At 70.9% G+C, this 110,277-nt stretch carries 116 protein-coding genes and 1 pseudogene (2 of these 117 running past the window's edge); 57 read left to right on the forward strand and 60 right to left on the reverse strand.

What is annotated here, in order from left to right:
• Both AB0M83_RS05965 and AB0M83_RS05970 read right to left on the reverse strand, forming a co-directional pair.
• Positions 1-656, reverse strand: partial view of an electron transfer flavoprotein subunit alpha/FixB family protein gene (locus AB0M83_RS05965; RefSeq protein ID WP_364513109.1) — the 5' portion only. The gene continues 304 nt to the left of window position 1, outside the view; only the first 656 of its 960 coding nucleotides appear in the window; it begins with the start codon at positions 654-656; its stop codon lies beyond the left edge, outside the window.
• A 29-nt stretch (positions 657-685) separates the two neighbouring features.
• Positions 686-1,471 carry an electron transfer flavoprotein subunit beta/FixA family protein gene (locus AB0M83_RS05970; RefSeq protein ID WP_364513112.1) on the reverse strand — a complete coding sequence of 262 codons (786 nt, stop codon included), beginning with the start codon at positions 1,469-1,471 and terminating at the stop codon, positions 686-688.
• 242 nt (positions 1,472-1,713) lie between these two features.
• On the opposite strand from AB0M83_RS05970, the gene AB0M83_RS05975 reads away from it, so the two are divergent.
• Positions 1,714-2,559, forward strand: a complete 846-nt coding sequence (locus AB0M83_RS05975; RefSeq protein ID WP_364513115.1) for a DegV family protein — start codon at positions 1,714-1,716, stop codon at positions 2,557-2,559.
• Here AB0M83_RS05975 and AB0M83_RS05980 read toward each other — a convergent pair.
• Positions 2,537-2,962, reverse strand: coding sequence for a hypothetical protein (locus AB0M83_RS05980; protein WP_364513117.1), 426 nt, complete (start codon positions 2,960-2,962; stop codon positions 2,537-2,539). The two genes, AB0M83_RS05975 and AB0M83_RS05980, sit on opposite strands and share 23 nt — an antisense overlap.
• Before the next feature lie 53 nt (positions 2,963-3,015).
• Here AB0M83_RS05980 and AB0M83_RS05985 point away from each other — a divergent pair, with 53 nt between their 5' ends.
• The 3 genes from AB0M83_RS05985 to AB0M83_RS05995 are packed head-to-tail and all read left to right on the forward strand — an operon-like array spanning position 3,016 to position 5,789.
• Positions 3,016-3,789, forward strand: a complete 774-nt coding sequence (locus AB0M83_RS05985) for a class I SAM-dependent methyltransferase (protein ID WP_364513120.1) — start codon at positions 3,016-3,018, stop codon at positions 3,787-3,789.
• Entirely contained in the window at positions 3,786-5,291 is a 1,506-nt protein-coding gene (locus AB0M83_RS05990) for a glycoside hydrolase family 57 protein (protein ID WP_364513122.1), read from the forward strand. Before AB0M83_RS05985 ends, AB0M83_RS05990 begins: the two co-directional genes overlap by 4 nt.
• 9 nt (positions 5,292-5,300) lie before the next feature.
• A complete protein-coding gene (locus tag AB0M83_RS05995) occupies positions 5,301-5,789 on the forward strand; it encodes a glutathione peroxidase (protein ID WP_364513124.1) in 489 nt (162 codons plus the stop codon).
• Positions 5,790-5,831: 42 nt separating this feature from the next.
• Here AB0M83_RS05995 and AB0M83_RS06000 read toward each other — a convergent pair whose 3' ends face one another.
• Complete coding sequence (locus tag AB0M83_RS06000; RefSeq protein WP_364513127.1) at positions 5,832-7,061, reverse strand: YbiU family protein; 1,230 nt, start codon at positions 7,059-7,061, stop codon at positions 5,832-5,834.
• A gap of 88 nt (positions 7,062-7,149) precedes the next feature.
• Here AB0M83_RS06000 and AB0M83_RS06005 point away from each other — a divergent pair, with 88 nt between their 5' ends.
• Positions 7,150-8,265 (forward strand): ROK family transcriptional regulator, encoded by a 1,116-nt coding sequence (locus AB0M83_RS06005; RefSeq protein ID WP_364513130.1) that lies wholly within the window; start codon positions 7,150-7,152, stop codon positions 8,263-8,265.
• Positions 8,266-8,328: 63 nt separating this feature from the next.
• Here AB0M83_RS06005 and AB0M83_RS06010 read toward each other — a convergent pair whose 3' ends face one another.
• A complete protein-coding gene (locus tag AB0M83_RS06010; RefSeq protein WP_364513133.1) occupies positions 8,329-10,092 on the reverse strand; it encodes a sugar-binding domain-containing protein in 1,764 nt (587 codons plus the stop codon).
• Positions 10,093-10,217: 125 nt separating this feature from the next.
• Here AB0M83_RS06010 and AB0M83_RS06015 point away from each other — a divergent pair, with 125 nt between their 5' ends.
• Positions 10,218-11,495: a glycosyltransferase family 4 protein gene (locus AB0M83_RS06015; RefSeq protein WP_364513135.1), complete on the forward strand. Its 1,278-nt coding sequence runs from the start codon at positions 10,218-10,220 to the stop codon at positions 11,493-11,495.
• Between the two features lie 117 nt (positions 11,496-11,612).
• Here AB0M83_RS06015 and AB0M83_RS06020 read toward each other — a convergent pair whose 3' ends face one another.
• From AB0M83_RS06020 to AB0M83_RS06030, 3 genes are all read right to left on the reverse strand, one after another.
• Positions 11,613-11,741 carry a hypothetical protein gene (locus tag AB0M83_RS06020; protein ID WP_364513138.1) on the reverse strand — a complete coding sequence of 43 codons (129 nt, stop codon included), beginning with the start codon at positions 11,739-11,741 and terminating at the stop codon, positions 11,613-11,615.
• Positions 11,742-11,858: 117 nt separating this feature from the next.
• Positions 11,859-12,638, reverse strand: a complete 780-nt coding sequence (locus tag AB0M83_RS06025; RefSeq protein ID WP_364513140.1) for a methyltransferase domain-containing protein — start codon at positions 12,636-12,638, stop codon at positions 11,859-11,861.
• 57 nt (positions 12,639-12,695) lie between these two features.
• Positions 12,696-13,154 (reverse strand): nuclear transport factor 2 family protein, encoded by a 459-nt coding sequence (locus AB0M83_RS06030; RefSeq protein WP_364513143.1) that lies wholly within the window; start codon positions 13,152-13,154, stop codon positions 12,696-12,698.
• A 90-nt stretch (positions 13,155-13,244) separates the two neighbouring features.
• Between AB0M83_RS06030 and AB0M83_RS06035 the strand changes: the two genes are divergently transcribed.
• Positions 13,245-13,772, forward strand: a complete 528-nt coding sequence (locus AB0M83_RS06035) for a TetR/AcrR family transcriptional regulator (RefSeq protein WP_364513146.1) — start codon at positions 13,245-13,247, stop codon at positions 13,770-13,772.
• Here the strand turns inward: AB0M83_RS06035 and AB0M83_RS06040 are convergent.
• The 4 genes from AB0M83_RS06040 to aceA all read right to left on the reverse strand — a co-directional run bounded on the left by AB0M83_RS06040 (position 13,769) and on the right by aceA (position 18,392).
• Positions 13,769-14,629, reverse strand: a complete 861-nt coding sequence (locus AB0M83_RS06040) for a hypothetical protein (protein ID WP_364513149.1) — start codon at positions 14,627-14,629, stop codon at positions 13,769-13,771. The genes AB0M83_RS06035 and AB0M83_RS06040 overlap by 4 nt on opposite strands.
• 10 nt (positions 14,630-14,639) lie before the next feature.
• Positions 14,640-15,131, reverse strand: a complete 492-nt coding sequence (locus AB0M83_RS06045) for a SigE family RNA polymerase sigma factor (RefSeq protein ID WP_364513152.1) — start codon at positions 15,129-15,131, stop codon at positions 14,640-14,642.
• 242 nt (positions 15,132-15,373) lie between these two features.
• On the reverse strand, positions 15,374-17,020 hold the full coding sequence (gene aceB, locus AB0M83_RS06050) for a malate synthase A (RefSeq protein ID WP_364513154.1): 1,647 nt from the start codon (positions 17,018-17,020) through the stop codon (positions 15,374-15,376).
• Positions 17,021-17,111: 91 nt separating this feature from the next.
• On the reverse strand, positions 17,112-18,392 hold the full coding sequence (gene aceA / locus AB0M83_RS06055; protein WP_364513156.1) for an isocitrate lyase: 1,281 nt from the start codon (positions 18,390-18,392) through the stop codon (positions 17,112-17,114).
• 228 nt (positions 18,393-18,620) lie between these two features.
• Between aceA and AB0M83_RS06060 the strand changes: the two genes are divergently transcribed.
• The gene (locus tag AB0M83_RS06060; RefSeq protein WP_364513158.1) at positions 18,621-20,045 is read left to right on the forward strand and encodes a short-chain fatty acyl-CoA regulator family protein; all 1,425 of its coding nucleotides are present in this window, start codon (positions 18,621-18,623) and stop codon (positions 20,043-20,045) included.
• On the opposite strand, the gene AB0M83_RS06065 is transcribed toward AB0M83_RS06060, so the two are convergent.
• Together AB0M83_RS06065 and AB0M83_RS06070 are read right to left on the reverse strand one after the other, a co-directional pair.
• Entirely contained in the window at positions 20,046-21,014 is a 969-nt protein-coding gene (locus AB0M83_RS06065) for a hypothetical protein (protein WP_364513160.1), read from the reverse strand.
• The gene (locus AB0M83_RS06070) at positions 21,011-21,505 is read right to left on the reverse strand and encodes a SigE family RNA polymerase sigma factor (protein WP_364513162.1); all 495 of its coding nucleotides are present in this window, start codon (positions 21,503-21,505) and stop codon (positions 21,011-21,013) included. The genes AB0M83_RS06065 and AB0M83_RS06070 overlap by 4 nt, the downstream gene beginning before the upstream one ends.
• 86 nt (positions 21,506-21,591) lie before the next feature.
• Here AB0M83_RS06070 and ilvA point away from each other — a divergent pair, with 86 nt between their 5' ends.
• Together ilvA and AB0M83_RS06080 are read left to right on the forward strand one after the other, a co-directional pair.
• The gene (gene ilvA, locus AB0M83_RS06075) at positions 21,592-22,848 is read left to right on the forward strand and encodes a threonine ammonia-lyase IlvA (protein WP_364513163.1); all 1,257 of its coding nucleotides are present in this window, start codon (positions 21,592-21,594) and stop codon (positions 22,846-22,848) included.
• Positions 22,849-22,868: 20 nt separating this feature from the next.
• On the forward strand, positions 22,869-23,435 hold the full coding sequence (locus tag AB0M83_RS06080) for an NADAR family protein (protein ID WP_364513165.1): 567 nt from the start codon (positions 22,869-22,871) through the stop codon (positions 23,433-23,435).
• A 1-nt stretch (position 23,436) separates the two neighbouring features.
• Here the strand turns inward: AB0M83_RS06080 and AB0M83_RS06085 are convergent, their stop codons facing one another.
• Both AB0M83_RS06085 and AB0M83_RS06090 read right to left on the reverse strand, forming a co-directional pair.
• Positions 23,437-24,837: an alpha/beta fold hydrolase gene (locus tag AB0M83_RS06085; protein ID WP_364513167.1), complete on the reverse strand. Its 1,401-nt coding sequence runs from the start codon at positions 24,835-24,837 to the stop codon at positions 23,437-23,439.
• 835 nt (positions 24,838-25,672) lie between these two features.
• Entirely contained in the window at positions 25,673-26,404 is a 732-nt protein-coding gene (locus AB0M83_RS06090; protein WP_364513169.1) for an FCD domain-containing protein, read from the reverse strand.
• Positions 26,405-26,461: 57 nt separating this feature from the next.
• On the opposite strand from AB0M83_RS06090, the gene AB0M83_RS06095 reads away from it, so the two are divergent.
• A complete protein-coding gene (locus AB0M83_RS06095; protein WP_364513476.1) occupies positions 26,462-27,355 on the forward strand; it encodes a carbon-nitrogen hydrolase family protein in 894 nt (297 codons plus the stop codon).
• The gene (locus AB0M83_RS06100; RefSeq protein ID WP_364513171.1) at positions 27,352-28,677 is read left to right on the forward strand and encodes an APC family permease; all 1,326 of its coding nucleotides are present in this window, start codon (positions 27,352-27,354) and stop codon (positions 28,675-28,677) included. The genes AB0M83_RS06095 and AB0M83_RS06100 overlap by 4 nt, the downstream gene beginning before the upstream one ends.
• A 1-nt stretch (position 28,678) precedes the next feature.
• On the opposite strand, the gene AB0M83_RS06105 is transcribed toward AB0M83_RS06100, so the two are convergent.
• Together AB0M83_RS06105 and AB0M83_RS06110 are read right to left on the reverse strand one after the other, a co-directional pair.
• Positions 28,679-29,056 carry a hypothetical protein gene (locus AB0M83_RS06105; RefSeq protein ID WP_364513173.1) on the reverse strand — a complete coding sequence of 126 codons (378 nt, stop codon included), beginning with the start codon at positions 29,054-29,056 and terminating at the stop codon, positions 28,679-28,681.
• Between the two features lie 44 nt (positions 29,057-29,100).
• Entirely contained in the window at positions 29,101-29,856 is a 756-nt protein-coding gene (locus AB0M83_RS06110) for an acyltransferase (protein WP_364513174.1), read from the reverse strand.
• A gap of 52 nt (positions 29,857-29,908) precedes the next feature.
• Between AB0M83_RS06110 and AB0M83_RS06115 the strand changes: the two genes are divergently transcribed.
• The 6 genes from AB0M83_RS06115 (at position 29,909) to AB0M83_RS06140 (ending at position 34,734) form a co-directional block, all read left to right on the forward strand.
• Positions 29,909-30,871, forward strand: coding sequence for a nucleoside hydrolase (locus tag AB0M83_RS06115; protein WP_364513176.1), 963 nt, complete (start codon positions 29,909-29,911; stop codon positions 30,869-30,871).
• Positions 30,872-30,894: 23 nt separating this feature from the next.
• Positions 30,895-32,031 carry a C40 family peptidase gene (locus tag AB0M83_RS06120; RefSeq protein ID WP_364513479.1) on the forward strand — a complete coding sequence of 379 codons (1,137 nt, stop codon included), beginning with the start codon at positions 30,895-30,897 and terminating at the stop codon, positions 32,029-32,031.
• Between the two features lie 98 nt (positions 32,032-32,129).
• Positions 32,130-32,537, forward strand: coding sequence for a YciI family protein (locus AB0M83_RS06125; RefSeq protein WP_364513177.1), 408 nt, complete (start codon positions 32,130-32,132; stop codon positions 32,535-32,537).
• Between the two features lie 86 nt (positions 32,538-32,623).
• A complete protein-coding gene (locus AB0M83_RS06130; protein ID WP_364513179.1) occupies positions 32,624-33,121 on the forward strand; it encodes a pyridoxamine 5'-phosphate oxidase family protein in 498 nt (165 codons plus the stop codon).
• A gap of 14 nt (positions 33,122-33,135) precedes the next feature.
• On the forward strand, positions 33,136-33,585 hold the full coding sequence (locus AB0M83_RS06135; protein WP_364513181.1) for a VOC family protein: 450 nt from the start codon (positions 33,136-33,138) through the stop codon (positions 33,583-33,585).
• Positions 33,586-33,588: 3 nt separating this feature from the next.
• Complete coding sequence (locus AB0M83_RS06140) at positions 33,589-34,734, forward strand: DUF6596 domain-containing protein (protein ID WP_364513183.1); 1,146 nt, start codon at positions 33,589-33,591, stop codon at positions 34,732-34,734.
• A 21-nt stretch (positions 34,735-34,755) separates the two neighbouring features.
• Here the strand turns inward: AB0M83_RS06140 and AB0M83_RS06145 are convergent, their stop codons facing one another.
• The gene (locus tag AB0M83_RS06145) at positions 34,756-35,577 is read right to left on the reverse strand and encodes a hydrolase (protein ID WP_364513185.1); all 822 of its coding nucleotides are present in this window, start codon (positions 35,575-35,577) and stop codon (positions 34,756-34,758) included.
• Positions 35,578-35,646: 69 nt separating this feature from the next.
• Here AB0M83_RS06145 and AB0M83_RS06150 point away from each other — a divergent pair, with 69 nt between their 5' ends.
• Positions 35,647-36,180, forward strand: a complete 534-nt coding sequence (locus tag AB0M83_RS06150) for a hypothetical protein (protein ID WP_364513187.1) — start codon at positions 35,647-35,649, stop codon at positions 36,178-36,180.
• Here the strand turns inward: AB0M83_RS06150 and AB0M83_RS06155 are convergent, their stop codons facing one another.
• Positions 36,181-36,549 carry a VOC family protein gene (locus tag AB0M83_RS06155; RefSeq protein WP_364513188.1) on the reverse strand — a complete coding sequence of 123 codons (369 nt, stop codon included), beginning with the start codon at positions 36,547-36,549 and terminating at the stop codon, positions 36,181-36,183. It abuts the gene before it with no gap.
• A 60-nt stretch (positions 36,550-36,609) separates the two neighbouring features.
• Here AB0M83_RS06155 and AB0M83_RS06160 point away from each other — a divergent pair, with 60 nt between their 5' ends.
• The gene (locus tag AB0M83_RS06160; RefSeq protein ID WP_364513190.1) at positions 36,610-37,242 is read left to right on the forward strand and encodes a winged helix-turn-helix transcriptional regulator; all 633 of its coding nucleotides are present in this window, start codon (positions 36,610-36,612) and stop codon (positions 37,240-37,242) included.
• Here the strand turns inward: AB0M83_RS06160 and AB0M83_RS06165 are convergent.
• Positions 37,232-38,383 carry an MFS transporter gene (locus tag AB0M83_RS06165; protein WP_364513192.1) on the reverse strand — a complete coding sequence of 384 codons (1,152 nt, stop codon included), beginning with the start codon at positions 38,381-38,383 and terminating at the stop codon, positions 37,232-37,234. The two genes, AB0M83_RS06160 and AB0M83_RS06165, sit on opposite strands and share 11 nt — an antisense overlap.
• 10 nt (positions 38,384-38,393) lie before the next feature.
• Between AB0M83_RS06165 and AB0M83_RS06170 the strand changes: the two genes are divergently transcribed.
• The 7 genes from AB0M83_RS06170 to AB0M83_RS06200 all read left to right on the forward strand — a co-directional run bounded on the left by AB0M83_RS06170 (position 38,394) and on the right by AB0M83_RS06200 (position 43,883).
• Positions 38,394-38,801 (forward strand): MmcQ/YjbR family DNA-binding protein, encoded by a 408-nt coding sequence (locus AB0M83_RS06170; protein WP_364513194.1) that lies wholly within the window; start codon positions 38,394-38,396, stop codon positions 38,799-38,801.
• A gap of 65 nt (positions 38,802-38,866) precedes the next feature.
• Positions 38,867-39,262 (forward strand): YciI family protein, encoded by a 396-nt coding sequence (locus AB0M83_RS06175; protein WP_364513196.1) that lies wholly within the window; start codon positions 38,867-38,869, stop codon positions 39,260-39,262.
• Entirely contained in the window at positions 39,262-40,479 is a 1,218-nt protein-coding gene (locus tag AB0M83_RS06180) for a sigma-70 family RNA polymerase sigma factor (RefSeq protein ID WP_364513197.1), read from the forward strand. The genes AB0M83_RS06175 and AB0M83_RS06180 overlap by 1 nt, the downstream gene beginning before the upstream one ends.
• A gap of 42 nt (positions 40,480-40,521) precedes the next feature.
• Positions 40,522-41,292, forward strand: coding sequence for a maleylpyruvate isomerase family mycothiol-dependent enzyme (locus AB0M83_RS06185; RefSeq protein WP_364513198.1), 771 nt, complete (start codon positions 40,522-40,524; stop codon positions 41,290-41,292).
• Positions 41,293-41,348: 56 nt separating this feature from the next.
• Positions 41,349-41,777 carry a MarR family transcriptional regulator gene (locus tag AB0M83_RS06190; RefSeq protein ID WP_364513200.1) on the forward strand — a complete coding sequence of 143 codons (429 nt, stop codon included), beginning with the start codon at positions 41,349-41,351 and terminating at the stop codon, positions 41,775-41,777.
• 41 nt (positions 41,778-41,818) lie between these two features.
• Positions 41,819-42,394 (forward strand): PadR family transcriptional regulator, encoded by a 576-nt coding sequence (locus AB0M83_RS06195; protein WP_364513201.1) that lies wholly within the window; start codon positions 41,819-41,821, stop codon positions 42,392-42,394.
• A 10-nt stretch (positions 42,395-42,404) separates the two neighbouring features.
• Positions 42,405-43,883 (forward strand): FAD-dependent monooxygenase, encoded by a 1,479-nt coding sequence (locus tag AB0M83_RS06200; protein ID WP_364513202.1) that lies wholly within the window; start codon positions 42,405-42,407, stop codon positions 43,881-43,883.
• Positions 43,884-43,949: 66 nt separating this feature from the next.
• On the opposite strand, the gene AB0M83_RS06205 is transcribed toward AB0M83_RS06200, so the two are convergent.
• A complete protein-coding gene (locus tag AB0M83_RS06205) occupies positions 43,950-44,468 on the reverse strand; it encodes a GNAT family N-acetyltransferase (protein WP_364513204.1) in 519 nt (172 codons plus the stop codon).
• Positions 44,469-44,616: 148 nt separating this feature from the next.
• Here AB0M83_RS06205 and AB0M83_RS06210 point away from each other — a divergent pair, with 148 nt between their 5' ends.
• Positions 44,617-45,576, forward strand: coding sequence for a chitinase (locus AB0M83_RS06210; RefSeq protein WP_364513205.1), 960 nt, complete (start codon positions 44,617-44,619; stop codon positions 45,574-45,576).
• Position 45,577: 1 nt separating this feature from the next.
• Here the strand turns inward: AB0M83_RS06210 and AB0M83_RS06215 are convergent, their stop codons facing one another.
• The 7 genes from AB0M83_RS06215 to AB0M83_RS06245 all read right to left on the reverse strand — a co-directional run bounded on the left by AB0M83_RS06215 (position 45,578) and on the right by AB0M83_RS06245 (position 51,535).
• On the reverse strand, positions 45,578-46,423 hold the full coding sequence (locus AB0M83_RS06215; protein WP_364513482.1) for a LysR family transcriptional regulator: 846 nt from the start codon (positions 46,421-46,423) through the stop codon (positions 45,578-45,580).
• A 1-nt stretch (position 46,424) separates the two neighbouring features.
• Positions 46,425-46,805, reverse strand: a complete 381-nt coding sequence (locus AB0M83_RS06220; RefSeq protein WP_364513207.1) for a DUF427 domain-containing protein — start codon at positions 46,803-46,805, stop codon at positions 46,425-46,427.
• A gap of 63 nt (positions 46,806-46,868) precedes the next feature.
• Entirely contained in the window at positions 46,869-47,633 is a 765-nt protein-coding gene (locus AB0M83_RS06225; protein WP_364513209.1) for an HAD family acid phosphatase, read from the reverse strand.
• A gap of 81 nt (positions 47,634-47,714) precedes the next feature.
• Positions 47,715-48,875 carry a class I SAM-dependent methyltransferase gene (locus tag AB0M83_RS06230; protein WP_364513212.1) on the reverse strand — a complete coding sequence of 387 codons (1,161 nt, stop codon included), beginning with the start codon at positions 48,873-48,875 and terminating at the stop codon, positions 47,715-47,717.
• Position 48,876: 1 nt separating this feature from the next.
• Positions 48,877-49,842 (reverse strand): class I SAM-dependent methyltransferase, encoded by a 966-nt coding sequence (locus AB0M83_RS06235; RefSeq protein WP_364513215.1) that lies wholly within the window; start codon positions 49,840-49,842, stop codon positions 48,877-48,879.
• 4 nt (positions 49,843-49,846) lie between these two features.
• Positions 49,847-50,626, reverse strand: coding sequence for an enoyl-CoA hydratase-related protein (locus AB0M83_RS06240; RefSeq protein WP_364513218.1), 780 nt, complete (start codon positions 50,624-50,626; stop codon positions 49,847-49,849).
• 96 nt (positions 50,627-50,722) lie between these two features.
• Complete coding sequence (locus AB0M83_RS06245; RefSeq protein ID WP_364513220.1) at positions 50,723-51,535, reverse strand: ABC transporter ATP-binding protein; 813 nt, start codon at positions 51,533-51,535, stop codon at positions 50,723-50,725.
• Between the two features lie 338 nt (positions 51,536-51,873).
• Between AB0M83_RS06245 and AB0M83_RS06250 the strand changes: the two genes are divergently transcribed.
• Together AB0M83_RS06250 and AB0M83_RS06255 are read left to right on the forward strand one after the other, a co-directional pair.
• Positions 51,874-52,419 carry a cysteine dioxygenase family protein gene (locus tag AB0M83_RS06250; RefSeq protein WP_364513223.1) on the forward strand — a complete coding sequence of 182 codons (546 nt, stop codon included), beginning with the start codon at positions 51,874-51,876 and terminating at the stop codon, positions 52,417-52,419.
• Positions 52,416-52,811 (forward strand): rhodanese-like domain-containing protein, encoded by a 396-nt coding sequence (locus AB0M83_RS06255; protein WP_364513224.1) that lies wholly within the window; start codon positions 52,416-52,418, stop codon positions 52,809-52,811. The genes AB0M83_RS06250 and AB0M83_RS06255 overlap by 4 nt, the downstream gene beginning before the upstream one ends.
• A gap of 255 nt (positions 52,812-53,066) precedes the next feature.
• Here the strand turns inward: AB0M83_RS06255 and AB0M83_RS06260 are convergent, their stop codons facing one another.
• Together AB0M83_RS06260 and glgP are read right to left on the reverse strand one after the other, a co-directional pair.
• Entirely contained in the window at positions 53,067-54,053 is a 987-nt protein-coding gene (locus AB0M83_RS06260) for an LLM class F420-dependent oxidoreductase (RefSeq protein ID WP_364513226.1), read from the reverse strand.
• Between the two features lie 102 nt (positions 54,054-54,155).
• On the reverse strand, positions 54,156-56,684 hold the full coding sequence (gene glgP, locus AB0M83_RS06265; RefSeq protein ID WP_364513229.1) for an alpha-glucan family phosphorylase: 2,529 nt from the start codon (positions 56,682-56,684) through the stop codon (positions 54,156-54,158).
• A gap of 133 nt (positions 56,685-56,817) precedes the next feature.
• Here glgP and AB0M83_RS06270 point away from each other — a divergent pair, with 133 nt between their 5' ends.
• A complete protein-coding gene (locus AB0M83_RS06270; RefSeq protein ID WP_364513231.1) occupies positions 56,818-58,251 on the forward strand; it encodes a neutral zinc metallopeptidase in 1,434 nt (477 codons plus the stop codon).
• A gap of 46 nt (positions 58,252-58,297) precedes the next feature.
• Here the strand turns inward: AB0M83_RS06270 and AB0M83_RS06275 are convergent, their stop codons facing one another.
• A complete protein-coding gene (locus AB0M83_RS06275) occupies positions 58,298-59,275 on the reverse strand; it encodes a tetratricopeptide repeat protein (protein WP_364513233.1) in 978 nt (325 codons plus the stop codon).
• A 92-nt stretch (positions 59,276-59,367) separates the two neighbouring features.
• Here AB0M83_RS06275 and AB0M83_RS06280 point away from each other — a divergent pair, with 92 nt between their 5' ends.
• The gene (locus AB0M83_RS06280) at positions 59,368-59,775 is read left to right on the forward strand and encodes a hypothetical protein (RefSeq protein ID WP_364513236.1); all 408 of its coding nucleotides are present in this window, start codon (positions 59,368-59,370) and stop codon (positions 59,773-59,775) included.
• Between the two features lie 97 nt (positions 59,776-59,872).
• Here the strand turns inward: AB0M83_RS06280 and AB0M83_RS06285 are convergent, their stop codons facing one another.
• Positions 59,873-60,175 (reverse strand): thiamine-binding protein, encoded by a 303-nt coding sequence (locus AB0M83_RS06285; RefSeq protein WP_364513239.1) that lies wholly within the window; start codon positions 60,173-60,175, stop codon positions 59,873-59,875.
• 77 nt (positions 60,176-60,252) lie between these two features.
• On the opposite strand from AB0M83_RS06285, the gene AB0M83_RS06290 reads away from it, so the two are divergent.
• Complete coding sequence (locus AB0M83_RS06290; RefSeq protein WP_364513242.1) at positions 60,253-60,753, forward strand: MarR family transcriptional regulator; 501 nt, start codon at positions 60,253-60,255, stop codon at positions 60,751-60,753.
• Positions 60,754-60,810: 57 nt separating this feature from the next.
• Here the strand turns inward: AB0M83_RS06290 and AB0M83_RS06295 are convergent, their stop codons facing one another.
• The 12 genes from AB0M83_RS06295 to AB0M83_RS06350 all read right to left on the reverse strand — a co-directional run bounded on the left by AB0M83_RS06295 (position 60,811) and on the right by AB0M83_RS06350 (position 74,006).
• Complete coding sequence (locus AB0M83_RS06295) at positions 60,811-61,176, reverse strand: DUF3817 domain-containing protein (RefSeq protein ID WP_364513245.1); 366 nt, start codon at positions 61,174-61,176, stop codon at positions 60,811-60,813.
• Positions 61,177-61,393: 217 nt separating this feature from the next.
• Positions 61,394-63,781, reverse strand: coding sequence for a GH92 family glycosyl hydrolase (locus tag AB0M83_RS06300; RefSeq protein WP_364513247.1), 2,388 nt, complete (start codon positions 63,779-63,781; stop codon positions 61,394-61,396).
• Between the two features lie 102 nt (positions 63,782-63,883).
• Positions 63,884-64,312, reverse strand: coding sequence for a hypothetical protein (locus tag AB0M83_RS06305; protein ID WP_364513249.1), 429 nt, complete (start codon positions 64,310-64,312; stop codon positions 63,884-63,886).
• Positions 64,309-65,421: a hypothetical protein gene (locus AB0M83_RS06310; RefSeq protein ID WP_364513252.1), complete on the reverse strand. Its 1,113-nt coding sequence runs from the start codon at positions 65,419-65,421 to the stop codon at positions 64,309-64,311. The genes AB0M83_RS06305 and AB0M83_RS06310 overlap by 4 nt, the downstream gene beginning before the upstream one ends.
• 11 nt (positions 65,422-65,432) lie before the next feature.
• The gene (locus AB0M83_RS06315; protein ID WP_364513254.1) at positions 65,433-66,377 is read right to left on the reverse strand and encodes a hypothetical protein; all 945 of its coding nucleotides are present in this window, start codon (positions 66,375-66,377) and stop codon (positions 65,433-65,435) included.
• Between the two features lie 22 nt (positions 66,378-66,399).
• Complete coding sequence (locus AB0M83_RS06320; protein ID WP_364513256.1) at positions 66,400-67,269, reverse strand: phage tail protein; 870 nt, start codon at positions 67,267-67,269, stop codon at positions 66,400-66,402.
• The gene (locus tag AB0M83_RS06325; RefSeq protein WP_364513258.1) at positions 67,251-68,882 is read right to left on the reverse strand and encodes a hypothetical protein; all 1,632 of its coding nucleotides are present in this window, start codon (positions 68,880-68,882) and stop codon (positions 67,251-67,253) included. The genes AB0M83_RS06320 and AB0M83_RS06325 overlap by 19 nt, the downstream gene beginning before the upstream one ends.
• 4 nt (positions 68,883-68,886) lie before the next feature.
• Positions 68,887-69,207: a hypothetical protein gene (locus AB0M83_RS06330; RefSeq protein ID WP_364513261.1), complete on the reverse strand. Its 321-nt coding sequence runs from the start codon at positions 69,205-69,207 to the stop codon at positions 68,887-68,889.
• A gap of 47 nt (positions 69,208-69,254) precedes the next feature.
• The gene (locus AB0M83_RS06335; RefSeq protein ID WP_364513263.1) at positions 69,255-69,563 is read right to left on the reverse strand and encodes a hypothetical protein; all 309 of its coding nucleotides are present in this window, start codon (positions 69,561-69,563) and stop codon (positions 69,255-69,257) included.
• A gap of 22 nt (positions 69,564-69,585) precedes the next feature.
• Entirely contained in the window at positions 69,586-70,164 is a 579-nt protein-coding gene (locus AB0M83_RS06340; protein ID WP_364513266.1) for a phage tail protein, read from the reverse strand.
• A gap of 30 nt (positions 70,165-70,194) precedes the next feature.
• On the reverse strand, positions 70,195-70,614 hold the full coding sequence (locus AB0M83_RS06345; RefSeq protein WP_364513268.1) for a hypothetical protein: 420 nt from the start codon (positions 70,612-70,614) through the stop codon (positions 70,195-70,197).
• 164 nt (positions 70,615-70,778) lie between these two features.
• The gene (locus tag AB0M83_RS06350; protein WP_364513484.1) at positions 70,779-74,006 is read right to left on the reverse strand and encodes a GH92 family glycosyl hydrolase; all 3,228 of its coding nucleotides are present in this window, start codon (positions 74,004-74,006) and stop codon (positions 70,779-70,781) included.
• Between the two features lie 314 nt (positions 74,007-74,320).
• Here AB0M83_RS06350 and AB0M83_RS06355 point away from each other — a divergent pair, with 314 nt between their 5' ends.
• From AB0M83_RS06355 to AB0M83_RS06410, 12 genes and pseudogenes are all read left to right on the forward strand, one after another.
• Entirely contained in the window at positions 74,321-75,304 is a 984-nt protein-coding gene (locus tag AB0M83_RS06355) for a LacI family DNA-binding transcriptional regulator (RefSeq protein WP_155544981.1), read from the forward strand.
• Positions 75,301-76,337, forward strand: a pseudogene (locus tag AB0M83_RS06360) (mannose-6-phosphate isomerase). Before AB0M83_RS06355 ends, AB0M83_RS06360 begins: the two are co-directional and overlap by 4 nt.
• Positions 76,334-77,098, forward strand: a complete 765-nt coding sequence (locus tag AB0M83_RS06365; RefSeq protein WP_364513271.1) for an ATP-binding cassette domain-containing protein — start codon at positions 76,334-76,336, stop codon at positions 77,096-77,098. The pseudogene AB0M83_RS06360 and the gene AB0M83_RS06365 overlap by 4 nt, the downstream one beginning before the upstream one ends.
• A complete protein-coding gene (locus AB0M83_RS06370; protein ID WP_364513274.1) occupies positions 77,095-78,144 on the forward strand; it encodes an ABC transporter permease in 1,050 nt (349 codons plus the stop codon). The genes AB0M83_RS06365 and AB0M83_RS06370 overlap by 4 nt, the downstream gene beginning before the upstream one ends.
• Positions 78,145-78,183: 39 nt before the next feature.
• On the forward strand, positions 78,184-79,182 hold the full coding sequence (locus tag AB0M83_RS06375) for an ABC transporter substrate-binding protein (protein WP_364513277.1): 999 nt from the start codon (positions 78,184-78,186) through the stop codon (positions 79,180-79,182).
• Positions 79,183-79,381: 199 nt separating this feature from the next.
• Entirely contained in the window at positions 79,382-80,095 is a 714-nt protein-coding gene (locus AB0M83_RS06380; RefSeq protein ID WP_364513280.1) for a hypothetical protein, read from the forward strand.
• A 45-nt stretch (positions 80,096-80,140) separates the two neighbouring features.
• On the forward strand, positions 80,141-81,193 hold the full coding sequence (locus AB0M83_RS06385; protein ID WP_364513283.1) for a histidine kinase: 1,053 nt from the start codon (positions 80,141-80,143) through the stop codon (positions 81,191-81,193).
• A complete protein-coding gene (locus AB0M83_RS06390) occupies positions 81,190-81,945 on the forward strand; it encodes a LytTR family DNA-binding domain-containing protein (protein ID WP_364513286.1) in 756 nt (251 codons plus the stop codon). Before AB0M83_RS06385 ends, AB0M83_RS06390 begins: the two co-directional genes overlap by 4 nt.
• Complete coding sequence (locus AB0M83_RS06395) at positions 81,942-82,292, forward strand: hypothetical protein (RefSeq protein ID WP_364513289.1); 351 nt, start codon at positions 81,942-81,944, stop codon at positions 82,290-82,292. The genes AB0M83_RS06390 and AB0M83_RS06395 overlap by 4 nt, the downstream gene beginning before the upstream one ends.
• Before the next feature lie 109 nt (positions 82,293-82,401).
• A complete protein-coding gene (locus AB0M83_RS06400; RefSeq protein ID WP_364513290.1) occupies positions 82,402-84,126 on the forward strand; it encodes a cation acetate symporter in 1,725 nt (574 codons plus the stop codon).
• A gap of 70 nt (positions 84,127-84,196) precedes the next feature.
• The gene (locus AB0M83_RS06405; protein ID WP_013223484.1) at positions 84,197-84,559 is read left to right on the forward strand and encodes a DUF485 domain-containing protein; all 363 of its coding nucleotides are present in this window, start codon (positions 84,197-84,199) and stop codon (positions 84,557-84,559) included.
• Positions 84,556-86,163 (forward strand): cation acetate symporter, encoded by a 1,608-nt coding sequence (locus tag AB0M83_RS06410; RefSeq protein ID WP_364513293.1) that lies wholly within the window; start codon positions 84,556-84,558, stop codon positions 86,161-86,163. The genes AB0M83_RS06405 and AB0M83_RS06410 overlap by 4 nt, the downstream gene beginning before the upstream one ends.
• A gap of 57 nt (positions 86,164-86,220) precedes the next feature.
• Here the strand turns inward: AB0M83_RS06410 and AB0M83_RS06415 are convergent, their stop codons facing one another.
• Together AB0M83_RS06415 and AB0M83_RS06420 are read right to left on the reverse strand one after the other, a co-directional pair.
• Positions 86,221-86,958 carry an isocitrate lyase/phosphoenolpyruvate mutase family protein gene (locus AB0M83_RS06415; protein ID WP_364513296.1) on the reverse strand — a complete coding sequence of 246 codons (738 nt, stop codon included), beginning with the start codon at positions 86,956-86,958 and terminating at the stop codon, positions 86,221-86,223.
• A complete protein-coding gene (locus AB0M83_RS06420) occupies positions 86,955-87,416 on the reverse strand; it encodes a carboxymuconolactone decarboxylase family protein (protein ID WP_364513298.1) in 462 nt (153 codons plus the stop codon). Before AB0M83_RS06420 ends, AB0M83_RS06415 begins: the two co-directional genes overlap by 4 nt.
• A gap of 46 nt (positions 87,417-87,462) precedes the next feature.
• Here AB0M83_RS06420 and AB0M83_RS06425 point away from each other — a divergent pair, with 46 nt between their 5' ends.
• Positions 87,463-88,839, forward strand: coding sequence for a PLP-dependent aminotransferase family protein (locus AB0M83_RS06425; protein WP_364513301.1), 1,377 nt, complete (start codon positions 87,463-87,465; stop codon positions 88,837-88,839).
• A gap of 264 nt (positions 88,840-89,103) precedes the next feature.
• On the opposite strand, the gene AB0M83_RS06430 is transcribed toward AB0M83_RS06425, so the two are convergent.
• Complete coding sequence (locus AB0M83_RS06430; RefSeq protein WP_364513304.1) at positions 89,104-89,829, reverse strand: peptidylprolyl isomerase; 726 nt, start codon at positions 89,827-89,829, stop codon at positions 89,104-89,106.
• Positions 89,830-90,164: 335 nt separating this feature from the next.
• Between AB0M83_RS06430 and AB0M83_RS06435 the strand changes: the two genes are divergently transcribed.
• Positions 90,165-90,578: a hypothetical protein gene (locus AB0M83_RS06435; RefSeq protein ID WP_364513307.1), complete on the forward strand. Its 414-nt coding sequence runs from the start codon at positions 90,165-90,167 to the stop codon at positions 90,576-90,578.
• Positions 90,579-90,931: 353 nt separating this feature from the next.
• Here AB0M83_RS06435 and meaB read toward each other — a convergent pair whose 3' ends face one another.
• Together meaB and AB0M83_RS06445 are read right to left on the reverse strand one after the other, a co-directional pair.
• Positions 90,932-91,897 (reverse strand): methylmalonyl Co-A mutase-associated GTPase MeaB, encoded by a 966-nt coding sequence (meaB, locus tag AB0M83_RS06440; protein ID WP_364513310.1) that lies wholly within the window; start codon positions 91,895-91,897, stop codon positions 90,932-90,934.
• The gene (locus AB0M83_RS06445) at positions 91,898-93,085 is read right to left on the reverse strand and encodes an acetyl-CoA C-acetyltransferase (RefSeq protein ID WP_364513312.1); all 1,188 of its coding nucleotides are present in this window, start codon (positions 93,083-93,085) and stop codon (positions 91,898-91,900) included. It lies immediately after the preceding gene.
• Between the two features lie 137 nt (positions 93,086-93,222).
• On the opposite strand from AB0M83_RS06445, the gene mce reads away from it, so the two are divergent.
• Positions 93,223-93,678 carry a methylmalonyl-CoA epimerase gene (gene mce, locus AB0M83_RS06450; RefSeq protein ID WP_364513315.1) on the forward strand — a complete coding sequence of 152 codons (456 nt, stop codon included), beginning with the start codon at positions 93,223-93,225 and terminating at the stop codon, positions 93,676-93,678.
• Positions 93,679-93,990: 312 nt separating this feature from the next.
• Here the strand turns inward: mce and AB0M83_RS06455 are convergent, their stop codons facing one another.
• Both AB0M83_RS06455 and AB0M83_RS06460 read right to left on the reverse strand, forming a co-directional pair.
• Positions 93,991-94,563, reverse strand: coding sequence for a TetR/AcrR family transcriptional regulator (locus tag AB0M83_RS06455; protein WP_364513318.1), 573 nt, complete (start codon positions 94,561-94,563; stop codon positions 93,991-93,993).
• Positions 94,564-94,591: 28 nt separating this feature from the next.
• On the reverse strand, positions 94,592-94,960 hold the full coding sequence (locus AB0M83_RS06460; protein ID WP_364513321.1) for an SPW repeat protein: 369 nt from the start codon (positions 94,958-94,960) through the stop codon (positions 94,592-94,594).
• Between the two features lie 205 nt (positions 94,961-95,165).
• On the opposite strand from AB0M83_RS06460, the gene ccrA reads away from it, so the two are divergent.
• The 4 genes from ccrA (at position 95,166) to AB0M83_RS06480 (ending at position 99,534) form a co-directional block, all read left to right on the forward strand.
• A complete protein-coding gene (gene ccrA / locus AB0M83_RS06465; protein ID WP_364513324.1) occupies positions 95,166-96,506 on the forward strand; it encodes a crotonyl-CoA carboxylase/reductase in 1,341 nt (446 codons plus the stop codon).
• 156 nt (positions 96,507-96,662) lie between these two features.
• Positions 96,663-97,871: a chromosome segregation protein gene (locus AB0M83_RS06470; RefSeq protein WP_364513327.1), complete on the forward strand. Its 1,209-nt coding sequence runs from the start codon at positions 96,663-96,665 to the stop codon at positions 97,869-97,871.
• Positions 97,872-97,964: 93 nt separating this feature from the next.
• Positions 97,965-98,417 (forward strand): universal stress protein, encoded by a 453-nt coding sequence (locus AB0M83_RS06475; RefSeq protein WP_364513330.1) that lies wholly within the window; start codon positions 97,965-97,967, stop codon positions 98,415-98,417.
• A 4-nt stretch (positions 98,418-98,421) separates the two neighbouring features.
• Positions 98,422-99,534, forward strand: coding sequence for an adenylate/guanylate cyclase domain-containing protein (locus AB0M83_RS06480; RefSeq protein ID WP_364513333.1), 1,113 nt, complete (start codon positions 98,422-98,424; stop codon positions 99,532-99,534).
• Here AB0M83_RS06480 and paaE read toward each other — a convergent pair whose 3' ends face one another.
• The 6 genes from paaE to paaZ are packed head-to-tail and all read right to left on the reverse strand — an operon-like array spanning position 99,535 to position 105,237.
• Positions 99,535-100,584 (reverse strand): 1,2-phenylacetyl-CoA epoxidase subunit PaaE, encoded by a 1,050-nt coding sequence (gene paaE, locus AB0M83_RS06485; RefSeq protein WP_364513336.1) that lies wholly within the window; start codon positions 100,582-100,584, stop codon positions 99,535-99,537.
• Position 100,585: 1 nt separating this feature from the next.
• Positions 100,586-101,074 (reverse strand): 1,2-phenylacetyl-CoA epoxidase subunit PaaD, encoded by a 489-nt coding sequence (gene paaD / locus AB0M83_RS06490; protein WP_364513338.1) that lies wholly within the window; start codon positions 101,072-101,074, stop codon positions 100,586-100,588.
• The gene (gene paaC / locus AB0M83_RS06495; protein ID WP_364513341.1) at positions 101,068-101,925 is read right to left on the reverse strand and encodes a 1,2-phenylacetyl-CoA epoxidase subunit PaaC; all 858 of its coding nucleotides are present in this window, start codon (positions 101,923-101,925) and stop codon (positions 101,068-101,070) included. Before paaC ends, paaD begins: the two co-directional genes overlap by 7 nt.
• Positions 101,922-102,236: a 1,2-phenylacetyl-CoA epoxidase subunit PaaB gene (gene paaB / locus AB0M83_RS06500; protein WP_364513487.1), complete on the reverse strand. Its 315-nt coding sequence runs from the start codon at positions 102,234-102,236 to the stop codon at positions 101,922-101,924. The genes paaC and paaB overlap by 4 nt, the downstream gene beginning before the upstream one ends.
• Positions 102,237-102,274: 38 nt before the next feature.
• Entirely contained in the window at positions 102,275-103,210 is a 936-nt protein-coding gene (paaA, locus tag AB0M83_RS06505) for a 1,2-phenylacetyl-CoA epoxidase subunit PaaA (protein WP_364513343.1), read from the reverse strand.
• A complete protein-coding gene (paaZ, locus tag AB0M83_RS06510) occupies positions 103,207-105,237 on the reverse strand; it encodes a phenylacetic acid degradation bifunctional protein PaaZ (RefSeq protein WP_364513346.1) in 2,031 nt (676 codons plus the stop codon). Before paaZ ends, paaA begins: the two co-directional genes overlap by 4 nt.
• Before the next feature lie 165 nt (positions 105,238-105,402).
• On the opposite strand from paaZ, the gene paaI reads away from it, so the two are divergent.
• The 3 genes from paaI to AB0M83_RS06525 are packed head-to-tail and all read left to right on the forward strand — an operon-like array spanning position 105,403 to position 107,683.
• Positions 105,403-105,819: a hydroxyphenylacetyl-CoA thioesterase PaaI gene (paaI, locus tag AB0M83_RS06515; protein WP_364513349.1), complete on the forward strand. Its 417-nt coding sequence runs from the start codon at positions 105,403-105,405 to the stop codon at positions 105,817-105,819.
• Positions 105,816-107,093, forward strand: a complete 1,278-nt coding sequence (gene paaK / locus AB0M83_RS06520; RefSeq protein ID WP_364513352.1) for a phenylacetate--CoA ligase PaaK — start codon at positions 105,816-105,818, stop codon at positions 107,091-107,093. Before paaI ends, paaK begins: the two co-directional genes overlap by 4 nt.
• Positions 107,090-107,683: a TetR/AcrR family transcriptional regulator gene (locus AB0M83_RS06525; RefSeq protein ID WP_364513355.1), complete on the forward strand. Its 594-nt coding sequence runs from the start codon at positions 107,090-107,092 to the stop codon at positions 107,681-107,683. The genes paaK and AB0M83_RS06525 overlap by 4 nt, the downstream gene beginning before the upstream one ends.
• Before the next feature lie 43 nt (positions 107,684-107,726).
• Here the strand turns inward: AB0M83_RS06525 and AB0M83_RS06530 are convergent, their stop codons facing one another.
• Complete coding sequence (locus AB0M83_RS06530) at positions 107,727-108,038, reverse strand: hypothetical protein (protein WP_364513358.1); 312 nt, start codon at positions 108,036-108,038, stop codon at positions 107,727-107,729.
• Positions 108,039-108,230: 192 nt separating this feature from the next.
• On the opposite strand from AB0M83_RS06530, the gene AB0M83_RS06535 reads away from it, so the two are divergent.
• Complete coding sequence (locus AB0M83_RS06535) at positions 108,231-108,902, forward strand: TetR/AcrR family transcriptional regulator (RefSeq protein WP_364513360.1); 672 nt, start codon at positions 108,231-108,233, stop codon at positions 108,900-108,902.
• Here the strand turns inward: AB0M83_RS06535 and AB0M83_RS06540 are convergent.
• On the reverse strand, positions 108,823-109,878 hold the full coding sequence (locus tag AB0M83_RS06540) for an AraC family transcriptional regulator (protein WP_364513363.1): 1,056 nt from the start codon (positions 109,876-109,878) through the stop codon (positions 108,823-108,825). The genes AB0M83_RS06535 and AB0M83_RS06540 overlap by 80 nt on opposite strands.
• A 79-nt stretch (positions 109,879-109,957) precedes the next feature.
• Here AB0M83_RS06540 and AB0M83_RS06545 point away from each other — a divergent pair, with 79 nt between their 5' ends.
• Positions 109,958-110,277, forward strand: partial view of a winged helix DNA-binding domain-containing protein gene (locus tag AB0M83_RS06545; RefSeq protein ID WP_364513366.1) — the beginning only. It continues 778 nt past the right edge of the window; the window shows 320 of its 1,098 coding nt (coding positions 1-320); it begins with the start codon at positions 109,958-109,960; its stop codon lies beyond the right edge, outside the window.

The following is a 110,277-nucleotide window of genomic DNA, read 5'->3' on the forward strand; positions in this document are numbered from 1 at the left end:
TCGACGACGTCGAACTTCTCCGCCGAGCCGACACCACGGCCACCCGAGACCACGATCGAGGCCTCCGTCAGCTCCGGACGGTCACCGCCGGTCACCGGCTCGACGCCGGTGATCTTGGTCGACTTCGCCGCGTCGGTGGCGGGCAGCTCGACGGTCTCCTCGGCCGCCGCGCCCTCGGCCGGCTCGGCCTCGACCGCACCCGGGCGGATGGAGACGACCGGCGCACCCTTCGCGGACTTCGACTTCACCGAGAACGCGCCACCGAAGATCGACTGGTCGATGACGCCGTCGCCGTTGACGCCCACGGCGTCGTAGATCAGGCCGGAGCCCAGGCGCACGGCCAGGCGGGCGGCGACCTCCTTGCCCTCACCGCTGGCGGTGACGAGCACGGCGGCCGGGGACGCCTGCTGCGCCAGCGCGGCGAGCACGTCCACCTTTGGCGTGACCAGGTAGTTCGCGGCGTCGTCGCCTTCGGCGACATACACCTTGGCGGCGCCGTGGGAAGCCAGCGCCTGCTTCGCCTTGGCGGCGGTCCCGGTCGGGCCGACGACGACGGCCGACGGCTCACCGAGCGCGCGGGCCGCGGTCAGCAGCTCGAGCGTGACCTTCTTGACCTCACCGTCGACGTGGTCGACGAGGACGAGTACTTCAGCCATGTTCTTGGATCCTCCTCGAAGAGCCGTTGTCAGATGAGCTTCTGGCCGACCAGGTACTCGGCGACCTTGGTGCCGCCGTCGCCCTCGTCCTCGACCTTCTCGCCGGCGGTGCGCGGCGGCTTCGGCGAGGCTTCGGTCACGGTGGACCACGCGTTGCCGAGGCCGACCTCGCCCGCGTCGATGCCCAGGTCGGCGATGGTGAACGTCTCGACCGGCTTCTTCTTCGCGGCCATGATGCCCTTGAAGGACGGGTACCGCGGCTCGTTGATCTTCTCGCCGACGCTGACCACCGCGGGCAGGGTCGCCTCGAGGCGGGTCAGGCCGTCCTCGGTCTCGCGGACGGCCTTGATGGTCGTGCCGTCGACCGTGACCTCGCGGGCGTAGGTGACCTGCGGCAGGCCGAGCAGCTCGGCGAGGATCGCGGGGATGGCACCGCCGCGGCCGTCGGAGGACTCGTTGCCGGCGATGATCAGGTCGTAGCCTTCGACCTTGGCGATCGCGGCGGCGAGCACCTTGGCGGTGGCGATTGCGTCGGAGCCGTGCAGCGCCTCGTCGGACACGTGGATGGCCTTGTCGGCGCCCATGGACAGCGCCTTGCGGATGGCGTCGGTCGCACGGTCCGGGCCCACCGAGATCACGGTGACCTCGCCCTCGCCGGCTTCCTTGATCTTCAACGCCTCTTCGACGGCCTTCTCGTTGATCTCGTCGAGCACGGCGTCGGCGGATTCACGGTCAAGGGTGTGGTCGGTCCCGTTGAGCTTCCGCTCCGAGTAGGTGTCCGGTACCTGCTTGACCAGGACAACGATGTTCGTCATGGGTCTGCTTCGACCTCCCGGTTGTGCCCCGCGGACGACCACGGGTCAGTGCTCTACTGGCCGGTAGATTAGGGCCAATCGGCGCGCAGGACCCGCCGAGGTGACGCCATTCACCTGGATGCGCAACTTAATGGGACTATCGTCCCGGTAGTCGACCGGTTACCCCACCCGACCTGCCGTTCGTCCGATCGGACCAACCACGGCCTACTCGCAGTGGGTGTAAGGCATTAATCTCCCCCACCATGCCCGCGCGCATCGCCGTCATCACCGACTCGAGCTCCTGCCTGCCCGACCTCGTCGCCTCCCGCTGGGCCATCGGAGTCGTCCAGATCCAGCTGAACCTGGGTGGTCACTTCGACGACGAAAACCGCTTCGACCGCGGCGAGGTGATCGATGCCATGAGAGGGGGGCACATGATCACCACTTCGCCCCCGGATCCGGGGGCGTTCTTCTGGACCTACCAGGAAGCGGCGGCCTCCGGCGCGACCGCCATCGTCAGCATCCACATCTCCGGCCGCATGTCCGACACCGTCCGCGCGGCCCGGGAGGCCGCCCAGCAGGTCCGCATCCCCGTGCACGTCCTGGACAGCCGCACCACCGGGATGAGCCTGGGCTTCGCCGCGGTGTCGGCCGCCCGCGCGGCCGCGGCCGGTGCGGACGCCGGCCGCGTCATCGAAGCCGCCGAACGCCGGTGCGCCACGAGTACCGAGTTCATCTACGTCGACACGCTGGAGTACCTGCGCCGGGGTGGGCGGATCGGCGCCGCGCAGGCGATGATCGGCTCCGCGTTCTCCATCAAGCCGCTGCTCACGGTCAAGGACGGCGAGGTCGCGCCGCTGGCCCGCGTTCCCGGCACGCGGCGGGCGCTGGCCAAGATGGTGGACCTCGCGGTCAAGAAGTCCGGCGGCTTCCGCGCCGACATCGCCGTGACCCGGTTCGGCGCGAGCGACCACGAACTCGAGATCGGCCGGCAGATCGAACGCCGGGTGCCGGCGATGGCCGAGAGCATGGTCGTCGAAGCGAGCACAGTCATCGGCGCGCACCTCGGCCCGGGCGCGCTCGGCATCACGGTGTCACCGGTGTACTGACCCGGCGCCCCGGAATCGCCAGCAGCACGAGCGGCACCAGCACGGTCAGCCCCGTCAACGCGATGATGAGCACCTGGTCGATCGCTGCGAAGTGCGACACGTGCCCGACGTGGTACGCGAAGTGCGGAACGCTGTAGAGCAGCGCCGCCACAGAAGCCAGCCGGGCCGCGGCTGTGGTACCGATCACGGCGGCACCGATGAGCGTCGCCGCGAGCGCCAGGTTGAGGCCGCCGAAGTCGCGCAGCAGGTGTTCGTTGAAGGGCCCGTCCATCGACACCCAGCCCGTGCGGACGCCGGGAAAGTCCTGGTAGAAGCCGGTTGGCGTGATCAGTGGCCACAATCCGATCGGGACCTCGATCAGGCCGAAGAGGACGAGCAGAACTCGAGTGATTGGTCGTTGCATGACCACGGAACGAGACGGCCGGGCCGGACGTGACACCCGCTAGGGTCGCGGAGGTGACCACCCCAGCCACCCGGGCCGAGGCGCTGCACCTGACTGGCGAACGGACCGTCCCCGGCATCGCCGAGGAGAACTACTGGTTCCGCCGCCACGAGGCCGCCTACCTCGCCCTGCTCCCCCACTGCGCGGACGCGACGGTGCTCGAAGCCGGCTGCGGCGAGGGCTACGGCGCGAGCCTCCTCGCGACCACGGCCCGCCGGGTGCTCGCGCTGGACTACGACGTGCCGACCACCGTGCACGTCGCTCGCCGCTACCCCGAGATCGCGGTCGCGCGGGCGAACCTGGCGTTCCTGCCGGTGCGCGACGGCGCTGTCGACGTCGTGGCCAACTTCCAGGTCATCGAGCACCTGTGGGATCAGGCCGGGTTCCTGGCCGAGTGCCGGCGGGTGTTGTCGCCGGGCGGCAAACTGCTGGTCACGACCCCGAACCGGCTGACCTTCACCCCGGACAGCGACACGCCGCTGAACCCGTTCCACACCCGCGAGCTGGCGCCGGCCGAACTGGCCGCGCTGCTCACCGACGCCGGATTCGCCCTCGAAGCGCTCCACGGCCTGCACCACGGCGAGGCCGTGCGCGCTCTGGACGAGCGGTACGGCGGATCGATCATCGACGCGCAGCTCGACGTGGTCATGGGTTCGCTGCCGGGTCAGGCCGTCTGGCCGGCGCCGCTGCTCGCCGACGTCGCCGCGATCGAGGCCGCCGGGTTCGACATCCACGGCGACGACCTCGACTCCAGCCTCGACCTCGTCGCCGTGGCGGTGCGCCGATGAACGAAGGCACCTTCTGCCTCGTCGTGCACAGCCACCTGCCGTGGCTGCCGCACCACGGGAGCTGGCCGGTCGGCGAGGAATGGCTCTACCAGGCGTGGGCCCATTCGTACCTGCCGATGGTCGACCTGCTCGAGCGGTTCGCCGCCGAAGGCCGCCAAGACGTGCTGACCCTGGGTGTCACGCCGGTGCTCGCCGCGCAACTCGACGACCCGTACAGCATCCGCGCGTTCCACGACTGGCTCGGCCACTGGCAGTTGCGCGCGCAGCACGCGTCGACGTTGTGGCGCGGCGACCCGACCCTGCGCGAGCTGGCGGCGGCCGAACACCGCACGGCCGTCCGCGCGGCCGAAGAGCTGGGCACCCGCTGGCGACACGGCTTCTCCCCCATCCTCCGTTCGCTGGTCGACCACTCGACGATCGAGCTGCTCGGCGGGCCACTGGCTCATCCGTTCCAGCCGCTGCTGGACCCCCGGGTGCGCGAGTTCGCGCTGAACGCCGGGCTGGCCGACACGGCGCTGCGGATCGGGTCGCGGCCCGAGGGGATCTGGGCGCCGGAGTGCGGCTACGCGCCTGGCATGGAGAAGGGCTACGCGGCCGCCGGCGTGCGGCGGTTCATGGTCGACGGGCCGTCGCTGCGCGGCGACACCTGGCTCGCGCGGCCGGTCGGCGACAGCGACGTGGTCGCTTTCGGACGAGACCTCGAGGTCACCTACCGCGTGTGGTCGCCGAAAGCCGGCTACCCCGGCCACGCCGCCTATCGTGACTTCCACACCTGGGCGCACGAGGTCGGGCTCAAGGCGTCGCGCGTCACCGGGAAGACGGTCGAACCGCCGGACAAGGCGCCGTACGACCCGTCCCTGGCCGCGGACGTCCTGGGGTCGCACGTCAAGGACTTCGTCGAAACCGTCGTGGCACGGCTGCGTTCGCTGAAGAAGCAACACGGGCGTGAGGCGCTCGTGGTCGCCGCTTACGACACGGAACTGTTCGGGCACTGGTGGCACGAAGGGCCGGCCTGGCTGGAGGGCGTGCTGCGCGCGCTGCCCGAGGCGGGTGTCCGGGTGACGACGCTGAAGGGCGCGCTCGACGCCGGGCTCGTCGGCGAACCGATCGCGCTGCCCGCGTCGTCGTGGGGGTCGGGCAAGGACTGGCGAGTCTGGGACGGTGAGCAGGTCAAGGACATGGTCGACGCCAACACGGCGCTGCAGGAACGGCTCCTTTCGCTGGTTGCCGGATTGCCGACCACGGCCCGGGACACCGTCGCCGACCAGGCCGTGGCCGAGGCGATGCTGGCGCTGGAGAGCGACTGGGCGTTCATGGTCACCAAGGACTCCGCTGCCGACTACGCACGCCGTCGCGCGGCGGTGCACACCGAGCGCTTCGACGCCTTGGCCGGGTTGCTGCGACGCGGCGACCGCGCACGGGCCGAGGAGCTGGCGGCCGCCTACCGCGCCGACGACGGACCGTTCGGGCACCTCGACGCCCGGGCGCTGAAGCACGACTGAAAGGGACTCATGGGGATTCACGAAATTCCGGTCAAGACGCTCGACGGGCAGGACAGCTCGCTGGCTTCGCTCGCGGGCAAGGCGCTGCTCGTGGTCAACGTCGCGTCGAAGTGCGGCCTGACCCCGCAGTACTCCGGCCTCGAGCGGCTGCAGGAGCGTTTCGGCGGCCAGGGCTTCTCCGTCGTCGGTTTTCCGTGCAACCAGTTCGCTGGCCAGGAGCCGGGCAGTGCGGAGGAGATCCAGACGTTCTGCTCGACGACCTACGGCGTGACCTTCCCGCTGTTCGAGAAGATCGACGTCAACGGCGAGGACCGGCACCCGTTGTACGCCGAGCTGACCAAGACCGCCGACGCCGAGGGTGACTCCGGCGACGTCCAGTGGAACTTCGAGAAGTTCCTGGTCGGCACCGACGGCGAGGTCTTGGCGCGGTTCCGGCCGCGGACCGAGCCTGAGGACGACGCGGTCGTCAAGGCCATCGAGGCCGCGCTTCCGGCGTGAAACGTCCGGTGCCGCGCCGGCCCCCGTCCGGCGCGGCACCGTTCACAGACCGAGCTGCTCGCGCCCGACCGCGTTGAGGTCGCCGATCGTGGCGCGGCCGGTCCAGGTCACTTCGTAGTCTTCGGGTGCGAAATCGCCCGGACTCGCGCCGGCCAGGAACGCGCGGCCGCACTTCTCGGCGTAGGCCGCGTTCTTCGGGCAATGCGGGCTCGCCGGGATGTACATGACGTTGCCCCAGCGGTCCGGATTGGTGCCGTCGGCGACCGAGTGGATGACGTCGCCGTGCCACCAGACCGTGTCGCCCGGTTCGACGTCGGGGATCGAGGTCAGCGCGGGCAGCAGGTCGTCGTGGTACTTGTCGTTCACCGGCAGGGCCTGGCCGTTGGCCGCGCCGCAGAGGTCGTCGGCGGGGATGTCGTCCTGCAGCGCGCGGAGCAGCACGTACGTGATCGCCGACGGGATCGGCACCACGTGCAGGACGCCGTCGCCCTGGTGCATTCCCGACAACGCCGTCCAGCCCTGGAAGGTGCGGAAGGCCGAGCACATGACCGTCGACGGGTATTCGTCGACTTCGGTGCGGTAGGCGCCGTCCCACGGGTCGTACTCGTGCCAGTTTCCGGCGAAGACGTGGCGGAACACCTGCTGGTACGCGGGCAGCAGCCAGCGTTCGACCGAGCCGGAGTCGGTGTGGGCGGACAGGCCGAGCGACGCCGAGCCGGGCGGGCGCCGGCGGATGCGGTCGGGGTAGGCCGTGTCGCGATCGGGGTCGAACCAGACGCGACCCTCGGACTCGTGCCGCCAGAAAGAGTTGAGGAACCGCCGGACGGTGACCATGTGCTCGTGCTGCCGGGCCTGGATCTGCGGCTTCGACCAGTAGACCGGGTAGATCTGCGGCTGGCTCGACGCGAGACCGGCGAAGACGTCGTCGGCCGGGCCTTGGTACGTCCCCGCGAAGTCGTTGTCAGCGAGGTACGCGGCCAGCTCGGCGTCCCAGGCTTCGGCTGTTTCGCGGGCGAAGGTGCCCTGGACGACGACACAACCGCGGCGCCGGACGGCGTCGAGCGTGCGCTGCGGCACGGTCCCGCCGGCGATGTCGCGGAAACGGACGACCGGGAAGGTGTCCGGGTCGGCGGCGACGGCGTCGACCTCCCGCCGCATCCCGTCGCGGACCTCGGCGAACGCGCCGGCGACGTCGCCGATCCGGGCGCGCAGCTCGTGCTTGGTCCGCGAGATGGCCTCGGACATGTTCGCGGGCAGCTCAGGGGTCGTCATCGGTGTCCTCGCGATCTTTGGTTAGGACTCCTTACTAGAATGTCCCGGTTACGGTAGCCCGTGTCCGTCTCCCGCCACAAGAGGTGCGATGTCCGATCCCGAACGGCCGCTTCCGCGCCTGGCGATGCTGCGGGCCATGACCGACCGCACGGTGCTCGACCACGTTTTCGACCACGGCCGGACCACGCGTGCGGAGCTCGCGGCGACCACCGGGATCTCGAAGCCGACGATCTCCGAGTCGGTCCGCCGGCTGGAGACGGCGGGCGCGCTGCGGGCCACCGGCACCGACCAGACCGGCCGCCGCGGCCGGATCGCCACCTTCTACGAACTGGCCGCCGACGCCGGCCGCGTGGTCGCCGCGGAGGTCAACCAGCAGGGCGTCCGCACGATCACGACCGATCTGACCGGGACGGTCCTGGCCACCGAGCGGCACCCGCCCGGCGGTCGGCCGGTCACGGCCGCGGTCCGGAGCGCGGTCACCGCGGCGGGCGAAGTGGGCTCAGGTCCGGTACGGGCGATCGCGATCTCGGTGGCCAACCCGGTCGACCCGGTCACGCACGAGGTCGTCGCGCTGCCCGGGTCGCCTTTCCCCGAGGGGAAGCTCCGGGCCGAGGAGATCGGGCACGACGTTCTGCTCGACAACGACGTCAACTTCTCCGCACTCGCCGAACGGCGGGAAGGCGCCGCTCAGGACGCGAAGAGTTTCGCCTACGTCTACGTCGGCGCCGGGCTCGGCGTCAGTCTTTACGTCGGTGACCAGCTCGTGCGGGGCGCGCACGGGCTGGCGGGCGAGATCGGTTACCTGGCCAGTTCGGGGTCGACCCTCGCGTCGGCTCTCGCCGACCAGGGTTTCGGCAGGTCCGACGCGCCTTCGCTGGACGTCGACGCGATCTTGACCACGCTCGACCAGGCCGCCGGTGACGCCGTGGCCGCCGAACGGCTACGGCTGCTCGGCGCGACGCTCGGCCGGGCCGTCGCCGCGATCTGCACGATCGTCGATCCCGACCTGGTGCTGCTGGGCGGCCCGGCGGGGAGCCGGCCGGGCCTCGTGGCCGAAATCCGGCGAACGGTCCGCGCGGCGGCGCCGGGGCCGGTCCGGGTGGAGGCGGGAGCGGTGACGGACTCGGCGGCCCTGCGCGGCGCGTTGTTGTCCGCGCTCGACCACGGACGGGATGGCCTGGTCAAAGCCGTCGCCGAAAACTGACTACGGCCAGAGCGAGGGGTCCGCACCCTGCGCGTAGAGTCGCCGGGAATCGACCGAGGCAGCTCAGGCCGAGCCGGCGTCGATCACCGCTCGTACGCATTTCGCGACCACCGACGGGTCGACCTTGACCACCCGGCGGTCGTACGTCAGCAGGCCGTTGACCTCGTTCTCGACATCGGTCGTCTGGGTGTAGATCGCGCCGGACAGTCCTCGCTCGACGACCACCCGTTCCAGTGCGGTGCTCACCTCCGCGTAGCGCTCGGTCAGCCGCTCCCGGGTCGGCGTCATCTCGTACGCGTTCGGCGGACCCGGCCAGCGGTGGTCGTCCAGGACCAGACCGAGACCGCCGTACTCGCCGTCGACGATCGCCCGGCCATCGGTGACCGTCGGCGCGCCTGGACCCACGTATGTGTGGTCGTCGTAGACGTCACCCGCGCCCGTGTCCGGGCGGGAGAAGCAGCAGTTGACCCCGCTGTTCGCGATCACCAGCCGGGTCGGGTCGAGGGCCTTGACCAGTTCCGCGACACGGGCCGTGTCGAACTCGCCCCAGCCCTCGTTGAACGGCACCCAGCCGACGATCGACGGGACCGCCCGCAGCTGAGTGATCATTTCGATCAATTCTGCCTCGAACCGCTCGCGCGCCCGCGGGACCGGGTCCGGCGCGATGCCGGGCGGGCCGTCGAACGACACCGTCAGAGACGGCATGTCCTGCCAGACGACCAGGCCCAGCGTGTCGGCCCAGAAGTACCAGCGCGCCGGCTCGACCTTGACGTGTTTGCGGACGAAGTTGAAGCCCAGCTCCTTCGTCTTCTCGAGGTCGAAGCGCAGGGCGTCGTCGGTGGGCGCGGTCGAGATGCCGTCCGGCCAGTAGCCCTGGTCGAGCGGGCCGTGCAGGAACGTGGGCCGGCCGTTGAGCGCGATCCGCGGGCGCCCTTGGAAATCCGGGAGCAGGCCGATCGTCCGAAGACCCGCGTAGCTGCCGACTTCGTCCAGAACCGCGCCGTGCCGATCGAGCAGGCGGACGCGCAGCGTGTAGAGGTGCGGGTCGTCCGGTGTCCAGAGCCGTGGTTCGGGAACGTCCACGCGCACCGACGTCCCCGCCGGACCCGAACCGCGCGCCACCTCGCCGTCCGTGGCCGAAACGTCGACCACGACCTCGGCGCCGCCGGTGACCTGCGGGAACACCGTCACGCCGGTGAGGTCCGGGGTCAGGTCCAAGCGTTCGACGCGCGTCTCGGGCACCGGCTCCAGCCACACCGTCTGCCAAATTCCGGACGACGCCGTGTAGCAAATCCTGCCCGGTGCGTTGCGCTGCTTGCCGACCGGGAAGGGCTCGATGTCGGTGCGGTCCTCGGCCCGCACGGTCAGCTCCTGCGGCCCCGACTCCCGCAGGACGTCGGTGATGTCCGCGCTGAACGCCGTGTAACCGCCTTCGTGCGTCGCGACGAGCTGGTTGTTGACCCACACCTTCGCCGTCTGGTCGACCGCGCCGAAATGGAGGAACACCCGCGAGCCGCGCCAGTCGGAGGGGATCTCGACCAGGCGTCGGTACCAGAGGACTTCGTCGCGTCTGCCGATTCCGGACAACGCCGACTCCGGTGGGAACGGGACCAGGATCCGCTCGGCGTAGCCGGACGGCCGTGGTGCCTCCGGCGACGACGGCCAGCCCGCGTACTCCCAGACGCCGTTGAGGTTCAGCCAGCGAGGCCGGGTCAGCTGCGGCCTCGGGTACTCGGGCAGGGCGTTGTCCGGGCCGGCCTCGCCGGTCCACGGGGTCGCCAAGGGCGGGTCGAGCCGGCGCCAGCCGGTGTCCTCTGGTGAAGTCATCCCGGCCGATGGTGGCAGAGATCGCCGGGCTCGCCAGTGAGTCGGACCACATTCCGCGACCGATCTGGCCGGTCGGCTGGCACGGGCGCCGCTGGGCCGTCCCGACTCGCGAGTAACCTCTGCCCATGCGTGTGCTGATGCTGTCCTGGGAGTACCCGCCAGTGGCCATCGGTGGCCTGGCCCGGCACGTGCACGCGCTCGCCTGCCACCTGGCCCGCCAGGGTCACGAGGTCGTCGTCCTCTGCCGGCACGCCGCGGGCACCGACGCCGGGACGCACCCGCGCACCGACCGCGTCGTCGACGGCGTGCGGATCATCCGGGTCGCCGAGGACCCGATGCACGTGACGTTCGAACGCGACCTCGTCGCCTGGACGCTGGCCATGGGGCACGCCATGATCCGCGCCGCGCAGGACCTGCTGCGCGGCTGGCAGCCCGATGTCGTCCACGCGCACGACTGGCTGGTCGCGCATCCGGCCATCGCGATCGCCGAGGCCGCCCGGGTGCCCCTGGTCGGCACGATCCACGCGACCGAGGCCGGCCGGCACTCCGGCTGGCTGTCGCACCCGCTGAACCAGCAGGTTCACTCGGTCGAGTGGTGGCTGGCGAACCGGGCCGACGCGCTCATCACCTGCTCGCAGGCCATGCGCCGCGAGGTCGCGCACCTCTTCGAGGTCGAGGCCGGCGACGTCACGGTGATCCACAACGGCATCGAGGAACGCGGCTGGCAGGTGCCGGCGAAGGAGATCGTCCGCGCCCGCGAGGTCTACAGCCCGGCCGGGGCGCCGCTGTTGCTCTATTTCGGCCGGCTCGAGTGGGAGAAGGGCGTGCAGGACCTGCTGGCCGCGCTCCCCCGCATCCGGCGCCGCCACCCCGGCACGCGGGTGGTCGTCGCCGGAAAAGGACGACACTTCGACGAGCTGGTCGAGCAGGCGCGGAAGCTGCGGGTGCGGCGCGCGGTCGACTTCGTCGGGCACCTGTCGGACCGTGACCTGCGTGCGGCGCTCGCCGCGGCCGACGCCGTCGTGCTGCCCAGCCGGTACGAGCCGTTCGGGATCGTCGCCTTGGAGGCCGCGGCCGCGAAGGCGCCACTCGTGGCGTCGACGGCCGGCGGACTCGGCGAGGTCGTGGTGCACGGCGAGACCGGGCTGGCGTTCAGCCCCGGCGATGTCGCGGAACTGGCCAACGCGGTGACGGCCGTCCTCGACGACGCGCCGGCCGCGGCGAAGCGGGCGAAGGCCGCGCAGTCGCGGCTGGCCGCGGACTTCGACTGGGGCCGGATCGCCGAGGCGACCGCCGCGGTCTACAAGCGGACCAGGCCGGGCGAGCCGGTCGAGCTGCCGCGGCCGAAGATCGCCACCGGCAACGCGTTCGAGCCGGTCCCGGCCGGGTTGCCGGAACTGTAGGTAGCGGTCGTCTGCGCCGTAAAGACGAATGCTCGACGACGCGACACACTGGTCGACCGACCGGGGTGGCTGACGGACTCGAAGCTCGCCAAAGCCGAACTGTAGGTAGCGGCCAGCTCAAAAGCGACAGGACCGGAGACAGTCGCTGTGAGCCGAGGTCGGCGCGGGCACCGTCACCACGGCGCCGAACGAGAACGAAAGCACGACGAAGACGGTGGCGACGACGGATCTCAACGTGCTGGTCATGGGGACTCCTCGGGACGACAGACGCAAAGACGCCTGGTAGCGAGCATCCGCGCGGGTTCCCGGGGAATCAATAAGCGGAACACTACGGGCCAGTACCCATTCGCCTTCCGTGACCGGTCAGCGAGTCCCGGTCAGGATGCGCACCCGGACCCGCTCCCGCAGTGGTCCGTGCGGGGCCACCGCCTCCCGGACGCGTTCGGTGAAGGCCGGCCGAGCCTCGGGCGCCGGCAGCTGCGACGGGCTCATGGCCGAAAACACGCCACCGACGATCTCCTCGACACTCAGCGGCGCGTCATACGAGACGACCTGGGAATCGACCGCGTACCCCGCCGCCGAGAGCGCGTCCGCGTAGCGCGACTGGCTCGTCTCGTCCGTGCCGCACGTCCGGTGCGGCGATGTCCCCAAGTACGACGAGACCACCTCGCGCAGCGCCGCCGACCACGCCGTGTCCTGCAACCAGAGCGGCTCGCCGTTGGTCACCACCGCGACGCCGCCCCCCTGACGCAGCAGCGGGCGCACCGCCCCGAACAGCCGAGCGTGGTCCATCCAGTGCAACGCCTGCGCCACCGTCACCGCGCCCAGCCGGCCAGCGCCGAGAGCCGGCGTCAGCGCGCCGACGTCGGAATCCGCGCCCAGGAGCCAGCTCACGTTCGGCGGCGAACCCGCCTTGCGGGCCTGGCCGAGCATCGCCGGTTCCGGGTCCATGCCCAGCACCGCGCCCACGCGGGGCGCCAGCACCCGGGTGAGCTGGCCGGTGCCGCAGCCGAGGTCGAGCACGACGTCGTCGCTCGTCAGCGTGAACGCCGCCGTCAGCGCGTCCCCCACCGCGGGTGGGTAGCCGCGGCGGAACCGCTGGTAGTACTCGCTCACTTCGCCGCCGAACGCCGGTGCCGTCATGCTCCCGAGCATGCGGCGACGAGACACCGGCCGTGGCGATTTACGCGCGAAGCGGACTCAGAAGACCGGCAGCAGGACGCCGTGCTCGGACTCCGGGCGCGGGCCGAAGATCCGGCGATCCGACGCCTCGATCGGCACGTCGTTGATGCTCGCCTCCCGGCGGCGCATCAGGCCTTCGTCGCTGAACTCCCACAGCTCGTTGCCGTAGCTGCGGAACCACTGGCCGTCGGCATTGCGGGACTCGTACTGGAACCGGACGCCGATGCGGTTACCGCGGAATCCCCACAGCTCCTTGCGCAACGCGTAGTCCAGCTCGCGCTCCCACTTCGCCGTCAGGAACTTGACGATCTCCGCGCGGCCCACGACGTGCTGGTCGCGATTGCGCCACACGCAATCCTCCGTGTAGGCCAGCGAGACGCGCTCGGGGTCACGCGTGTTCCACGCGTCCTCGGCGGCCTGGACCTTCTGGCGGGCGGTGTCCTCGTCGAACGGCGGGAACGGCGGACGCGGGGTCATGTGAGCTCCTTACCCAAGAGGAGAACGTGCGTTCTCCAGCCACCCCGCTAGGCTAGAGAACGTTGATTCTCCGCACCAGAGGCAGGTGACATGACTCCCACGGAGGCGACCGACCGGCTCCTGGAAGCCGCCGAGGAGCTCTTCTACGCCCACGGCGTCCAGGCGGTCGGGATGGACGCCGTCCGCACGCGCTCGGGCGTCTCGCTCAAGCGGCTCTACCAGGCCTTCCCGGCGAAGAACGACCTGGTCGAGGCCTATCTCCGGCGCCGCGACGAGCGCTGGCGGGCGTCGTTGCGCGCATTCGTCCACGCCTGCGGCGACGACCCGCTCGCCGTGTTCGGCTGGCTGCGGAACTGGTTCTCCGAACCCGGCTTCCGCGGCTGCGCGTTCGTCAACTCGTTCGGCGAGTTCGGCGAACCGGCGCCGGGGATCGCGGCCGCGATCCGCGAGCACAAGGACCACGTCCGCACCTACTTGCGTGGTCTCGTTCCGGACCAGGCCACCGCCGACCAGCTGTTCTCGCTCGTCGAAGGCGCGACCGTGCTCGCGGCGATCACCGGAGATCCGCGCGAAGCGGACACGGCTCGCGAAGCGGCGAAGGTTCTTCTGGCGGCTTAGGGATAGAGCGTCAGCCCCGGGTCCAGCGCGATGTCGGTCAGCTGGGCGAGGCTCAGCGGCGGCGAAGGCATGTCCGGCCCGTCCGGGTGATCCTTCTTGGCGTCGTCGGCGACGTTCTGCGCCTCCACCATGACGCCCGTGCCGTCGGGCTTGGTGACGTTCGTCCGGTTGGCCGTCGCCTGCCCCGGAGAGCTGAGCGTTTCCTCGACGACCGTCTCGCCGTGCGGCCCGGCCTTCCGCTCGCACGTTTGCTGAGCGTCATCGGGCGGCTTGCCGCATTCGGTGGCCGGTGTGGCGTTGCCACCGAGCCGGGTGACGATCGCCCAGACGTTGCCCTTGCCCGCTGCGCCGGCCGTCGTCGCCGCGGCCATGAAGTAGTCCTCGCCGCCGCTGCACGAGCTCTCGTGCCGCACCTGCGCGGAAAACACGTGGTAGAAGGTCAGCGGCCCGTGCTGCTTCCCCTTCGGGTACTCGCCCTGGGCGTGCGGCTGCAGCTTCGTCCCGGCCGCGACGCGCTGCCGGACGGCGGTGGTCAGCACACCGGTCAACCGGTTCGCCGCGACATCCACCTTTTCCGGGATCGGCGGCCCCGTCTGCGGTGGGTAGGGACTGATGGCGCACGGGTCGGGTGAGGGCGGCGTCGAAGGCGGGCTTCCGGGCATCACCGGCGCCGCGCCGGAACCACCGGGAACGAACACCACCGCGGCGGCGACGGCCACCGCCGCGACACCCGCACCCGCGGCCGTCCACGGGTTCACCACCCTGGCGCGACGGCGTTCACGAGCCAGCACCGCGTCGAGGTCCACCGTGGACACCGGCACCGCGCCGATCGCCGCGTCGAACTGTTCCTTGCTCATGGCCCCTCCTTCAGCTCTGGCTCGCGGCGACGAGCGCGCGCAGCGAGTCGAGCCCGCGCGCGGTCTGGCTCTTCACGGTTCCGGGCGAACACTCGAGGATGTCGGCGGTCTCCTCGACGGAGAGGTCGCAGTAGTAACGCAGCACCACCGCGGCCCGGCGCCGCGGCGGCAGCGCGTCGAGCAGCTCGAGCAGGCCCAGCCGTTCGACGACGTCGTCACCGGGCAGCACGGCCGGTTCCGGCAGCGTCTCCGCCGGTTCCTCCCGCCGCCACGCGCGGGCCTTCTCGTCGAGCCACGTCCGTACGAGAATCCGGCGCACGTACGCGTCGACGTGGTCCATCCGCCGGACCCGCGGCCAGTGCCGGTAGAGCTTGCCGATGGTGATCGACACCAGGTCGTCGGCGAGGTGCCAGTCCCGGCACAGCAGGTAGGCCGTCCGGCGCAGGACGTCCATCCGGGCCGTGACGTAGTCGCGGAACCCCGCCTCTTCCGGCCGTCTCACGTAGTCCTCCTCGTCGCCCTCACACCGTGTCAAACGGGACCGGCGGACGCGGAGGTTGCTCGGAGGAGGAAATCGGCCGGAAACGACGAACTGGCCCGGCGACGGGGAGCCACCGTCGCCGGACCAGTTCCGGACCACACCATCCCAACCAGTGTGGTTTCCGGGGACCCCTCGTCAGGTAGGGGTCCCCGGCGCCCGAAGCACTCTCCTTACCGGTGAGAGCGCATCGAGCGCAGCCCCTGCTACCGGGCGTCCGTGAGATACCGCGCGTAGGCGCCCGTGGTGAGGAAGCTCGGCAGCTTCTCGCCCAGCGCGGTTTCGGTGAAGATCTCGTACGCGTCGTCGAGGCGGTTGCCGGTGCCCAGCTCCGCGCGCACCGACGCGAGCTCCTCGTTCAGGTACTCGACCGCCAGCTCGCGGGTCAGCGCCGTGCCGTCCTCGAGCTTCGTGCCGTTGCGGATCCACTGCCAGACCTGGCAACGCGCGATCTCCGCCGTCGCCGCGTCCTCCATCAGGTTGTGGATCGCCGCCGCACCGGTACCGCGCAGCCACGCGTCGACGTAGCGCAACGCGACGTTGATGTTCGCGCGCACGCCCGCTTCGGTGACCTCGCCGCCGGCGCTGGCCACGTCGAGCAGGTCCTCGGCGGTGACGCGGACGTCGTCACGCAGCTTGCCGAGCTGGTTGGGCCAGCCGCCGAGCACGCCGTCGAAGACCTCGCGGCAGATCGGGACCAGGCCCGGGTGGGCGACCCACGAGCCGTCGAAACCGTCGCCGGCCTCGCGTTCCTTGTCGGCGCGGACCTTCTCGGCCGCGACCGCGTTGACTTCGGGGTCCTTGCTCGGGATGAACGCGGCCATGCCGCCGATGGCGTGGGCGCCGCGCTTGTGGCAGGTGCTCACCAGCAGTTCGGTGTAGGCGCGCATGAACGGCACGGTCATTGTGACCTGCGCGCGGTCCGGCAGGACGAAGTCGGCGCCGTGCGCGGCGAAGTTCTTGATCATGCTGAAGATGTAGTCCCAGCGCCCGGCGTTGAGACCCGCCGCGTGCTCGCGCAGCTCGTAGAGGATCTCGTCCATTTCGAACGCGGCGGTGATCGTCTCGATCAGCACGGTGGCGCGGATCGTGCCGCGCGGGATGCCGAGCTCGCGCTGCGCCATCAGGAAGACGTCGTTCCACAGCCGCGCTTCGAGGTGGTTCTCCAGCTTCGGCAGGTAGAAGTACGGGCCGACGCCGCGGGCGAGCAGCTGGCGCGCGTTGTGGAAGAAGTACAGGCCGAAGTCGACCAGGCTCGCCGACACGGGACGGCCGTCGATGCGGATGTGCTTTTCCACCAGGTGCCAGCCGCGGGGCCGCGCGACGATCGTCGCCGGGTCGTCCCCGATCACGTAGTGCTTGCCCGCCGACGTGCTCTTTCCCGCGGAGGCGGCATCAGACACAGCCTCGGTCGTGAAGTCGATGTTGCGGCGGATGGCGTCGAAGAGGTTGATCTGGCCGTCGATGACGTTGTGCCAGGTCGGCGACGTCGCGTCCTCGAAGTCCGCCAGCCACACCTTGGCGCCGGAGTTCAGCGCGTTGACCGTCATCTTGCGGTCGGTCGGGCCGGTGATCTCGACGCGGCGGTCCTCCAGGCCGGGCGCGGTCGGGGCGACCTGCCACGACTCGTCGTCACGGATCCGGCGCGTCTCGGGCAGGAAGCCGAGCGGCTTCTCGCCGGACTGGAGTTCGTCGCGCCGCACGCGGCGGGCGTCGAGCAGCTCGCGCCGGCGTCCGGCGAAGGTGTTGTCCAGCTTGGCCAGGAAGTCGAGTGCCGCCGGGGTCAGGATCTCCGCGAACCGGCCGTCGACCTCGCCGGTGACCTCGATGCGGTAGTTCAGCCGATCAACCATGGGGTGCCTCCGCGAGCTGTGGGCAGGGAAGGAAAGAAGGGAGGGGCGCGGCCTGACGACGGAGGGGGTCGCCGTCAGGCCGCGACCGGGATCAGTGGAACTGGGCTTCTTCGGTGGAGCCCTTGAGCGCCGTGGTGGAGCTCTCCGGGTTCAGCGCCGTCGCGACGTTGTCGAAGTAGCCGGTGCCGACCTCGCGCTGGTGCTTGGTGGCGGTGTAGCCGCGGCTCTCCGAAGCGAACTCGCGCTCCTGCAGGTCGACGTAGGCGGTCATGCCCTCGCGGGCGTAGCCGTGCGCCAGGTCGAACATCGAGTAGTTCAGCGCGTGGAAGCCGGCCAGCGTGATGAACTGGAACTTGTAGCCCATGTGGCCGAGCTCGCGCTGGAACTTCGCGATCGTCGCGTCGTCCAGGTGCTTCTTCCAGTTGAACGACGGCGAGCAGTTGTAGGCCAGCATCTGGTCCGGGAACTTCGCCTTGATGGCCTCGGCGTACTTGCGCGCCACCTCGAGGTCCGGCTCGGAGGTCTCCATCCAGAGCAGGTCGGCGTACTGGGCGTAGGCCAGGCCGCGCTCGATGCACGGCTCGATGCCGTTGCGGACCTCGTAGAAGCCCTCGGCGGTGCGGCCGCCGGTGAGGAACTGCTGGTCGCGCTCGTCGACGTCGCTGGTCAGCAGCGTCGCGGCCTGCGCGTCGGTGCGGGCGACGATCAGCGACGGCACGTTCAGCACGTCCGCGGCGAGGCGGGCGGCGTTCAGCGTGCGCTCGTGCTGCTTGGTCGGGATGAGGACCTTGCCGCCGAGGTGACCACACTTCTTCTCGGAAGCGAGTTGGTCTTCCCAGTGCACACCCGCGGCGCCGGCGGCGATCATGCCCTTCATCAGCTCGAACGCGTTGAGCGGGCCACCGAAGCCGGCCTCGGCGTCGGCGACGATCGGCGCATACCAGTCGATATCGGTGTTGCCCTCGGCCCAGTTGATCTGGTCCGCGCGGCCCAGCGCGTTGTTGATGCGGCGGACCACGGCCGGCACCGAGTTGGCCGGGTAGAGGCTCTGGTCGGGGTAGGTCTGGCCGGAGAGGTTGGCGTCGGCCGCGACCTGCCAGCCGGACAGGTAGATGGCCTGCAGACCCGCGCGGACCTGCTGGACGGCCTGGTTGCCGGTGAGGGCGCCGAGCGCGTGGACGTAGTCCTCGGTGTGCAGCAGGTCCCACAGCTTCTCCGCGCCGCGGCGCGCCAGGGTGTGCTCCTCGACCACGCTGCCGCGCAGCTTGACGACGTCCTCAGCCGAGTAGGAGCGCTGCACGCCCGCCCAGCGGGGGTCGTTCGCCCACTGCGCCGCCAGCTCCGCGGCCGCCTGCTTGGCCTGTTCCGTCATCGGATCTCCCGGTGTTGCGAAGTTTGCGATTGCTCGCCTTGCCTGACCTGACCCTCGCACGGCTGGGAAAATCCGGTCCAGCTGTCCAAGTTGCCAATTTGTGCGAAGGGTCCGTAGGCTCTTTGCAAAGGTTGCGAATCGCCCGGTTCGCAACTGATCGAAAATTCGCGTTCTTGACCGTTCACGTAACCGTTCAGGACCGGAAACCTTCCGGAGAAGAGGGCTCGAATGGAGAAGACTTTCGCCGGAGCGCGGTTGCGTCATTTGCGCGAAAGCCGGTCGATGAGCCAGGCCGACCTCGCCCGTGTGCTGGAGATCTCACCCAGCTACCTCAACCAGATCGAGCACAACTCGCGTCCGCTGACGGTCCCGGTGCTGCTGCGGATCACGCAGGCCTTCGGGGTCGACACGGAGTTCTTCGCCAACAACGACACGTCGCGGCTGGTCGCCGACGTCAAGGAAGCCCTGCTCGACGAGGTCCTCGGCGTCGACGTCACGACCAGCGAGCTCAACGAGCTGGCCACGAACCTGCCGGCGATCGCCCAGGCGCTGGTCAAGCTGCACCGCAGCTACCGCAACGCCGTCGAAAGCACCGCCGCGCTGACCACGGAAAACGGCCTGGGCCTGCACGGCAGCGCCGCCGGGGCGCTGCCGCACGAGGAGGTCCGCGACTTCTTCTACGAGCGCGAGAACTACGTCGCCGAACTGGACGAACGCGCCGAGAAGATGGCGGCCGACATCCCGCTGCAGCGCGGCCAGGTGCTCAGCGCGCTGAAGGACCGGCTTTGGCAGCGGTACGGCGTCGAAGTGACCAACGACGGCATCGACGAATCCGCCGGCCAGCAGCACCGCTACGAGCCGGTGACGCGCGTGCTGCGGCTAGCGCCCAGCCTGCGGGTCGGCCAGCAGGCGTTTCGCATGGCTTCGCAGATCGCGCTGCTCGACTACGACGACCTGATCACCGAGCTGGCCGACTCGTGGGCGTTCTCCGGGCCGGCGGCGCGTTCGCTGGCGCGTGTCGGCCTGGCGAACTACTTCGCGGGGGCGCTGATCCTCCCCTATGGCCCGTTCCTGGCCACGGCCGAGCGGTTCCGCTACGACATCGAGCGGCTGTGCGACCACTACGGCGTCGGCTTCGAGACCGTGTGCCACCGGCTGTCCACGTTGCAACGTCCGAAGCAGCGCGGGGTGCCGTTCTCGTTCGTCCGGGTGGACCGGGCGGGGAACATGTCGAAGCGCCAGTCCGCGGCCGGCTTCCACTTCTCCCGGGTGGGCGGGGCCTGTCCACTCTGGAACATCTACGAGGCGTTCACCCAGCCGGGGAAGATCCTGACGCAGATCGCGACGCTGCCCGACGGGAAGAGCTACTTCTGGATCGCGCGGACGGTGTCGCGCAACATCGGCGGGTACGGCAGCCCAGGCAAGACGTTCACCGTCGGCCTGGGCTGCGAACTGCGCCACGCCGGGCGGCTCGTCTATTCCACCGGTCTCGATCTGGACGAGCCGGCCGCCGCGACACCCATCGGGATGGGCTGCAAAGTCTGCGAACGGCCGGCTTGCTCCCAGCGCGCGTTCCCGACGATCGGCAAGCAGCTCACGGTGGACGAGAACACCAGCACCTTCGTTCCCTACCCGGCGGTGCCGAAGGGCTGATCACCCGATCACGTCCGTCGTCCACTTCGCCTCGTCCGGGCCGAGCAGCGTGATGCGGTCGAGCAGGCTCTGCGCGTCGATGCCCGCCGTCGCCGGTTGGTCGATCCGGACACAGGCCTGCAAACCGTTGCTCTTCGCGCAGACCGGCGAGCCGTAGTCGGTTTTCCGGCCACCCGGCGCGGAGACGGCGATCGTCGCGTGCGTCCCGTTCGACTCGTACATCAGCAGCACCCGCCACGGGACGCCGTCGGCGTCCGGGCGGCGGATCAGGAAGCCGTCCGTGATGCGGAACGTCCCCGGGAGGCCGGCGATGTGCAGGGGCAGCGGCACCCGCCGGTCCGCGAAGACCGCGTGCTCGGCCACCCGGAGCAGCACCTGCTGCCGGTCCGGGCCGGTGAGGCGGAAGGCCAGCAGCTCAGCCCACCGGCCGTCCGACATCCGCCAGCGCAGGTGGGTCTGACCGTGGTTGAGCGGGTCGTTCGCGTAGTTCGTGAGCCAGTAGCCGTCGCGGCCACCGATCCGGACCGGAACCCGCGTCGCCTGACCGGCCAGCTCACCCGGCACGGGCGGCTCCTGGTCGGAAACCGACAACAAGATCTCCGGCGGCTCCTCGCCGCGACCGACGGCCCCCGTCGAGTCGTTGTGCACGCCGACGGAGTGCTCGATGGCGGTGACCTCTTCGGGCAGCCAGCCGAAGCTCGCCTTGGCCGTGATCGGGTCGGTCGTCGGAGCCGGCTCGGGCAGAGGTGCGACGGCCACCGGCGCGGCAACGGGGTCGTGCCTGAGCACAGTCACCGCGGTCACCCCGCCGGCCGCAACCACCGCCGCGCAGCCCAGCACCAGTGCCGTGGTTCGCACCCGACGACGACGTCCGCCGGCCCGGCGCGCGCGGTCGACGTCGATCCGGGGCGGCGGCGCGGGCGCGTCGGCCAGGTCCTTCAGCATCGTGGACAGCTCGGTGTCGGTCATGCTCGTCCCTCCCAAATCGGCTCGCGCAGCAGCTCGCGGAGCGTGTCCACGGCCTTCGCGGTCTGGCTCTTGACGGTGCCTTCGGAACACCCGAGGGTCCTGGCGGCGTCGGCGACGGATTGGTCGCAGAAGTAGCGAAGGACGATGGTCGCCCGCTGGCGTGCGGGCAGCCGGTCCAGGGCGGCGCGCACGTCGAGCGCCGAGTCGACGTCCGGGCCGGGCGGCGGTGGCGCGCCGTGCTCGGCGTCGCGCAGGTCGACCCGCTTCCACCACGACGTCCGCTGCTCGGCCAGGTACGCGTTGACCAGCGTGCGGCGCGCGTAGCCGTCGAGGTTGCCCGCCCGGGAAGCCCGCGGCCAGTTCGCGTAGAGCCGGGTGATCGCCGTCTGGACGAGGTCGTCGGCCCGGTGCCAGTCCCCGCAGAGCAGGTACGCGACCTTGCGCAGCCAAGCCGACCGCGCCGTCACGTAGTCCGTGAAGCCCGCCTCCATGGAACCCCCATCCTGTTCGTCACCCCTTTGATGCGGCCGGAGGGCCGGGCGGTTGCCCGGGACGCGCGAGTCGTAGATTCAGCGGGGTGCACGACATCGACACGGTGACCGCGGCGACCATCGAAAAGGCCGCCGAGCGGCTGGCCGGGGTGGTGACCCGCACGCCGCTGGAGCCGAGCGCGCGGCTGTCGTCCCGGGTGAACGCCCAGGTCTGGGTGAAGCGCGAAGACCTGCAGACCGTCCGGTCGTACAAGATCCGCGGCGCCTACAACTTCATCGTCCAGCTCGAAGAGGACGTACGCACGCTCGGCGTGGTGTGCGCCAGCGCCGGCAACCACGCCCAAGGCGTCGCGTACGCGTGCCGGCGGCTCGGCGCGAACGGCCGCGTCTACGTCCCGGGCACCACGCCGCGGCAGAAGCGCGAACGCATCGCGACGCTCGGCGGCGCGCACATCGAAGTCATCGTCGTCGGCGAAACGTACGAAGACGCCTTCGCCGCCGCCAACGAGGACGCGCAGCGCACCGGGGCGACCCTCGTGCCGGCGTTCGACGACGTCCGCACCGTCGCCGGCCAGGGCACGGTCGCGTTGGAGGTCGTCGAGCAGCTCGGCTTCGTCCCCGACGTCGTGGTCGTCCCGGTCGGCGGGGGCGGGCTGCTCGCCGGTGTCGGCAGCTGGCTGCGGGAACGGCACCCGGAGGTCCGGGTCGTCGGCGTCGAACCCGCGGGCGCGGCGTGCATGGCGGCCGCCTTGGCGGCGGGACAGCCGGTGCGGCTGCCCGAGCTCGACTCGTTCGTCGACGGCGCCGCCGTGCGCGAGGCCGGCGCCGTCACCTACCCGCTCATCCGCGAGAGCGGCGCCGAGCTGACCTCGGTCGCCGAGGGGGCGATCTGCACCGAGATGCTGGCGATGTACCAGTCCGACGGGATCATCGCCGAGCCCGCGGGCGCGCTGGCCGCGGCTTCGCTCGGTTCAGTGGTCGAGGTGAAGCCGCGACAGACCGTCGTCGTCGTGGTCTCCGGCGGCAACAACGACGTCAGCCGCTACGGCGAGATCCTCGAACGCTCGCTGATGCACGAAGGGCTGAAGCACTACTTCCTCGTCGGGTTCCCGCAGGAGCCGGGCGCGCTGCGGCGGTTCCTCGAGCAGGTGCTCGGGCCCGAGGACGACATCACCCGCTTCGAGTACGTCAAGCGCACCAACCGCGAGATGGGCCCGGCGCTGGTCGGCGTGGAAATCGCCCGGTCGTCCGACCTCCCGGGCCTGCTGGCGCGGATGGACGCGAGCCCCCTGCAGGTCGAGCGGATCGAGCCGGGCAGCCCCCTGTTCCACTTCCTCCTCTGACCGCGTGGTCCACTAGGCGGATGGTGAAGGTCGACGGGGTCCGCAGTGTCGAGGCGTTGCGCGAAAAGGTCCACGAGGGTGCGGAGCCCGAATACCTGCTGTTCTACGGGCACACGCCCACGAAGTCCGGACGGGTGACGGCGAGCTGCCTGAGCCAGTGGTGGGTCGACCCGTTCGAGGCCGACGGCGTCGTCTACCCGACCGCCGAGCACTACATGATGGCCGGCAAGGCCGAGCTGTTCGGCGACCACGAGAAGGCTGCGCTGATCCGGGAGACGCCCGACGCGAAGACGGCGAAGGTGCTCGGCCGCGAGGTCGCCGGGTTCGACGCCGCGACCTGGGAACGGCACCGGTTCGACATCGTCGTCGACGGCAACCTGGCCAAGTTCCGCGCCCACCGCGACCTGCGCCGGTTCTTGCTCGGAACCGGCGAGGCCGTGATCGTCGAGGCGTCGAAGAAGGACCTCGTGTGGGGCAGCGGCCTCGCGCGCGAGGAGAAGAACGCGACCAAGCCGGACTACTGGCGTGGGCTGAACCTGCTCGGCTTCGCACTGATGGAGGTCCGCGAGCAGCTGCGGGCTCGCTGACTCACGGCTTGGGGGTCGGCGCGCCCGGGCACGGCTCCGACGTCGTCCGGCCCGTGTCGAAGAAAGTGACGGCGGCGTCGGCGCACGGTAGTGAGGACAGCGAGCCGTGGGCGTCGTCCTCGACGGTCATCAGCGTGCCGCCGATCTTGCGCTGCATCCGGATCGCCCAGCCGATGGGCGTGACCGGCTCGTAGGCGTGGCCGACGAGCTGCAGCGGGCTTTGCCCGTCGGCGAACGACCACGGCCGCGCGTCCAGCGGCCAGCCGATGCAGAGCTGTTCGTAAAAGCCGTAGGCACCGGCGACCGGCAGACGTTTCATCCGGTCGAGCCGGTGCTGCCAGACGGTGTCGAAGTCGCGAGGGCTCGGTGACTCGTTGCAGAGCAGGGCCGTCTGCTGGAAGTGGTTGAACGCCTGCGGCTCGCCGTCCCAGCCGAAGCCGTGGGTCTTCGCGGTCTTCGGCGCGGGCGTCCTTCCGTCGCGAAGGGCGGCGAGCTGCTCGGCGAGGCCGGTCCACTCGCGGCGCGGGTTGGCGAGCATGCCGTTCACGGTCGCGCCGAACTTCGCCCGCAGGTCGAGGAGGGCCTTCGCGACCACGGGCTCCGTGGTCCCGAAGTGGTAGACGGCGTCGTAGCGGGCGATCCAGGACGCGAACTCGTGGAAGGTGTTCTCCCCGGCGGTCGCCTGGTCGTCGTCCATTTCGGTGACGTTGAGGTCCGGCGCCATGACGGAGTCGAGCAGCATCTTGTCGACGTGGTCGTCGAAGAGCGACCGGTACTGCGCGCCGAGCGCGGTGCCCCAGGAGACGCCGTAGTAGCCGATCTTGTTCTCGCCGAGGGCCTGCCGGATCCGGTCTAGGTCGCGGGCGATGGTCGGCGTGGTCAGGTTCCGGACGAAGGCGGGGTGCGCGGCAACGCACTCGCGGTTCGCGGCGGCTGCGCGCTCCGCGGCTTCGCGGGCCTTCTCCTTGTCGGGGACGCCGGGGTCGGGATCCGGGAAGTCGACCGCGCACGGCAGGTCGGCGCTGTAGCCGACGCCCCGCGGGTCGAACCCGATGAGGTCGTGGTGGACGCCGATGCCACCGGCGTGACTGCCGGCGATGCTGCGCGGCATGGTCAGGCCGGACTGACCGGGCCCACCCGGGTTCAGCAGGACGACGCCGGCTTTCGCGCCCGTCGCCTTGATCCGGCTGACGGCGATGTCGATCTTCGGGCCGCCCGGGTCGGCGTAGTCGAGCGGGACCGGGACGAGCGTGCACTCGCTGCGCTGATCACCGGAGTCCCAGCCTTTCGCGACGGCAGAGCAGAGCTGCCAGGAGACGCCCTCCGCGGCGGCGACCGCGGGGACGGCTGGGACGAGCGCCGCGGCGACGAGCAGCGGGACGGCGAACCGGGTGATCGACATGGACCCAGGCTGCCGGGAGGGCGGTCGGGGGAGATCGGCCGATCAGCCGATGATCACCGCCGAACGGCCGGAGCCAAGACGATGGTCGCCTTCCGGCCCACGGCGGTGCGCCTCAGGCTGCGGCTGTCACGGTCTCGGCCCATGGTTCGGGCGCGGCACGGCCGGGCGCGGCCGGGCGCCGGGAGTGGTGCGGCTCCGGCTATCGCCAGGTCAAACAGGCCGCAAGCCACTGCCGAACCTCGCCGACTTCCGGTCATTGCCGGGCAGAGCCAGCCGGTTCCAGTCGGGGCACGTGAGCTGCCGTCAGTTTCCGACCACTGCCGAACCTCGCCGACTCCGGGCCGCAGCCGAGCAAAACCCAGCCGGTTCCGATCGGGGCACGTGAGCTGCCGTCAGTTTGCGCCACTGCCGAACCTCGCCGAATCCCGGCCGCAGCCGGACAGAACCCAGCTGGTTCCGATCGGGGCAAGCGAGCTGCCGTCAGTTTGCGCCACTGCCGAACCTCGCCGAATCCCGGCCGCAGCCGGACAGAACCCAGCTGGTTCCGATCGGGGCGAACGAGCTGTCGCCAGTTTCCGCCCCCACCGACCACGCCGATTTCCCGCCGCAGCCCAGCAGAACCCAGCCAGTTCCAGCCGGGGCAAACGAGCTGTCGCCTCTTTCCGACCACTGCTGCGCCGAGCCCGACCAACCTCTCACCGGCTCCAAGCAACACTCGCCGAGCACCGGCGGCGGGAGGCCCAGCTCGGTGCTGTTCGACACCGCGAGCGAGTTCGGCCAAGCCGTCGCCCATTGCCGACAATCGCCGTGGCGATCCGGCTTAGCCGGGCCGTCGTCAGTTTTCGGGCGTTGGCGGGTCTCCTGTGGCGAGGCCGACGAACATCGTCTGGTGCAGGCCGCGCACGTGCTTCCTCGTCACGCGGGCCGCCGCGTCCGGGTCGCCCGCTGCCAGCGCCTTCACCAGACGCCCGTGATCGCGGTTCGACTCGCGCAGCTTCGTCATCGGGTACGGCAGGTAGAACCGGTACAGCTCGGCCAGCACCGTCTCGTACTGCGCCACCGCCGCGGCCGGGGCGGGAGCCGCCACCGTCCGGTGGAACTCCGCGTCCAGCTCGTGGAACTCTGCCCAGCCCGTCGCCGTGTCCATGCGGGCGACCAACGTCCGCAAGCGCGGCAGGTCCGGTGACCGCTTCGCCACCAGCTGGACCAGACCCGTCTCCAGGACCAGGCGATGGTCGATCAGGTCGCGGACCTCGGCCGCCGACTCACGGTACGCGCCGACCTCACGGACTTGCTCACGCGGCGGATTTTCGGTCACGAGCGTTCCGCCGCCTCGGCCCCGACGGCGTTCGATCAGGCCGTCGCCGACCAGGGACTCCAGGGCTCTGCGCACGGTGATCTCCGCGACCCCGAGCGCTCGCGCGATGTCGGCGTTCACCGGCAGGCGCTCCCCCGGCTTCAGCAGGCCGAGCTCCACCGCGAGCGCGATGCGGGCGCGGACCGTGTCCAGTGCGGACAGCCGCCGGATGCCGGTCAATGCCGGCGCGCTCAGGTCTGCCGTCGCCATGAACCGACCGTACCGCACAAATTGCTCATCTTGAGCACTCTTGTTTAAGTGTTCAAGATGGACTATTTTTCGTCCATGCCGCGACCACTGCCGATCGCCCTCGTGCAAGCGCCGCCCCGACCCGCCGGCGACGACGGGTTCACGGGCGAGGTCGAAGGCGTCCTCGGCCGGTTTCCGGACACGCGTCTGGCCGCCTTCCCCGAGCTGCACCTCTGCGGCGTCGACGGCGAAGGCGACGAACGCACCGAGCAGCTTCGGGCCGCCGCCCAGCCCCTGCACGGACCAAGGACCAAGGAGCTCGCGGAACTGGCCGGCGACCTGGGGATCTGGCTCGCACCCGGCACCGTTTGCGAAGAAGGCGACCACGGCGAGCTGTTCAACACCGCCCTCGTCTTTTCTCCGCGAGGCGAGCTGGCCGGCTGGTACCGCAAGATCTTCCCTTGGCGGCCGCACGAGCCCTACGATCCCGGCGATCGGTTCGTCGTCGCCGATCTGGCCGATGCCGGCCGCGTCGGGTTTTCCATCTGCTACGACGCCTGGTTCCCGGAAGTGACCCGGCACCTCGCGTGGATGGGCGCCGAGCTCGTGCTCAACCCCGTCCAGACCACGACCCGCGACCGCGCCCAGGAGCTCGTGCTGGCCCGGGCGAACGCCATCGTCAACCAGGTCTTCGTCGCCAGCGTGAACACGGCTGGGCCGTTCGGAATGGGCGACAGCCTGCTCGTCGGGCCCGAAGGCGACGTGCTCGGCGCGTTGCCGGGAACCGGTCAAGGCGTCCTCGCCCACACGATCGACCTCGACGAGGTGGCGCGCGTTCGCCGCGTGGGCACCGCGGGCACCAACCGCATGTGGGCGCAGTTCACCCCCACCGACGCACCCCTCGACCTGCCGCTCTACCAGGGCCGCATCGACCCGGACCGCTGGCGTCCACGAGAAGGAGACGACCGATGACCTCCACGGCCGCGGCCCCGGCCGCCCTGCAGCGCCGGCTCGGGCTGCCCGGCGTCGTCCTGTTCGGGCTCGCCTACATGGCGCCGCTCATCGTGCTGGGCACCTTTGGCATCGTCGCAACGACGACCGACGGCACCGTGCCTTCGGCATACCTGCTCGCCCTGGTCGCGATGCTGTTCACGGCGGCGAGCTACGGGAAGATGGCCCGCACCCATCCCGTCGCCGGCTCGGCCTACACCTATGTCCGGAAAGCGGTCGACGCGCGCGCCGGGTTCCTGGTCGGCTGGGCGGTGCTGCTCGACTACTTCTTCCTGCCGATGGTGATCTGGCTGATCGGCGGCGCGTACCTCTCGGCCGAGTTCCCCGCCGTGCCCAATTGGATCTGGTTGATCACTTTTATCGCCGTGACGACGATCCTCAACGTCCTGGGCATCAAGATCGCCGAAAAGGCCAACTTCGTCCTGATGGCCTTCCAGATCCTGGTGATCGGCTTCTTCGTCGTTCTTTCGGTCAAGCAGGTCCTGCACGTCGGCGGCTCGCTGGCGAGCACCCAGCCGTTCTTCCACCCGGGCAGCACGCTGGGGACGATCTCCGGCGGCGCCGCGCTCGCGACGTACTCCTTCCTCGGCTTCGACGCCGTGACGACGTTGACCGAAGAGACGACCGAGCCGCGCCGGACCATTCCCCGCGCCATCCTGCTGACCGCGCTGATCGGCGGCGGCATCTTCGTCGTGCTCGCCTACTTCACCCAGCTCGCGCACCCGGGCAGCGCGTTCACCGACGAGTCGTCCGCCGCGTTCGAAATCGCGACGACGATCGGCGGTAACCTCTTCGCGTCGTTCTTCCTCGCCGGTCTGGTCGTGGCGCAGTTCGCGTCGGGGATCGCCGCGCAGGCGAGCGCGTCGCGGCTGATGTTCGCCATGGGCCGCGACGGCGTCCTGCCGCGGATCTTCGGCAAGCTCCAGCCGCGGTTCGCGACGCCGGTGTTCGGCATCGTCCTGACCGGGCTCGTCGGACTGGTCGCGCTGTCGCTGGACGTCAGCACGTCGACGTCGTTCATCAACTTCGGGGCGTTCACGGCGTTCACGTTCGTCAACGTCAGCGTCCTGGCGACGTGGCTGCGCGACCGGACCGGGAAACGCGCGCTGACCTGGGTGGTCTTCCCGGTGATCGGCGCCGTGGTCGATTTGTGGCTGCTGGTCAACCTGGACGGCATCGCGCTGGTGTTCGGCCTGGTCTGGCTGGCGATCGGCATCGTCGTCCTGGCGGCGATCACCTGCGGCTTCCGCCGGCCGCCGCCGGAGATGACGTTCGAGGAGTAGGTCAGCCGCCCGGGCAGTCGTTGCCGCCGCCGCTGCGCTCGACGCAGTGGCGCGGCTCCGGCGGAGGCGGCGGGGCGTGCCGGACGTCGTCGACCCAATTCATCCCGGCGACCGCGACGGCCAGGACCAGGCAGATCCCGAAGAACCAGGTCCACCCGCGATGCCGCCCGAAGGCCGCGACGACGACGCCGACCAGCGGCAGCCCGGCGCCGAGCCAAGCTGCCCAGGTCAGGTAGCCGTCGCCCGCGTGACTGCTCGTGCCGAACACCGGGAAGCTCGCCAGGAACCCCTGCAAGAACAAGAACGGGACGACGAGCAGCAGGCCCGCGGCGCACAGCGCCAGCACGAGCGACGACCAGACAGTCCGCGACTCCCCCACGCGGTCATCATGCCCGGGCGGAAGACCACGGCACCTGAGTAGATCTACTGCTCGCCGAGGGTTTTCTGCAGTGCCTTGTTCGCCTTCCGCGCCATGTCGGCGACAGCCTCACGGCGAGCCGCGTCGGCCGCGTAGTCCTCTTCGCGGTTACGCACCACGCGGGCCGGCGCGCCGACCGCGATCGAGTAGTCGGGGATGTCGCCACGCACGACCGCGTGCGCGCCCAGCACCGAACCACGGCCGATGCGGGTGCCCTTCAGGACGCTGACCTTCGTGCCCAGCCACGTGTCCGGCCCGATGCGCACCGGGGACTTCACGATGCCCTGGTCCTTGATCGGCACGTGGATGTCGGCGATGACGTGGTCGAAGTCACAGATGTACACCCAGTCGGCGACCAGCGTGGCCGCGCCGAGCTCGATGTCGAGGTAGCAGTTGATGACGTTCTGGCGGCCGAACACGGACTTGTCGCCGATCCGCAGCGAACCCTCGTGGCAGCGGATCGCGTTGCCGTCGCCGATGTGCACCCAGCGGCCGATCTCCAGCCGCCCGTAGCCCGGCCGGCAGTGGATCTCGACGTCCTTCCCGAGGAAGAGCATCCCGCGCAGGATGATGTGCGGGTTGGCAAGCCGGAACTTGAGCAGGCGGTAGTACCGGACGAGGTACCAAGGCGTGTACGCGCGGTTGCGCAGCACCCACCGCAGCGAGTCGGCGGTCAGGAACTTCGCCTGCCGCGGGTCGCGCCGCGCGCGCCGCCAGGCCCGCACCCGCGACAGGGCGGGCGCACCCCACATCGACGTCATGCCCGTGACCGTAACCTGTGTGCGGGACGGGTTCACGGGCAAGGGGAGCTGGATGGGCACGAAGCTGATCATCGACACCGACCCGGGCGTCGACGACGCGCTGGCGATCGCGCTGGCGGCGCTGTCCCCGGACGTCGAACTGCTGGGCGTGACGTCGGTTTTCGGCAACGTGCCACTGGACCGCACGACCTCGAACGCACGCCGGCTGCTGGAACTCTTCGGCCGCACCGACGTGCCGGTGGCCGCCGGGGCCGCCCGGCCGCTCGTGTATTCGAAGCCGCGCGACGCCAAGGAGGTCCACGGCGGCGACGGCCTGTCGGGCCACTCCTACACGCTGCCCGAGGCGAGCCGTCCCCTCGACGAGCGTGACGCCGTCCGCCTGATGGTCGACCTGCTCGAAGCCGCCGACGAGCCGGTGACCATCGCGCCGATCGGGCCGCTGACGAACATCGCCGCGTTGCTGGCTGCCCACCCGGGCGCGGCGGCGAAGATCGCGCGGCTCGTGATCATGGGCGGCGGGGTGACGTTCGGCAACAGCACCACCGCCGCCGAGTTCAACATCTGGAGCGACCCCGAAGCGGCTCGCCGCGTGCTGGTCGAGGAGGACGTCCCGGTCGTCCTCGTGCCGCTCGACCTCACGCACCGCTGCGCCGTCGACGCCGACTGGCTGGCGAAGCTCGCGTCGTCGGGGCCGGTCGGCGCCGTCCTCGAAGGCCTCACCTCGACCTACCGGCAGCACTACACGCGCGTGTTCGGCGAGGACCGCATGGTCATGCACGACGCCGTCGCGGTCGCGGAGGCGATCTCGCCGGGAATCCTCCAGACCGAGACCTACCGCGTCGACGTCGACTGCGGGCTGGGCCCGGCGCGCGGGCAGACGCTCGTCGACCGGCGAAGGCTCGGCGAAGACGATCCTCAGTTCAGTCCCGGCCGCCCGATCGAGGTCGCGATGGACACCGACCTCGACGGCCTGCGCGGTTTCGTCCTCGACCGGTTGACCGGAGCCGCGCGGTGAGCGACGAGCCGGAGATCGTGCCGATCGAAGAGCCCGAGGTCGCACCGGAGGAGAAGCCCGGGCCTCGCCGCCGGAAGGCCGCCGTCGTGGTGGCCGCGGTGGTCGTGGTCGCCGCCGCGCTCGTCGTGGGCGTCCAGTTCGCGCCGAAGCAGCAGGAGACGACGAACGCCGCCGCGACGGTCACCCAGCCGGTTTCCGTCCCGAAACCGACCACATCCCCGCAGACGTCGGCGCCGCCCAAGGTGCCGGAAGCGAGCGAGTTCGACGCCTGGGCGTCCAAGACCAGCCAGTGGCTCGACGTCCCGCTGCGCGCGATGGTCGGCTACGCGAAGGCGACGACGAAACTCGCCAAGGACGCCCCGGGCTGCCACCTGTCGTGGGTGACGCTGGCCGCGGTCGGCAAGGTGACCACGGACCACGGCCGCGCGCAGGGCGGGCAGATCGGCACCACCGGCGTGCTGGACAAGCCGCTCGGCACGATCGAGGTGCGCGACTTTTACAACAAGGTCGTCTCGACGGCGAACGCCGCCGGGCCGATGCAGGTCTCCCCCGCGATCTGGGCGAAGTACCAGGCGAGCTACACCGGCGGGAAACCCGATGTCCAGAACATCGACGACGCCGCGCTGACCACCGGCCGCGCGCTGTGCGACGGCGGCACCGACCTCTCCCAGGGCCAGCCGTGGTGGGACTCGGTGGCGAAGCTGCAGTCGGCGCCGCTGCTCCTGCACCGGACGCTGGCCACGGTCAACGTCTACGGCACGGTCGGCCAGGGGTCCGCGGCGCCGAACCCGGCGGTGCTGAGCGCGGTGAACTTCGCCATCGACAAGATCGGGCTCCCCTACATCTGGGGCGGCAACGGCACCGGCGGCAACGACCCGGGCTTCGACTGCTCCGGCCTGACGACGGCGGCGTACGGGAGCGCCGGCGTCAAGCTGATGCGCACGGCCGACACGCAGTTCCGGAGCGTCCCGCACGTGACCGATCCGCAGCTGGGCGACCTGATCTTCTACGGCGAGCCGGCGACGAAGATCCACCACGTCGGGCTCTACATCGGCAACCAGCAGATGATCGACGCGCCGCAGACCGGCCAGGCGGTGCAGGTGCACTCCTACCGCAGGAACGGCGACGACTACGCCGGAGCGGGCCGCCCGACGGCCTGAGAAAATTCTCCGGCGGCGATGTCGAGAACGCGCGATCGGCTGCGTCCCCGGGTCGGACGCGGCCAAGATGGGCCGCACCCGGACCGAGGAGAACGACCATGGCCAAGTACCTGCTGCTGAAGCACTACCGAGGCGCCCCGGCTGCCGTCCACAACGTGCCCATGGACCAGTGGACGCCGGAGGAGATCTCGGCCCACGTGCAGTACATGCAGGATTTCGGGGCCCGGCTCGAGGAGACCGGCGAGTTCGTCGAGCACCAGGCGCTCACCCCCGAGGGGACGTTCGTCCGGTTCGACGGCGACGGTCGCCCGCCGGTCACCGACGGCCCGTTCGCCGAGACGAAGGATCTCATCGCCGGCTGGACGGTCATCGACGTCGACAGCTACGAGCGCGCCCTCGAGCTGGCCGCAGAGCTGTCGGCCGCCCCCGGCGCGGGCGGGAAGCCGATCGGCGAGTGGCTCGAGCTGCGTCCGTTCTGGGGCGCGACGCCGACCATTACGGAGTGACCTAGGTCACATCGGCGCTGTGTCGAGAAGCCGCCCGCGGTTCCGTCCCCGGCACGAACCACAGCCGATCCGACGAGGAGACCGACATGCAGCAGAGCACGATCGACGAGATCCTGAACCGCCCGCTCAGCCAGGAGCTGCTGGCCCGGGACCTCACCCGGCTGGCCTACACCGCCGTGGACGGCACGCCCCGGTCGATCCCGATCGGGTTCACCTGGAACGGGTCGCAGATCGTCCTGTGCACGCCGACGAACGCGCCGAAGCTGCCGTCGTTGCGCCGCAACCCGGCGGTCGCCCTGACGATCGACACCGAGGTGCACCCGCCGAAGATCCTGCTGATCCGGGGCACGGCCGAGCTGGACGTCGTCGACGGCATCCCGGAGGAGTACCTGCAGTTCAACGGCACCTACGAGATGACGCCGGAGCAGCGGGTGGAGTGGGAGAAGGGCGTGCGGTCGCTCTACGACGGCATGGTCCGCATCGTGGTCACCCCCACCTGGGCCAAGCTGATCGACTTCGAGACGACACTGCCCACCGCCGTCGAAGAGCTCGTGCAGCGGCAGAAGGAACGTCAGCACGCCTGAGGAGGAGATCGTCAATGGGTGACAACAGTGTCCTGGCGCGGCTCGAACACATCGGCATCGTCGTCGAGGACCTCGGCGCCGCCAAGGCGTTCTTCAGCGAGCTCGGGCTGGAGCTCGAGGGCGAGATGACGGTCGAAGGCCGCGTCGTCGACCTCATCGTCGGGCTGGCCGGCGTCCGCTCGGACGTCGCGATGATGCGGACGCCGGACGGCAACGGATGCCTCGAACTGATCAGGTACCAGACGCCCGCGGGGCCGGCCGGGGACCCGGCCGCGCCGGCGAACACGCCCGGCATCCGGCACATCCTGTTCGAGGTGGCGGACATCGACGACGTCGTGGGACGACTGCGCAAGCACGGCGCCGAGCTCGTCGGCGAGGTGGCGCAGTACGAAGACAGCTTCCGGCTCTGCTACCTGCGCGGGCCGGCGGGGATCATCGTCGAGCTGGCCGAAAAGATCGGGTGAACCGTGGACGAAGTCCTGCTTCGGAGCCTGACGCCGCACGTGCTCGGGATCCTCGTGCGGCGCGGAGCCGACTTCGCTTCGGCCGAGGACGCCGTGCAGGACGCGCTGCTCGAAGCACTCCGCTTCTGGCCCGCCGAGCCGCCGCGCGACCCGAAGGGCTGGCTGGTCACGGTCGCCTGGCGCAAGTTCCTCGACGCGACCAGGTCGGAGAGCGCCCGGCGGCGGCGTGAGGACCTGGTCGACGTCGAGCCGGCGCCCGGGCCGGCGGCCGCCTCGGACGACACGCTCCAGCTCTACTTCCTGTGCGCGCACCCGTCACTGACGCCGTCTTCGGCGGTCGCGCTCACCCTGCGCGCCGTCGGCGGGCTGACCACGCGTCAGATCGCGCAGGCCTACCTGGTTCCCGAAGCGACCATGGCGCAGCGCATCAGCCGGGCCAAGCGCACGGTCGGGCAGGTGCGGTTCGACCAGCCCGGTGACGTCGCGACCGTGCTGCGCGTCCTCTACCTGGTCTTCAACGAGGGCTACTCCGGCGATGTCGACCTGGCCGCCGAGGCCATCCGGCTGACCCGGCAGCTCGCGGCCGCGATCGACCACCCCGAGGTCGCGGGGCTGCTGGCGCTGATGCTGCTCCACCACGCCCGGCGCGCCGGGCGGATCGCGGCCGACGGCAGCCTGGTGCCCCTCGCCGAGCAGGACCGCGGCCGGTGGGACACCTCGGCGATCGCCGAGGGCGTGGCGATCCTGCAGAAGGCGCTCGCCCGCGACCGGCTCGGCGAGTTCCAGGCCCAGGCGGCCATCGCGGCCCTGCACGCCGACGCGCCGACCGCCGGGGAGACGGACTGGGTGCAGATCGTCGAGTGGTACGACGAGCTCGCGCAGTTGACCGACAGCCCGGTCGTCCGGCTCAACCGCGCGGTGGCGGTGGGCGAGGCCGACGGACCACGCGCCGGCCTGGCGGCCCTCGCGGAGCTGGACGACGCGCTGCCCCGGTACACGGCGGTGGCGGCGTACCTCCACGAGCGCGACGGCGATCTGACGACGGCCGCGCGGTTGTACGCCGAAGCGGCCGAGAAGGCGCCCAACCTCGCGGAATGCACTCATCTGACCCGGCAGGCCGCGCGGCTCAACACCCTTCGGCGTGGGTGAGTCCGACCGCGTGCAGTCCCGTCAGCCGAGGTGGTCGTTCGCCCCGCTCACCCACTCGATGTAGCGCTCGGCCGACCGGCGGACCGCGCCCTTGGCGTCGCCCAGGATCTTGCCGCCCAGGAGACCGTAGAGGCGGTCGAACTCGTACGGCTCGAGCCGGTCCACGATGCGCCGGACCAGCCCCGCCGACAGCGGGATCTTGTTCGGGTAGCTGCGCATGAACGTCACCCAGCCCGCCGCTGCCACCGGCACCATCGTGTCGCCGGCCAGCACGAAGCCGCCGGTTTCGGTAGCGACGTGGGCGACCGCGGCGCCCGGGAAGTGCCCGCCTGCCTCGATGAGCGTCACGCCGGGCAGGATCCGCTCGGTGCCCGACCACTCCCGGATCATCGGGTCTTCGCGCCGCACCCACTGCCGGTCGGCGGCGTGCACCAGAACGGGGACACGGCCGAGGCGGTGGCTCCAGCTGACCTGGGAGCCGTACATGTGCGGGTGGCTGGCCACGATCACCGCGGCGCCGCCGAGCTCCTCGATCTCGGCGGCGAGCGCCGCGTCGAGGTGGTTCGGCGGGTCCCACAGGAGGTTGCCCCCGGCGGTCCGGACCAGGTGCGACCACTGGCCGATGCCGAACGGCGGTTCGCGGTTGAACCGGTGCAGCCCCGCTTCCAGCTCCTCGTGGACGGCTTCGTGGCCGTCGGCCGAAAGCTTGCCGAGGGTCGTCCACACCTGCCCGGAAGCGGGCACCCACTGGCGGTCGTCGGCGCAGATGGCGCAGGTGCCGGCCGGGGGCCGGCCGGTGTCGGGGTGTTCGACCCCGCAGGTTCCGCAGATCCAGATCGTCATCACGCCAGTCTCGAAGCTCCAGCAAGGTCGAGGTCAACCTCGCTGCGAGAGCCCTGGGACAATCCCGCTATGGACTCGGGGACGACCACGCAGCTGATCACCGTGGGCGCGACGCTCGGCGGCGTGCTGCTCACGATGCTGACCACCACACTCGTGGAGGGCCGCAAGCTCAAGGCGACCCAGCGTGCCGAGGAGCGGAAGCGCGCGGCCGAGCACGCCACCTGGCTGCGTGACGAACGGGTCAAGGCCTACGCGGGCCTGTCGAACGCGGGCGAAGAGGCGTTCCAGCTGATCCGGTCGGAGTTCGTCAAGCTGCCGGAGAGCCGCGCCGAGATCGAGGTCCGGTGGCGAGAACGGCGCAACGAGCTGCGCAAGGCGCACAACCAGGTCGCGCTGTTCGGCACGGAAGAACCCCGCCGGCGCGGCAAGGAACTGTGGAAAGTGGCCCGCAACGGGGCGAACGACGTCCTCGCCGTACCGGACTCCGGTGACCCGGCGGTGCGGCAGGCCGGTCTCGACCGCGTGCTGACGGGGATCAGCGAGACCGGCGACCGGTTCCTCGAAGCCTGCCGCGCCGATATCCAGGGCACGACGGACCAGTAGTCACGCTGGGCCGGCGAGCCCGATCAGGTTGCCCTGGGGGTCGGTGAAGTGCGCGACCACCAGGTCGCGCCCCGGCGCGCGGGCCGGGCCCAGCCGGCGCGTTCCGCCGAGGCGTTCGGCCTGCGCCAGCGCCGCCGCGACGTCCGGGACGCCCACGTAGAACACCACGTGGCTCTCGTACCCCGCGCCGCCGCCGACGCCGCCCGGGATGGTGTCCGTCTCGACGAAGCCGTAGTTGCCCGCTTCCGACACCTGGTCCGCCACCGGCCCCGAGGTGTCGAACTCCCAGCCGAACAGCTCGCCGTAGTACCCGCGCAGCCGCGCCGGGTCCGTCCCGATGACCTCGAAGTGCACCACAGGATTTCCCATGACGGCGACCGTACGCCGCCCTAATTGTTAAAAACAACCTCCCAGTTGTAGATTGGCACCATGCCGACGAGCCGTACCTACGGAGACGCCTGCGCCACCGCCCGCGCGCTGGACGTCGTCGGGGAACGCTGGGCGCTGCTCGTCGTGCGCGAGCTGCTGCTCGGGCCGCAGCGGTTCTCCGACGTCCGCCGCGCGCTGCCGGGCGCCAGCTCGAACCTGGTCACCGACCGGCTGCGCGAGCTCGAGGGCCACGGCGTGCTGACCCGCCGGAAGCTGCCGCCCCCGGCGGCGTCGACGGTCTACGAGCTGACCGAGTGGGGCCGCGAGCTCGAGCCGATCGTGCTGGCTCTCGGCGCGTGGGCCGCCCGCGTGCCCCTCCCCGAGCCGGCGACGCTCGGCGCGACGTCGATGCTGCTGTTCCTCCGCGGCTCCGCCCGCCCGCGCACGACGGCTTGCTACCGCGTCGAACTGGACGATCGCGTGTGGACGGTCCGCACCGAGCCGGGCCGGCTGACGGTCGAGCCCGGCGAGCCCGCCACCCCGGACGCGACGATCCGGACCGACCCGCGCACGCTGAACGCCCTGCTTGAGAAGCCGTCGGACCTGCACGCGGCGATCGAAGACGGCCGGATGACGGTCGAAGGTGACCGGAAGGCCGTCCACCGGCTGCTCCGGGAAAGAGTCACCGCGTGAGCGCTGCCTCGCGGACCCGCAGCGACGGTGCCAGGAACAAGATCCCGAACGTCACTACGACCGCCGACGACAACGCCCAGTGCAGCCCGATCCTCGTCGCCAGCGCGCCCACGAGCACCGGCTCCACCAGGAACCCCAGGTACCCGCACGCGGCGACGGCCGCGACCGCCTTGCCCGGCGCGTCCGCCTGCTTGCGGCTCGCCACGCTCCACGCGATCGGCACGATCCCGGCCACGCCGAGGCCGACCACCGCGAAGCCGAAGACCACCGCGACCGGCCAGGGGGCGAGGAGGACCACGGCGAAGCCCAGCACCGCGACCGTGGTCGCCACGCGGACGAACCGCACCGCGCCCGTGCGCGCCACCACCCGGTCGGCGACCAGGCGGACCGCGATCATCGTCCCGGAAAACGCGAAGTAACCCAGTGACGCGAGCGCGGGCGTCGCGCCGGTGACGTCCGCCAGGTACACCGCGCTCCAGCTGTTGACCGCGCCCTCGGCGACGAACCCGCAGAACGCGATCACGCCGAGCGGCACCAGCGCCCGGCCCGGCCACGCGAACGCCGCCTCGCCCTGGCCGCGATCCGCCCCGGACAGGAACAGGGCCCGGCCCCACAGCGCCAGCGCGAGCAGCACCGCGCCCGCGATCGGGAAGTGCACCGAGACCGGGACGTGCAGGGCCTCCATCAGCGCGTCGACGCCGGAGCCGGCGAGGCCGCCGATGTTCCAGAACGCGTGGAAGCCGGCGAAGATCGGGCGCCCGTAGCCCTCCTCGACGCGGGCCGCGTGGGCGTTCATCGCGACGTCGAGCAGGCTGTTGCCCACGCCGAGCACCACGAGCGCGGCGACGAACACCGGCGCGGACCACGCGAACGCCACCAGCGGCAGCCCGCCGCACAGCACGGCCGCGCCGAGGACGACGGCCGCGCGGCTGCCGATCCGGGTGAGCAGCGCCCCCGCGCCCACCAGCGCGACCACCGACCCCAGGGCGAGCCCGAAGAGCCCCGTCGCCAGCCAGCCCGTGGTCAGCCCCAGGTGCTCCTGCACCGCCGGCACCCGCGCCAGCCAGGTCGCGAACGCCGCGCCGCACACGGCGAAGACGACGGAGACCCCCAGGCGAGCGCGTTTCAGTTCTCCGGCCACTTTCGCGATTATGCTGATCTCCGTGGCCGGCTGGGACGACGCCGGCCGGATCGCGCGTGGGCTGCCCGAGGTGATCGAGGACAGCTCCCGCGGGCATCTGGCCTGGCAGATCGGCAAGAAGGGCTTCGCCTGGGAGCGCCCGCTGCGCAAGGGCGACGTCGAAGCGCTGGGCGCGCGGGCGCCCGCCGGGCCGGTGCTCTGCGCCTACGTGCCGGACGTCGGGGTCAAGGACGCGCTGGTCGCCGACGACCCGGCCGTCTTCTTCACGACGCCGCACTTCCGCGGCTTCCCCGCGATCCTCGTCGAGCTCGACCGGATCGACGGCGCGACGCTGGAGGAAGTGCTGGTCGAGGCCTGGTTGTGCCGGGCGCCGAAGCGGCTGGCGAAGACGTGGCTCGAAAATCGGCGAACCCGGTAGAGAACGCGGACCGGACTCCGTCCTTTCCCGTGAACGCGCCACCGGGGCGCGGAAAGGAGCCGATCATGGCGAAGTACATGCTGCTGATGAGCTACACCGAAGGCACCGGGTGCGACCTCCCGATGGGCGAATGGCCGCCGGAGGACATCCGCGCGCACATCGACTTCCAGCAGGCGCTCGACGCCGAGCTGCGGGACAAGGGCGAGCTCGTCGACGCGCAGGGCCTGGCCGGGCCCGACCTGGCGAAGACGGTGGTCTCCGACGGCCGCACCAGTCCCGTGGTCACCGACGGGCCGTACCCGGAGGGCAAGGAGCTGCTGGCCGGCTACTGGGTCGTCGACGTCGAAAGCGAGGAGCGCGCGCTGGAGATCGCGGCGAAGGCCTCGGCCGCGCCCGGCCCGGCCGGGGTGCCGATCGGGCAGCCGATCGAGGTGCGCCAGGTGATGAGCGCGCCCGCCTGATGCCCGGCGACCGGGTCGAGGACCTGCTGCGCACGCTCGCGCCGCAGGTCCTCGGCGTCGTCGCGCGGCGGTTCCGCGACTTCGACGCCGCGGAGGACGCCGTGCAGGAGGCGCTGCTCGCGGCCGCGCGGCACTGGCCGTCCGGCGGCTTGCCGGACAACCCGCGTGGGTGGCTGCTCCAGGCCGCCGTCAACCGGCTGACCGACCAGCTTCGCAGCGACCAGGCCCGGCGCCGCCGGGAAGACGCGGCGGCGCTCGAACCACCGCCGCCGGACGTCCCCGGCACCGACGACACGCTGACGCTGCTGTTCCTCTGCTGCCACCCGGCGCTCACGCCCGCGGCGGCGATCGCGCTGACGCTGCGCGCGGTCGGTGGCCTGACCACGGCCGAGATCGCCCGGGCGTTCCTGGTCCCGGAAGCGACGATGGCGCAGCGGATCAGCCGGGCCAAGGCGCGGATCAAGGCGTCGGACGTGCCGTTCCGGCTGCCCGCGCCCGAAGAGCGCGATGCCCGTCTGCGGTCGGTGCTGCACGTGCTCTACTTGGTGTTCAACGAGGGCTACACGAGCAGCGCGGGCGGCAGCCTGCACCGGACCGAGCTGTCCGGCGAGGCGATCCGGCTGACCCGGCTGCTGCACGGGACGCTGCCGGCCGACGGCGAGGTCACCGGGCTGCTGGCGCTGATGCTGCTCACCGACGCGCGGCGCCCGGCGCGGACCGGGCCGTCCGGCGAGCTGGTGCCGCTGGCCGAGCAGGACCGGGCGAAGTGGGACCGCGGGCAGATCCGGGAGGGCGTCGCGCTGGTCACCGAGGCGCTCGCGCTCGGCGACGCGGGCGAGTACCGGCTGCAGGCCGCGATCGCCGCCACGCACGACATCGCGCCGCGCGTCGAAGACACCGACTGGGACCGGATCCTGCGGACCTACCGGCGGCTGGAGGGGGTGACGGACAACCCGGTGGTGACGCTCAACCGCGCGATCGCGACGGCGATGGTGCACGGGGCCGCCGCCGGGCTCGCGCTGCTGGAGACCCTCGAACTGGGCGGGCACCGGCTCGACGCCGTCCGCGCGCACCTGCTGGAGCTGGCCGGGGACGTCGCCGGCGCCGTCCGGCACTACGACGCCGCGGCCGCGCGGACCACCAACACCCCGGAGCAGCGGTACCTCCTGACGCGCGCCGCCCGGCTCCGGTCGTCGAGATCCGTCCAGGGCAGCTGAAAACCACCCCACGGCCACCTCGGTCCGGACTATCTTGGCCGGGTGAAATCCTTGAGCCACGATCGGCTGGCCGAGGCGCTCGTCGCCGAGGCGGAGGAGTTCGGGATGGCGATCGAGGGCGCCGCGCCGGACGCGCGCGTCCCGTCGTGTCCCGAATGGACCTTGCGCGACCTGACCTGCCACGTCGGGCTGGCCTACCACAAGTCCGCCGCGATCATCGCGAGCCGGCCCACCGGGTACGTGCCGTTCGAAGCCGTCACGGTCGACGACCCGCCGGACTTCGACGGTCTCGGCGGCTGGCTCGTCGACGGCGCGGAGCGGCTCGTCGAAACCGTGGCCGACGTCGGCCCCGAGACGCTGACGTCGACCTGGACACCCGATCGCCGCGCCGGGTTCTGGACGCGCCGGCTCACCCACGAGACCGTCGTCCACCGCGCGGACGCCGCGCTCGCGACCGGCGCCCCGTACGACGTCGACGCCGATCTGGCCGCGGACGGGATCTCCGAAGGCCTCGACCTCGTGGCCGTCTTTTCGCGCATCGAGCACCCGGCGATGGATCGGACGTCGCTCCGCGGCTCCGGCGAGACCCTGCTGTTCCGGGCCACCGGACCGGACCTCGGCTGGCTGGCCCGGCGGACGCCGTCGGGCGTCGAGGTGAGTCAGTCGCGGGGCGACGCGGACGTCGTCGTCGAGGGCCGTGTCGCCGACCTGCTCCTCGTGCTGACCGGGCGCATCGCCGCCGACGACCCGCGGGTGACGATTTCGGGCGACGCGGGCTTGTTCCGGCATTGGCTGGAGAACACGAAGTTCTGAGGCAGCCTCCTGGATGTCAAGGTCCTTACAGTCAGCTGGAGTGTAAGGTTCCTGTCATGAGTCCAGCCCCGACCGGCGACCGGCCCGGCTACCTGATCAAGCGCGCCCAGCAGGCGCTGAACCAGGCCTGCACCGACCGGCTGCGGCCACTGGAACTGTCGATGTCGCAGTACGCCGTACTGCGCGCGCTCGACGACCACCCCGGCGCGTCGTCGGCCGAACTCGCGCGGATCACGTTCGTCACCCGGCAGTCGCTGCGGGACGTCCTGGGCGGACTGCGGTCGGCCGGGCTGGTCACCGTGGCCGAGCAGGCGAGCACCGGCCGGGCGCGACCGGTGACCCTGACGGCGTCCGGCCACGCGAAGCTGCGCGCCGCCGAAGACCTGATCACGCAGGTCGAACTGGAGATGCTCGGCGACCTGTCGGCCGATCAGCGTCGCTACCTGGCCGAGCTGCTGCGCACCTGCGTCGAGAACCTGGCTTGACGTTGGTCGTATAGTCGGTTCCGACTAATAGGGAGCGACTAGTGCCACCACGCAAGATCCGCAACACCCTCGCGCTGGCCCTGCTCGGGCTGCTGCTGGAACGCCCGATGCACCCGTACGAAATGGCGTCCACCCTGCGCGAGCGCTTCAAGGACAGCAGCTTCAAGATCAACCCCGGCTCGCTCTACGACACCGTGGAGTCGCTGGCGAAACACCGGTGGATCGAGCCCGTCGAGACGGTCCGGGAGGGCAACCGGCCGGAGCGGACCGTGTACGCGCACACCGAACTCGGCCGCCAGGAGTTCATCGCGTGGCTCGACGAACTGGTCCGCGAGCCGGTCGCGGAGTACCCGAAGTTCGTCGCGGCGGTGAGCTACCTCGGCGCGCTCGGCCCGGAGCGTGCCGCCGACGCGCTGGAGGAACGCGCCCGCCACCTCGCCGACCGCATCGACGGCGCGAACACCGCTCTCGACGAGACCGTCGGCAAGGGGGCGCCGCGGCTGTTCATGATCGAGGTCGAGTTCGTCCGGCACGCGTGGCAGGCCGAGCTCGACTGGGCCCGCGCCACGGCCGCCGAAATCCGCTCCGGCTCCCTGCCCTGGCCCGACCACTTCTGAGGGGAAACTCGTGCTCGAAACCGATGTCCTCGTCGCCGGCGCCGGTCCGGCCGGCCTGCTGCTCGCCGCGGAGCTCGCGCTGGCGGGCGTCCGCACCACGATCGTCGAACGCGACCCGCAGCGACCGCCGTACTGCCGGGGCTTCAACCTCAACTCGCGCTCGCTGGACCTGCTGGCCCGCCGCGGGCTGGCCGAGGGCCTGGTCGCCGAGGGCCACCAGGTGCCGCACGCGCCGGTCACCGGCCTGCCCGGGCCCCTGCCGCTCACGGGCACGGCGACCGGCCACCCGTTCTCGCTGGGGATTCCGCAGACGCGCGTCGAGGAGGTCCTGGAGGGGCGGGCCGCCGACCTCGGCGTCGAAATCCTGCGGGGCCACGAGCTGCGGTCGTTCACGCAGTCCCCGGAAAGCGTTTCCACGGTCGTCCACAACGGACAGTTCGGCCGGACGATCTCCGCGCGGTTCCTGGTGGGCTGCGACGGCGGGCGCAGCACGGTGCGCAAGCAGGCCGGGATCGGCTTCCCGGGCGTCGACGCGCGCTGGTACGCGCTGCTCGGCGACGTCGAATGCGAGCTGCCGTACGGGGTTTCGGCCGGGCCGGACGGCCGCACGGTGTTCGTCATCCCGCGGCCGGGGTACGTCCGGATCGTGGTGCGGGAGGACGACCCGCCGGCCGACAAGTACGCGCCCGTGACGCTCGAAAGGCTGCAGGCGCAGGTGGATGCCGTGCTCGGCCGGCACGTCGAACTGCGCGCACCCCGCTGGCTGACCCGGTTCGGCGACGCGGCGCGCTTGGTCACGCACTACCGCCAAGGCCGGGTGCTGCTGGCGGGCGACGCGGCGCACATCCACCCGCCGGCCGGGGCGATCGGGGTCAACGTGGCCCTCGACGACGCGTTCAACCTGGGCTGGAAGCTCGCGGCGACGGTGCACGGGACGGCCCCCGACGGACTGTTGGACACCTACCACGCCGAGCGGCACGCCGCGGGCGCGCGAATCCTTGCGAACACGCGGGCGCAGGTGGCGCTCGAAGAGGCCGGCGACGAGCCGTGGGCCGACCTGATGCGCCGGATCGCCGCGCACCCGGCGGGCAGCCGGGCGTTGGCGGAGATCATCACGGGACTGGACACGTGTTACGAGCCGGGCGGCCACCCGTGGCTGGGACGGCTGGCACCGGACGTGCCGCTGGTGGTCTCTTCGACCGAGACACATATGGCCGCACTGCTGCATCCGGGGCGTCCGGTGCTGGTGGATTTGACGGGGTCGTTGAGCGCTTGGTCGTCGGTGGTCGAGGTGGTTGCGGCTTCGAGTCCGTCCACTTCGGACATCGATGCGGTACTGCTGCGGCCGGATGGGCATGTGGCTTGGGTCGGTACGCCTGGTTCGGGAGACGAGGGACTTGCGGAGGCGGTGCATCGCTGGATCGGAACCGCGGCAGCCCCCGCCCTTCCCTTGGGGGGCGTCCCCGAGTCCAGTCTATCGGCGGGGTAGGTCGAAACCGGCCGGATCGCCACCCGGCAGCCGAGTTGTCCACAATCGAACCGGGCTGTGGAAAGGTCATTGCGGGCGGTCCAGGACCGCCCGCTGCTCGACCCGTCCGTCCAGCGTGAACCGGCTGTGCGGGATGAATCCGAGTTTCTCCACCACCCGCGCCGAGGCCTTGTTCACCGGCTCGTACACCGCCATCAACCGATCCGCGAGCCCGGACGAAAAGAGGTGGTCGCGCACCGCTGTCGTCGCTTCGGTCGCGTAACCCCGGCCCCAGCCCGATGGCGCTATCCACCAGCCCATCTCCACCGCCGGCAACCCCAAGCCCGACTCCGTGGGACTGCGGCTGACCAGCGATACCACGCCGTCGAACGAATCCGGGGCCGTCGACACCGCGAACCAGCCGAAGCCGTGGGTGGCCCAATGGGCGAGCGTCGCCTGGTGCTTGGCGAGTGTGTACTCGTGGGTCCACGGCTCGCCCGTGCCCACGTACCGGACCGTCTCCGGGAGCTGGGCCAGCGCGAACAACCCGTCGAAGTACTCCTCGGCCCACTGGTGGAGCGTGAGCCGTTCCGTGGTGATCAGCACCGCCCGAGTCTAGGTGGCCCGTCCACCGATTACCGCCGGTCACAAAACGGGTAGCCCGTTCGGTCTATGGTCCGGACCACCGTAAAGGTCTATACCAATCATGTCCGGAAATCCCCGCCGCCGCGCTCGTCGTCGTGGAGGTTCCACCATGCGTCTCCGTTCCCTGCTGGCCGGGCTGGCCGGCCTCGCGCTCGTGAGTACCGGCGCTCCCGCCGAAGCCGCCGCCGGGTCGCCGATCCCCGTCGGGCCCTACGTCGACATGGGCGCGTGGCCCACCCCGAGCCTGTCGGCGATGTCCGCCGCGAGCGGCGTCAAGGGCTTCACCCTCGCCTTCGTCAACTCCTACGGCTGCAAAGCCAGCTGGTTCGGCGCCTACGACCCGCGCACCGCCTGGCAGAAGGACGAGATCACCAAGATCCGCAACGCCGGCGGTGACGTCAAGATCTCCTTCGGCGGCGCGTCCGGCATCGAGCTGGCCCAGGCGTGCAGCACGTCCGCGCAGGTCGCGGCCGAGTACGACGCCGTCGTCAAGGCGTACGGCCTGAAGTACGCCGACTTCGACATCGAAGGCGCGGCCATCGCCGACCCCACGACGATCGCGCGGCGCTCGCAGGCCCTGAAAACGCTTCAGAACAACAACCCGGGCCTCAAGATCTCGCTGACCCTGCCGGTGCTGCCCACCGGCCTCACCTCGGACGGCCTCAACGTCGTCAAGTCCGCCAAGGACGCCGGAGTGAACCTGGACCTGGTCAACATCATGGCGATGGACTACTACCAGGGCGCGGGCGACCAGGGCGCGAAAGCGATTTCCGCGGCCAAGGCCACGCAAGCGCAGCTGAAGTCGCTCTACGGGCTGAGCGACGCGGCGGCGTGGAAGAAGGTCGGCGTCACTCCGATGATCGGCGTCAACGACTCGCAGAACGAGATCTTCTACCAGAAGGACGCGAAGGCGCTGGTGGCCTTCGCGAAGACCGTCCACCTGGGCATGCTGTCGTTCTGGGAGGCCGGCCGCGACGCCAACGCGTGCACCGGCGCGCTCTACAAGTGCACCAACGTGCCGCAGGCCAAGTACGAGTTCGCGAAGATCTTCGCCGGATACACCGGCTGACTCACCATCGGGCGGCGTCCGCGAGCAGTGCGTCCCGCACCGCCGCGGGCCCCGCCTGGCAGGGTTCGGCGCGAGTGACCGCGAACAGCGTGTTGATCGGCGGTTCCTGGGGGTCGAGCAAAGCGATCAGCGCGCCCGAAGCCAGCTCGGCCGCACACAGGTACCGCGGCAGCACGCTGACGCCGAACCCGGCCAGCACGCACGTCAGGACGCCGCGCAGGTCCGGAACGACGACAGCAGGCGCGGACGACGGCCGCACGCCCAGCACCGAACGCCAATAGCGGCGGATGATCGGCAGGTCTTCGGCGTAGGCCACCAGCGGCGCGGTACGAGGATCCCCGGCGAAGCCGCGCGGGCCGACCAGGACGAACTCCTCGTCGGTCAGCGGGGTCGCCGTCAGGCCCCGGCCGCGCGGCCGGATCGTCGACACCACCAGGTCGAACCGGCGCTGTGCGAGACCCGCCAGCAGGTCGTCGGCCAGGCCGAACGTCACCCGCAGCTTCAGCCCGGAGGCGACCAGCCCGGCCAGCGCGGGCAGCACCCGCGACGTCGTCAGCTCGGCGGGCCCGGCCAGGTGCACGGGTACGGCGAAGGGGTCGACCTCGCCCACGGTCAACGAAGAAAGCGCGTCGACGTGCGGCGCGATCCGGGCGGCCAGCTCGTCGGCCGCCGGGGTCGGCGTGACCCCGCGGGCGCGCCGGACGAACAGCTGCCGCCCGAGCTGGTCTTCGAGGGCTCTGACCTGCGCGGTCACCGTCGGCTGGGACAAGCCCAGCGACGGCGCCGCACCGGTCAGCGATCCTGCCCGGTGAACGGCCAGGAACGTCCTCAGCAGATCGAGGTCCAGGTCAGTCCTCGACCAGTTCGATCGAGTCCACGACGTTCGGGTAGAACGCGACGTGGTCCTTGATCGCCGCGACCGCGTCGTACGGCTTCTCGTACGTCCAGATCGCGTTTTCGGCCTTCACGTCACCGACGTTCAGGCTGTAGTAGTTGCTCTCGCCCTTGTACGGGCAGTACGTCTCGTGGTCGGTCCGCTCCAGCACGCTGAAGTCGACGTCCGCCCGCGGGATGTACTGCGCCGCCGGGTACGTCGACTCCTGCAGCGTCAGCGCGTTGCGGCTGTCGGCCACGACGCGCCCGCCCACCTTGACCACCACGCGCGCCTGGGTCGGCTCGACGGTGATCGGGTGGTCCGGGCCCGGTACCAGTACCTTCTTCTCCGGCATGTCAGCTCCTCGAGAAAGTTCTCTTAAGAGGAGCAGCACTCCGGGCCCGGCCGTTATTCCACCTCAGGGCAGGTAGTACATCGGGTTCGGCAGCTTGGTGGGGTGCAGCGCGTAGCCGCCTTCGAGGTCGCTGAACTGGTCACCGACGTTCAGCACGATCTTCGCGCCGGTCGCTTCGATGTGCGCCCGCGTGCCCGACTTGTACTGGACGGTGTTGCAGGTCAGGCCGCACGGCAGGTAGTCCGGCGCGGTCACCTTCGGCTTGAAGAACGCGCCGGCCGGGGCCGGGTAGCCCTCGTTGGCCAGGTTCTTCAGCGACTGCGGGCCTTGCAGCTCGTTGCGGCCGGTCAGGAAGTACAGCTTGACGCCGTGCTGCACGGCCCAGTTGGCCAGCTCCAGCACCGGCTTGTTCGCGTCGAACGTGCCGTTGTCGATGGCCTGCTGCTGCTTGACCGGGTCGAAGCCGAAGTCGTTGTCGGCTTCCCAGCCGTAGGTGACCTCGGCGGTGTCGTCGACGTCCAGCACGATCGCCGGGTTCTTCACGCGGCCGAGCTGCTGCTGCAGGTAGCGCTTCGCGTCCGTGACCACGCGGTTGGTGTCCTTCACGAACCGGCTGGTGTCGGAGTAGTGGTGCTTGCCGGCGGCGTCGAGGTAGTCGCCGTAGTAGGCCTTGACGTCGTTCTTGACCTGGCCGATGTTGGCCGGTTCCTTTGAGCGCGCGGCGGTGGCGTCGTCCGAGCCGGCCAGCGCGGTGGCTCCCGAGGCAACGGTGGCGCCGATGGCCGCGGCGGCGGCGAGCTTGACGAGACCTGACCATTTTCCGGACACGGCGACCCTCCAGTGCAGACTTGACGACTCGGGGAACCTACGTCACGTTCACCCGGAGTTCCACCCCTCGAAAGTTTCCGTTCACCTTTCGGCGCGGCAGAGGAAAGCCACCGGCGACCGCCCGATGCGCGTCAGCACCACCGACGCTTCCGCGGCGCCACGGGGTTTCAGCCGCCGCCGCAACGCATCCGGGTCGACGTCCAGGCCACGCACGAGGATCTCCAGCCGTCCGACGTCATGTCGCTTGAGGACGGCTTTCAACGACTTTTCGCTGTAGGGCCCGTGTTCCAGGACGCGGAAGGCGCGCACGCCCGGTGGCGGTGCGTCGCCGGTCAGGTACGCGATGCGTTCGTCCAGCTGCCACAACCCGTGGCGGGCCGCGTAGTGGCGGACCAGCCCGGCCCGGACGACGGCGCCGTCCGGGTCGACGATCCACTCCCCCGGCTCCCGGGTGGGCAGTTCGTCCGGTTCGGCGTCGGTGACCGTCCACTGTGTCCCGTCCGAGCGCAGCACCGTCGCCCGCCGGGTGACGCCGGTGCCCAGCCCCCGCCAGAGGCAGGATTCCCGGACCTGGCCGTCGAGGGACACCAGCTCGACCTCTTCGGCCCACGGCGTGAGCGCGAAGTCGAGGCCGGGCGCGCACTTCACGGACAGCGCGCGGCCGGGGTAGGCGTCGATCAGCCCGTCCAGCGGCGGGGCGAAGTCCGCGGGTTTCCACGCCCGGCGTCCCGCGGAGTCACGACGCGCGGGGTCGGCGACCACGACACCCGAGCGGCTCACCGGGCGCAGGGCGTCCGCGCGGGCGAGTCCGAACGCGACACCCGCGGCGATCCCGTTGTGCCGGGCCATTTCCAGCCGTACCGGGTCCAGATCCGACCCGAGCGCGCGCCGCGCCACCCGCGCGATCTCGACGAGGTCGGCGCCGACAGAGCACGTGACGTCGTGGACGTCGAGCCCTGCCAGCCGAGCCGCCCGGTGCCGGGCGACCGGCGACGCACTCGCCTGCTGGAGCGCGTCCGACGTGAACAGCCAGCCGTCACCGGACAGCTTGCCAGCGGCTTTCCGGCGCAGCAGCACGGTTTCCAGGACGGCAGCCGCGTGCTCGTCGCCCACCAGACGGCGCACCTGGGCGACGGACGCGATGCGCTCGGTCAGCGGCAGCGCCGAGACCTCGGCGAGCGCCGCCACCCCCGCGCCGGAGCGCAGATAGGCAACGTCGCCGAGGCTGAACGAATATCCCAATTCAGGACGGCCGCTTGGTCCCGGTGATCATCACGTTGTAGAACAGCTCACGCGGGAGCACCTTCGACAGCAGCTTCTTGTCCACAGCGGACAGCCGCAGCCACAGCTTGTAGGCGAACAGCCGCCAGCGGACGGTCAGCTTCTCCTGCGGCACCGCGGCCTCGAACGTCCGGATCGGCCAGCCCGCCAGCGCCGCGGCGAACTCCTCGGTGACCGCGTGGACGTCCTGCGCGCCGGCCCCGCGGGCCCACGACTCCAGCTCCGACGGGTCGAAGGTGTGGATGTCCACGACAGCTTCGAGAGCGGCGGCACGGGAGGACTCGTCGAGCTCTTCCTGCGGACGGCGCCAGCCGCTCAGCGCGGGCAGCTTCGTCACGCGGGTCGTCAGGAACCAGGTGAACTGGCCGAGCTTGCGGGCGTAGAAGTCACCGATCTTCGTCGGCTCGCCGGCGAAGACGAACCGCCCACCCGGCTTGAGCACGCGCAGGACCTCGCGGAACGCCGCCTGGACGTCCGGGATGTGGTGCAGCACGGCGTGCCCGACCACGAGGTCGAACGTGTTGTCCTCGTACGGGATGCGCTCGGCGTCGGCGACCCGGCCGTCGACGTCGAGGCCGAGCTTCTCGGCGTTGCGCAGCGCGACCTGCACCATGCCGGGCGAGAGGTCGGTGACCGACCCCTTCTTGGCGACGCCGCCCTGCATGAGGTTCAGCAGGAAGAAGCCGGTGCCGCTGCCCAGTTCCATGGCGTGCTGGTAGGGCTGGCCGTCGTCACCCGCGACGGCGTTGAACACGTCGGTGGCGTAGGAGATGCAGCGCTCGTCGTACGAGATCGACCACTTCTCGTCGTAGGTGCCGGCTTCCCAGTCGTGGTACAGCACGTTCGCCAGCTTGGGGTCGGCGTAGGCCGCCTGGACCTCTTCGGCGGTGGCGTGCGGGTTCGGGGCCGGGTCGTTCACGTCGGTCAAGGCGTCATTTCCCTTCGAAAGTGGCCTTGCCGGGCCCGTTTTCGATGAACGACTTCATGCCGTTCCGCTGGTCTTCGGTCGCCCAGAGCGCGGCGAACAGGTGCGATTCGAGCTTGAGCCCGTTCGCGAGGTCGGTGTCGAGGCCGCCGTCGATGGCCGCCTTCGCCGCGCGCAGCGCCACGGCCGGGCCGTTCGCGAACTGGGCCGCCCACTTGTGCGCGGCCGCGTAGACGTCGTCGGGGGCGACGACCTCGTCGACGATGCCCAGCCGCAGCGCTTCTTCGGCCTTGACGAACCGTCCGGTGTAGACGATGTCCTTGGTCTTGCTCGGCCCGATCAGCCGCGCCAAGCGCTGGGTGCCGCCCGCGCCGGGGATGACGCCGAGCTGGATCTCGGGCTGGCCGACCTTGACGTTGTCGCCGGCGACCCGGCGGTCCGCGGTCAGCGCGAGTTCGAGGCCGCCGCCGAGGGCGTACCCGGTGATGGCCGCGACGACCGGCTTCGGGATGTTCGCGATGGCCGCGAGGGTGCCGGTGAGGTTCGCGCCGAACTTCGCGATCTCGGGGTACGTGCGGCTGGCCATCTCCTTGATGTCCGCGCCGCCGGCGAAGGTCTTCTCGCCGCCGTAAAGGATCACCGCGCGGACGTCGTCGCGCTCGGTGGCCTCCTTCGCCAGCTCGGCGAGTTCGGCGGTGACCTGGGCGTTCAGGGCGTTGACCGGCGGCCGGTCGAGCCGGATCGTGCCGACCCCGTCCTTCACCTCGAGGGTTACGAACTCTCCCACGTCACTCCTCCTCGGTTGACGAATCGCCTTCGCCTCGAACCACTCTTTACCGGTGAGAGGCCATCCAACGGAGCCTACCGGTCGGTAAGCGCCAGCTTAGCGACGGCGGGCGAAGAAGCGATCGCCGGAGCGCTCGAGCACGAGGTCCTGGTCGAACGTCTTCGACAGGTTTTCGCTGGTGATGACGTCGTCGACGAGGCCGGACACCACCGCGTGGCCGTCGCGGAGGAGCAGCGCGTGGGTGAACCCCGGCGGGATCTCCTCGACGTGGTGCGTGACCAGCACGAGAGCCGGCGCGTCCGGGTCCAGGGCCAGCGCCGAGAGCCGCGCGACGAGGTCCTCGCGGCCGCCCAGGTCGAGGCCGGCGGCCGGCTCGTCGAGCAGCAGCATCTCCGGGTCGGTCATCAGCGAGCGGGCGATCAACGCGCGCTTGCGCTCGCCCTCGGACAGCGTGCCGAAGGTGCGCTCGGCGAGGTTGCCGATGCCCATCGCGTCCAGGAGCTCGGTCGCGCGGGCGGTGTCGAGGGTGTCGTATTCCTCACGCCAGCGGCCGAGCACCGCGTAGCCGGCGCTGACCACGACGTCCTTGACCAGCTCGTCGCCGGGCACGCGCTGGGCGATGGCCGCGGAGGTGAAGCCGATGCGGGGGCGCAGGTCGAAGATGTTGACCCGGCCGATCCGCTCGCCGAGCAGGTCGACCTCGCCGGTGGTCGGGTGCAGTTCGGCCGCGGCGAGGCGCAGGAGGGTGGTCTTGCCCGCGCCGTTCGGCCCGAGCACCACCCAGCGCTCGTCGAGTTCCACGGCCCAGTCGAGGCCGGCGAGGAGGTCGTTGGTCCCCCGGCGGACGCCGACACCGGCCATCCGGACCACGAGGTCGTCAAGTTCGCTGGACTGGATCGGCTCGCTCACGAAGCCCATTCTGTCTGCCGTCGCGCGCGCGTGCGCACCCGCCCGGGTGAGACGGCGATCCGGCTGGTCGGAGCGCGTCCACGACGTGGAACGGCGCACGCCGGAAGTGCCGTGCGCCACGCGGTTGTGGCAGGATCGCGACCATGTCAGCCGACGTGCACGCCACCCCGGTCACCCGGGGCTCGTTCTGGCGCCGTCGTGCGATCGACCTGCTCCTCGTCGCTTCGGCCGGGTGTACGCGGGCGCGGCTCCGCTGATCCGACGCGTCCCGGCGCGTGCGGGTGCGGTACCGCGCTGGTCCGTGTCCCGATCACCTTCGCGTCCGAGGAGCACCCGCGTTGACCACTTCGATCGTCCGTCCCGCCGTCGAGATCCACCCGCAGCTGACCGATCCGCTGCTGCCCGAGCTGCTGCACCCGTCGCGGCTGCTGTGGACGCCGCGTGAGCTGGCCGAGCTGACCGCCACCGTGACCACCGAGCTGACCGCGAGCGTCCAGAGCATCCTGCGGTTCGACGAGGACCGGCGCTGGTGGGCCCGGCTGGCCCTGACCGACGGCGTCGAGCTGTGGCTGCTGTCGTGGCTGCCCGGCCAGCACACGAAGCCGCACGACCACGGCGGCGCGGCCGGCTCGTTCACCGTCCTGCAGGGTGAAGTGGGCGAGGAGTACCGCTACCCCGGCGGCCCGATCCGGCGGCGCACGCACGTCGCCGGCGAAGGCATCGGCTTCGGCGCCGGTCGCGCCCACCAGGTCACCGGCATCGGCGACGTGCCGGCGGCGAGCGTCCACGCGTATTCGCCGCCGCTGGTGCCGACGCGGGAGTACGCGACACTCGCCGACGTCCCGGCCGAAATCCCGCCGCTGCCCGCTATCGTCCACGGATGAGCGCGATCGATTCGTTCCTGGAGCAGGCCCGCTCCGGCCTGGCCCGGGTCGGCCCGGCCCGGGCCCGCGAGCTGCAGGAGGCGGGCGCGCTGCTCGTCGACATCCGGCCCTTCGCGAACCGCCAGGCCGAGGGCGAGATCCCGGGCTCGGTGGTCGTCGAGCGGATCCACCTGGAGTGGCGGCTGGCACCGGACAGCGAGTGGCGGCTGCCCGGCGTGACGGCCGGCTCGACGGTGGTCGTGCTGTGCAACGAGGGGTATTCGTCGAGCCTGGCCGCGGCGGACCTGCAGCGGCTGGGGCTGGCGAACGCGACCGACCTCGAAGGGGGCTTTCGGGCGTGGGCGGAAGCCGGGCTGCCCGTGCAGACCGGCGGCAGCCCCGCGGTGCCTTAGGCCCGGGCAGGGTCCCGGCGAAGTCGGTTCGCCGGCGGGACTGGCTGCCACGGCGTTCGCCAGGGGCACCGATAGCTCACTTGAACGCAGTGAAAGACTCATTCATGGCGCCGGACGCCATGAATGAGTCATTCACTGCACCCGGATGTGGCCCCGGCTCCGGTCGATCGGGGCCGACCGGACAATCCGGGAAAGAGCTGGCCGGCGCCGAGTTGTCCACATCTCCGCTCGGCTGTGGACAACCAGGCCGGAGCGTCAGGCCAGCGCCGGCGCGACCTTCTCGGTGAACAGGTCGATGCCGGAGCGGTCGTACGCGGCTTCCGGGAAGTTGAAGATCGCGTACGACATGCCCAGCTCGCCCATCGCGGCGAGCTTCTCGGTGACCTGCTCCGGCGTGCCGGTGGTCGGGCTGTTCTCGAAGTTGCCGGCCCAGCGCTCGACCGCGTCGGCCTCGATGTACTTGCCGAGGTGGGACCTCAGCCAGGCCAGCTTGTCCTGCACGTCCTTCTCGGTCTCGCCGAGGACGATGTTGTGGTTGGCCGAGCGCACGATCGCGTCGTAGTCGGTGCCGACGTCCTTGCAGTGCTGCGCGAGGATCTCCGACTTGCGGGTGAACGTCTCGGGGTCGGCGGCGAAGTTCGTGTACTTCGCGTACTTCGCGGCGATCCGGAGGGTCTTCTTCTCGCCGCCGCCGGCGATCCACAGCGGGAGCCCGCCTTCCTGTGGCGGCAACGGGCGCAGGATCGCGCCGTCCGTCTGGTAATGCTTGCCGTCCAGAGTGGACTTCCCGGTGGTCCAGAGGTCGCGCATGATCTGCACGCCCTCGTCGAGCTGCCCGAGCCGGTCGCCGGCGCCGGGAAAGCCGTAGCCGTAAGCCCGCCACTCGTGCTCGTACCAGCCGGCGCCGATGCCCATCTCGACGCGGCCGCCGGAGATGAGGTCGGCGGTCGCGGCGACCTTCGCGAGGTAGGCCGGGTTCCGGTACCCCATGCAGGTGCACATCTGCCCGAGCCGCACGGTGTCGGTCGCGGCGGCGAACGCCGAGATCAGCGACCAGGCCTCGTGCGTGGCCTCCTCGGTCGGGACCGGCACGGTGTGGAAGTGGTCGTAGACCCAGATCGATTCGAAGGGCCCGGCTTCCGCGTGCTTCGCGAGGCCGAGCATGGTCTTCCAGTGGTCCGCGGGGTCGATGCCGGCGAGGTCGAGCCGCCACCCCTGCGGGACGAAGATTCCGAAGCGCATGCGTCCAACCTAACGCGGGCGACACGAGAGCGCGGCGTGATTTCCGGTCGGCCCGAGGTGGAGTAACTCCAGGTCAGTCCGGTTTCCCGGAGTGACTCCAGCTCAGGCCAGCACCACGCGCGCCAGCTCGGCCGGGGCCGCCAGCAGGCCGTGCTTCGGCAGCACCCGGACCGTGTAGCCGATCGACCCCGGCCGCGGCAGCTTCAGCCGGGCGGCGAACGCGCCGATGCCGTCCGCCGTCATCGGGACCGTGACCGCGTCACGCAGCTCGTCGTCGTCCGCGACCCGGCCGACCACCGCCTGGATGTCCACTTCGGACGGGTCGAGCCCGGCCAGGTCGATGCGCGCCCGGATCGTCACCTCCGTGCCGACCACCAGGGGCTCGGTCGCCTCCACCAGCAGCTCCGAGTCGAAGATCCGCAGCCGCGGCCACGACACCTCGAGCTTGGTGCGGTAGTCCGCCAGCGACAGGGCACCGCGGTAGCCGTCGCCGGTCGCCGCCGCAACCATGCGGGACGCCGGCAGGTAGCCGTTGTCGACGTACTCGCGGACCATCCGGGACGCCTGGACGCGCGGGCCGAGCGTCTCCAGCGTGTGCCACACCATCGACAACCAGCCGGTCGGGACGCCGTCGGGAGACCGGTCGTAGAACAGCGGCGAGATCTGCTGGCCGAGCAGCTCGTACAGCGCCGCGGCCTCGAGGTCGTCGCGGCGCAGGGGGTCGGTGACGCCGTCCGCGGTCGGGATCGCCCAGCCGTTGCTGCCGTCGTAGCACTCGTCCCACCAGCCGTCGCGGATGGAGAGGTTGAGTCCACCGTTCAAAGCGGACTTCATCCCCGACGTCCCGCACGCTTCCAGGGGCCGCACCGGGTTGTTCAGCCAGACGTCGCAGCCGCGGTAGAGGTACCGGGCCATCGACATGTCGTAGTCGGGCAGGAAGACGATCCGGTGCCGCACGTCCGCGCCGTCGACGAACCGGACGATCTGCTGGATCAGCTGCTTGCCGTTCTCGTCGGCCGGGTGCGACTTCCCGGCGACGACGACCTGGATGGGCCGGTCCTCGTGCAGCAGCAGCGTGCGCAGCCGCTCGGGGTCGCGCAGCATCAGCGTGAGCCGTTTGTACGTCGGGACGCGGCGGGCGAACCCGACGGTCAGCACGTCCGGGTCGAACACGGAGTCCACCCAGCCCAGCTCCAGCGGGGACGCGCCGCGCTGCAGCCACGCCGCCCGCACGCGGCGCCGCACCTCGTGCACGAGCTTCTCGCGCAGTTCGCGCCGCAGCCCCCACAGCTGGGCGTCGGAAACGCCGTCGCGGAGCGGCCCCTCGCCGACGTCGAGACCCCACTCGCGCCCGAGCAGCGTGCTCAGCTCCCGGGCCACCCACGTCGGGCCGTGGACGCCGTTGGTCACCGACGAGATCGGCACCTCGTCGTGGTCGAACCCGGGCCACAGCCGGGAGAACATCTTGCGCGTGACGCGCCCGTGGAGCTGGGAGACGCCGTTCGCGCGCTGCGCCAGCCGCAGGCCCATGTGCGCCATGTTGAACAGCCCGGGGTTGTCCTCGGCGCCGAGCGCGAGCACGCGGCGCGGGTCGATGTCCGGCACCAGGCGTCCGTCGTTGAAGTAGCGCTGCACGAGGTCCACCGGGAACCGGTCGATGCCCGCGCTGACCGGGGTGTGCGTGGTGAACAGCGTCCCGGCCCGGACCGCGGGCATGGCCTCGTCGAACGCGAGGCCGTCCGCCTGCACGATTTCGCGGGCGCGTTCGAGCCCGAGGAAGCCCGCGTGTCCCTCGTTCGTGTGAAACACCATCGGCTGCGGGTGACCGGTGATCTCGCAGTACTTCCGGACCGCGCGGAACCCGCCGATGCCGGCCAGGATCTCCTGCCGCAGCCGGTGGTCGGCGTCGCCGCCGTAGAGCCGGTCGGTGACGCCGCGCAGGTCCTCGTCGTTGGCCTCGGTGTCGGTGTCGAGCAGCAGCAGCGGCACCCGCCCGACGCGGGCCTGCCAGATCTGCGCGCACAGCTCGCGCCCGCCCGGCATCGCGACGCCGATGAGCACCGGGCGCCCGCCGACGGTCAGCAGCTCGAGGGGGAACGCGTTCGGGTCGATCACCGGGTAGTGCTCGACCTGCCAGCCGTCGAGCGACAGCGACTGCCGGAAGTAGCCGTTGCGGTAGAGCAGCCCGACGCCGACCATCGGCACGCCCAGGTCGGACGCGGCCTTGAGGTGGTCGCCGGCCAGCACGCCGAGGCCGCCGGAATAGTTCGGCAGCGCTTCGGTGACGCCGAACTCCATTGAGAAGTAGGCGACCGCGGGCGGCAGGTCGGCGTCGTCACGCTGCTGGTACCAGCGCGGCTCCGAGAGGTACTTGTCGAGGTCCTCGGCCGCGGCTCTCGCGCGTTCGAGGAAGTCGTCGGCGACGGCGAGCTCGTCGAGGCGCGACGGCGGCAGCGCGGTGAGCATCCGCAGCGGGTCGCGCACGGCGTTGAACAGCTCGGCGTCCATCGACGCGAACAGGTCGCGCGTCGGGGGGTGCCACGTCCAGCGCAGGTTGGTGGCCAGCGCGCCCAGGCCGGACAACGACTCCGGGAGACTGGCGCGGACGGTGAACCGGCGGACTGCACGCATGGGAAGCGACGATATCGGGCCGAGGTCTCGCCTGCGCAGGGAGTAGTTCGGGGATAACGTGCACGCTCCGCGTATGCCCTGGGTATGGTCCTGCCCGTCGGGTACCGGGTGGGCACGAGAGCGAGTGAACAGAATGATCCGAGGGGGAGGACGGCGCGCGCTGGTCGCGTTGCTGGCCGTCGCGGCGGTCGCCGTGAGCGGGTGCGACAGCAAGGGCGGCGCGAGCGGGGACCCGGCCAAGGACACCGGCGCCGGGTCGGTCGCCGGGCTGCCGGTGACGCACTTCGAGAGCGGCCTCAAGCCGGACGCGCCCACGCCGACCATCGACGTCAAGAACGCCGACGGCGGGGAAGACGACAAGCTCGCCACCGCCGCGATCGACGACGTCCAGACGTACTGGAACGAGCGGCTGCCCGCCGACTTCGGGGAGCAGTTCGAGCCGGTGAAGTCGCTGCTGTCCTACGACTCGCAGACCGACACCGAGAAGACCGGCTGCGGCAGCGTCAAGAAGCTCGTGAACGCGTTCTACTGCTCGGTCGACGACTCGGTGGCGTGGGACCGCGGGGTGCTGCTGCCGATGCTGCGCCAGCGGTTCGGGCCGATGTCCGTGGTCGTCGTGCTGGCGCACGAGTTCGGCCACGCCGTCCAGTACCGGCTCGGCGACAAGGCCAACATGACCAAGAGCACCCCGACCGTCGTGAAGGAGCAGCAGGCCGACTGCTTCGCCGGCGGCTACTTCCGCTGGGTCGCCGAGGACAAGAGCAAGTACTACCGGGTGTCCACGTCCGAGGGCCTGAACCAGGTGATGGCGGCGATGTTCCTGATCCGCGACCAGGCGGGCACCAGCGGCGCCGACCGCGGCGCGCACGGCACGGCGTTCGACCGCACCTTCGCGTTCCAGACCGGGTTCGAGAAGGGCCCGAAGGAGTGCGCGGCGATGAACGCCGAGAACGTCAAGGCCCGGCTCACCGAGCGCCCGTTCGACAAGGGCGACACCGGCAAGGGCGACGCGAAGTTCACCGACCAGGCCGTCGACCTGCTGAAGAAGAGCCTCGACGAGGCGTTCAAGGGCGCCGGGGTGGCCGCGCCGGAGATCACCGACGGCGGCAGCTGCCAGACCACGCCGCCGGCGTCGTACTGCCCCGCCGACAACACGGTGAGCATCGACCTGGCGAAGCTGTCGCAGCTGGCCCAGCCGATCGACCGCGAGGCCGAGATGAAGGGCGAGGACCCGGGCGGCATGGGCGACTTCGCGGCGTTCTCGGAGGTCGCTTCGCGGTACGCGCTGGGCATCCAGAAGGGCGTCGGCGCGTCGATCGACAACGCGAACGCGGGGCTGCGCACGGCGTGCCTGGTGGGCGCGTGGGCGGCGTTCACGAACCGGCCGGGCGACCTGCGGCTGTCGGCGGGCGACCTCGACGAAGCGATCGCGGACCTGCTGCAGCCGGAGAGCCTGATCTCGGCGGACGTCAACGGGAAACGCCCGGACAGCGGTTTCGACCGCGTCGAATCGCTGCGCCGCGGATACCTCGAAGGCTCGTCGGTCTGCTCGAAGCAGTACGCCTGAGTTCACGAAAAGGCCCCCACCGCGGTGGGGGCCTTTTTCACGCGTTCTAGAAGAGGGCGCTGGCCAGGTCGCGACGGGCCTTCATGACGCGGTCGTCGGCCGGGTCGAACAGGTCGAACAGGGCCACCAGGTGCTCGCGGACCTTGTTGCGGTCGTCGCCCGCCGTGCGGCGGACCGTGTCGATCAGGCGCTTGAAGCCCGCCTCCACGTTGTTCTCCGCGATCTCCAGGTCGGCCGCGTCGAGCTGGGCGGCCAGGTCCGACGGGTCCGCGTCGGCCTTCGCGCGCGCCTCGGGGTCGGCGTTCTCCGCGCGGGCGGTGAACTTGACCTGGGCCAGAGCGTTCTTCGCCAGCTCGTTCGCCGGCTCGACGTCGAGGATGCGCTCGTAGGCGGCCTGGGCGGCGGCGAAGTCGCCCCGCTCGAAGGCCTCTTCCGCCTCGGTGAAGCGCGGGTCCTCGGGCTCCTCGACCGGGCCGCCGCCGTTGGCCTCGGCCTCGCGGATCGCCGGGAGCTTGTCGCGCAGGGCCTCGAGCAGCGCGTTGATCCACTTGCGGATCTCGGGCTCGGGCAGCGCGCCGGAGAAGGCGTCGACCGGCTGGCCGCCACCGATGGCGACGATCGTCGGGATGGACTGCGCACCGAAGAGCTGCGCGATGCGGGGGTTCGCGTCGACGTCGACCTTCGCGACGACCCAGGCGCCGCCGGACTCGGCGGCCATCCGCTCCAGCACCGGGGACAGCTGCTTGCACGGGCCGCACCACTCGGCCCACAGATCGACGATCACCAGCTGGTGCAGGGACCGCTCCACGACCTCGGCCTGGAAAGTGGCTTCGGTGACATCGATCACGGCCTCGGACGAACCCGGGGCGGGCGGCGACGCGTCGCCACCGGGCGGGCCGGCCGACGGGGCCGGCTGCCTCTGCGCCGATTCGGCGCGGGCCTTGAGCGCGGACAGGTCGACCGCGCCGGAAAGGGCGGCGGACAGGGCCGCTGACTTCGCTGCAGATCCGCGTGGCTGTGTCACGCTTCCATCCTGGCACGCGGGCCGGATGGTTTCACCGGGTGCCCCGGCCGGTCCGCTTGGCAGGACGGCGCCGCTTGGGGCAGGCTCGCCGGGTGCACATCCGGCGTGACGTGAAGGTGGGCCTGTCCGTCGCGGCCGCCGTCGTCTGGATCGGCGCGGTGACGCTGCTCATCGTGCACGAACCGGACCCGGGCGCCGCTTCGCCCGCGGAGCTGCGCGACCGGCTCGTGGCGGCACTGTCCGGACACGACGCCGACGCCTTCGCCGGTCTGCTCGACTACCCGGGATCCGGCGGCGACGACTTCGCGAAGGACTACGTCACGGTGCTGGCGGACCAAGGCGTCCACGACGTGCGGGTGGAGCTGGGTCCGGACGCGGCGGCGCCCTCTCGCGCCACGGTGACGGGCGCGCTCGGCGACGGCAAGCCGTTCAGCTACCCGCTGACGGTGACGACCGAAGACGGCCGCTGGACGGTCGCTTTCACCCCGCCGCTCCCCTGACCCGAGCGCCCCAATGTGGCCTTGGTTGCGTCTCACGCACCGAAGGCCGCCTTGGGTGCGTCTGACGCACCGAAGGCCACATTGGGGCGCTGGGGACTCAGGAGTCGCGGAGGTGGGCTTCGATGCGGTCCACCTTGGCTTCGAGCTGGTCGGAGAAGCCGGGGCGGATGTCCGCTTTCAGGACCAGCCCGACCCGCGCCGAGCCCTCCCCCGCGGCCTCGACCGCGCGCTTCACGACGTCCATCACTTCGTCCCACTCGCCTTCCACGTTCGTGAACATGGCGTTGGTCGAGTTGGGCAGGCCGGACTCGCGGACCACCTTCACCGCGCGGGCGACGGCTTCGCTGACCCCGCCGTCGGGCTCCCCGCCGGACGGGCTCACGCTGAACGCGACGATCATGTCGGAAGTCCCTTCTTCGGTGTTCTTTCCGCCGGTCGGGCGACACCCGCCGGTACCCGCTGGTAACTTCGCGTGTCATGAACCGTCCGCTGCCGTTCGACCCGATCGCCCGTGCGGCACAGCTCTGGGAGGCCCGGATCGGGCCCTCCGGCACCATGGCCGCGGTCACCGGCGTGATGCGGGTCCAGCAGATCATCCAGTCCGCGGTGGACGGTGCGCTCAAGCCACACGGCCTGACCTTCGCCCGGTACGAAGCGCTGGTGCTGCTCACCTTCGCCCGCGCCGCCAGCCTGCCGATGCGGGTGATGGGCGAGCGGCTCCAGCTGCACCCCACCAGTGTCACCAACATAGTCGACCGGCTGGAACGCGACGGGCTCGTGAAGCGCGTCCCGCACCCGACCGACCGGCGCACGACGCTCGTCGAGATCACCGACGAAGGCCGCAAGCGCCGCGAGTCCGCGACCGTCGCCGTCAACGACATCGGCTTCGGGCTGACCGGGCTCACCGACCGGCAGACCGAGCAGCTCACCGACCTGCTGACGAAGGTGCGCCGGGCGGCCGGCGACTTCACCGAATAGCCGCGAACGAGAAAAGGGCCCGCGCCGGAGCGCGGGCCCTTTTCTCACATTCCGGGATCAGACGGCGACCGGCTCCTGGACCTGGAACAGGCCGACACCGCCGTGGGACAGCCGCTGCGGGCCGTCGAGCTTGCCGTTGCGCAGCGCCCACTTCTCGAACAGCCACGTGAACAGCGGCGGGATGCTCGCGAGCAGGGCGAGGACCAGCGTCTTCGGGCGCCAGCCGAGCGGCTTCGCCACGGACAGGGAGACGACCACGTAGAGGACGAAGATCACGCCGTGCACCATGCCGACGACGGGCACGCCGCCCTCGCCGGAGGAGTGCACGACGTACTTGAGGAACATCCCGACAAGCAGCGCCGCCCAGGACAGGGCTTCGGCTACTGCGGCCACGCGGAACACTAGAGCGGCCTTGCTGGACACTTCTTCCTCCTGTGGGGTCTCACCACGTTTTGGTCGTGACATGACAAACGTCCGACGGCACCGTCCACGGCGGACTGCCTGTGGACGTCAACGGCGCTGTCGGACGTGCTGATACCCAGTGTGAGGCGTGATGGCCCTCACGGGAACACCGGGGCCCGTGACGATGCTCACGGCCGTGGTCCACTGTGGTCTGAACCACGGCCGTGAGCGTCCGCGCCTATTCCGCGCAGGGCGAAACCGGTGCGGAGGACGGTGACGTCCCCCACGTGGCCGCCGCGGCGTCGGCGGTCAGGCGGAAGCCGAGCGTCGTGCCCCGCTTCAGCTGGTCCACGTTGACGTACACCCGGTCACTCGCCTTCGAGCCGACCTCGAGGCCCGAAACGTACTGCAGCTTCGAGCCGTCCGCGCCGGGCGCCTCGATCGTGACGTCACGGCCGTTCTCCAGGTGCAGCACGGACTTCGCGAACCGCGGCGCGTTCAGCACGAAATTCCCAGTCCCTGGGACGGCGGGGTAGAGACCGAGGGCGCTGAAGACGTACCAGGCCGACATCGTGCCGAGGTCGTCGTTCCCGGTGACGCCGTTGGGCGCGTTGGTGAACAGCGTGTGCGCCGCCCGCACGACCGTCGACGTCTTGGCCGGCTGCCCGGTGAGCGCGTACATCCACGGCGAGTGCAGGTCGGGCTCGTTGTTGGGGTTGTAGCGGAACTGGTCGTAGTAGTCGTACGGGCCGACGACCCAGTTCTCACGGACCGCCGTCGCGGGGTTCTTCACCAGCTCGTCGTAGGCGAAGAAGTCGTCGAGCCGCTCGCCGGTGGCCGCCGGGCCGCCCATCCGCTGCGTCAGCCCGGGGACGTCCTGCTGGACCAGCCACTGGTACTGCCAGGCGGTGCCCTCGTGGAAGCCGTCCTGGCTCTGCGGGCTGTACGGCTTGTCCGCGGGAGTGAACCAGTCGCCGCCCGCGACCTTCGGCCGGAAGAAGCCGGTGAAACCGCGGTCGGTCTGCGTTTCGTCCCAGAGCGTCCGGTAGGTCCGGCCCTTCGCGGCCAGCGCGGCCGCGTCGTCCTTCTTGCCGAGCGCCGCGGCCATGACCGACAGCGAACAGTCACCGAGCGCGTACTCCAGGGTGGCCGACGCGCCGTGGTTCGGGTCGGTGTCCTGGCCCTTCTTCGGGAAGTCCGGGTCGTACTGCACGAAGCCGTCGGCCTGGTAACTCGCGTTGCCCGAACGACCCTGGAACGGTGACGACGCGGGCGGGATCTGCGTCGAGTTCTGCAGCAACGCCTGGTAAGCCTGCATCTCGTTGCCCGACAGCGCGCCGAACCGCCAAAGGTCCACCAGAAACGGCGTGACCGGGTCGCCGGTCATCGTGTTCGTCTCCTGGCTCGCGTACGCCCACCGCGGCAGCCAGCCGCCCTGGTCGTGGATGGCGAGGATGCTCTTCGCGATGTCCTTCGCGCGGTCCGGCTTCAGGAGCGCGAGGAGCTGGTTCTGCGTGCGGTAGGTGTCCCACAGCGAGAAGAAGTCGTAGTAGGTCCAGCCGACCGCGCGGTGGATCTTCTTGTCGAAGCCGTAGTAGCGGCCGTCGGCGTCGTTCGCCGTCAACGGCTGCAGCAGCGCGTGGTAGAGCGAGGTGTAGAACACCGTGCGGTCGTCGGTCGAGCCGCCCTTGATGTCCACACTGGACAGTTCCTTGCGCCAGGTGCGCTGGACATCGGCCTTGGCCGCGTCGAACGACCGGATGCGCTCAGCGGCCAGGTTCACCCGCGCGCCCTGCGCGTCCACCTGGGAGATCGCGGTGGTCGCCGTGACCTGTCCGCCGCCCGCGAAGGTCAGCCACGCGCCGCGCAGGCCCGCGCCACCGCTCGACTCGCGGCTGCCCGGGGTGCCGCCGGTCGGCGACCACGTGCCCGAAGACTTGAAGGGCTTGTCGAACTTCGTCGTGAAGTACGTCGTGTAGGCCTTGCCCCCGCAGAACGCCTGCGACTCCACGGTGCCTTCGACGGTCCGGTCGTCGACGACGCGGATGCTGCTGCCCGTCACGGGCTCCTTGTCGTTGGCCTGCCCGACGTTGACGAAGACGTTGGCGTCGCCGGGCTTCGTGAAGGTGTACCGCTCGACACCCGCGCGCGTGGCCGCGGTCGTCTCGACGTCGACACCGCCGTAGCCGGTCAGGTGGACCTTGTAGTAGCCGGGCTTGCCGACCTCGCCGTCGTGGGTGAACGGCGCCGCGTACACCTTTTGGTCGAAGGTGGCCGCCTTCGTGGTGTCGAACGCCTTGCCGGGACCGATCTCGCCGGTCGTCGGCAGCGTCGAGACAAGACCGCCCTGCTCCCAGCAGCCCGCACCGGACAGGAAGAAGTGCCCGAAGCCGCGGATCGCGGTGTCGGTGTAGCGGTAGCCGGCGTAGTGCGAGGTGATCGGGCTGACCTGCGTCATCCCGAACGGCGCCGAGGCACCGGGGAAGGTGTTCCCCTCGTCCTGCGTGCCGATGAACGTGTTGACGGCGTCCAGGGCATTCCCACCGGACGCTTCCGCGACGACGGGACTCACCCCCGTCGCCACCACGGCGAGCGCCAACGCGCCCGCCAGGACCTTGCTCTTCACTGAGCTTCCTCCTGCCAACGATGTCATCCTCCCGACACCTTCGGCAACGCCCGACGAACCGGTCAAGGGGGCGGTGAATACCTGTCTCGTTCCGGACAGCGGTCAGCCGGCGAGGGCGAAGGCCGTCACGCGCACCGATCCCGTCGCACCGGTCCGCCGCGCTTCGACCACCAGCTCGGCACTCGCGGCGACAGCGACTTCGTGGCGGCCGACGGCGCCGGTGACCGCGAAGGTTTCGGCCGCTTCACCGTCCACGACCACCCGCACCTCGCCTCCGGTGTCGGCCACGGCCTCGAGGACGACCACGAACGCGCCGGGCCGGGTGAGCAGCCGGACCAGCGGGGTCCAGCCGGCCGCGGCCGTTCCGGGCCAGTCCTGCGGCCGCGCGGGCTGGAAGGCCAGGACCGAAGCGGGCGCGGCCGCCGCGGCCGCGAACGCCGTGGTGTGGCGGGCACCTTCGAGCACACGCAGGCGCCGCTGCACCTCCCGCAGCAGCGTGACGAGGGTGTCCGGCTGGTTGACGCGGCTCACGACGGCTCCGGAAACGGTTCGACGGTCAACACGACCTCCTCCTGCCCGGCGTCGTCGCCGGGGGTGACCGACAGCCCGAGCAACCGGACGGTGACGTCGAGCTGGTCCCCGGCGAAGAACGGGTCGTCGACGACGATCCGCGCGTCGTCGCCGACCGAGTACGTCCCGACGACCGGGTCGAGATCGGCGCGCACGGTCAGCTCGGGCAGCACGACCGGCCGCCGCCGCGCCGCCAGCTCGCCGGCGACGTGCGCGGCGAGCATCCCGGCGTCGGTGGTGTCCACCGGCGCGGCCGCGGCTTCCAGCAACGGCCAGCCCGCCGCCGTCGCACCCGGGTCCGAGCGCACCGCCGGGACACCCCCGGAGCCGGCGTTCCCCATCCCGAGCACCCGGGTCGCCATGCTCGCGGCGTCGCTCGGCCAGACGAAGTCGACGAGGTTCGCGCCGTACTCCCAGACGTACGCGCGGTCCCCGCCCGGCAGCCCCAGGCGCGGGTACCCCAGCCGCAGCAGGCGTTCCGGCTGGCCGCTCTCGTCGTAGCGGACGTCGAAGGCGAAGTCGAAGCCGGTGTCGGTGTTGGCCAGGTCCCGCAGGACCTCCGCGACCGACTTCAGGTCCGCCGACGCGTAGCTCACCGTGCGCAGGACGCCGGAGCTCGCCGTGCCGGTCACCGCCACCCCGAGGTCACCGCTGTCGGCCGCCTGCGCGAGGTCCAGCAGCCCCCGCACGATCGCGAGCTGGTCGGTGGCGGTGAACGACACCGGCCGGGTCAGGTCCGCGGGGTCGAGGACCAGCCGGTGGTCGAAGTAGGACGCGAAGTCGGCGGCGGTCAGCTCCAGCACGCCGCCGGCCGCGCGGTACCGGCTGGTCCAGACGATGCCGCCCCACACCAGGTCGCCGTCGCGGTCGACGTAGAGCGCGGTGCGGCCCGGCTCGGCGAGCAGCCGCGGCTCCCGGATCCGGATCTCCGGGTCGTCGACCCGCAGCTGCCCGCGCAGTGTGCCGGTGTCGTTCAGCTTCTTGTCGAACTGCACGCCGGACAGCGGGAGTTCGTCGAGGATCGCGCCGGTGCGCAGGTCCGCGATCAGGTAGGTGTACGCCGTGCCCATGTGCGGCGCGCCTAGTAGGTGGAGAACGTGAGGCCGTCGAGGGAGAACCAGCCGGCGTTGCCCGTGGTCGCCATCACCTCACCGGTCGTCAGGATGTCCACGCGGCCGTGCGCGTCCGGGCTGGTGGAGTTGCCGAGCAGCCAGTGCGCGACCGGCCGGTAGCCGACCGGCAGGGTGAAGATCGGCTTGTCGAAGACGCCGGCCTTGACGAGGCCCCGCAGCCGCACCCAGCCGTCGTCCATCAGGGTGTAGGCGGCCGTGGTGTACCCGCTGCCGTAGTTGCCCCAGCTGTTCTGGAAGGTCGGCGCGTGCCAGGTGTCCCCTCGTGGCGCGCGGTAGGGCACCCACGCGGTGCCGCGCTTGCACAGCAGCACCCCGGTGTCGAGGCGGTAGACGAACTGGCTGCTGTGCGTGGTCGCGACCGGCGGCAGGTCGGCGTCCCCGCGCACCGGCAGGATCCCGCTCAGCGCGGCGGTGAACTGGCGCCGGTCGACCAGCGTCGGCGCGGTGCCCGCCGGCGGCACCTGCACCTCGGCCAGCACGAGCACCGGGGAGCCGCCCGGCGTCGGCCGGACCGGGCTCGCGGCGTTCTCCCCCGCGTAGACGTTGACCGCGAAGGCGCCGCCGACGATCTCGGCGACCACCAGGTCCACTCTGGACAGTGACGCGTGCGCCGCGCCGAACGGCAGCTCCTTCACCGCGTCCAGCGTGACGATGTAGGGGCCGTCGCCCGGCCGGGCGCGGTCGGCGAGCACGGCCTGGAACGGGTTGACGCGCAGCTTGTTCGACGCGATCGCGACCAGTCCGGGCGTGCCCGGCGAATCCCGGATGCCCGGCCGCGCCCGCAACGGGTCGAGCGCGTCGCCGGTCGCCTCCGCCTGCACCAGTGCGCCGGTGATCAACCGGGCTTCGGCCGAGTCGACGCCGTCGACCCACCCCGCGTGCCGTTCCGCCATCGCAAGCTCCCCTTCTCGCTCTTCAGATCCACGCGTCGCGCCAGCGGACGGTCAGCGTGCCCGCGTCGGCGTCGTCGAAAGCCTCGAACCCGATCGCCGTGCCGCCCGGCGGGAAGCCGAACCAGCTCGACCGCGGCTGCAGCACCGAACGGCGGGACGCCGTGCCGAGGAACACCGTGCGTGCGGCGGTGTCGACGGTCAGCACGTCCCCTTCGGCGAGGCTCAGCGAGAACGCGAGCCGTTCGCCGGTCGAATCGTTGCGGATCACCGGCTGCGTGCACGGGCCGGTGATCGTCCACACCGGACGGGTGGTCGCCGTACCGGCGTTCACGACCGCCAGCGAGCCGCCCTCCGAGTGCCCGAACACCAACGGCAACCGCAGCGGGAAGGTGATGCCCTGCCCGGGTTTCGGCAGCCCGCACGACAGTTCGTGGACGTCGGCGCCGTAGCGCAGCGGATCGGGCGCGGTGACCTGCAGGGACCAGTCGAAGCTCACCGGTGTGGTGTCGGAGACCTTCGTCCCGGCGGACAACCGGACCAGCGCGCGGCGGGTCACGGTGCGCTCCCGCACGACGAGCTCGGCCGGTGCCGAACCGTCCGCGAGGACGGCGGCGATCCGGTCCTTCGCCCGCTCGTGGGCATCTTCGTCGGGCGCGACGGCGGTACCCTCCAAGGTGATCACCCGCGCCGAGCGGAACGACGGCGCGTCGAAGGCGCCGTCGCGCTGCGGGCGGTCGGCGAGTTCGAGCCGCACGCCGGGCCCGGTCGACCAGCCGTCCTCTTTGGTCACCCACCACTCGACGCCGTCCGCGTCCACGACGTTGCCCGCCCAGCCGTCCACTTCGTAGACCGGCAGCGCCAGCGACACGGCACTCAGCGTTTCGCCGCCCATGCCACCTCCCGGGCCGCGACGCGGCCGATCTCGTATTCGGACTGGCCCGCCCGCGGGTGCACGTTCACGGTCACCGAGCCACCCGGCGCGGAGCGGGCGACCGGGCCCACGGCGGACGCCGCGACCGCCTTGGTCAGGTTCGCCACCGCGGGCCGGATCGTCGAGGAACCCGGCAGCGGCACCAGCCGGGTCATCGCCCCGGAGACCTGGTCGCCGCTCGCCTCGATGCCGACCGTCAGCCCGGCCCCGATGTTGCGGCCGATGTCGGCCATCACCTGCGACGGCGAGAAGATCTTGAGCACGCTCTTGATCGGGCCCGGGATCTTGTCGACGATGAAGTTCTTGATGGCGGAGAGGATGTTGCCCGCCATGTCGCGGATCCCGCCGATGAACCCTTCGATCAGCGACTTCCCCGCGCCGTAGAGCGTCTTCCCGATGTTGCCGAGGGCGGAGACGACCCGGCCGGGCAGCCCGCGCACGAACGAAACGACCCCGGAAATGGCGTTGCTCACCGCGGATTTGGCCTGGTCGAAGGCGTTCCGCACGATGCCGACCACCTGGCCGACGCCGCGGATCGTCGCGACGACCGTGCGGATCGCGCCGGTGACCACCGCCTTCACCGCGTTGAACACCGCCGTGACGACCGTGCGCACGATGGTGAAGTAAGTGGTGACGTAGGTGCGGATCACCGTGACCGCGACCTGGATGACCTTGGCGATGTAGGGCCACACCACCGCGACGACGCCGCGGATCGCGTTCACCGCCCCGAGCACGACGTTCTTCACGGCGGTGAAGACGGCGTTGACGATCGTGCGGAACGTGGTGCTGCGGTTGTAGGCCAGCACGACCGCCGCCACGAGCAGCGTGATCGCGGTGATGATCAGCCCGATCGGGTTGAGCCGCAGCACGACGTTGAGCAGTGCCTGCGCGATCGACCAGAGCCGGGTCGCGACGGCGACCACCTTCTGCGCGACGGCCATCGCCACCGTCCGGGCCGTCGCGATCACCGCCTGGACCGCGGTTTTCGCGTAGGCGACCGCGAGTTGCGCCAAGTTTCTGACCGCACCGGCGGCGGCCAAGGCCGTGCTCCGGGCCTGGGCGGCGAACCGGCCGATCGCCTGCCCCGCGCTCGTCGCGGCTTGGCGGGCGCTGTTCAGCCCTTGGGTGAGCGTGCCCCGCAGCGACGTCCCGAGGTCGCGAATCGCCCCTGGGGCGTTCTTCACCATGGACTTCAGGTCCGAGCCGAGCCGCCGCACCTCGACCGCGCTCTCCCGCAGTCCGGTGCGCAGGTCCTTGATGGCGCCCGGCAGCTCCCGCATCGCGGCCGCGGCGTCCTTGACCTGCCCGACGGTGTCCTGCACGGCGGTCGAAGCGGTGTTGATCGCGTCGGCGAACCCCACCACGTCGGTGACCGCCGCGGTCACCGCCGGGTGCGTCTCCTTGAACTTGGCGGTCATCTCGCCGAGTTCCTTGTTGACGTGCTCGGTGAACCCTTCGGTCAGCTTCGTCGCCGCGTCGGAGACGGCGTTCGTGATCGACTCGCGGATGCCGTCGATCAGCGCCGTCACCTGGGCCTGGGCCGCGTTGGTGATGGCCGACGTCGGCTGCGTCACGAACTCACCTCCCTGGGGTGCCGAAGAACGCGGCGATCTCGTCGGTGCTCGCCGCCGGGTCGGGTTCGGGCTCCACGCCGGGGCGCGGGACCTGCCGCGGCCGGTCCGGCTGGTCGGCGCCCTCGGCGGAGTTGGCCGCGACGAACAGCCAGTTGCCCACCGCGAGCTCGTCGACCGCGCCCGCGAGCAGGTGCTCGGCCAGGCCCCACTCGGCCGCATCGCCGTGCAGGGCGCGCACCAGCGCCGACTCGCGGGGCAGGTGCCGGATCAGCACCCGCAGCCGCCTCGGCGTCAGCTTGCCGCGGTAGTAGTCGAGCAGGTCCACCCGGTAGAACCGGAGCAGGTCGGCTTCGACGGCCTCGCCGTGCTCACTCAGGAGCGCGTCGAGGCCGAGGATTCCCCCAGCGCCATACCGGTGTCCCGGCCGTAGGCCTCCAGCAGCGCCTGGATGTCCTGCACGCTCAGCGCGTGCCGGCCGAGCTTCTCGAACTGCTCGGCGCCGAGCAGCACCTCGAGCAGACCGTCCAAATCGGACGGATCAAGGCCGGACAGCGAGGCCACCGCTTCCCGGGGCAGTTCGGAGGGCAGGCTGAACGTGTCGCCGTCCAGCTCGAACTCCCAGCGCTCCCCCAGTGCTTCCAAGCGCTGCGCCCGGACCGCGTTGACGTTGTACTTGGCCATTCGTGCGTTCCCCCTCGTCCGCTCAGGCGGACTTTTCTTCGGCGGCGGCGGCACCCGCGGCCGGGTTGATCGACCACTGCGCGAGCGGCTCGGACGAGCTGTTGATCGGCGTCATCGCGGTGAAGGTGACGCCGAGCTTGATCGCCGACGTCCGCGTGATCGCGGTTTCGTCGGTCTCGGTGACGACCCCGCGCGGGATGTAGAAGCGGTGCTTGACGTTCGGGCCGTCGCTGAACTCGATGCCGAGCGCGCGTTCGTCGACCCGCGGCGCGGCGGCGATGTTGTAGACGCCGTTCGTCCCCGCCGGCGCGCTGAAGAAGAACTGCAGGGTGTCGCTGTTGATCTGCAGCAACGAGAACTTCGCGGAGAAGTCGCGGTCGCTGAAGACGTACCGGATCGCGGCCACCGACTGCCAGGTGTCCACCGGGTCGAGCTTGTCCTTCTTGACGAACTTGACCCCGTCGGCGGTGGTGTAGCCGAGGTCGACCCACGGCGCCGCCCACGGCTTGGTGAAGTCGGCCGGCGCGGCGGTGTGCGCCGGCGCCACGTAGATGGCCCCGGTTCCCGCCACCCGGATCTCACTGGCGTTCAGTCCTGGCATGAGCAGCCCTCCCACTGCGCCGCCGGCCGGTCAGGCCGGTCTGGATTCGACTTGCGCGACGAACCGGTACCGCATGACGTACCGGTTCGCGTCGGAATGCCTCCGATCGAGCACGAAGCACGGGCCCTGCAGCTCGGCCACGTCGGGGAACACGGTCGGCCCGGAAGCGGTCAGCAGCGGCAGGACACCCCGCACGGCCAGCGCGACCGCGTGCGCCGCGGTCTTGTCCGGTCCGTAGGAGTCCAGCCGCACTTCGGCGTTGTCGAGCCGGTCGTCGTCGAGGTAGACGCCGCCGAGGCGGGTGAGCACCACGGCTCGCTGGGTCCCGTCGAAACCCGGTGGCACCGCCGTTCCCACCGGTACGCCGGACAGTTCCGGCCGCGCGCGCACGAACGCCGCGACGGCCTGTTCGACATCCGGGAAAACCAGTGGTTCCTGAGCGATCGGCACGATTTCCCCCACCTCCCCCTCCCCTTGGGGTGTGACCAACGTAACGCAGCGATCTTCCCCCGCAAGCGGCCGAATGGGGGATGACAGTGGCCGGATTCGGCCATTCCGGCGGTAAGGGAACGGCCCCCTCCCCGCGCGGGGAGGGGGCCGTCGCTTTCGCGGGACTACGCGCCGATGCCGATGGCGAAGACGTGCAGCACGCCGCCGCTGACGTTCGACGGCAGCGTCACGCTGGCCACCGTCTTGCCCGCGTCGAGGGTGATCGGGTTGGTGCCGAAGACCATCGTGCGGATCTGCTGCGGGTCACTGCCCGCGGCGTTGCGGTACGGCGTGGACAGCACGATCCGGTTGCCGAACGACGGCTGGGCGCCGCCGCCCCCGAGCGTCCAGTCGGAGAACCCGATCGTCGCGGTCGACTTGCTGCCATCGGTGTAGGTGATGGTCAGCGTGCCCTGCGCGTTGCCGTTCGAGCCGGAGCCGAGCAGCGCGAGCCGGGTGCCGGCGCCGGTGACGTTCACCGTCTGGCCGTTCGCGACCGCGTTGTCGGGGTCGCCGACCGGGAACGACGGCCAGGTGAACTTGATGCCGTCACTGGTCACCGTGCCGCCCGGGGTGGCGCCGGCCGCGGCCAGGGCGTCGGCCGAGTAGCTCCAGCCGCCGCCGTCGAAGTTGGCCGCCGACGAGTCGGAGTCCGGCGAGATCCCGGCGTTGTCGACCGTCGCGAGCCAGCTGTTCGGCTGGGCCACGAGCACCGTCAGCACCGCTTGCGTCGAAGCCACGCCCGGTGCCGAGAACGTCACCGGGATGCGGCGGGCGCCGTCGGCCAGCCCGGCCGGAACCGAAACCGTCAGGTCGGCGTGTGCTTTGCCGCCCGCCGGGACGGCGATGCTGCCCGACGCCGGGGTCAGCGTGATCCCGTCGACGCTGCCGGCGCTGTAGGTCCAGGTCCGGGCGGTGCCGGAGAGGTCCTGGACGCCCACCGACGCCGAGGACGTCGCCCCCGCGGGCGTCACCGCGCGTGCCGGGTCCACAAAGGACAGGCTGGGCTTCTCCTGCTCCCGGAACGACGGCGGCGCGTCGGCCGTCGCGCTGCCCCACGCCGTCGCGGTGGCGGAGCGCGTGTAGTCCAGCGTGCCGCCGCTGGAGATCAGTGCCTCCGGCAGCCACGCCTTGGAAGCCGCGCCGCCGTTGACCTTCAGGCCGCCCACGTAGTCGCCGGTGCCCGGCGCGTTGATGGTGACCTTCTTGCCCGAGCCGGTGGTGAGCACGGCGTGCTCGAAGCGCGGGGTGACGAGCAGCGTCTCGGCGCGGCCCGGGATCTCCGGGTAGATGCCGAGCGCGGACCACACGTACCAGGCCGACATCTGGCCGAGGTCGTCGTTGCCGATCAGGCCTTCGGGACGCGGGTTGTACAGCTCGTCCATCGAGCGGTGCACGATCGACTGGGTCTTGGCCGGGGCACCCGCGTACGAGTAGACGTACGGCGCGTTGGAGTTCGGCTCGTTGCCCATGAAGGCGTACGGCTCCTGCGTCCCCGCGTTCAGCTGGGTGAAAAAGGTGTCCAGCCGGGACTGGGTCGCGGTGTTCCCGCCGAACGCCGTCACGACGCCGCCGAGGTCGTAGGGCACCATCCACTCGTACTGCGCGCCGTTGCCCTCGACCCAGCCCTGCGAGCTGGCGGGGTCGTAGGTGCCGGCGAACGAGCCGTCCGCGTTGCGCGGCTGCAGGTGGCCGGTGCCCGGGTTGTAGAGGTTCTGCCAGTTCTGCGCGCGCTTCATGAACGTCGTGTACGTCGCGCTGTCGCCGAGCCGCTTCGCGAACTGGGCGATGGAGAAGTCGGCGCTGGTGTATTCGAGGGTGTCCGCGCCGGCTCCCGGCACGTAACCCAGCTTCTGGTAGTCGTCGAGGCCCGGCCGCTCGGTATAGCCCTGGGTCGGCTGGGTGGCGCCCTTGATCATGAGCAGCAACGCCTTCCGGGCGTCGAAGTCACGGGCACCGAAGGCGTACGCGCTGGAGACGATGATGTGGTACGGGTCGCCGTTCATCACGCCGGTGTAGTCGTTGGCCACCGTCCAGCGGTCCCACGAACCGCCCTGCTCGGCGTAGGCCATCATCGACCGGACGATGTCCGACGTCTCCTTCGGGTCGATCGTCGCCAGGAGGGGGACCTCCGAGCGGTAGATGTCCCAGCCGGAGAAGTTGGTGTACATCGCGTGGCCCTTGTCGGCCGTGTGGATCCGGCCGTCGAAGCCGGGGTACTGACCGTCCACATCGGAAAACACGTTGGGCTGGATCAGCGAGTGGTACAGCGACGTGTAGAACGTCGTCAGGTCGGCGTCGGAGCCACCGGTGACGGCGATCTTGCCGAGCTGGTCGTTCCACGCTTTCCGCGCACCCGCGGCCACGGTGTCGAACGACTTCTTCGTGTTCTCGGCCTTGAGGTTGGCCTTCGCGCCGTCGACGGACACGAAGGACAGTCCGACCTGGACGTTCACCTGCGCACCGTTGAGGTTCGCGAAGGTGACGTACCCGCCACTGCCCGGTCCGCTGACGGTGGTGTTCTGCGGCGCCACCTTGGCCGGGCGCGCGATCGACGCGTCGACGCCGTTCGGCTGCGCGACCTTCGCCTTGGCCCCACCGGTTTCGGCGGACTTGCCCGGCGTCACGGCGCCGTTCTTCCACGTGCCGATCGACTCGAACGGCGTGTCGAACTTGGCCGAGAAGTAGACGCGGTAGCTGTTCCGCGCCCCGCAGAAACGGCCGCTCGTGGCCCAGCCGCTGATGGTGTCCTTGCCGATGGTGATCGACGCGTCGTCGGTGCCGTTGACCGAGCCGGAGGTGTTGACCAGCAGCGTCGAGGACGCGCCCGCCGGGTAGGTCAGCCGCGCCGAACCGGTGCGCTGGGTCGCGGCCAGCTCGACCTTCGCGCCGCTGTCGAGGGTGACGTCGTAGGCGCCCGCCGTCGCGTGTTCGTTGGCGTGCGAGAACTTCGACGTGTAGTGCGCCGGGTCGGTCGCCGGCGAAGTCGTCACTTCACCGACATAAGGGATGAACGGGATGTCCTGATAGGTCGAACAGCCCGCGCCCGAAAGGTGCGTGAGGCTGAACCCGGTCAGGGCGTCGTCGTCGTAGAAGTACCCGCCGGGCTGGGACTTCACGGTGTCCGGGCTCCACTGGACCATGCCGAACGGCGCCACCGCACCCGGGAACGTGTTGCCGGCACCGCCCCCGGTGCCGTGGTCGGCGCCGCCGGGACGGGTGCCCACGAAGGGGTTGACCCACTTCGCGAAATCCGTCGCCTGGGCCGCCGCGGCGGGGACAGCGGGAGCCACCGCTGCCGTCACCGCCAGTGCCAGGAAGGTCAAACCGGCTCTCAAGCGCGCTTGCGCCATGGCCATCGCCTTTCACCTCATCAGCGCGACCAGAAACGGTGTCATGACAACCTTGTCGCGCAGTCGGTCGAACCGGGTCACCTTGGGCAGCGGCTCACCAAGTCGTCAAGGGTTCCCGTCAAGACCTGTCCGCTTCCGGACAGCGTCGTCAGCCATCTGTCCTACGACGTCGGTAGCCGAATCGGCACAATCCACGCAGAGACCGTTGACAAGCCACCGGCGGGTGGCGTTCAATCCCGTGCACTATGACAACGTTGTCTCCCCCCGGCCGGGACCGGGACGGCGCTCCGCGTACCGCGAGCAGACGAGCCACGATGAGCGATGTGGCCCGGCTGGCGGGCGTGAGCATCAAGACCGTCTCGCGCGTGGTCAACGACGAACCCGCGGTGCACCCGGACACCGCCGAGCGGGTCATGGCGGCCATCGAGCAGCTGGGCTTCCGGCGCAACCTGGGCGCGCGCAACCTGCGGCGCGGGTCGACGACCGGCACCATCGGGCTGATCGTCGAGGACGTCGGCAACCCCTTCTACTCCGAACTGAACCGCGCGGTCGAACGCATCGCGACGTCGTTCGGGCGCCAGGTGCTCACCGGCTCGTCCGAGGAGAACTCCGACCGCGAGCGCGAGCTCGTCCTGGAGTTCTGCGCGCGGCGGGTGGACGGCATCCTCGTCGTCCCGGCCGGCCTGCAGCACGGCTACCTGGTGCCGGAGATGCGCGCGGGCACGCCGGTGGTGTTCATCGACCGGCCGGCCGGCGACATCGTGGCCGACACCGTGCTGGTCGACAACCTCGGCGGGACCATCGAAGCCGTCACCCACCTGGCGAAGCACGGCCACCGGCGGATCGCGTTCCTCGGCGACAGCCCGGACATCTTCACCGCGGCCGAGCGCCTGCGCGGCTTCCGCGAGGGCTGCGTCCGCAACGGGATCTCCTACGACGAGTCCCTGGTTTCCATGCGGACGCCGACGCAGGAGTACATCGGCGACGCCGTGAAGCGCCTCATGCACGGCCCGGACGCGGCCACCGCCGTGATCGCCGGCAACAACCGGGTCGCCGTGCACGTGCTGCGCGCGCTGGCCCACGCCGAGCAGCGCCCGGCGATGGTGGGCTTCGACGACTTCGAGCTGGCGGACCTGCTCGACCCGCCGGTCACCGTCGTCGCGCACGACGTGAGCGCCCTCGGCCACGCCGCGGCCGAGCTGCTCTTCGCCCGTGTCCAAGGAGATCAGTCCCCGCCCAGAAAGGTAGTCCTGCCCGTGCATCTCGTCGCCCGCGGCTCCGGTGAGGTCGCCCCGTGACCCTCGAACCGATCCGGCTCCCCGCCAACCAGCCGCCGCAGTTCTACCGCGGGGGCGACGCCATCGCGGCGCTGCGCGGCGCGTCTTCGGACAAGAAGTTCGGCCCGGAGGACTGGGTCGCTTCGGTGAGCACCATGTTCGGCCAGGAGACCAACGGCCTGACCCGGCTCCGGACGGCGCCTGGCTGCGCGACGCCGTCGTGGCGAACCCGAACGGCTGGCTCGGCGCCAAGCACGTCGAGGCGCTCGGGACGTCGACCGGGCTGCTGGTCAAGCTGCTCGACGCGGGCCAGCGGCTCCCCGTGCACTTCCACCCGGACGACGCCTTCGCGAAGCAGCACTTCGACTCGCACTTCGGCAAGACCGAGGCGTGGATCGTCGTCGGCACGTACGGCGACGACCCGCGCGTCTACCCCGGCTTCAAGGAGACGCTGTCCAAGGCGACGGTGTCCGAGTGGACGCGGGAGCAGGACGTGCCGTCGATGCTGGGCGCGCTGAACAGCGTCCCGGTGACCGCGGGCGACACCGTCTACATCCCGGCCGGGCTGCCGCACGCCATCGGCGAGGGCGTGTTCGTCGTCGAACTGCAGCAGCCGACCGACTTCTCGCTCACCATCGAGTGGCGGGACTTCCTCGCGTCGCCGGAGAAGGGCCACCTCGGGATCGGGTTTGACACCGCCATCGAGGCACTCGACACGTCGGGCTGGGACGCCGGGCGCCTGGAGACCATCATCAAGCGCACCGCGGCGGACCGCGCGTCCACCGTGGACCTGCTGGCCGGCGGATCGGAGCGGTTCTTCCGAGCCGACCAGCTGCGCACGGACAAGCCGACAACGTTGTCACTCGACCCGTCGTTCGCGGTGCTCGTCGTCCTCGACGGCGAAGGCACCCTGCGGACCGAGCACGGCGGCGAGCACGCGCTGGCGAAGGGCGACACCTACGTCGTGCCGTTCGACGCCGGCCAGACCGAGCTGTCCGGCACGGCGACGGTGATCCGCTGCCGGCCACCGGCGCCGGAAGAGAGGCACGGATGAGCGAAATCCTGCTGGAAGCGGTCGACCTGACGAAGCACTACGGGTCGGTCGAAGCCCTGCGCGGCGCGGCTTTCCAGGCGCGCGCGGGCGAGGTGACGGCGCTGATCGGCGACAACGGCGCCGGCAAGTCCACTCTGGTCAAGTGCCTCTCGGGCGCGGAACAGCCGACGTCGGGGAAGATCCTCCTCGACGGCGCCGAGGCGCACTTCGACTCGCCGACGACCGCGCGCCGGCTGGGCATCGAGACGGTCTACCAGGACCTGGCCGTCGCGCCGGAACTCGACCCGGCCGCGAACCTGTTCCTGGGCCGCGAAATCCACCGCAAGGGCATCCTCGGCAAGCTCGGCATGCTCGACAAGGCCGAGATGCGGCGCCGGGCCGTCGAGGAGTTCCAGCGCCTCGGCGTGACGCTGCAGAGCACCGACGTCCCGATCGGCTCGCTGTCGGGCGGGCAGCGCCAGAGCGTCGCGGTCGCGCGATCGGTCGTGTGGGCGTCGAAGGTCGTGTTCATGGACGAGCCGACGGCGGCCCTCGGTGTCGTGCAGCGGGAACGCGTGCTCGACGTCATCAAGAAGGTGCGCGACAAGGGCATCGCCGTCGTGCTGATCAGCCACAACATGCCCGAGGTGCTGTCGGTCGCCGACCGCGTCGAGGTGCTGCGGCTCGGCAAGCGCGTCGCCCGGTTCACCGGGTCGGACACGAAGCTCGAGGACCTCGTCGCCGCGATGACCGGCGCGCTCGTGCAAGAGGAGGCCGCGTGACCGTGTCCACTCCCGCCAAGGACATCCAGGAGTCGCCGGAGGCGGGCTTCGGCAAGCGCCCGCTCGGCAAGCGGCTCGTCGGTGCCAACACGTTCTGGATCGCGCTCGTGCTGGTGGCGCTGATCATCGTGTTCAGCGCGATCGCTCCCGGCGAATTCGCGACGCTGTTCACCTTCCAGACGCTGCTCATCGAGACCGCGGTGCTGCTGGTGCTGTCGGTCGGGATGACGTTCGTGATCATCACCTCCGGCATCGACCTGTCCGTCGGCTCGGTGCTGATCTTCGCCGGCATGGTCGCCGGCAAGGTGATGGAGGCGATGTCCGGCGGCAACGCGTCGAACGCCGGCTGGGGCGTCATCGTCGTCGGCCTGGTCGCCGCGGTCGTCGCCGGGACGGTGTGGGGCCTGATCAACGGCTTCCTCATCGCGGTGGCTGGAATCCCGCCGCTGATCGTCACGCTCGGCACCATGGGTGCGGCACTCGGCGCGGCGTACCTGCTCAACAACGGGTCCGACGTGCGCAGCGTGCCCGTCGTGCTCAACCAGACCCTCGGCTACGGCACCTCGTTCGGCGTGGTGCCGAACCTGGTCATCGTCGCCGTGGTGATCACGCTGATCGGCGCGTGGCTGCTCCACACCACGAAGTTCGGCCGCTACACCTACGCGGTCGGCTCCAACGCCGAGGGCGCGCGGCGCGCCGGCATCGGCGTCACCGCGCACCTGCTGAAGGTGTACACGCTGACGGGTTTCCTGGCCGGCATCGCCGGGTTCCTTTCGCTCGCGTACTACGCGTCGACCACGATCTCGGCGCACACGACCGACAACCTCAACGCGATCGCCGCGGTCGTGATGGGCGGGACGAGCCTCTTCGGCGGCGTCGGCACGGTGCTGGGCACGGTGATCGGCGTGTTCATCCCGGCGGTGCTGAAGAAGGGCTTCAACATCACCCACGTCCAGGACTTCTGGCAGATGATCGCCGTCGGCGCGGTGCTCATCGCCGCCGTCTGGTTCGACCAGCGGCGCCGCCGTCGCCGCAACTCCCGCTGAGTTTCCCCGAGTCCCCGAGTACAAAGAGGTGCTTGTGCCATGAACCTTTCCAAGACTCTGGTGGCCGTCGGTGCGCTGGCCTCGGCCGCCGCGCTGCTCACCGCGTGCGGGTCCGGCACGGTCGGGCAGACCGGGTCCGGCGACAGCCCGGCCAACTCGGCCGGCTCGAAGAAGCTGGCGCTCATCCCGGGCGTGCAGGCCGAGCCGTTCTACATCTCGCTGCAGTGCGGCGCGCAGGCCGAGGCGAAGAAGCTCGGCTACGAGCTGACCACGCAGGCCCCGCAGAAGTTCGACGCGGCGATGCAGACCCAGCTCGTCAACGCGCTCGGCTCGAACCCGCCGGCCGCGCTGCTCATCGCCCCGACCGACGACACGGCGATGCTCGCGCCGATCCAGCAGGTGAAAGCGCGCGGCGCGAAGATCGTCGAGGTCGACACCTCGCTGAAGGACACGGGCGTGGCCGTGTCGTCCGTCTCCTCCGACAACGCCGCGGGCGGCAAGCTCGCGGCCCAGACGATGGCCAAGCTCGCGAACGGCAAGAGCGGGTCGGTGCTGGTGCTCGACACGATCGCCGGCACGTCCACCACGGCGGCCCGTGCGAAGGGCTTCGAGGACGAGCTGAAGAACACCCCGAACCTGAAGTCGATCGGCGTGCAGTTCACCCAGAACGAGCCCGACCAGGCGGCTTCGAAGGTGACGGCGGCGCTGTCGTCGACCCCGGACCTCATCGGCGTCTTCGCGACCAACCTCAACACCGGCGAAGGCGCGGCGACCGGCCTGCGCAACGCGGGCAAGGTCGGCGCGGTGAACCTGATCGGCTTCGACGCCAGCCCGTCGGAGGTCGAGGGCCTCAAGAACGGCCAGTACCAGGCCCTGATCGCCCAGGACCCGGCCTCGATCGGCACCCAGGGCGTCCAGCAGGCCGTGGCGGCCATCGAGGGCAAGCCGGTGACCCGGAACCTGACCGCGGAGCTGCACTCGATCACCAAGGCGGACATGGACGCCAACTCGCAGTACTTCTACAAGCAGTCCTGCTGACCCGTCCGTCAGAGCCCTGCGAGCGGTGTGCGCGTCGCTCGCAGGGCTTTGACCAGCGTATTCACCCCTGGTGATCGCACACTGCCGGTCACCGCGGCCGGTGAACCGCTCACCGCACGCCCGGTTCCGCCGGACGGGTGTCCCGCGTCACACTCATCTGCACATGCATCTACACATGCATGATCGCAGGGAGGGTGCGATGAACTACGAACGATCGGCCGTGCACCGGACGATCTTCGCCGTGGACGTCGAGGGCTACGGCGACCGGACCAGGACGACACCACACCGCCTGGCGTTGCGCGACGGGCTGTACCGCGCGCTCTGCCGGGCGTTCGACGACGCGGGCGTCCCCTGGGCCGCCTGCCGGAACGAGGACTGCGGCGACGGCGTCTTCGTCCTCGCCCCGCCGGACATCCCGAAAGGGCTCTTCGTCGAGTTCTTGCCCAACGCGCTCGCCGTGGCGGTGCACCGGCACAACCTGACCCACCACCCCGGCGCCCGGATCCGGCTCCGGATGGCGCTGCACGCGGGCGAGATCGCCTACGACGACCACGGCGTCACCGCGCCGTCGATCAACCACGCGTTCCGGCTCCTGGACGCCGCGCCGCTGAAGGAGGCGCTCAAGGCGTCGCCCGGCGTGCTGGGGCTGATCACGTCGGCGTGGTTCTTCGAGGAGGTCGTCCGGCACAGCGAAGGGCTCGATCCGACGACGTTCCGGCCGGTGCGGGTGGCGGTGAAGGAGACCCGCACGACGGGCTGGATCTCCCTGCCCGACCGTCCCTACCCGGCCGACGCGAGCCTGCTGGCGCGGGTGCCGGAACCCGCCAAGGTCACCGGGATCGACGACTACCGGACCTGGCGCCGCTTTCGCCGCCACGCCCAGGTGCTGGCCGACCGCGAGGAACCCGGGTAGACGTAGGATCTGGTGCCCGGGACACCGTCGCCGAGGGGAGGCCCGATGACCGTGCACCTGCGCCCGGCGTCCCGCGCCGACCCGCTGCCGGTGCTCGCCGCCGCCCGCCGGATCACCGGCGACCTGCGCGACGGCCTCTCCGGCACCCGGGCCCGCCGCGCCGCGCACGGCCTGCGCCGGCTCTTCGGCTTCCCGGGCCTCGGCCTCACCGACCTGTCCGGCTCGCTGCTCTGGTCGGGGCGGCCGGGGCCGGACGCGGTCGTCGCGAAGGTGCTCGACGGCGTCCTCCACACCGAGGAACCCGGCTCCGCGCCGGACGTCCTCGTGCTGCCGCTGCACGTCCACGACGAACTGGCCGGCGCGCTGCTGGTCGTCGGCGACGTCCGGGACGCGGTCGCGGGCCAGGCCGCCGACCTCGTCGTCCAGGCTCTGGAACGGGGCCGGCTGGAAGCGTCGGCGGACCAGGCGGCGCAGGCCGAACTGCGGGCGCTGCGGGCGGAGATGTCCCCGCACTTCGTCTACAACGCGCTGACCGTCATCGCGTCGCTGGTGCGTTCGGACCCCGACCGCGCCCGCGACCTCATGCTCGACTTCGCCGACTACACGCGCTACAGCCTGGCGCGGCACGGCGAGTACACAGTGGTCGCCGAGGAGTTCCGCGCGATCGAGACGTACCTGGCGCTGCAGCGGGCGGTGCTCGGCGAACGGCTGCGCGTCCAGGTGCGGGTGGCCCCCGAGATCCTCGCCGTCGCGGTGCCCTACCTCGTGCTGGAGCCGTTGGTGGAGAACGCGATCCGGCACGGCATCGAGCCGCGGTCGGGCACCGGGCTGGTCCAGGTGCACGGCCAGGCGGAAGGGAACGACTGCGTGATCTTCGTCGAGGACGACGGGGTCGGCATGGACCCGAAGCGCGCGGCGGACATCCTGGCCGGGCGCACCGGCGAGGACGACCCCGCCGGACTCGGACTGGCCAATGTGGACAGACGGCTGCGGGACGTCTACGGCGCCTGGTACGGGCTGACCGTCGAGACCGAGGTCGGGGCGGGTACCCGGGTGATCGTCCGGGTGCCGCGGTTCCAGGCGGGGGTGCTGCCGTGACCGGGCTGCGCGTCCTCGCCGTCGACGACTTGGCGCCCGCGTTGGACGAACTCTGCACCATGCTGCGCGAAGCACCCGAAGTCGGCGAAGTCGTCGGCGCGGCTGACGCGCTGAAGGCGTTGAGGCTGCTTCAGGCCGACAGGTTCGACGCGGTGTTCCTCGACATCTCGATGCCGGGCCTCGACGGGCTCGAGCTGGCCGGGCTGCTGGCGAAGCTGAGCGAGCCGCCGGTGATCGTGTTCGTCACGGCGCACGACGGGCACGCGGTGACGGCGTACGGCATCGGCGCCGTCGACTACCTGCTCAAACCGGTCCGCGCCGAGCGGCTTTCCGCCGCCTTGGCGAAGGTGACGCGCAACGCGACGCCGTCGTCGCGCACGACCCCGGACGCGATGGCCGCGCTGCCGGTCGAGTCCGGCGGGCGCACCCGGTACGTCCGCCGCGACGACGTGCTGTTCGTGGAGGCCCACGGCGACTACGTCCGGCTGCACACCCGCGGCGGCGTGCACCTCGTGCGGATGCCGATCTCGCGGCTCGAGGAGTACTGGGAGGGCACCGGCTTCAGCCGGGTGCACCGCGGGTTCCTGCTCTCGGTGGGGGCGGTGCTGGAGCTGCGGAGTGACAGCGCGGGCGGGCTGCTGGCCCACACCGAGGCGGGCGACGTCCCGGTCAGCCGCCGGCACGCGCGTGATCTGCGGGACCGGCTGCTGGAAGCCGCCCAGCGCGGCCAGCTCGGACCGGGCTCGCGATGAGCAAGATCCGGCGCGTGGCCGTCACGAGCCCCCAGACGCGGCTCGCGCACGCCCGGCGCCGGTCCCGCCACCGCTGGCGCCAGCCCCGCCTCCCCGTGGGCGACACCCAGCGCGCGACGGCGTTGTACCGCGCCCAGCGCCGCCGCGGTGTCCCCGCGCTCGTCCTCATGTTCGCGCTGCTGCTCGGCCTGCCCGGAGTGTTCGCGCTCTTCCCGGGCCTGGACACCGTGCGGCTGCTGGGCATCCCGGTGTCGTGGCTGATGATCGCGGTCCTGCCGTACCCGGCGATGGCCCTCCTGGCCCGCTGGCAGCTGCGCCGCGCCGAGCGCCTCGAGGACGACCAGTGACCAGACCGCCCCAATGTGGCCTTCGGTGCGTTGAACGCACCCAAGGCGGCCTTCGGTGCGTTGAACGCAACCAAGGCCACATTGGGGCGCTCGAGAGCAAGGTGGGCTAGTGGGCGTCGCGCTCGCCGTCGCGCCGGTCGTGCTCATGACGCTGCTCATCGGCGTCCGCGGGGTCGCCGCCATGCGCACGACGTCGGACTTCCTCGTGGCGTCCCGCCGGATCTCCCCGCTGGTGAACTCGGCCGCCGTCTCCGGCGAATACCTGTCCGCGGCGTCCTTTCTCGGCGTCGCCGGGCTCGTGGTCAAGGACGGCATCGGGGCGCTCTGGTACCCGGTCGGCTTCACCGCCGGCTACATCGCGATGCTCGTGCTGGTGGCCGCGCCGATGCGGCGCTCGGGCGCGCTGACCGTCCCCGACTTCGCCGAAGCCCGCCTCAACTCCCCCGCGCTGCGCCGCCTCACCGCCGTCGTCGTGCTGGTGATCGGCACCATCTACGTCGTCCCGCAGTTCCGCACCGCCGGCCTGGTGCTGACCGCGGTCGGCCACACGCCGTACTGGGTCGGTGTCGTGCTGGCCGGCGCCGCGGTCAGCATCACCCTCGCCCTGGGCGGGATGCGCGCGGCGACGTACGTGCAGGCGTTCCAGTTCGTGCTGAAACTCCTGCTGTTCCTCATTCCGGCGATCTGGCTGGTGCTGCAGGCCGGCGCCGTCAACCGCACCGACGCCCTCAACCCGGTCGAGTTCACCCACTTCGCCCGCGCAACACCGGTGAAGTTCGAGGTCGAGGTCACGATGGAGATCCGCGAGCCGACCGCCGTGCGGCGCAACGGCGTCGCGGAAACCCTGCCCCCCGGCGAGTTCATCGCGCGCAGCCAGGACGAAGTCGTGTTCGGCGCGGGCACCGCGGTCCCGGCGGTCCGCGGCGGCGCGCCGCTCGGCGGGCACGACTGGCAGCGCCCGCTGCTCGACCTCGGCGACCAGGGCTATCCCCTGCTCGGCACGTGGGCGGTGCTCATCGCGACCATGCTCGGCACGATGGGCCTGCCGCACGTGCTCATGCGCTTCCACACCAGCCCGGACGGCCGCGCCGCGCGCCGCACCGCCGCGATCACCGTGGCCCTGCTGGGCATCTTCTACCTCTTCCCCGGGGTGTACGGCGTTCTCGGCCGCGTCCTCGTGCCGGGCCTCTACCTCTCCGGCGCCACGGACACCGTGGTCGTCGCGCTGCCGTACCAAGTGGACAGTGGCTGGGCCGGCGGCCTCTTCACGGCGTTGCTGACCGCGGGCGCGTTCGCCGCGTTCCTGGCGACGTCGCTCGGCCTGCTGCTGGTGATGTCCGGCGCGATCGCGCACGACCTCGTCCCCGGTGGGCTGCGCCGGCTGCGGATCGCCGTGTTCGGCGTCGCCGCGATCATGGTGCTGCTGGCGCTGCGGTCGGCCGAGCTCGACGCCGGGGTGCTCGTCACGTGGGGCTTCACCGTCGCCGCGTCGACGTTCTGCCCGCTGCTCGTGCTCGGCATCTGGTGGCCGCGGCTGACCGCGGCCGGCGGGATCGCCGGCGTGCTGACCGGGCTCGTCGCGTCGTCCGGCTCGATCCTGTTCGCCCTCGCCGGCCCGGATCTGCACGGCTGGGTGGCGATCTTGGTGCAGCAACCGGCACCCTGGTCGGTACCGCTGGCGTTCGGCGTAATGACGTTGGTCTCCTTGCGGGGCAGGCCACCCGCCTGGTCGACGGCCGCGATGCTGCGCCTGCACCTCGACGAACCCCGTTCGACGGGACCGCGAGACCGTTCGTCAACCGTTCGTCGTCTGGCCCGGCTGTTGAACCGCTGAATCTTCACACCAGACTCACCCGTCCCTACGGTGTCGCAGGTCACTTTCCGCAACGTCGCAGGGAGCAGCGATGAGCACGACCGACACTGGCGGCGGGCCCCCGGACACGTCAGAAACCATCTGGGAACGAGCGCACGAAAGCACCGAATTCCGCGAGCTGCGCAGCCGGCTGCGCCGGTTCGTCTTCCCGATGACGGCGGTGTTCCTCCTCTGGTACCTGCTCTACGTACTCCTCGCGGACTACGCGCACGGCTTCATGAGCACCAAGGTGTTCGGCAACATCAACGTCGGCCTGATCTTCGGCCTGCTGCAGTTCGTCTCGACGTTCGTGATCACCGGCCTCTACGTCCGGTACGCGAACCGGAAGCTGGACCCGGTCGCCGAGAAGATCCGTGAGGACATCGAAGGCGACTCTGCGAAGGAGCAGGCATGACGAACATCGCCGCGGGCGTGGAAGGCAGCAACCCGCTCCTCAACATCCTGATCTTCGCCGCCTTCGTGGTCATCACGCTGGTGATCGTGTTCCGGGCGAGCCGCAACACCAAGACGGCGTCCGACTACTACGCCGCCGGGCGCGCCTTCACCGGTCCCCAGAACGGCATCGCGATCTCGGGTGACTACCTGTCGGCGGCGTCGTTCCTCGGCATCGCCGGCGCGATCGCCATCAACGGCTACGACGGCTTCCTCTACTCCATCGGCTTCCTGGTGGCGTGGCTCGTCGCGCTGCTGCTGGTCGCGGAACTGCTGCGCAACACCGGCAAGTTCACGATGGGCGACGTCCTCGCGTTCCGCATGAAGCAGCGTCCGGTGCGGGCCGCGGCCGCGACATCGACGATGGCCGTGTCCTTCTTCTACCTGCTGGCGCAGATGGCCGGCGCCGGCGGTCTCGTCGCGCTGCTGCTCGGCGTCGAAGGCGGTGGCGCGCAGGCACTCGTGATCGCCGTGGTCGGCATCATCATGATCGCCTACGTCCTGATCGGCGGCATGAAGGGCACCACCTGGGTGCAGATCATCAAGGCCGCGCTGCTGATCGTCGGCGCGCTCGTGATCACCCTGTGGGTGCTCGGCAAGTACAACTTCAACTTCTCCAGCCTGCTGCAGGCCGCCGTCGACAAGGCGGGCAAGGCCGGGGAGACGCTGCTCGGCCCGGGCAAGCAGTACGGCGCCACCGGCACGTCCAAGCTGGACTTCCTGTCCCTCGGCATCGCGCTGGTGCTGGGGACGGCGGGGCTGCCGCACGTCCTGATGCGCTTCTACACGGTGCCGACGGCCCGCGACGCGCGTCGCTCGGTGGTCTGGGCGATCGTCCTGATCGGCGTGTTCTACCTGTTCACGCTGGTCCTCGGCTACGGCGCCGGTGCGCTGGTCGGGCCGGACACGATCAAGAAGGCGCCGGGCGGGGTCAACTCCGCGGCTCCGCTGCTCGCGCTCGAACTGGGCGGGCCGGTGCTGCTGGGCCTGATCTCCGCGATCGCCTTCGCGACGATCCTCGCGGTGGTCGCCGGCCTGACGATCACGGCGTCGGCGTCCTTCGCCCACGACGTCTACGCGAACGTCGTCAAGCGGGGCAAGACGTCGCCGGACTCGGAGGTCAAGGTCGCCCGGATCACCGCGGTGGTGATCGGGATCCTCGCCATCGGCGGCGGCATCCTGGCCAACGGGCAGAACGTCGCGTTCCTGGTCGCGCTGGCCTTCGCCGTCGCGGCCTCGGCGAACCTGCCGACGATCCTCTACTCGCTGTTCTGGAAGCGGTTCAACACCCAGGGCGCGCTGTGGTCGATCTACGGCGGCCTGGCCATCACGATCGTGCTGATCGTGTTCTCGCCGGCGGTGTCCGGCAAGAGCACGTCGATGTTCAAGAACGCCGACTTCGCCTGGTTCCCGCTGAGCAACCCCGGCATCGTCTCGATCCCGGCCGCGTTCATCCTGGGCTGGCTGGGCACGGTCCTGTCCAAGGAGCACGACCAGAAGAAGTACGCCGAGATGGAGGTCCGCTCCCTGACCGGCGCGGGCGCCGAGAAGGCCGTCGCGCACTGACGGTCCCCGAAACACCGAAGGCCGTCGCGAGTCACCCTCGCGGCGGCCTTCGGCCATTCAGTAGGGCAGCTTCCCCTCGGCGACGTCCGCGAGGGTCGCTTCGAGGTGTTTTCGGGCGTACTGCCAGAGCCCGCCGCCGAGCGAGATCCTCGCCACGCCCAGTTCGGCGAGACCGCCCAGGCCCGGGCTGCCCGGCCACGCGGGCGCGTTGACGGCGCCGCCGACTCCCTGCACGAACGCCGCGAGCACTTCGGGAGTGCGCAGGTGGATCGGGTAGACGCAGTCGGCGCCGGCTTCGAGGTAGGCCTTCGCCCGGGTGATGCCGTCGGCGAGGTGGTCCTCCGGGTCGACGCCGCGGAAGGAGTCCACGCGGGCGTTGATCACCAGGCCGTCCCCCGCCGCCGCGCGCAGGGCGGCGATCCGCTCCGCCTGCTCGGCGACCGGCCGCACGCCGCCGGTGGCGTGGTCGGTGTCCTCGAAGTTGCAGCCGACGGCGCCGGCGTCGAGCAGCCGGCTCGCCAGCTCGGCGCCGGACAGGCCGTAGCCTGACTCCGCATCGACGGTGACGGGGATGTTCACAGCTTTCGCGATGCGCTTCGCCGCGGCGAACATCTCCGCGGCCGGCGCCTTCTCGCCATCGGGGAAGCCGAGCACGGACGCCACGGCGATCGAGCTGGTCGCCACGACCGGGAACCCGGCGGCCTCGACGAGCCGGGCCGTGTCGGCGTCCCACGCGTTCGGCAGCACGAGCGGCTTGCCGGGGACGTGCAGCGTCTTGAGAGCGGCGGCGGTCACGCGTCGCGCTTCGGGAGCGGGCTGTGGCTGGTGACGGCCATGCGGTTCCAGCTGTTGATCGCGATGACCTCCCACGCGATCGCGCGGTACTGGTCTTCGGTCAGCACCTTCGTCGCCCGCTCGTAGACGTCGTCGGGCACGCTCTGGGTCGCCGACAGCTTGGTCATCGCCTCGGTGAGGACCAGCGCGGCCTCTTCCTCTTCGGTGAACAGGTCCGTCTCGCGCCAGCCGTCGAGCACGAGCAGCCGGCGCACCGACTCGCCCAGCTCGAGGGCGTCGCGGCTGTGCATGTCGAGGCAGTACGCGCAGCCGTTGAGCTGGGAGGCCCGCATCTTCACCAGCTCGAGCAGTTTCGGGTCGACGCCCGCGTTCGCGGCGGCCTTGTTCACCTCGGCCTGCAGGTTCGCCATCGCCTGGTAGATCTCGGGCGCGCGCCCGAGTCCGATTCGCTTCGTCATGCCATCCACGCTAGCGCCAACTGGCCCACGGGTATGGTCCAGTGACATGACGGATTCGTGGTCCAGTTCCGGGCTCGACGTCCACCTCGACTGGGTGCCTTCGACCGGCCGAGGCGGCCTCGCGGCGGCGATCCGCGCGGCCATCCGCGACGGCCGGTGGCAGGCGGGCGCGGCGGTGCCGTCGACCCGTTCCCTGGCCCATGACCTGGGCATCGCTCGGGGCACGGTCACCCGGGTGTACGCCGATCTGGCCGCCGAGGGGTACCTGCGCACGGCCCAGGGCGCGCCGACCCGCGTCGCGACGGCGGGCTCGCTGCCCCAGTCCGCGCCGCGGCAGGCGCCGCGCGAGCCGGCCCCGCGCTGGGACCTGCGGCCGGGACGTCCGGACCTGACGGCGTTCCCCCGCCAGGCGTGGATCACCGCGACCCGCCGCGCCTTGCTGCGGACCCCGGCGTCGGCGTTCGGCTACGGGTCGGAACTGGGCGCCCCGGAGCTGCGGGACACGCTCGCCGGCTACCTCGCCCGGGCCCGCGGGGTGGTCGCGGATCCGGAGCGGATCGTGGTCTGCCACGGGTATTCGCACGCCATCGCCGTGATTTCCCGGGTCCTCGCCGAGCTGGGCGTCCACGAGACGGCGTTCGAGAACCCGTCCCTGGAGATGTACCGCTCGATCGCGGCGGCGCAGGGCCAGCGGGTCGTCGGCGTCCCGGTGGACGAACACGGCCTGGACGTGTCCGCTTTGGACAGTCCGGCGGTGGTCGTGACGGCGGCGCACCAGTACCCGACCGGCGTCACGCTGGCCCCGCACCGCCGCACCGAGCTGACCCGCTCGGGCGCGTTCGTGCTGGAGGACGACTACGACGGCGAGTTCCGCTTCGACCGCCAGCAGGTCGGGGCGCTGCAGGCGCTGGCGCCGGAGCGGGTGGTGTACGCGGGGACGGCGAGCAAGACCCTGGCCCCGGCGCTGCGGCTGGCGTGGCTGGTGCTGCCGCGGAAGCTGGTGGAGCCGGTTCGCGCGGCGATGGCCGACAGCGGGTCGCGCCCGGCGGTGCTGAACCAGCTGGCCCTGGCGGAGCTGATCGACTCGGGCGCGTACGACCAGCACGTCCGCCGCAGCCGGGCGGAGTACCGCTCCCGCCGCGCTCGCCTGCTGGCGGCGCTGCCGGACTCGGTGCGCCCGCAGGGCATCGCGGCGGGCCTGCACCTGTTGTTGATGCTCCCGCCGGACGGCCCGTCGGAGGCGACGGCCCTGGCGGCCTGCCGCCGCCGCGCGATCGGCATCGAGGGCCAGGAGGAAGACGGCTACTGGATGGACGCCGGCCGCCCCGGCGGCCTGATAGTCGGCTACGCGGCAACCCCGAAACACGCGTTCGCCGGCGCCACCCAAACCCTGGTGGAAGCCCTCTGGGAAATCACCACCTAACCCACCCACCTCCGCCCCTTCCCCGACTTCCGCCCCCAATCACGCAAGTCCCGCCCCCAATCACCCGAGTCCCGTCCCCAATCACCCGAACCGACCCTCCAGGTACGCGAGCCGACCGTCTGGGTACGCGAGCCGACCCTTCAATCACACGTGATGCCCCCTCAATCACGCGAGATGCCTCTCCAGTCACGTGTGATGCCCCGTCAACCACACGTGCTGCCCGGAGCGGGCCACCCCGAGTCCGGGAGTGGCCCGCGTTCGCCGTCAGAACCAGCAGTCCGGACGGACCCGAAGCAGTTCCGTCCGCAGCGCGGGCGTCCCGTCGACCGGCGCCGGGTCGTCCGCCGTCGGCTGGATCCCACCGGCGGCGACCCGGTCCAGGGTCTTCAGCCCTTCGGCGCCGACCGTGCCGAACACCGTGTAGTTCGGCCGCAGCGCGGAATCGCCGTACACGACGAAGAACTGCGAGCCGTTCGTGTCCGGTCCCGCGTTGGCCATCGCGAGCAACCCGCGCGCGTAGACCTTGCGCGCCCCGGTCGGGTCGGTCGGCGACGGCGGCAGGTCCACCGGCAGTTCGTCCTTGTACTTGTAGCCCGGGCCGCCCTCGCCGGTCGCGCTCGGGTCGCCGCACTGCAGGACCTTCAGCGTCGGGTACGAGGTGAGCCGGTGACACACCGTGTGGTCGTAGAACCGGTGCCGCGCCAGGTGCAGGAAGCTCTGCACGGTGCACGGCGCCTTGGCGCGGTCGAGCCGCAGCGGCAGCGCGCCCTGGCTGGTCGGGACGGCGACGTCGACCTTGCCGTGGCTCGGCGTGTGGCGCGGGTCGGGCGGCAACGGCACCGGCCGCGAAGCCGGTTCGTCCGGGGTCTCGGTGTACTGGCACGGCCCGTGCGTCGTCTTAGGCGGCGGTGCGTCGGCCGCGGTGGCGACACCGTTGCCGGCCACGAACAACGCGCCTGCCGCCAGCGCGGTGACCAGTGTCTTTCTCATTCTGCACGCCCTCCCAGTGATCGCCCGGTTCCGGAGCGCCCCGCAGTCTAGGGCGCGGCACCGACAACAAGAACCGGCGAAAGTCGCCCATGTCAGCCGGTCGGGTGAACCTCGGCGGCCGGACCCCGGAAATTGTCGGACCCCCGGAGCACGATGGCCATCACGCGGCAAAGCGCCGCCCGGCAAAGGGGGAGACATGACGGTCCACGTGGTCAACCGCAGGAGAAACGCTGTGGGGGCAAGGTATCCGGAGGCGGTGGTCGTGGACGTGACGTCGCGCGGGCCGGAGCCGTGGGTGCGGTTCAGCCCGTTCTACCCGGCACGGCGGCATCCCGGTGCCGTACTCCCCGGGGGTCGAGAGCGCGTCGGTCGAGGGGATCTGGCAGGCGCTGAAAGTCTTCCGCGGCGCGGGAATCGACGAGGGCAAGCTCCGGATCAAGTCGATGAAGGGCCTGAAGCGCACGGTCCGCAAGTACGGCGAAGTGGTCGGCCACCGCACCGGCGTCGCGGGCACCGAACTGCTGCCGTACGAGCAGGCTCGAAGACGGATCTACCTGCCGTCCTACCGCTGGGTGCTGGAAAACAGGTTGGCCGACCTGGTCACCGAGCTCCGGGAAACGAGCGCGGAGCGGGACATCGTCCTGCTCGATTACACCACCAACAGCCAGGTCGAGGACCTGACGAAGCCGTTGTCCCACGCGGCATTGCTGCGCGCGCACCTCGCCGGGGAGTGGCCGTGGACGGTGTGACTTCGACGCTCGCCCGGATCCAGCACGCACTCGGCGACCGCAGCCGGCTCCGCGCCTGGCTCGCCAACGGCAGCATCTCCGCACTCCACAACCGCCTCACCACCAGCCGGATCCGCGCCTGGCCCGCCGACCGCGACATCTCGGCACCCCACAACCGGCCCACCACCGGCCGGATCCGCGCCTGGCTCGCCAACGGCGGCATCTCCGCACCCCACAACCGGCCCACCACCGGCCGGATCCGCGTCTCTGGGCTCCGCGACCGGCTCATCCCGAGCCGCGGCCTGGTTCTCCGGGCCCGTTCCCGGCCCATCCCCCACCGCGGGCCGAGTTCCCAGCCCACCAACGGCGGTAGCTCAGCTCCGCAGGTCCGCGACCAGCTCGTCGGCGGCGGCGAACGGGTCGATCTCCCGCGCAACGACACGCTCGGCGACCCCGGCGAGCCGTCCCCCGCCCCGCAGGTCGGCCAGTTCGGCCCGCAACCGGCGCACGGCGATGGCCTCGACCTCGTCGCGCGCCCGCGCGATCCGGCGCCGGGCCAGCTCGTCGTGCTCCACCAGCCAGTCGTGGTGGGCGGCCAACGCCCCCACGACCTCGTCGACGCCCTCGCCCTTCGCCGCGACCGTCCGCACGATCGGCTGGCGCCAGCTCGCGCCCCGGATCTCTCGGCGCGCCAGCGAAATCATCTGCTTGAGGTCGTGCACCGTCGCGTCCGCGCCCTCGCGGTCGGCCTTGTTCACGACGAAGACGTCGGCGATCTCGAGCACCCCCGCCTTCGCGGCCTGGATGCCGTCGCCCATTCCCGGCGCGAGCAGCACCACCGTGGTGTCGGCCAGCTTCACGACGTCCACTTCGGACTGTCCGACGCCGACGGTCTCGATCAGCACCACGTCGAAGCCGGCGGCGTCGAGCACACGCACCGCCTGCGGGGTCGCCCACGACAGCCCGCCGAGGTGCCCGCGCGTGGCCATCGAGCGGATGAACACGCCGGGGTCGGTGGCGTGCTCGGTCATCCGGATCCGGTCGCCGAGCAGCGCGCCGCCCGAAAACGGCGAAGACGGGTCGATCGCGAGCACCCCGACCCGCTTGCCCTCCGCGCGCAACGCGGTGAGCAGCGCCGACGTCGAAGTCGACTTGCCGACCCCCGGTGGGCCGGTGAGCCCGACGATCCGGGCCCGCCCGGTGTGCGGGGTCAGCGCCCGGGCGATCTCGGCGACGCGGGGATGGGCGTCCTCGACGAGCGACAGCAGCCGCGCGACGGCACGGGGCTGCCCGTCCCGCGCGCGACCGACCAGGTCGTCGAGGTCGAGTGCTCCGGCCACTTACGCGGTCGGTACCCGCAGCAGGAGGGCGTCGCCCTGACCGCCGCCACCGCACAGCGCGGCCGCGCCGAGCCCGCCACCGCGGCGGCGCAGCTCGTGGATCAGGTGCACGGCGAGCCGGGCCCCGGAAGCGCCGATCGGGTGGCCGAGCGCGATGGCGCCGCCGTTGACGTTGACCTTCTCCGGGTCGAGGCCGAGCTTCTCGGTGGAGACGAGCCCGACCGCGGCGAAGGCCTCGTTGATCTCGACGAGGTCGAGCGCGTCGGTGCCGAGGTTCGCCTTCGCCAGGGCGGCGAGGATGGCGTTCGACGGCTGCTCGTGGAGGCTCGCGTCCGGTCCGGCGACGACGCCGTGCGCGCCGATCTCGGCGATCGGCGTGAGGCCGAGTTCCTCGGCCTTCGCCTTGCTGGCCACGACGACCGCGGCGGCGCCGTCGGAGATCTGCGAGGCCGAGCCGGCGGTGATGGTGCCGTCGGAGGCGAAGGCGGGGCGCAGCTTGGCGAGGCCTTCGGCGGTGGTGTCGGCGCGGACGCCTTCGTCGGTGTCGAAGACCACCGGGTCGCCCTTGCGCTGCGGGATGGAGACCGGCGCGATCTCGTCGGCGAAGTAGCCGTTCTTGATCGCCTCGGCCGCACGCTGGTGCGAGCGGGCGGAGAACGCGTCCTGCTGCTCGCGGGTGACGCCGTAGCGGGAGTTGTACTTCTCCGTCGAGGAGCCCATGGCGACCTGGTCGAAGGCGCAGAAGAGCCCGTCGTAGGCCATGTGGTCGACGAGCGTCGTGTCGCCGTACTTGAAGCCGGAGCGGGACTTCGGCAGCAGGTGCGGTGCCTGGGTCATCGACTCCTGGCCACCGGCGACGACGATGTCGAACTCGCCGGCCCGGATCAGCTGGTCGGCGAGCGCGATCGCGTCGAGGCCGGACAGGCAGACCTTGTTGATCGTCAGGGCCGGCACGCTCATCGGGATGCCCGCGGCGACCGCGGCCTGACGGGCCGGGATCTGGCCGGCGCCGGCGGTCAGCACCTGGCCCATGATCGTGTACTGCACCGCGTCCGGGGCGACCCCGGCGCGTTCGAGGGCCGCCTTGATCGCGACCCCGCCCAGCTGCGCCCCCGAGAAGTCCTTGAGGGACCCGAGCAGGCGCCCGATCGGCGTACGGGCGGCACCCAGGATCACGGAACCGGACACGGCGTCCTCCAAGCTTCGGCGCATGGGCAGTTTTTCCGACCATACCCGGAGGGTGGGCTTCTTGATGGAGCCAGTGTGAGGCGGGGCACGCGACGATTCGGGGTCGACGCCAGTCCGGAGCGCCCTATCCTGCCCCCATGAATGACGCCCTGCGGCCGTTCGTGACGGCCATCGACCACGTCGGCATCGCGGTCCCGGACCTGGACGCGGCCATCGAGTTCCACCGCGCGCACTTCGGCCTGGAAGTGGCGCACGATGAGGTGAACGAGGAGCAGGGAGTGCGGGAGGCGATGCTGCGCGCGCCCGGCACGGCGGGCACGGAGACGCAGATCCAGCTCCTCGCCCCGCTGCGCGACGACTCGGCGATCGGCAAGTTCCTGGCCAAGAGCGGCCCGGGGCTGCAGCAGCTGGCGTACCGCGTGTCCGATGTGGACGCGGCGGCGGCGGCGCTGCGCGAGCAGGGCCTGCGCCTGCTGTACGAGGCGGCGAAGCGCGGAACGTCCAACAGCCGGGTGAACTTCGTCCACCCGAAGGACGCGGGCGGCGTCCTGGTGGAGCTGGTCGAGCCGGCTAAGGACAGCGCCGCGCACTGACGGCGAACCCGTTCCGGCGTAACGACTCCGGCCCGGCCAAGGCGCACGCCGGTGACAACCAGGCGGCCGGAGCGGCGGGAGGGGGTGGGGGCGGGGCGGGGGCCGGGACAGCAGTCCGACTACGGCACTCCCCCGCGCCGCGCACCGGCGCCGCGCACGGCATCGGACCGCGCCCCACGAGCCGAAGCTGCGCACCCGCGCTCGCCGCGCAAGGTGCGCGGCCCACGAGCCGGAGCTGCGCACCCGCCGCCCGCCGCGTAAGGCGCGCGACCCAGGCGACCCCTACACCGGCGGGCCGCAGCGGCCCAGCGCCTAAGCCGGCGCCGTCTTCGACGCGAGGGCGTCGGCGATGAACGTCAGCTCGCCGTCGAACTCGGCGGGCAGGTCGTCGTCGGAATGGCGGGCCGTGGCGTGCCGGTGGCTGACCGCGCGGGCCAGCAGGCCCGACGCGCGGTCGACGTCGGCCGCGGGTACGCCGCCGCCCGTTGCCGCCAGGATCACCGCGTGGACCTGGCGCACGAGCACCTGGAAGCGCTCGTGGAGGGCGTCGCGGACGACGTGGTGGGTGTCCGCCTCGCGCCACAGCAGGTGCGAGAGCCCGAGCGATCGGCTGAAGCGGTGGTCGAGTTCGCGGACGAGCCGCCGCAGGCTGCCCACGAGGTCGCCGGGCACGACGACCACGGCCGGCTCGATGCGCTCGTCGGGCAGCCGCTCGACTAGCGCCGTGAGCAGGTCCGCCTTGTGCCGGAAGTAGTAGTGCACCAGCCCCTTCGGCACCCCGGCCCGCTCGGCGATGCGAGAGGTCGGGGTGGCGTCGAAGCCGGACTCGGCGAAGAGCGCCTCGGCGGCGCAGAGGATGCGCTCCTTCGCCGAATCCTCGGTCATTCCGGTGCCTCCAAGGCTGTCGAAACCGTCAGTGCTGGCCGGCGGTGCGGTGCGCGGCGTTCGCGACCGGCATGGCTGCCGCGCCGGCGATGATCGTCAGCACCCCGGCGATCCAGGACGTCCAGGAAGCGCCGTTGAACTCCGTGTATCCCATCACCCACGGCGCGATGAAGAACAGCACGCCGAGCGCGATCTGGATGCCTTCGCCGTAGACCATGCCCGGCATCGCCAGCGACACCAGGCCGTCGAGTGCGATCAACGCGCCCAGGACGACCATCGTCCACATCGCGGTCGAGTCCGTGCTCAGCCAAAGGGGTGAAAGAGCGGCGACAACCCCGATGACGACCTCGGCCCAATCGTGCGGCCGGGCCCAGGCGCGCGTAGAGACTTCACTCATTCGTGCTCACCTCCGTCGGTGAAACTGCTGGTCGGGTGGGTGTTCCCACTGCCGATGATCCGCTTGACTGGCCAGCCGGTCAAGACTGATCGGTCACAGTTCGTCGTGTAATCGTGCTGTCCGTCTCGTACAGTTGTGTGCGCGAGTTACCGGCGAGTAATTTCTGCCGCCAACGCCGTTGACCCCCATCTCCGCGGAGGAACCGATGACGCAGCTCGGCGAGATCCAGCAGGCCATCCTGAACGGCGAGTCCGCCGCGGTCGGCTCCCTGCCCGTGCCCGAGAGCTACCGCGGGGTGACCGTGCGCGCCGACGAGGTCGACATGTTCGAGGGCCTCGAGAGCCGGGACAAGGACCCGCGCAAGTCGCTGCACGTCGACGACGTCCCCGTCCCCGAGCTGGGGCCGGGCGAGGCGCTGGTCGCCGTGATGGCGAGCGCGATCAACTACAACACCGTGTGGACGTCGATCTTCGAGCCGATCCCCACATTCAAGTTCCTCAAGAAGTACGGGAAGCTCTCGCCGCTGGCCAAGCGGCACGACCTGCCGTACCACGTCGTGGGGTCGGACCTGGCCGGCGTCGTGCTGCGCACCGGCGTCGGCGTGCACAACTGGAAGCCGGGCGACGAGGTCGTCGCGCACTGCCTGAACGTCGAGCTCGAAAGCCCGGACGGGCACAACGACACGATGCTCGACACCGAGCAGCGGATCTGGGGCTTCGAGACGAACTTCGGCGGCCTCGCCGAGATCGCGCTGGTCAAAGCCAACCAGCTGATGCCGAAGCCGGACCACCTGACCTGGGAGGAAGCCGCCTCCCCCGGCCTGGTCAACTCCACCGCCTACCGCCAGCTGGTCTCGCGCAACGGTGCGGACATGAAGCAGGGCGACGTCGTCCTGATCTGGGGCGCTTCGGGCGGCCTCGGCTCCTACGCGACGCAGTACGCGCTGAACGGCGGCGCGATCCCCGTGTGCGTCGTCTCGAGCCCGGAGAAGGCGGCGATCTGCCGCAAGCTCGGCGCCGAGCTGATCATCGACCGCAGCGCGGAGGACTACAAGTTCTGGAAGAACGACACCGAGCAGGACCCGAAGGAGTGGCAGCGCTTCGGCGCGAAGATCCGCGAGCTGACCGGCGGTGACGACCCGGACATCGTGTTCGAGCACCCGGGCCGGGAGACGTTCGGCGCGTCCGTCTACGCCGCGCGCAAGGGCGGCACGATCGTCACGTGCGCGTCGACGTCGGGGTACATGCACCAGTACGACAACCGCTACCTGTGGATGAACCTGAAGCGGATCATCGGCTCCCACTTCGCGAACTACCGCGAGTCCTGGGAAGCGAACCGGCTGATCTCGAAGGGCCTGATCCACCCGACGCTGTCGAAGACGTACTCGCTCGAAGAGACCGGGCAGGCCGCGCTGGACGTGCACCGCAACGCCCACCAGGGCAAGGTCGGCGTGCTCGCCCTCGCCCCGCAGGAAGGCCTCGGCGTCCGCGACGAGGAGAAGCGCGCGAAGCACATCGAGGGGATCAACGCCTTCCGCGGCGCCTGATCCAGGACGACGCCGGGGGCGGCTCCGCTCCCGGCGTCGGAATCCACCGCGGTACGACCGGATCCGGCCAGTTCCCTTCGCCGCATCACACGGCGCGCTCGGCGCACGGTACGGGTGCTCACCCGTCCGTGACCGGACTGCGACTACGGTAGGCGCATGAGCCTTGGCGATGAACGGGAGCTTGTGCCGCTGGGAGCCGGCTTCGACGTGGCGAAGCGCGGGTACAGCCGAGCACAGGTCGACGAGCACCTCGAACGGCTGGACGCCGACCTCAAGATGCTCACCGCGGATCGGGACGCCGCCATCGCGCAGGCCGGCGACCTCGCCCGGCAGCTGGAGATCGCGCGCGGCGAGATCGCGGACCTGCGCGGGCAGGTCGACCGGCTGGCCCAGCCGCCGACGAGCGTCGAAGGCCTGTCCGAGCGGCTGCAGCGGATGCTGCGCCTCGCACAGGACGAATCCGCCGACACGCGCGCCCGCGCCGAGGCCGAGGCCGGGCACATCCGGGCCAAGGCCGAAACGGACGCGAGCGCCATGCGCGCCCGCTACGAGCAGCTGCTCACCGAGCTCGACCTGCGCCGCAAGGAGATGGAGGCGGAGCACCGCAAGGTGCTCGAGGACGCCCGCGCGCAGGCCAAGGAGATCACCGACAAGGCCGAGGCGGAGCGCACGCGGCTCGACACCGAGTCGGCGGACCGCCGCACCAAGGTCGAAGAGGACTTCGAGATCGCGATGGCCTCGCGCCGCACCGAGGCGATGCGCGTGCTGGCCGAGCAGGAGGCGGCGAGCAAGGCCGAGGCCGCGCGCCGCGTCCAGGAAGCGACGCAGGACGCCGCCGACATCCGCGCGAAGATCCTCGAAGAGGAGAAGACCACCAGGGCCGAGATCGACCGCCGGCAGCGGGAGTCGGTCGCGGACGCGAACAAGCGCCGTCAGGACTCGATCAACGAGGCGAACGCCCGGCTCGCGGAGGCCGCCGACGAGGCGCGGCGCCGCGTGACGACGGCGACCGAGGAGTCGAACCGGCGGATCACCCAGGCCAACGAGCGCGTCGACGCCCTGCGCAAGGTGCGCGGCGGGCTGGCCGAGCAGGTCCGCGCGGCGCGGGCGGTGCTGGCCGAGGCGCACACGGTCCTCGGCGACGAGGTGAAGGTGCCCGCCGACGTCACGACCGATCTCAAGGCTGACGACCTGAAGGCCGACGCCGACACCGGGAAGACGAAGCCGGTGGGCGACGTCGAGGAGACGATCCGGATCAAGGCGTCGGACGTCCCGAAGCCGCCGCAGGCCCCCAAGCAGTCACCCAAGCCCGCCCCGAAGCCCACTCCGCGGCCAAGCGGAGCGCGAAAAGCGACTGGCGAGTAACCTTCCACCCGACACGGGCGCGGACGAGGCGGCGCGGTCGATCCCGACCGGCCATCGTCCCAGCTCACGCGGGATCACCTGGAGGTTTTGCGCATGGGTGCGGCATATCGGACCGTGGTGGTGGGCACGGACGGCTCGGAGTCCTCGTTCGCGGCGGTGGACCGCGCGGCGGCGGTGGCCGGCGACGCGGGCGCCACGCTCGTCATCGCGTGTGCGTTCTACCCGGCCAGCAAGACCGACGTCGAGAAGGCCCAGGACGTCCTCGGGGACGAGGCGTACCAGGTCGTCGGCTCGGCCCCGGCCGAGGACACCCTGCAGTCCGCGCGGGACCGGGCGGTGCGGGCCGGCGCGGAGAAGATCGACACGGTCGCGGTCAAGGGCGACCCGGTCGACTCGCTGCGCAAGGTCGTGCACGAGCGCGAGGCCGACCTGCTGGTGGTCGGCAACCGCGGGCTGAACACGATCGCCGGCCGGATCCTGGGCTCGGTGCCGTCGGAGGTGGCGCGCAAGTCCGGCGTGGACGTGCTGATCGTCCACACGACCTGAGCACGTGGCCGATTCGAGCGAAGAGCTCCAGCAGCGGCTCGAACGCGTCCTGCTCGGCGGCAGGCGGAAGTACACGCGGCTCGAAGTGGCCGAGAAGGCCGGCGTGCCCGAAGAGCGGTCACGCCGGCTTTGGCGCGCCCTGGGGTTCGCGACGGTGCGCGACGACGAGGTCGTCTTCACGGACGCGGACGTCGAAGCGATGCGGACGGCGGACCAGCTGGTCCAGTCGGGGCTGATCGACCCGAGCATCGAGGTGTCGGTGACGCGCGCCCTCGGCCAGCACCTGTCGCGGCTGGCCGAGTGGCAGGTCGACATGCTCTGGGAGCTGGTCAAGGAGCAGCCGGAGCTGGGTCGCAGCGAGCGCCAGGTGGCCCGCCTGGTCGACCGGCTGCTGCCGGAGCTCGAGCGGGTGCAGAACTTCGTCTGGCGCCGTCACCTGGCGGCGTACGCGGGGCGAGCGTTCGCGGCGGCGGGCGACAACGTCGAGGCGCGCACGGAAGTGGTCGGGTTCGTCGACATGGTCGGCTACACGCGCCTGACGCGCCAGATCGGCGAAGAGGAGCTGAGCCGGGTCCTCGACGCGTTCGAGCTGCTCGCGGCGGAGACGATCGCCGAGCACCACGGCCGCGTGGTGAAGATGATCGGCGACGAGGTCCTGTTCGTGGCGGACGCGGCGGTCGACGCGGCGGAGATCGCCCTGGCGCTGACGGAGCGCACATCGGCGGACGAGAGCCTGCCGGCGGTCCGCGCGGGAATGGCTTCGGGCCGGATCCTGTCCCGCTTCGGCGACGTGTACGGATCGGTGGTCAACCTGGCGGCCCGCCTGACCTCGGTGGCCCGCCCGGGCACGATCCTGGTGGACCGCGAGCTGGCTTCGGAGCTTTCGGAGGAGAAGGCGTACGAGCTGCGGCCCCGGAGGCCGGTGACGGTCCGGGGCTACAACCGCCTGCGCCCGGCGGCGCTGCGGCGCGCGAGTGAGGCGCCGACGGGGATGTTCGCGAGTTCGCAGCAGCTGGCGGCGGAGATGCTGGGTCTCACGGAGCCGGCGGCGCAACCAACTGCCGAGGACGAGACCGAGTCACGCCCTCGCCGCCGGCGGCGAGGGCGCATCCGCTGATCAAGCGTCGAAGTCCACCGTGATCGTCTCCGAGACCGGGTAAGACTGGCATGTCAGCACGAAACCCGCCTCCACCTCAGCCTCCTCCAACGCGAAGTTCCGCCGCAGATCGACCTTGCCCTCCGTGACCCGCGCCCGGCACGTGCCGCACACCCCGCCCTTGCACGCGAACGGCAGGTCCGGGCGGAAGCGCTGGGCACCGTCCAGTACCGAGGACGACCGCGGCAACGTCATCGTCGACGCGCGGCCGTCCAGGACCACGCGGACCTCCGACGACTCGCCCGCCACCGTCGGGTCGAGGTGCTCCACCGGCGTGGGCGGCGTGTCGACGTAAAACAGCTCCTGGTGCACCCGGGAAGCCTCAACGCCGAGCGAAACCAGAAGTTCACGGGCGCCGGAAACCATCTCGAACGGGCCGCACAGCCACCAATGGTCCACGGAGGACACCGGAATCAACGAAGAGAACAACGAGCGCAGCTTCGGGACGTCCAGGCGCCCTGTGAACAGCTCCGCCTCTCGGGGCTCGCGGGACAGCACGTGGATCAGCTCCAGCCGCGAGGGCGCCCGGTCCTTCAGGTCCGCCAGCTCGTCCGCGAACATCACCGTGTCCGTGCGGCGGTTGCCGTACAGCACCGTCACCGTGGCCGTCGAAAAGCGCAGCAGCGACGACACGATCGACAACACCGGGGTGATGCCCGAACCCGCCGCGATCAACACGTGGTGGCCGCCGGCGGACAGGTCCGGTGTGAACGATCCCGTGGGCGTGGCCACCTCGATCGTGTCGCCTGGGCGGACCTCGTTCACCAGCCAGGACGAGAACAACCCGTCCGGGACCAGCCGGACGCCGACCCGGGGCGCCGTGCCCGCCGCCGCGCAAATCGAGTACGAGCGGCGTTCGTCGCGGCCCTCCACCGATCGGCGCAGCGTCAGCGACTGACCCGGTTCGAACGCGAATTCGGCAGCCAAGGAATCGGGCACGTCGAACGTCACCGCGACCGCGTCCTCGCACAACCGCGTGACGTCCGCGACCTTCAGGGGGTGAAACGCCACCTCAGATCTCCTTGACCTGCTCGAACGGCTCGGCACACGCACGGCAGCGCCGCAGCGCCTTGCACGCCGTCGCACCGAAGCGGGACTGCTCTTCCGTGTCCTCGGACCCGCAATGGGGGCAAGAAACCCGCGACACGGGCGCCGACAGCGTCAGCGGGATCGGCCCCGACCGCCGCGGCGCCGCGCCCGGCGGGGCGATGCCCGCCGACGCCAGCTTCCGGCGCCCCGAAGCCGAAATCCAGTCCGACGACCACGCCGGCGACAGCTGCGTCCGGATCTCGACGTCCGCGAAGCCCGCCGAGACCAGCGCGTGCTCCAGGTCGTCGCGCATCGTGTCCATCGCCGGGCAGCCCGTGTACGTCGGCGTGATCGCGACGACCACGCGGCCGTCCACTTCGGACACCGAGCGCAGCACGCCCAGGTCGGCCAGCGTCAGCATCGGCAGCTCGGGGTCGGTGACCGTCGCGGCGACCGCTTCCGCCGTCACCATTTCGCGTCCGGCATCGCCCGGGCGACGCTCTGCAGCTCCGCCAGCAGGAACCCCATCTGCTCGGTGTGGACGCCGTCGCGGCCCGTCCGGCCCGAAACCCCGGCGAGCTCACCGGCGGCCGGCAAAACCAGCGTCGCCGCGGAAAGCGCCTGCTCCACGACGAGATCGAACTCCGGCCGCAGCGTGGCCGCGTCCACCAGCTCGACCGGGTGCGTGCGGAACAGCTCCCCGACGTACGGCCAGACCGCGTCGAGCCCCTCCTGCATCCACTCGTGCGACAACGGCGTCCCGTCGCCGAGGCGGACCAGCCACTGCGCCGCGTAGTCGCGGTGGTAGGTCACCTCCTTGACGCCCTTGTCCGCGATGGCCGCCAGCACCGGGTCCACCGACGTCACCAGCCGCTGCAGCAGCGCGAGGCGCCACGTCGAAAACACGAACAGCCGCGCGATCAGGTGCCCGAAGTGCCCGCCGCCCAGCTCCGCGAGCCGGACGTTGCGGAACTCGTTCTCCACACGCGAGAACGCGAACGAGTCCTCCGTGCGCGAGGAACCGTCGGCCTTGCCGGCGCGCGCGAGCAGCAACCGCGCCTGGCCGAGCAGGTCGAGCGCGATGTTCGCGATGGCGACCTCGTCCTCCAGCTCGGGCGCGTTGGTGCACCACTCCTGCAGCCGGTGGGAGAAGATCAGCGCGTCGTCGCCCAGCATCAGGCAGTAGGCGGCCAGTGCGGCACCGTCCACCCCGGACGGCACCGAGGTGTCCACTCCGGACAGTGGGTCCTCGAAGCCGGTGCCGAACGCCCAGCGGGCGTCGTTCTCCTCGGTCAGCGACTCGTAGACGTTGTCGAAACTCATATGTGCGGCACCTCCTCGGGGATGTCGTAGAACGTCGGGTGCCGGTAGACCTTGTCGCCGCTCGGCGCGAAGAACGGGTCCTTCTCGTCCGGCGACGACGCCGTGATGTCCGAGGCGCGAACCACCCAGATCGACACGCCTTCGTTGCGGCGCGTGTAGAGGTCACGCGCGTGGTGCAGCGCCATCCGGTCGTCGGCCGCGTGCAGCGAGCCGACGTGCACGTGGTTCAGCCCGCGCTTGCCGCGGACGAACACCTCGTACAGCGGCCAGTCGTGCTTGACCGGGCCCGGCGCGGCGGGGACGCCTTCCAGCGGGACGGCCCCGTGGCCGCCTTCGGCAGTCAGGTCGGTCACTTGCGCTCCTCGTTCTTGGCCGCGTGCGCGACCGCGGCTTCGCGGACCCAGGCACCTTCGTCGTGCGCACGACGGCGGTGCGCGATCCGCGAAGCGTTGCACGGGCCGTTGCCCTTCAACACGTTCTTGAACTCGTCCCAGTCGACCGGGCCGAAGTCGTAGTGTTCCCGCGAGGCGTTCCACTTCAGGTCGGGGTCCGGGAACGTGACACCCAGCGCGGCGGCCTGCGGCACCGACATGTCGACGAAGCGCTGCCGCAGCTCGTCGTTCGTGTGCCGCTTGACCTTCCACGCCATCGACTGCGCGGTGTTCGGCGAATCCGCGTCCGGCGGCCCGAACATCATCAGCGACGGCCACCACCAGCGGTTCACGGCCTCTTGGACCATCTCACGCTGCTGCTGAGTCCCGCGCATCATCGTCATCAGCAGCTCGTAACCCTGCCGCTGGTGGAAGGACTCCTCCTTGCAGATGCGGATCATCGCCCGCGCGTACGGCCCGTAGGACGACCGGCACAGCGGCACCTGGTTGCAGATCGCCGCGCCGTCGACCAGCCAGCCGATCACGCCGACGTCGGCGAAGGTCAGCGTCGGGTAGTTGAAGATCGACGAGTACTTCTGCTTGCCGGTGATCAGCTTGTCGGTCAGGTCGGCGCGGTCCGCGCCCAGCGTCGCCGCGGCGGAGTACAGGTAGAGGCCGTGGCCGGCTTCGTCCTGGACCTTGGCCAGCAGGATCGCCTTGCGCCGCAACGACGGCGCCCGCGTGATCCAGTTGCCCTCCGGCTGCATGCCGATGATCTCCGAATGCGCGTGCTGCGCGATCTGCCGGATCATCGTCTTGCGGTAGCCCTCGGGCACCCAGTCGCGCGGTTCGATGCGCTGGTCGCGCTCGATAGTCGCCTCGAAGTGCTCTTCGAGGGAAGCCACAGCGGTCACGGCTGCTCCTTCGACACGAGGGTCAGGACGTCGTACTTGGCCACGGACTCGCCGTCGGCGTTGGTGACGTCGGCGTCCCAGCGGACCTCGCCGTACTCCTGGTCGATCCGCGGGGTGATCTGCTTGGCGGTGAGCGTCACGGTCAGCGAGTCGCCAACCTTGACCGGGGTGAGGAAGCGCAGGTTCTCGAGGCCGTAGTTGGCCAGCACCGGGCCCGGCTCGGGCGAGACGAACAACCCCGCCGCGAACGAGACCACGAGGTAGCCGTGCGCGACGATCCCGCCGAACAGCGGGTTCGCCGCCGCGGCCTCGGGGTCGGTGTGGGCGTAGAACGTGTCGCCGGTGAACTCGGCGAAGTGGTCGACGTCCTCCTGGCTGACCGTGCGCGGCCCGGCGACGACCGAGTCACCGATGCGCAGCTCCGCCAGGGACTTCCGGAACGGGTGGACGTCACCTTCCGTGCGCGGCGCGCCGGTGACCCAGCGGCCGGTCACCGCGCTGAGAACGGCGGGCGAGCCCTGCACGGCGGTGCGCTGCATGTGGTGCAGGACGCCGCGGATGCCGCCCATCTCCTCGCCGCCGCCGGCGCGGCCGGGACCGCCGTGGACCAGCTGCGGCATCGGCGAGCCGTGCCCGGTCGACTCCTTGGCGTCGTCGGCGTCCAGGACCAGCAGCCGGCCGTGGAACGGCGCCGCGCCGAGCACGACCTCGCGGACGAACTCCTTGTCGGCGCTGACGATCGACCCCGCCAGGCTGCCGCCGCCGCGCGCGGCGAAGTCGATTACCTGCTCGGTGGACGTGTACGGCATGAGCGTCGAGACCGGGCCGAACGCCTCGACCTCGTGCGGCTCCGAGCGCTCCGGGTCCGCCTTGAGCAGCACCGGCGAGATGAACGCGCCACGCTCGGCGTCGGCGTCGACCACCGAGACCTTTTCGGGGTCGCCGAACACGACGCTGCCGGCGTCCAGCAGTGCCTTGAGCGACCGCCGGACCTCTTCGCGCTGCTCCAGGCTGGCCAGCGCACCCATCCGGACGCCCTCGGCCGTCGGGTTGCCGACCGTGACCTTCGCGAGCCGCTCGGATGCGGCGGAGGCGACGTCGTCGAGCAGCTCCGCGGGCACGAACGCGCGGCGGATGGCGGTGCACTTCTGGCCCGCCTTGACCGTCATCTCCGAGGTCAGCTGCTTGACGAACAGGTCGAACTCCGTGGTCCCGCGCACCGCGTCCGGGCCGAGGATCGAGCAGTTCAGCGAGTCGGCCTCGGCGTTGAACCGCACGGCGTTGCGGATGATCGCCGGGTGCGCGCGCAGCTTCTGGGCGGTGGACGCCGAGCCGGTGAAGGACACCAGGTCCTGCGCGGTCACGTGGTCGAGCAGGTCGCCAACGCTACCCGCGACGAACTGCAGCGACCCCTCGGGCAGGATGCCGGACTCGATGATCAGCTCGACCAGCCGCGCGGTCAGGTACGCCGTCGAGCTGGCCGGCTTGACCAGGCTCGGGACGCCGGCGAGGAAGGCGGGCGCAAACTTCTCCAGCGGCCCCCACACCGGGAAGTTGAACGCGTTGATCTGGACCGCGACGCCCCGCAGCGGGGTCGCGATGTGCTGGGCGACGAACGTCCCACCACGCGAAAGCGGCTCGACAGCGCCCTCGACGTAGACGGTGTCGTTCGGCAGCTCGCGCTTGCCCTTCGAGCCGTAGCTGAAGAGGACGCCGATGCCGCCGTCGATGTCGAACTTCGAGTCACCCAGCGTCGCGCCGGTGCGCGCAGAAAGCGCGTACAGCTCCTCGCGGTGCTCTCGCAGGTGCGAGGCCAGCGCCTTCAGCAGGGCCGCGCGCTGGTGGAACGTCAGCTCGCGCAGCGCCGGACCACCGACAGCGCGGCCGTACGCCAGCGCGGCCGCGAAGTCGACGCCCGCCGAGGAGATCCGGGCGACCTCCTCGCCCGTGGCCGCGTCGTGCAGCGGGACGCCTTCGTCCGCCGCCGTGTGCCAGCTCCCGGAGACGTAGCTGCGCAGCAGTGCCATCAGGTCCCTCTCGCCGAATTACCTACCGGACGTTCAGTTAATCGCATGGTAGCCGCCGGACTCGAAGATCGGAAGACCTCGGCGCTTGACACGGCCCCGACCACTGCCTTTACTGAGCGACACCGCCAGGTGACCGTCCATTCGGTCAGTCAGGAGAGCGAGCGCATGACCAACGCCGCCCACACGATGTTCGCCGCCGACGAGGCTTCGCGCGCGCTGGGCATCGAGCTGGTCGAAGCGGGCGACGGCCGGGCCGTGGCGACCATGACGATCACGCGCGCGATGGTCAACGGCCACGACATCGCTCACGGCGGGTACGTCTTCCTGCTCGCCGACACCGCCTTCGCCTGCGCCTGCAACACCCACGGACCGGTGACGGTCGCCGCGGGCGCCGAGATCTCCTTCGTCGCGGCCGGCCGGCTCGGGGACCACCTCGTCGCCACGGCCACCGAGCGCACCCGCTACGGCCGCAACGGCATCTACGACGTCACCGTGCACCGGGAGACCCCCGGCGGACCCGAGGTCGTCGCCGAATTCCGCGGCCGCAGCCGCGTCCTCTCCGCGAAACGAGGCGAAGCATGATCGGGGCGAACATCTCCGCCGACGAACTGGCCGCGCTCCAGCTCGAACGTCTGCAGTGGACACTCAGGCACGCGTACACGAACGTGCCCGCGTACACGAAGAAGTTCGACGAGGCCGGCGTCCACCCGGACGACTGCAAGGAGCTCGCCGACCTGGCGAAGTTCCCCTTCACGACGAAGCAGGACCTGCGGGAGAACTACCCGTTCGGCATGTTCGCCGTGCCGCAGGACCAGGTGCGGCGCATCCACGCCTCGAGCGGCACCACCGGCAAGGCCACCGTCGTCGGGTACACCGAGCAGGACATCGACACCTGGGCGACGGTGATGGCCCGGTCGATCCACGCCGCCGGCGGCCGCCCCGGGCACAAGGTGCACGTCGCGTACGGCTACGGCCTGTTCACCGGCGGGCTGGGCGCGCACTACGGCGCGGAGAAGCTGGGCTGCACCGTGATCCCGGCGTCGGGTGGCATGACGGCGCGCCAGGTGCAGCTGATCACCGACTTCCGGCCCGAGGTCATCATGGTGACGCCGTCGTACATGCTGACGCTGCTCGACGAGTTCGAGCGCCAGGGCGTCGACCCGCGGGCGAGTTCCCTGAAGGTCGGCATCTTCGGCGCCGAGCCGTGGACCGAGCAGATGCGCGCCGAGATCGAGGAACGGTTCGCGATCGACGCCGTCGACATCTACGGGCTGTCCGAGGTGATGGGACCGGGCGTCGCGCAGGAGTGCGTCGAGACGAAGGACGGCCTGCACATCTGGGAGGACCACTTCTACCCCGAGGTGATCGACCCCTTCGACGAGCACGTCCTCGGCGGCGGCGAGACCGGCGAACTGGTGTTCACGTCGCTGACCAAGCAGGCGCTGCCGATCATCCGCTACCGCACCCGCGACCTCACGGCACTGTCGCCCGGCACCGCGCGCCCGGCGTTCCGGCGGATGGACAAGGTCACCGGCCGCACTGACGACCTGATCATCCTGCGCGGGGTCAACGTCTTCCCGACGCAGATCGAGGAGATCGTGCTGCGCACCGAAGGGCTGAGCCCGCACTTCCAGCTCGTCCGGTCCACGCGCGGGCGCCTCGACCACTTGACCGTGCTGGTCGAGGCGCGCCACGACGCTTCGGCCGCTTCGCGGGAGCAGGCCGCCGCCTCGCTGATCGCGGGCGTGAAGGACGGCGTCGGCGTGACCGTGTCGGTGGACGTCGTCGACCCGGACACCCTGGAGCGGTCCATGGGCAAGATGCGGCGGATCATCGACCGGCGGGACAAGCCGTGACGACGCCCCGGCGCGGGCGGCCCGGCTACGACCTCGAATCGCTGCTGCAGGTGGCGGTGAAGCTGTTCAACGAGCGCGGGTACGACGGCACGAGCATGGAGGACCTCTCCCGCAAGCTCGGCATCACGAAGTCGGCGATCTACCACCACGTGCCCAGCAAGGAGGAACTGCTGCGGCTGGCGGTGGACCGGGCACTGGACGGGCTCTTCGCGGTCGCGGCGGAAACGACGGAACTGGACGGGCGCGCGATCGACCGGCTGGAGCACCTGGTGCGCGGCAGTGTGCTGGTGCTCGCCGACCGGCTGCCGTTCGTGACGCTGCTGCTGCGCGTGCGCGGCAACACGAAGGTGGAGCGGGCGGCGCTGACCCGCCGGCGCGAGTTCGACCTGCTGGTGACGGACCTGGTGAAGCAGGCGGAGGCGGAGGGCGACATCCGCCCGGACGTCGACCCGGCGGTGACGGCCCGGCTGATCTTCGGCATGGTCAACTCGCTGATCGAGTGGTACAAACCGCGCCGCGGCTCGTCGGCGGCCGAAGTGGCGGACACCGTGTGCAAGGTGGCGTTCGAAGGCCTGCGCACCGGGTCGTGAGTGAGAAACAGTGTTCTGACCCGGTTTCTCAGTCACGACCGGTTCAGTCCTCCGCATTCTGGGGCGGACGCCCCGCTTGCCAGAGAAGGGCTTCGCGCAGCTGCTCGATCAAGCGCTCGTCGTCCGCTTCGGACGGGTCGACGCCGAGGGGGAGCCAGCGCTCGGACACCTTCGACCCCTCGTCGTAGCCCGTGATCACGATTCCCGAGTAGGACAACGACTCTTCGTCCGCGCAGTCGCCGTCGGGAAGGGGTTCGTCCGCTTCGAAGCACTCGTCGAAGCTGACGTGGCGATGCTGCAGGCGGACGCTCACCCAGCGTCCGGCCGGCCGGATCGGCGCGTCTTCTTCGCTCATCTGCTCCCTGCCCGGTCGCGGGTCCCTGCCGTCTCGTCGCATCCGGACGCCGGGAAGTTACCGGTGGGTTGTTCCGGTTGCGTAACGACGACGGACGGCGCGAAACACCCGTTGCCCGCCACCGGAGCCACTCTCTTGACGAGAAGTCAACTACTTGTTGACAGCGTGCCGATCCCCCGCGAGGCTGAGCGGATGACCAGTGGGACCCGGCCGCGGCGACGCCGCCTCGAACCGGCCGAACGGCGGGCGGAGATCCTCGCCGCCGCGCGGCGGCTGTTCGGCGCGGGCAGCTACGCGTCGGTGTCCACATCGGACATCGCCGAGGCGGCCGGGGTGGCGCGCCCGCTCATCAACCACTACTTCGGCGGCAAGCGCGAGCTGTACCTGGAAGTGGTGCGGCAGCTGATGATCGTGCCGGCGCCGGTCACCGAAGCGCTGCCGGACACCACGATGGAAGACCGGCTGTCGATCGGGGTCGAGCGGTGGATCGACGTCGTCGACCGCAACCGCGACGCCTGGCTGACCGTGATCGGCCCCGAATCCGCGGGCCGCGACCCCGAGATCGAGCGGATCATGCTGGAAGCCGACGAGATCGCCGCCGACCGGGTGCTGGAAGCCGCGTTGATGACCGACGTCACCGACGGCCGCGAAGAGCTGCGCGCGATGATCCGGTCGTTCGGCGGGATGCTGCGGGCCGCGTCGCGCGAATGGCTGATCCGCGGCACGCTCGACCGCGCGGCGCTGCGCACCTTCCTCACCGATTCGATCCTCAACCTGCTGAAGCTCACCTACCCGGCGGTGCTTGCCGAGCGGCCCGGAAACGCCGGGCGAACGCCGCCGGCGTCATCCCGGTCCAGCGCTTGAACGCGTAGATGAAGCTGGACGCCTCGGCGTACCCGAGCCGGTACGCGACGTCCTCGACCGACAGGACGCCGGTGTCGAGCAGCTCCTCCGCCAGCGCCTGGCGGACCTCGTCGACGAGCGCGCGGTAGCTGGTGCCGGATTCGCTGAGCCGCCGCCGCAGCGTGCGCGTGCTGAGCGTCAGCTGGCGGGCGATCTCGTCCATCCCGGCGTCGACCCCGCCGAGCCGGACCAGCCGTTCCCGGACCTGCTGCGAGATGCCCGACCGCCGGCGTTTGCGCGCGACGAGCGCTTCGCACTGCGCGGCGCACAGCGCGACGGTCTGCTCGTTGGCCTGCGGCAGCGGCAACGTCAGCAGCGCGGGGTCGAGCGTCGCGCGGCAGGCGTCGGCGCCGAACCGCGGCACCACCCCGAACGCGGCCCGATAAGGCTCCACTGTGGACGGACCGTGCCGGAACGCCAGGTCGTCCGGCACGATCTCCGGCAGCAGGTCGCGCATGACCGAGAAGATCGCGGCCAGGTCGCGCAGCACGAGGAAGCGGGCGACGTCGGCGGGCACGCGGCGGTCGTCGAGCTCCAGCGTCAGCCGGCCGTCCGCCAGCTCGACGTGCGGGATGCAGAAGGCGAAGCTGAGGTCGAAGTAGCGCAGGGCGAACAACATCGCGTCCCGCAGGGTCGGGCTGCTGATGCAGGCGAACCCGAAGATGCCGAAGGTGGTGACGCGGTAGCGCCGCCCCAGCTCCAGGGCCGTGGCGTCCGAGCCGTCCAGCTCGACCAAAGCGCGGACGACCGCCAGCTCCTGGCGCGCGTCGACCTGCACCGACGGGTCGGCCAGCAGCTCCGGCGACAGCGTCGTCGCGGCCAGCAGTTTCTCGGCGGGCAGGCCGCGGTCGGCGGCGAACCGGGTCATCAGCTCGATGCTCGCGGTGCCGCGCGGGAAGTCCCAGTCCCCGACGGCGGGCGCGGCGAGCTCGGCCATGGCCGGAAGTATGGATGACGGCCGTTCGGGCGTCGAATCGAGGACCGGAACTGTCCGGGGTGATCGTTAAAGTGACGGCGTGGAGACCTTGAGCAGGCGGGCCGTGAACCGCGCGACGCTGGAGCGCCAGCTGCTGCTGCGTCCCGCCGACATGTCCGCCCACGACGCCGTGGCGCACCTGGCCGGGCTGCAGGCGCAGGCGCCGTTCCCGCCGTACTACGCGCTGTGGTCGCGGCTGCGCGGGTTCCAGCCGCAGGAGCTGGCCTCGCTGCTGGAGGAGCGGCGCGTGGTGCGGATCGCGCTGATGCGCGGCACGGTCCACCTGGTCACGGCGGCGGACGCGCTGGCGTGGCGGCCCGTGGTCCAGGTGCTCTACGACCGCGACCTGAAGACGAACAC

This window comes from Amycolatopsis sp. NPDC051106 (assembly GCF_040682775.1).
Lineage (GTDB): Bacteria > Actinomycetota > Actinomycetes > Mycobacteriales > Pseudonocardiaceae > Amycolatopsis.

Excerpts from the sequence above, each read along its gene's own strand:
- AB0M83_RS06535 (WP_364513360.1), top strand. The coding sequence starts at position 108,231 with ATGACCAGTGGGACCCGGCCGCGGCGACGCCGCCTCGAACCGGCCGAA.
- AB0M83_RS06005 (WP_364513130.1), top strand. The coding sequence starts at position 7,150 with ATGTCCGATCCCGAACGGCCGCTTCCGCGCCTGGCGATGCTGCGGGCC.
- AB0M83_RS06145 (WP_364513185.1), bottom strand. The coding sequence starts at position 35,577 with ATGACGATCTGGATCTGCGGAACCTGCGGGGTCGAACACCCCGACACC.
- AB0M83_RS06430 (WP_364513304.1), bottom strand. The coding sequence starts at position 89,829 with ATGAGAAAGACACTGGTCACCGCGCTGGCGGCAGGCGCGTTGTTCGTG.
- paaI (WP_364513349.1), top strand. The coding sequence starts at position 105,403 with ATGACCAACGCCGCCCACACGATGTTCGCCGCCGACGAGGCTTCGCGC.
- AB0M83_RS06210 (WP_364513205.1), top strand. The coding sequence starts at position 44,617 with ATGCGTCTCCGTTCCCTGCTGGCCGGGCTGGCCGGCCTCGCGCTCGTG.
- AB0M83_RS06365 (WP_364513271.1), top strand. The coding sequence starts at position 76,334 with ATGAGCGAAATCCTGCTGGAAGCGGTCGACCTGACGAAGCACTACGGG.
- AB0M83_RS06010 (WP_364513133.1), bottom strand. The coding sequence starts at position 10,092 with ATGACTTCACCAGAGGACACCGGCTGGCGCCGGCTCGACCCGCCCTTG.
- AB0M83_RS06160 (WP_364513190.1), top strand. The coding sequence starts at position 36,610 with ATGCCGACGAGCCGTACCTACGGAGACGCCTGCGCCACCGCCCGCGCG.
- AB0M83_RS06080 (WP_364513165.1), top strand. The coding sequence starts at position 22,869 with ATGGTGAAGGTCGACGGGGTCCGCAGTGTCGAGGCGTTGCGCGAAAAG.
- AB0M83_RS06255 (WP_364513224.1), top strand. The coding sequence starts at position 52,416 with ATGAGCGCGATCGATTCGTTCCTGGAGCAGGCCCGCTCCGGCCTGGCC.
- AB0M83_RS06110 (WP_364513174.1), bottom strand. The coding sequence starts at position 29,856 with ATGACGTCGATGTGGGGTGCGCCCGCCCTGTCGCGGGTGCGGGCCTGG.
- AB0M83_RS06425 (WP_364513301.1), top strand. The coding sequence starts at position 87,463 with ATGACGGATTCGTGGTCCAGTTCCGGGCTCGACGTCCACCTCGACTGG.
- AB0M83_RS06070 (WP_364513162.1), bottom strand. The coding sequence starts at position 21,505 with ATGGAGGCGGGCTTCACGGACTACGTGACGGCGCGGTCGGCTTGGCTG.
- AB0M83_RS06455 (WP_364513318.1), bottom strand. The coding sequence starts at position 94,563 with ATGACCGAGGATTCGGCGAAGGAGCGCATCCTCTGCGCCGCCGAGGCG.
- AB0M83_RS06220 (WP_364513207.1), bottom strand. The coding sequence starts at position 46,805 with ATGCCGGAGAAGAAGGTACTGGTACCGGGCCCGGACCACCCGATCACC.
- AB0M83_RS06405 (WP_013223484.1), top strand. The coding sequence starts at position 84,197 with ATGAGCACGACCGACACTGGCGGCGGGCCCCCGGACACGTCAGAAACC.
- aceB (WP_364513154.1), bottom strand. The coding sequence starts at position 17,020 with ATGGTTGATCGGCTGAACTACCGCATCGAGGTCACCGGCGAGGTCGAC.
- AB0M83_RS06040 (WP_364513149.1), bottom strand. The coding sequence starts at position 14,629 with ATGAGCAAGGAACAGTTCGACGCGGCGATCGGCGCGGTGCCGGTGTCC.
- AB0M83_RS06320 (WP_364513256.1), bottom strand. The coding sequence starts at position 67,269 with ATGGGCGGCGAAACGCTGAGTGCCGTGTCGCTGGCGCTGCCGGTCTAC.
- AB0M83_RS06350 (WP_364513484.1), bottom strand. The coding sequence starts at position 74,006 with ATGGCGCAAGCGCGCTTGAGAGCCGGTTTGACCTTCCTGGCACTGGCG.
- AB0M83_RS06060 (WP_364513158.1), top strand. The coding sequence starts at position 18,621 with ATGGAGAAGACTTTCGCCGGAGCGCGGTTGCGTCATTTGCGCGAAAGC.
- AB0M83_RS06395 (WP_364513289.1), top strand. The coding sequence starts at position 81,942 with ATGAGCAAGATCCGGCGCGTGGCCGTCACGAGCCCCCAGACGCGGCTC.
- AB0M83_RS06355 (WP_155544981.1), top strand. The coding sequence starts at position 74,321 with ATGAGCGATGTGGCCCGGCTGGCGGGCGTGAGCATCAAGACCGTCTCG.
- AB0M83_RS06180 (WP_364513197.1), top strand. The coding sequence starts at position 39,262 with ATGCCCGGCGACCGGGTCGAGGACCTGCTGCGCACGCTCGCGCCGCAG.
- AB0M83_RS06150 (WP_364513187.1), top strand. The coding sequence starts at position 35,647 with ATGGACTCGGGGACGACCACGCAGCTGATCACCGTGGGCGCGACGCTC.
- paaC (WP_364513341.1), bottom strand. The coding sequence starts at position 101,925 with ATGAGTTTCGACAACGTCTACGAGTCGCTGACCGAGGAGAACGACGCC.
- AB0M83_RS06290 (WP_364513242.1), top strand. The coding sequence starts at position 60,253 with ATGAACCGTCCGCTGCCGTTCGACCCGATCGCCCGTGCGGCACAGCTC.
- AB0M83_RS06460 (WP_364513321.1), bottom strand. The coding sequence starts at position 94,960 with ATGAGTGAAGTCTCTACGCGCGCCTGGGCCCGGCCGCACGATTGGGCC.
- AB0M83_RS06065 (WP_364513160.1), bottom strand. The coding sequence starts at position 21,014 with ATGACCGACACCGAGCTGTCCACGATGCTGAAGGACCTGGCCGACGCG.
- AB0M83_RS05980 (WP_364513117.1), bottom strand. The coding sequence starts at position 2,962 with ATGCAACGACCAATCACTCGAGTTCTGCTCGTCCTCTTCGGCCTGATC.
- ccrA (WP_364513324.1), top strand. The coding sequence starts at position 95,166 with ATGACGCAGCTCGGCGAGATCCAGCAGGCCATCCTGAACGGCGAGTCC.
- AB0M83_RS06130 (WP_364513179.1), top strand. The coding sequence starts at position 32,624 with ATGCAGCAGAGCACGATCGACGAGATCCTGAACCGCCCGCTCAGCCAG.
- AB0M83_RS06155 (WP_364513188.1), bottom strand. The coding sequence starts at position 36,549 with ATGGGAAATCCTGTGGTGCACTTCGAGGTCATCGGGACGGACCCGGCG.
- AB0M83_RS05975 (WP_364513115.1), top strand. The coding sequence starts at position 1,714 with ATGCCCGCGCGCATCGCCGTCATCACCGACTCGAGCTCCTGCCTGCCC.
- AB0M83_RS06285 (WP_364513239.1), bottom strand. The coding sequence starts at position 60,175 with ATGATCGTCGCGTTCAGCGTGAGCCCGTCCGGCGGGGAGCCCGACGGC.
- paaK (WP_364513352.1), top strand. The coding sequence starts at position 105,816 with ATGATCGGGGCGAACATCTCCGCCGACGAACTGGCCGCGCTCCAGCTC.
- AB0M83_RS06310 (WP_364513252.1), bottom strand. The coding sequence starts at position 65,421 with ATGGGCACGGCGTACACCTACCTGATCGCGGACCTGCGCACCGGCGCG.
- AB0M83_RS06190 (WP_364513200.1), top strand. The coding sequence starts at position 41,349 with ATGAGTCCAGCCCCGACCGGCGACCGGCCCGGCTACCTGATCAAGCGC.
- AB0M83_RS06340 (WP_364513266.1), bottom strand. The coding sequence starts at position 70,164 with ATGCCAGGACTGAACGCCAGTGAGATCCGGGTGGCGGGAACCGGGGCC.
- AB0M83_RS05970 (WP_364513112.1), bottom strand. The coding sequence starts at position 1,471 with ATGACGAACATCGTTGTCCTGGTCAAGCAGGTACCGGACACCTACTCG.
- AB0M83_RS06095 (WP_364513476.1), top strand. The coding sequence starts at position 26,462 with ATGGACTATTTTTCGTCCATGCCGCGACCACTGCCGATCGCCCTCGTG.
- AB0M83_RS06090 (WP_364513169.1), bottom strand. The coding sequence starts at position 26,404 with ATGGCGACGGCAGACCTGAGCGCGCCGGCATTGACCGGCATCCGGCGG.
- AB0M83_RS06260 (WP_364513226.1), bottom strand. The coding sequence starts at position 54,053 with ATGCGCTTCGGAATCTTCGTCCCGCAGGGGTGGCGGCTCGACCTCGCC.
- glgP (WP_364513229.1), bottom strand. The coding sequence starts at position 56,684 with ATGCGTGCAGTCCGCCGGTTCACCGTCCGCGCCAGTCTCCCGGAGTCG.
- AB0M83_RS06125 (WP_364513177.1), top strand. The coding sequence starts at position 32,130 with ATGGCCAAGTACCTGCTGCTGAAGCACTACCGAGGCGCCCCGGCTGCC.
- AB0M83_RS06375 (WP_364513277.1), top strand. The coding sequence starts at position 78,184 with ATGAACCTTTCCAAGACTCTGGTGGCCGTCGGTGCGCTGGCCTCGGCC.
- AB0M83_RS06530 (WP_364513358.1), bottom strand. The coding sequence starts at position 108,038 with ATGAGCGAAGAAGACGCGCCGATCCGGCCGGCCGGACGCTGGGTGAGC.
- AB0M83_RS06270 (WP_364513231.1), top strand. The coding sequence starts at position 56,818 with ATGATCCGAGGGGGAGGACGGCGCGCGCTGGTCGCGTTGCTGGCCGTC.
- AB0M83_RS05990 (WP_364513122.1), top strand. The coding sequence starts at position 3,786 with ATGAACGAAGGCACCTTCTGCCTCGTCGTGCACAGCCACCTGCCGTGG.
- paaD (WP_364513338.1), bottom strand. The coding sequence starts at position 101,074 with ATGGTGACGGCGGAAGCGGTCGCCGCGACGGTCACCGACCCCGAGCTG.
- mce (WP_364513315.1), top strand. The coding sequence starts at position 93,223 with ATGAATGACGCCCTGCGGCCGTTCGTGACGGCCATCGACCACGTCGGC.
- AB0M83_RS06000 (WP_364513127.1), bottom strand. The coding sequence starts at position 7,061 with ATGACGACCCCTGAGCTGCCCGCGAACATGTCCGAGGCCATCTCGCGG.
- AB0M83_RS06540 (WP_364513363.1), bottom strand. The coding sequence starts at position 109,878 with ATGGCCGAGCTCGCCGCGCCCGCCGTCGGGGACTGGGACTTCCCGCGC.
- AB0M83_RS06335 (WP_364513263.1), bottom strand. The coding sequence starts at position 69,563 with ATGGCCAAGTACAACGTCAACGCGGTCCGGGCGCAGCGCTTGGAAGCA.
- AB0M83_RS06115 (WP_364513176.1), top strand. The coding sequence starts at position 29,909 with ATGGGCACGAAGCTGATCATCGACACCGACCCGGGCGTCGACGACGCG.
- AB0M83_RS06470 (WP_364513327.1), top strand. The coding sequence starts at position 96,663 with ATGAGCCTTGGCGATGAACGGGAGCTTGTGCCGCTGGGAGCCGGCTTC.
- AB0M83_RS06475 (WP_364513330.1), top strand. The coding sequence starts at position 97,965 with ATGGGTGCGGCATATCGGACCGTGGTGGTGGGCACGGACGGCTCGGAG.
- AB0M83_RS06030 (WP_364513143.1), bottom strand. The coding sequence starts at position 13,154 with ATGACCCCGCGTCCGCCGTTCCCGCCGTTCGACGAGGACACCGCCCGC.
- AB0M83_RS06085 (WP_364513167.1), bottom strand. The coding sequence starts at position 24,837 with ATGTCGATCACCCGGTTCGCCGTCCCGCTGCTCGTCGCCGCGGCGCTC.
- AB0M83_RS06410 (WP_364513293.1), top strand. The coding sequence starts at position 84,556 with ATGACGAACATCGCCGCGGGCGTGGAAGGCAGCAACCCGCTCCTCAAC.
- AB0M83_RS06175 (WP_364513196.1), top strand. The coding sequence starts at position 38,867 with ATGGCGAAGTACATGCTGCTGATGAGCTACACCGAAGGCACCGGGTGC.
- AB0M83_RS06380 (WP_364513280.1), top strand. The coding sequence starts at position 79,382 with ATGAACTACGAACGATCGGCCGTGCACCGGACGATCTTCGCCGTGGAC.
- AB0M83_RS06015 (WP_364513135.1), top strand. The coding sequence starts at position 10,218 with ATGCGTGTGCTGATGCTGTCCTGGGAGTACCCGCCAGTGGCCATCGGT.
- AB0M83_RS06135 (WP_364513181.1), top strand. The coding sequence starts at position 33,136 with ATGGGTGACAACAGTGTCCTGGCGCGGCTCGAACACATCGGCATCGTC.
- AB0M83_RS06385 (WP_364513283.1), top strand. The coding sequence starts at position 80,141 with ATGACCGTGCACCTGCGCCCGGCGTCCCGCGCCGACCCGCTGCCGGTG.
- AB0M83_RS06020 (WP_364513138.1), bottom strand. The coding sequence starts at position 11,741 with ATGACCAGCACGTTGAGATCCGTCGTCGCCACCGTCTTCGTCGTGCTT.
- AB0M83_RS05995 (WP_364513124.1), top strand. The coding sequence starts at position 5,301 with ATGGGGATTCACGAAATTCCGGTCAAGACGCTCGACGGGCAGGACAGC.
- AB0M83_RS06420 (WP_364513298.1), bottom strand. The coding sequence starts at position 87,416 with ATGACGAAGCGAATCGGACTCGGGCGCGCGCCCGAGATCTACCAGGCG.
- AB0M83_RS06315 (WP_364513254.1), bottom strand. The coding sequence starts at position 66,377 with ATGGCGGAACGGCACGCGGGGTGGGTCGACGGCGTCGACTCGGCCGAA.
- AB0M83_RS06170 (WP_364513194.1), top strand. The coding sequence starts at position 38,394 with ATGCTGATCTCCGTGGCCGGCTGGGACGACGCCGGCCGGATCGCGCGT.
- AB0M83_RS06100 (WP_364513171.1), top strand. The coding sequence starts at position 27,352 with ATGACCTCCACGGCCGCGGCCCCGGCCGCCCTGCAGCGCCGGCTCGGG.
- AB0M83_RS06035 (WP_364513146.1), top strand. The coding sequence starts at position 13,245 with ATGACTCCCACGGAGGCGACCGACCGGCTCCTGGAAGCCGCCGAGGAG.
- AB0M83_RS06025 (WP_364513140.1), bottom strand. The coding sequence starts at position 12,638 with ATGACGGCACCGGCGTTCGGCGGCGAAGTGAGCGAGTACTACCAGCGG.
- aceA (WP_364513156.1), bottom strand. The coding sequence starts at position 18,392 with ATGACGGAACAGGCCAAGCAGGCGGCCGCGGAGCTGGCGGCGCAGTGG.
- paaZ (WP_364513346.1), bottom strand. The coding sequence starts at position 105,237 with ATGGCACTGCTGCGCAGCTACGTCTCCGGGAGCTGGCACACGGCGGCG.